This is a genomic window from Streptomyces sp. bgisy027 (assembly GCF_057710365.1).
This window is the reverse complement of record NZ_JBYIVZ010000015.1, coordinates 1-109,883: the sequence shown is the minus strand read 5'-3', so window position 1 is coordinate 109,883 and position 109,883 is coordinate 1. Positions and strand designations below refer to the sequence as shown.

118 protein-coding genes, 1 tRNA gene and 5 pseudogenes (1 of these 124 running past the window's edge) are annotated in these 109,883 nt (G+C 70.4%); 28 read left to right on the top strand and 96 right to left on the bottom strand.

The features are described from left to right. From AC3ETA_RS17630 to bldG, 11 genes are all read right to left on the bottom strand, one after another. On the bottom strand, positions 1-777 hold the beginning of the coding sequence (locus AC3ETA_RS17630) for an alpha/beta hydrolase (RefSeq protein WP_432193840.1). The gene continues 873 nt to the left of window position 1, outside the view; 777 of the gene's 1,650 nt are visible here — the first part of the coding sequence; the start codon lies at positions 775-777; its stop codon lies off the left edge, out of view. Positions 778-1,001: 224 nt separating this feature from the next. Continuing rightward, positions 1,002-2,207, bottom strand: coding sequence for a DNA polymerase III subunit delta' (locus AC3ETA_RS17625; RefSeq protein WP_432193839.1), 1,206 nt, complete (start codon positions 2,205-2,207; stop codon positions 1,002-1,004). Positions 2,208-2,504: 297 nt separating this feature from the next. After that, positions 2,505-5,750, bottom strand: coding sequence for a dTMP kinase (gene tmk, locus AC3ETA_RS17620; protein WP_432193838.1), 3,246 nt, complete (start codon positions 5,748-5,750; stop codon positions 2,505-2,507). A gap of 167 nt (positions 5,751-5,917) precedes the next feature. Next, positions 5,918-8,755, bottom strand: a complete 2,838-nt coding sequence (topA, locus tag AC3ETA_RS17615) for a type I DNA topoisomerase (RefSeq protein ID WP_432193837.1) — start codon at positions 8,753-8,755, stop codon at positions 5,918-5,920. Between the two features lie 244 nt (positions 8,756-8,999). Continuing rightward, positions 9,000-9,197, bottom strand: coding sequence for a hypothetical protein (locus AC3ETA_RS17610; RefSeq protein WP_432193836.1), 198 nt, complete (start codon positions 9,195-9,197; stop codon positions 9,000-9,002). Between the two features lie 206 nt (positions 9,198-9,403). Beyond that, positions 9,404-11,677, bottom strand: coding sequence for a serine/threonine-protein kinase (locus AC3ETA_RS17605; protein ID WP_432193835.1), 2,274 nt, complete (start codon positions 11,675-11,677; stop codon positions 9,404-9,406). 206 nt (positions 11,678-11,883) lie between these two features. After that, positions 11,884-13,410 (bottom strand): DUF7059 domain-containing protein, encoded by a 1,527-nt coding sequence (locus tag AC3ETA_RS17600; protein WP_432193834.1) that lies wholly within the window; start codon positions 13,408-13,410, stop codon positions 11,884-11,886. A gap of 203 nt (positions 13,411-13,613) precedes the next feature. After that, a complete protein-coding gene (locus tag AC3ETA_RS17595) occupies positions 13,614-14,219 on the bottom strand; it encodes a small secreted protein (RefSeq protein ID WP_432193833.1) in 606 nt (201 codons plus the stop codon). 195 nt (positions 14,220-14,414) lie between these two features. After that, complete coding sequence (locus AC3ETA_RS17590) at positions 14,415-16,820, bottom strand: sodium-translocating pyrophosphatase (protein ID WP_432193832.1); 2,406 nt, start codon at positions 16,818-16,820, stop codon at positions 14,415-14,417. A 327-nt stretch (positions 16,821-17,147) separates the two neighbouring features. Continuing rightward, complete coding sequence (locus AC3ETA_RS17585; protein ID WP_432193831.1) at positions 17,148-17,585, bottom strand: ATP-binding protein; 438 nt, start codon at positions 17,583-17,585, stop codon at positions 17,148-17,150. Positions 17,586-17,706: 121 nt separating this feature from the next. Continuing rightward, positions 17,707-18,048 (bottom strand): anti-sigma factor antagonist BldG, encoded by a 342-nt coding sequence (gene bldG, locus AC3ETA_RS17580; protein ID WP_003975386.1) that lies wholly within the window; start codon positions 18,046-18,048, stop codon positions 17,707-17,709. An 81-nt stretch (positions 18,049-18,129) separates the two neighbouring features. Between bldG and AC3ETA_RS17575 the strand changes: the two genes are divergently transcribed. Continuing rightward, complete coding sequence (locus AC3ETA_RS17575) at positions 18,130-20,775, top strand: DEAD/DEAH box helicase (protein WP_432193830.1); 2,646 nt, start codon at positions 18,130-18,132, stop codon at positions 20,773-20,775. Here AC3ETA_RS17575 and AC3ETA_RS17570 read toward each other — a convergent pair. From AC3ETA_RS17570 to AC3ETA_RS17545, 6 genes and pseudogenes are all read right to left on the bottom strand, one after another. Beyond that, positions 20,672-21,181: an Rv3654c family TadE-like protein gene (locus tag AC3ETA_RS17570; protein WP_432193829.1), complete on the bottom strand. Its 510-nt coding sequence runs from the start codon at positions 21,179-21,181 to the stop codon at positions 20,672-20,674. The two genes, AC3ETA_RS17575 and AC3ETA_RS17570, sit on opposite strands and share 104 nt — an antisense overlap. Then, positions 21,178-21,576 carry a TadE family type IV pilus minor pilin gene (locus tag AC3ETA_RS17565; protein WP_432193828.1) on the bottom strand — a complete coding sequence of 133 codons (399 nt, stop codon included), beginning with the start codon at positions 21,574-21,576 and terminating at the stop codon, positions 21,178-21,180. Before AC3ETA_RS17565 ends, AC3ETA_RS17570 begins: the two co-directional genes overlap by 4 nt. Continuing rightward, positions 21,563-21,772: a DUF4244 domain-containing protein gene (locus tag AC3ETA_RS17560; RefSeq protein ID WP_030956524.1), complete on the bottom strand. Its 210-nt coding sequence runs from the start codon at positions 21,770-21,772 to the stop codon at positions 21,563-21,565. Before AC3ETA_RS17560 ends, AC3ETA_RS17565 begins: the two co-directional genes overlap by 14 nt. 139 nt (positions 21,773-21,911) lie before the next feature. Continuing rightward, positions 21,912-22,703, bottom strand: coding sequence for a type II secretion system F family protein (locus AC3ETA_RS17555; RefSeq protein WP_432193827.1), 792 nt, complete (start codon positions 22,701-22,703; stop codon positions 21,912-21,914). Positions 22,704-22,850: 147 nt separating this feature from the next. Then, on the bottom strand, positions 22,851-23,693 hold the full coding sequence (locus AC3ETA_RS17550) for a type II secretion system F family protein (protein WP_432193904.1): 843 nt from the start codon (positions 23,691-23,693) through the stop codon (positions 22,851-22,853). Between the two features lie 318 nt (positions 23,694-24,011). Further along, a pseudogene (locus tag AC3ETA_RS17545) lies at positions 24,012-24,383 on the bottom strand (ATPase, T2SS/T4P/T4SS family); the annotation flags it as partial. Between the two features lie 33 nt (positions 24,384-24,416). Here AC3ETA_RS17545 and AC3ETA_RS17540 point away from each other — a divergent pair. The 3 genes from AC3ETA_RS17540 to AC3ETA_RS17530 all read left to right on the top strand — a co-directional run bounded on the left by AC3ETA_RS17540 (position 24,417) and on the right by AC3ETA_RS17530 (position 26,671). Continuing rightward, the gene (locus tag AC3ETA_RS17540) at positions 24,417-25,961 is read left to right on the top strand and encodes a recombinase family protein (protein ID WP_432193826.1); all 1,545 of its coding nucleotides are present in this window, start codon (positions 24,417-24,419) and stop codon (positions 25,959-25,961) included. Positions 25,962-26,052: 91 nt separating this feature from the next. Continuing rightward, a complete protein-coding gene (locus AC3ETA_RS17535; RefSeq protein ID WP_432193825.1) occupies positions 26,053-26,178 on the top strand; it encodes a hypothetical protein in 126 nt (41 codons plus the stop codon). A gap of 253 nt (positions 26,179-26,431) precedes the next feature. After that, positions 26,432-26,671, top strand: coding sequence for a helix-turn-helix domain-containing protein (locus AC3ETA_RS17530; protein WP_432193824.1), 240 nt, complete (start codon positions 26,432-26,434; stop codon positions 26,669-26,671). A 249-nt stretch (positions 26,672-26,920) separates the two neighbouring features. Here AC3ETA_RS17530 and AC3ETA_RS17525 read toward each other — a convergent pair whose 3' ends face one another. The 50 genes from AC3ETA_RS17525 to AC3ETA_RS17280 form a co-directional block, all read right to left on the bottom strand. After that, entirely contained in the window at positions 26,921-27,424 is a 504-nt protein-coding gene (locus AC3ETA_RS17525; RefSeq protein WP_432193823.1) for a DUF6415 family natural product biosynthesis protein, read from the bottom strand. Between the two features lie 343 nt (positions 27,425-27,767). Beyond that, positions 27,768-28,952 (bottom strand): helix-turn-helix domain-containing protein, encoded by a 1,185-nt coding sequence (locus tag AC3ETA_RS17520; protein ID WP_432193822.1) that lies wholly within the window; start codon positions 28,950-28,952, stop codon positions 27,768-27,770. Positions 28,953-29,118: 166 nt separating this feature from the next. Next, a complete protein-coding gene (locus AC3ETA_RS17515; protein WP_432193821.1) occupies positions 29,119-29,451 on the bottom strand; it encodes a hypothetical protein in 333 nt (110 codons plus the stop codon). Continuing rightward, positions 29,448-29,813, bottom strand: a complete 366-nt coding sequence (locus AC3ETA_RS17510) for a hypothetical protein (protein ID WP_432193820.1) — start codon at positions 29,811-29,813, stop codon at positions 29,448-29,450. Before AC3ETA_RS17510 ends, AC3ETA_RS17515 begins: the two co-directional genes overlap by 4 nt. Positions 29,814-30,461: 648 nt before the next feature. Beyond that, positions 30,462-31,385 carry an N-acetylmuramoyl-L-alanine amidase gene (locus tag AC3ETA_RS17505; protein WP_432193819.1) on the bottom strand — a complete coding sequence of 308 codons (924 nt, stop codon included), beginning with the start codon at positions 31,383-31,385 and terminating at the stop codon, positions 30,462-30,464. A 67-nt stretch (positions 31,386-31,452) separates the two neighbouring features. Next, entirely contained in the window at positions 31,453-31,995 is a 543-nt protein-coding gene (locus AC3ETA_RS17500; protein WP_432193818.1) for a hypothetical protein, read from the bottom strand. Positions 31,996-32,010: 15 nt separating this feature from the next. After that, positions 32,011-35,358, bottom strand: coding sequence for a hypothetical protein (locus AC3ETA_RS17495; RefSeq protein ID WP_432193817.1), 3,348 nt, complete (start codon positions 35,356-35,358; stop codon positions 32,011-32,013). A gap of 21 nt (positions 35,359-35,379) precedes the next feature. Beyond that, the gene (locus tag AC3ETA_RS17490) at positions 35,380-37,452 is read right to left on the bottom strand and encodes a phage tail tape measure protein (RefSeq protein ID WP_432193816.1); all 2,073 of its coding nucleotides are present in this window, start codon (positions 37,450-37,452) and stop codon (positions 35,380-35,382) included. After that, positions 37,436-37,789: a hypothetical protein gene (locus AC3ETA_RS17485; RefSeq protein WP_432193815.1), complete on the bottom strand. Its 354-nt coding sequence runs from the start codon at positions 37,787-37,789 to the stop codon at positions 37,436-37,438. Before AC3ETA_RS17485 ends, AC3ETA_RS17490 begins: the two co-directional genes overlap by 17 nt. Positions 37,790-37,809: 20 nt before the next feature. Continuing rightward, a complete protein-coding gene (locus AC3ETA_RS17480; protein WP_432193814.1) occupies positions 37,810-38,217 on the bottom strand; it encodes a hypothetical protein in 408 nt (135 codons plus the stop codon). 20 nt (positions 38,218-38,237) lie between these two features. Then, the gene (locus AC3ETA_RS17475; protein ID WP_432193813.1) at positions 38,238-38,669 is read right to left on the bottom strand and encodes a phage tail tube protein; all 432 of its coding nucleotides are present in this window, start codon (positions 38,667-38,669) and stop codon (positions 38,238-38,240) included. A 40-nt stretch (positions 38,670-38,709) separates the two neighbouring features. Then, positions 38,710-39,129, bottom strand: a complete 420-nt coding sequence (locus AC3ETA_RS17470) for a DUF3168 domain-containing protein (protein ID WP_432193903.1) — start codon at positions 39,127-39,129, stop codon at positions 38,710-38,712. A 2-nt stretch (positions 39,130-39,131) separates the two neighbouring features. Beyond that, entirely contained in the window at positions 39,132-39,521 is a 390-nt protein-coding gene (locus tag AC3ETA_RS17465; RefSeq protein ID WP_432193812.1) for an HK97-gp10 family putative phage morphogenesis protein, read from the bottom strand. Continuing rightward, complete coding sequence (locus AC3ETA_RS17460; protein ID WP_432193811.1) at positions 39,497-39,703, bottom strand: hypothetical protein; 207 nt, start codon at positions 39,701-39,703, stop codon at positions 39,497-39,499. Before AC3ETA_RS17460 ends, AC3ETA_RS17465 begins: the two co-directional genes overlap by 25 nt. Then, positions 39,700-39,888 carry a hypothetical protein gene (locus AC3ETA_RS17455; RefSeq protein ID WP_432193810.1) on the bottom strand — a complete coding sequence of 63 codons (189 nt, stop codon included), beginning with the start codon at positions 39,886-39,888 and terminating at the stop codon, positions 39,700-39,702. The genes AC3ETA_RS17460 and AC3ETA_RS17455 overlap by 4 nt, the downstream gene beginning before the upstream one ends. 3 nt (positions 39,889-39,891) lie before the next feature. After that, positions 39,892-40,230 carry a hypothetical protein gene (locus AC3ETA_RS17450; protein WP_432193809.1) on the bottom strand — a complete coding sequence of 113 codons (339 nt, stop codon included), beginning with the start codon at positions 40,228-40,230 and terminating at the stop codon, positions 39,892-39,894. Further along, positions 40,223-40,567: a phage head completion protein gene (locus AC3ETA_RS17445; RefSeq protein ID WP_432193808.1), complete on the bottom strand. Its 345-nt coding sequence runs from the start codon at positions 40,565-40,567 to the stop codon at positions 40,223-40,225. The genes AC3ETA_RS17450 and AC3ETA_RS17445 overlap by 8 nt, the downstream gene beginning before the upstream one ends. Beyond that, entirely contained in the window at positions 40,564-41,163 is a 600-nt protein-coding gene (locus AC3ETA_RS17440; RefSeq protein ID WP_432193807.1) for a hypothetical protein, read from the bottom strand. Before AC3ETA_RS17440 ends, AC3ETA_RS17445 begins: the two co-directional genes overlap by 4 nt. An 18-nt stretch (positions 41,164-41,181) precedes the next feature. Next, complete coding sequence (locus AC3ETA_RS17435) at positions 41,182-41,532, bottom strand: hypothetical protein (protein ID WP_432193806.1); 351 nt, start codon at positions 41,530-41,532, stop codon at positions 41,182-41,184. Continuing rightward, positions 41,532-41,921 (bottom strand): hypothetical protein, encoded by a 390-nt coding sequence (locus tag AC3ETA_RS17430; RefSeq protein ID WP_432193805.1) that lies wholly within the window; start codon positions 41,919-41,921, stop codon positions 41,532-41,534. Before AC3ETA_RS17430 ends, AC3ETA_RS17435 begins: the two co-directional genes overlap by 1 nt. A gap of 56 nt (positions 41,922-41,977) precedes the next feature. Next, entirely contained in the window at positions 41,978-43,231 is a 1,254-nt protein-coding gene (locus AC3ETA_RS17425) for a phage major capsid protein (RefSeq protein WP_432193804.1), read from the bottom strand. A 56-nt stretch (positions 43,232-43,287) separates the two neighbouring features. Beyond that, positions 43,288-44,043: an HK97 family phage prohead protease gene (locus AC3ETA_RS17420; protein ID WP_432193803.1), complete on the bottom strand. Its 756-nt coding sequence runs from the start codon at positions 44,041-44,043 to the stop codon at positions 43,288-43,290. Continuing rightward, a complete protein-coding gene (locus AC3ETA_RS17415) occupies positions 44,040-44,246 on the bottom strand; it encodes a hypothetical protein (RefSeq protein WP_432193802.1) in 207 nt (68 codons plus the stop codon). Before AC3ETA_RS17415 ends, AC3ETA_RS17420 begins: the two co-directional genes overlap by 4 nt. Beyond that, entirely contained in the window at positions 44,233-46,278 is a 2,046-nt protein-coding gene (locus tag AC3ETA_RS17410; protein ID WP_432193801.1) for a phage portal protein, read from the bottom strand. The genes AC3ETA_RS17415 and AC3ETA_RS17410 overlap by 14 nt, the downstream gene beginning before the upstream one ends. Further along, complete coding sequence (locus AC3ETA_RS17405) at positions 46,278-46,475, bottom strand: hypothetical protein (RefSeq protein ID WP_432193800.1); 198 nt, start codon at positions 46,473-46,475, stop codon at positions 46,278-46,280. Before AC3ETA_RS17405 ends, AC3ETA_RS17410 begins: the two co-directional genes overlap by 1 nt. Positions 46,476-46,492: 17 nt before the next feature. After that, positions 46,493-48,307 carry a terminase large subunit gene (locus AC3ETA_RS17400; protein WP_432193799.1) on the bottom strand — a complete coding sequence of 605 codons (1,815 nt, stop codon included), beginning with the start codon at positions 48,305-48,307 and terminating at the stop codon, positions 46,493-46,495. A gap of 15 nt (positions 48,308-48,322) precedes the next feature. After that, complete coding sequence (locus tag AC3ETA_RS17395; RefSeq protein ID WP_432193798.1) at positions 48,323-48,805, bottom strand: phage terminase small subunit P27 family; 483 nt, start codon at positions 48,803-48,805, stop codon at positions 48,323-48,325. Positions 48,806-48,966: 161 nt separating this feature from the next. Next, positions 48,967-49,329 (bottom strand): holin, encoded by a 363-nt coding sequence (locus AC3ETA_RS17390; RefSeq protein WP_432193797.1) that lies wholly within the window; start codon positions 49,327-49,329, stop codon positions 48,967-48,969. A 56-nt stretch (positions 49,330-49,385) separates the two neighbouring features. Then, positions 49,386-49,703 (bottom strand): hypothetical protein, encoded by a 318-nt coding sequence (locus AC3ETA_RS17385; protein ID WP_432193796.1) that lies wholly within the window; start codon positions 49,701-49,703, stop codon positions 49,386-49,388. A gap of 128 nt (positions 49,704-49,831) precedes the next feature. Then, on the bottom strand, positions 49,832-50,188 hold the full coding sequence (locus AC3ETA_RS17380) for a hypothetical protein (protein ID WP_432193795.1): 357 nt from the start codon (positions 50,186-50,188) through the stop codon (positions 49,832-49,834). 157 nt (positions 50,189-50,345) lie between these two features. After that, complete coding sequence (locus AC3ETA_RS17375; protein WP_432193794.1) at positions 50,346-50,591, bottom strand: MerR family transcriptional regulator; 246 nt, start codon at positions 50,589-50,591, stop codon at positions 50,346-50,348. A 200-nt stretch (positions 50,592-50,791) separates the two neighbouring features. Beyond that, positions 50,792-51,046, bottom strand: a complete 255-nt coding sequence (locus AC3ETA_RS17370) for a hypothetical protein (protein WP_432193793.1) — start codon at positions 51,044-51,046, stop codon at positions 50,792-50,794. A gap of 20 nt (positions 51,047-51,066) precedes the next feature. Further along, on the bottom strand, positions 51,067-51,780 hold the full coding sequence (locus tag AC3ETA_RS17365; RefSeq protein WP_432193792.1) for a hypothetical protein: 714 nt from the start codon (positions 51,778-51,780) through the stop codon (positions 51,067-51,069). Further along, positions 51,777-52,298 (bottom strand): hypothetical protein, encoded by a 522-nt coding sequence (locus AC3ETA_RS17360; RefSeq protein ID WP_432193791.1) that lies wholly within the window; start codon positions 52,296-52,298, stop codon positions 51,777-51,779. The genes AC3ETA_RS17365 and AC3ETA_RS17360 overlap by 4 nt, the downstream gene beginning before the upstream one ends. A gap of 133 nt (positions 52,299-52,431) precedes the next feature. Next, positions 52,432-52,752 carry a hypothetical protein gene (locus AC3ETA_RS17355; RefSeq protein ID WP_432193790.1) on the bottom strand — a complete coding sequence of 107 codons (321 nt, stop codon included), beginning with the start codon at positions 52,750-52,752 and terminating at the stop codon, positions 52,432-52,434. Positions 52,753-52,807: 55 nt separating this feature from the next. Then, positions 52,808-53,149 carry a hypothetical protein gene (locus AC3ETA_RS17350; RefSeq protein ID WP_432193789.1) on the bottom strand — a complete coding sequence of 114 codons (342 nt, stop codon included), beginning with the start codon at positions 53,147-53,149 and terminating at the stop codon, positions 52,808-52,810. Between the two features lie 19 nt (positions 53,150-53,168). Beyond that, a complete protein-coding gene (locus tag AC3ETA_RS17345; protein ID WP_432193788.1) occupies positions 53,169-54,563 on the bottom strand; it encodes a hypothetical protein in 1,395 nt (464 codons plus the stop codon). Between the two features lie 6 nt (positions 54,564-54,569). Beyond that, on the bottom strand, positions 54,570-54,809 hold the full coding sequence (locus AC3ETA_RS17340) for a hypothetical protein (RefSeq protein WP_432193787.1): 240 nt from the start codon (positions 54,807-54,809) through the stop codon (positions 54,570-54,572). Next, positions 54,806-55,267 carry a hypothetical protein gene (locus AC3ETA_RS17335; protein ID WP_432193786.1) on the bottom strand — a complete coding sequence of 154 codons (462 nt, stop codon included), beginning with the start codon at positions 55,265-55,267 and terminating at the stop codon, positions 54,806-54,808. Before AC3ETA_RS17335 ends, AC3ETA_RS17340 begins: the two co-directional genes overlap by 4 nt. 4 nt (positions 55,268-55,271) lie before the next feature. Continuing rightward, on the bottom strand, positions 55,272-55,499 hold the full coding sequence (locus AC3ETA_RS17330) for a hypothetical protein (protein ID WP_432193785.1): 228 nt from the start codon (positions 55,497-55,499) through the stop codon (positions 55,272-55,274). Beyond that, positions 55,496-55,642 (bottom strand): hypothetical protein, encoded by a 147-nt coding sequence (locus AC3ETA_RS17325; RefSeq protein WP_432193784.1) that lies wholly within the window; start codon positions 55,640-55,642, stop codon positions 55,496-55,498. Before AC3ETA_RS17325 ends, AC3ETA_RS17330 begins: the two co-directional genes overlap by 4 nt. Positions 55,643-55,718: 76 nt before the next feature. Beyond that, positions 55,719-56,201 (bottom strand): hypothetical protein, encoded by a 483-nt coding sequence (locus AC3ETA_RS17320; protein ID WP_432193783.1) that lies wholly within the window; start codon positions 56,199-56,201, stop codon positions 55,719-55,721. Continuing rightward, complete coding sequence (locus AC3ETA_RS17315) at positions 56,198-57,025, bottom strand: hypothetical protein (protein ID WP_432193782.1); 828 nt, start codon at positions 57,023-57,025, stop codon at positions 56,198-56,200. Before AC3ETA_RS17315 ends, AC3ETA_RS17320 begins: the two co-directional genes overlap by 4 nt. 79 nt (positions 57,026-57,104) lie before the next feature. After that, entirely contained in the window at positions 57,105-57,335 is a 231-nt protein-coding gene (locus tag AC3ETA_RS17310) for a hypothetical protein (protein WP_432193781.1), read from the bottom strand. Beyond that, the gene (locus AC3ETA_RS17305; protein WP_432193780.1) at positions 57,332-57,811 is read right to left on the bottom strand and encodes a helix-turn-helix transcriptional regulator; all 480 of its coding nucleotides are present in this window, start codon (positions 57,809-57,811) and stop codon (positions 57,332-57,334) included. The genes AC3ETA_RS17310 and AC3ETA_RS17305 overlap by 4 nt, the downstream gene beginning before the upstream one ends. Continuing rightward, complete coding sequence (locus AC3ETA_RS17300; RefSeq protein ID WP_432193779.1) at positions 57,811-58,323, bottom strand: hypothetical protein; 513 nt, start codon at positions 58,321-58,323, stop codon at positions 57,811-57,813. The genes AC3ETA_RS17305 and AC3ETA_RS17300 overlap by 1 nt, the downstream gene beginning before the upstream one ends. Continuing rightward, positions 58,320-58,739 (bottom strand): hypothetical protein, encoded by a 420-nt coding sequence (locus AC3ETA_RS17295; protein WP_432193778.1) that lies wholly within the window; start codon positions 58,737-58,739, stop codon positions 58,320-58,322. Before AC3ETA_RS17295 ends, AC3ETA_RS17300 begins: the two co-directional genes overlap by 4 nt. After that, positions 58,736-59,917 carry a hypothetical protein gene (locus tag AC3ETA_RS17290; RefSeq protein WP_432193777.1) on the bottom strand — a complete coding sequence of 394 codons (1,182 nt, stop codon included), beginning with the start codon at positions 59,915-59,917 and terminating at the stop codon, positions 58,736-58,738. The genes AC3ETA_RS17295 and AC3ETA_RS17290 overlap by 4 nt, the downstream gene beginning before the upstream one ends. 90 nt (positions 59,918-60,007) lie before the next feature. Further along, a complete protein-coding gene (locus AC3ETA_RS17285) occupies positions 60,008-60,199 on the bottom strand; it encodes a hypothetical protein (protein ID WP_432193776.1) in 192 nt (63 codons plus the stop codon). After that, the gene (locus AC3ETA_RS17280) at positions 60,196-60,471 is read right to left on the bottom strand and encodes a helix-turn-helix domain-containing protein (protein WP_432193775.1); all 276 of its coding nucleotides are present in this window, start codon (positions 60,469-60,471) and stop codon (positions 60,196-60,198) included. The genes AC3ETA_RS17285 and AC3ETA_RS17280 overlap by 4 nt, the downstream gene beginning before the upstream one ends. Before the next feature lie 134 nt (positions 60,472-60,605). On the opposite strand from AC3ETA_RS17280, the gene AC3ETA_RS17275 reads away from it, so the two are divergent. Next, positions 60,606-61,067 (top strand): helix-turn-helix domain-containing protein, encoded by a 462-nt coding sequence (locus AC3ETA_RS17275; protein WP_432193774.1) that lies wholly within the window; start codon positions 60,606-60,608, stop codon positions 61,065-61,067. Positions 61,068-61,125: 58 nt separating this feature from the next. Here AC3ETA_RS17275 and AC3ETA_RS17270 read toward each other — a convergent pair. After that, a pseudogene (locus AC3ETA_RS17270) lies at positions 61,126-61,944 on the bottom strand (TadA family conjugal transfer-associated ATPase); the annotation flags it as partial. 229 nt (positions 61,945-62,173) lie between these two features. Further along, the gene (gene ssd, locus AC3ETA_RS17265; RefSeq protein WP_432193773.1) at positions 62,174-63,301 is read right to left on the bottom strand and encodes a septum site-determining protein Ssd; all 1,128 of its coding nucleotides are present in this window, start codon (positions 63,299-63,301) and stop codon (positions 62,174-62,176) included. A gap of 585 nt (positions 63,302-63,886) precedes the next feature. Here ssd and AC3ETA_RS17260 point away from each other — a divergent pair. Continuing rightward, positions 63,887-64,720: an HAD family hydrolase gene (locus AC3ETA_RS17260; RefSeq protein WP_432193772.1), complete on the top strand. Its 834-nt coding sequence runs from the start codon at positions 63,887-63,889 to the stop codon at positions 64,718-64,720. 316 nt (positions 64,721-65,036) lie between these two features. Beyond that, the gene (locus AC3ETA_RS17255; protein ID WP_432193771.1) at positions 65,037-65,285 is read left to right on the top strand and encodes a hypothetical protein; all 249 of its coding nucleotides are present in this window, start codon (positions 65,037-65,039) and stop codon (positions 65,283-65,285) included. Here the strand turns inward: AC3ETA_RS17255 and AC3ETA_RS17250 are convergent. After that, positions 65,267-66,091, bottom strand: coding sequence for a Fic family protein (locus AC3ETA_RS17250; RefSeq protein WP_432193770.1), 825 nt, complete (start codon positions 66,089-66,091; stop codon positions 65,267-65,269). The two genes, AC3ETA_RS17255 and AC3ETA_RS17250, sit on opposite strands and share 19 nt — an antisense overlap. A 230-nt stretch (positions 66,092-66,321) precedes the next feature. On the opposite strand from AC3ETA_RS17250, the pseudogene AC3ETA_RS17245 reads away from it, so the two are divergent. Next, positions 66,322-66,713, top strand: a pseudogene (locus AC3ETA_RS17245) (ATP-binding protein); the annotation flags it as partial. On the opposite strand, the gene AC3ETA_RS17240 reads toward AC3ETA_RS17245, so the two are convergent. Further along, positions 66,703-68,010 (bottom strand): polysaccharide deacetylase family protein, encoded by a 1,308-nt coding sequence (locus AC3ETA_RS17240; RefSeq protein WP_432193769.1) that lies wholly within the window; start codon positions 68,008-68,010, stop codon positions 66,703-66,705. The pseudogene AC3ETA_RS17245 and the gene AC3ETA_RS17240 sit on opposite strands and share 11 nt — an antisense overlap. 295 nt (positions 68,011-68,305) lie before the next feature. On the opposite strand from AC3ETA_RS17240, the gene AC3ETA_RS17235 reads away from it, so the two are divergent. The 6 genes from AC3ETA_RS17235 to AC3ETA_RS17210 all read left to right on the top strand — a co-directional run bounded on the left by AC3ETA_RS17235 (position 68,306) and on the right by AC3ETA_RS17210 (position 76,711). Beyond that, a complete protein-coding gene (locus tag AC3ETA_RS17235; RefSeq protein WP_432193768.1) occupies positions 68,306-70,993 on the top strand; it encodes a bifunctional SulP family inorganic anion transporter/carbonic anhydrase in 2,688 nt (895 codons plus the stop codon). A 311-nt stretch (positions 70,994-71,304) separates the two neighbouring features. Further along, positions 71,305-73,263 carry an acetate--CoA ligase gene (gene acs / locus AC3ETA_RS17230; RefSeq protein ID WP_432193767.1) on the top strand — a complete coding sequence of 653 codons (1,959 nt, stop codon included), beginning with the start codon at positions 71,305-71,307 and terminating at the stop codon, positions 73,261-73,263. A gap of 198 nt (positions 73,264-73,461) precedes the next feature. After that, positions 73,462-74,901 carry a Na+/H+ antiporter NhaA gene (gene nhaA, locus AC3ETA_RS17225; protein ID WP_432193766.1) on the top strand — a complete coding sequence of 480 codons (1,440 nt, stop codon included), beginning with the start codon at positions 73,462-73,464 and terminating at the stop codon, positions 74,899-74,901. Positions 74,902-74,980: 79 nt separating this feature from the next. Beyond that, the gene (locus AC3ETA_RS17220) at positions 74,981-75,478 is read left to right on the top strand and encodes a phage holin family protein (protein ID WP_432193765.1); all 498 of its coding nucleotides are present in this window, start codon (positions 74,981-74,983) and stop codon (positions 75,476-75,478) included. Then, a complete protein-coding gene (locus AC3ETA_RS17215; RefSeq protein ID WP_030943422.1) occupies positions 75,475-76,401 on the top strand; it encodes an alpha/beta fold hydrolase in 927 nt (308 codons plus the stop codon). The genes AC3ETA_RS17220 and AC3ETA_RS17215 overlap by 4 nt, the downstream gene beginning before the upstream one ends. Before the next feature lie 127 nt (positions 76,402-76,528). Beyond that, a complete protein-coding gene (locus tag AC3ETA_RS17210) occupies positions 76,529-76,711 on the top strand; it encodes a hypothetical protein (protein ID WP_359050130.1) in 183 nt (60 codons plus the stop codon). Between the two features lie 70 nt (positions 76,712-76,781). On the opposite strand, the gene AC3ETA_RS17205 is transcribed toward AC3ETA_RS17210, so the two are convergent. From AC3ETA_RS17205 to nth, 3 genes are all read right to left on the bottom strand, one after another. Further along, positions 76,782-77,981: a MarP family serine protease gene (locus AC3ETA_RS17205; RefSeq protein WP_432193764.1), complete on the bottom strand. Its 1,200-nt coding sequence runs from the start codon at positions 77,979-77,981 to the stop codon at positions 76,782-76,784. Positions 77,982-78,101: 120 nt separating this feature from the next. Next, positions 78,102-78,797, bottom strand: a complete 696-nt coding sequence (locus AC3ETA_RS17200; protein WP_432193763.1) for an NUDIX hydrolase — start codon at positions 78,795-78,797, stop codon at positions 78,102-78,104. 196 nt (positions 78,798-78,993) lie between these two features. Further along, positions 78,994-80,151, bottom strand: coding sequence for an endonuclease III (gene nth / locus AC3ETA_RS17195; RefSeq protein ID WP_432193762.1), 1,158 nt, complete (start codon positions 80,149-80,151; stop codon positions 78,994-78,996). A 273-nt stretch (positions 80,152-80,424) separates the two neighbouring features. Here nth and AC3ETA_RS17190 point away from each other — a divergent pair, with 273 nt between their 5' ends. From AC3ETA_RS17190 to AC3ETA_RS17180, 3 genes are all read left to right on the top strand, one after another. After that, positions 80,425-81,099 carry a Crp/Fnr family transcriptional regulator gene (locus tag AC3ETA_RS17190; RefSeq protein WP_030943409.1) on the top strand — a complete coding sequence of 225 codons (675 nt, stop codon included), beginning with the start codon at positions 80,425-80,427 and terminating at the stop codon, positions 81,097-81,099. A 404-nt stretch (positions 81,100-81,503) separates the two neighbouring features. Continuing rightward, positions 81,504-82,373: an NUDIX hydrolase gene (locus tag AC3ETA_RS17185; RefSeq protein ID WP_432193761.1), complete on the top strand. Its 870-nt coding sequence runs from the start codon at positions 81,504-81,506 to the stop codon at positions 82,371-82,373. Between the two features lie 67 nt (positions 82,374-82,440). After that, positions 82,441-83,271 carry an MBL fold metallo-hydrolase gene (locus tag AC3ETA_RS17180; RefSeq protein WP_432193760.1) on the top strand — a complete coding sequence of 277 codons (831 nt, stop codon included), beginning with the start codon at positions 82,441-82,443 and terminating at the stop codon, positions 83,269-83,271. An 82-nt stretch (positions 83,272-83,353) separates the two neighbouring features. Here AC3ETA_RS17180 and AC3ETA_RS17175 read toward each other — a convergent pair whose 3' ends face one another. The 3 genes from AC3ETA_RS17175 to sp36 form a co-directional block, all read right to left on the bottom strand. Next, positions 83,354-84,175, bottom strand: a complete 822-nt coding sequence (locus AC3ETA_RS17175; protein ID WP_432193759.1) for a nucleotidyltransferase domain-containing protein — start codon at positions 84,173-84,175, stop codon at positions 83,354-83,356. Positions 84,176-84,537: 362 nt separating this feature from the next. After that, complete coding sequence (locus AC3ETA_RS17170; RefSeq protein WP_432193758.1) at positions 84,538-85,005, bottom strand: RidA family protein; 468 nt, start codon at positions 85,003-85,005, stop codon at positions 84,538-84,540. Continuing rightward, positions 85,002-85,160: a Sp36 family protein gene (sp36, locus tag AC3ETA_RS17165; protein WP_003967454.1), complete on the bottom strand. Its 159-nt coding sequence runs from the start codon at positions 85,158-85,160 to the stop codon at positions 85,002-85,004. The genes AC3ETA_RS17170 and sp36 overlap by 4 nt, the downstream gene beginning before the upstream one ends. A gap of 106 nt (positions 85,161-85,266) precedes the next feature. Here sp36 and bagA point away from each other — a divergent pair, with 106 nt between their 5' ends. Both bagA and bagB read left to right on the top strand, forming a co-directional pair. Continuing rightward, on the top strand, positions 85,267-86,244 hold the full coding sequence (bagA, locus tag AC3ETA_RS17160) for an ATPase BagA (protein ID WP_432193757.1): 978 nt from the start codon (positions 85,267-85,269) through the stop codon (positions 86,242-86,244). Between the two features lie 52 nt (positions 86,245-86,296). Further along, a complete protein-coding gene (gene bagB / locus AC3ETA_RS17155) occupies positions 86,297-87,676 on the top strand; it encodes an ATPase BagB (protein WP_432193756.1) in 1,380 nt (459 codons plus the stop codon). A 56-nt stretch (positions 87,677-87,732) separates the two neighbouring features. Here bagB and wblA read toward each other — a convergent pair whose 3' ends face one another. After that, positions 87,733-88,071 carry a transcriptional regulator WblA gene (gene wblA / locus AC3ETA_RS17150; protein WP_380850567.1) on the bottom strand — a complete coding sequence of 113 codons (339 nt, stop codon included), beginning with the start codon at positions 88,069-88,071 and terminating at the stop codon, positions 87,733-87,735. Between the two features lie 487 nt (positions 88,072-88,558). Here wblA and AC3ETA_RS17145 point away from each other — a divergent pair, with 487 nt between their 5' ends. After that, positions 88,559-90,856 (top strand): transglycosylase domain-containing protein, encoded by a 2,298-nt coding sequence (locus tag AC3ETA_RS17145; RefSeq protein ID WP_432193755.1) that lies wholly within the window; start codon positions 88,559-88,561, stop codon positions 90,854-90,856. Positions 90,857-90,976: 120 nt separating this feature from the next. Here the strand turns inward: AC3ETA_RS17145 and AC3ETA_RS17140 are convergent, their stop codons facing one another. Then, positions 90,977-91,441 (bottom strand): GatB/YqeY domain-containing protein, encoded by a 465-nt coding sequence (locus AC3ETA_RS17140; RefSeq protein ID WP_432193754.1) that lies wholly within the window; start codon positions 91,439-91,441, stop codon positions 90,977-90,979. A gap of 143 nt (positions 91,442-91,584) precedes the next feature. Here AC3ETA_RS17140 and AC3ETA_RS17135 point away from each other — a divergent pair, with 143 nt between their 5' ends. The 3 genes from AC3ETA_RS17135 to AC3ETA_RS17125 all read left to right on the top strand — a co-directional run bounded on the left by AC3ETA_RS17135 (position 91,585) and on the right by AC3ETA_RS17125 (position 93,612). After that, positions 91,585-92,511, top strand: a complete 927-nt coding sequence (locus AC3ETA_RS17135; protein ID WP_432193753.1) for a metallophosphoesterase — start codon at positions 91,585-91,587, stop codon at positions 92,509-92,511. Between the two features lie 184 nt (positions 92,512-92,695). Continuing rightward, the gene (locus AC3ETA_RS17130; RefSeq protein ID WP_432193752.1) at positions 92,696-93,505 is read left to right on the top strand and encodes a Pr6Pr family membrane protein; all 810 of its coding nucleotides are present in this window, start codon (positions 92,696-92,698) and stop codon (positions 93,503-93,505) included. Between the two features lie 33 nt (positions 93,506-93,538). Continuing rightward, positions 93,539-93,612 (top strand) — tRNA-Pro (locus AC3ETA_RS17125). Between the two features lie 83 nt (positions 93,613-93,695). On the opposite strand, the gene AC3ETA_RS17120 is transcribed toward AC3ETA_RS17125, so the two are convergent. From AC3ETA_RS17120 to AC3ETA_RS17050, 15 genes and pseudogenes are all read right to left on the bottom strand, one after another. Further along, complete coding sequence (locus tag AC3ETA_RS17120; RefSeq protein WP_432193751.1) at positions 93,696-94,898, bottom strand: site-specific integrase; 1,203 nt, start codon at positions 94,896-94,898, stop codon at positions 93,696-93,698. A gap of 74 nt (positions 94,899-94,972) precedes the next feature. Further along, on the bottom strand, positions 94,973-95,185 hold the full coding sequence (locus AC3ETA_RS17115) for a helix-turn-helix domain-containing protein (RefSeq protein WP_432193750.1): 213 nt from the start codon (positions 95,183-95,185) through the stop codon (positions 94,973-94,975). Between the two features lie 178 nt (positions 95,186-95,363). Further along, positions 95,364-96,547: pseudogene (locus AC3ETA_RS17110) on the bottom strand (DUF3631 domain-containing protein). Further along, a complete protein-coding gene (locus AC3ETA_RS17105) occupies positions 96,544-96,852 on the bottom strand; it encodes a hypothetical protein (RefSeq protein WP_432193749.1) in 309 nt (102 codons plus the stop codon). Before AC3ETA_RS17105 ends, AC3ETA_RS17110 begins: the two are co-directional and overlap by 4 nt. 38 nt (positions 96,853-96,890) lie before the next feature. Further along, positions 96,891-97,799 carry a bifunctional DNA primase/polymerase gene (locus AC3ETA_RS17100; protein WP_432193748.1) on the bottom strand — a complete coding sequence of 303 codons (909 nt, stop codon included), beginning with the start codon at positions 97,797-97,799 and terminating at the stop codon, positions 96,891-96,893. Between the two features lie 85 nt (positions 97,800-97,884). Next, the gene (locus AC3ETA_RS17095; protein WP_432193747.1) at positions 97,885-98,337 is read right to left on the bottom strand and encodes a hypothetical protein; all 453 of its coding nucleotides are present in this window, start codon (positions 98,335-98,337) and stop codon (positions 97,885-97,887) included. Positions 98,338-98,340: 3 nt separating this feature from the next. Beyond that, complete coding sequence (locus AC3ETA_RS17090) at positions 98,341-98,946, bottom strand: hypothetical protein (RefSeq protein WP_432193746.1); 606 nt, start codon at positions 98,944-98,946, stop codon at positions 98,341-98,343. A 10-nt stretch (positions 98,947-98,956) separates the two neighbouring features. Continuing rightward, entirely contained in the window at positions 98,957-99,145 is a 189-nt protein-coding gene (locus AC3ETA_RS17085; protein ID WP_432193745.1) for a hypothetical protein, read from the bottom strand. Positions 99,146-99,150: 5 nt separating this feature from the next. Beyond that, positions 99,151-99,438 (bottom strand): hypothetical protein, encoded by a 288-nt coding sequence (locus AC3ETA_RS17080; RefSeq protein WP_432193744.1) that lies wholly within the window; start codon positions 99,436-99,438, stop codon positions 99,151-99,153. A gap of 142 nt (positions 99,439-99,580) precedes the next feature. Further along, a pseudogene (locus tag AC3ETA_RS17075) lies at positions 99,581-100,848 on the bottom strand (hypothetical protein); the annotation flags it as partial. A gap of 646 nt (positions 100,849-101,494) precedes the next feature. Next, entirely contained in the window at positions 101,495-101,812 is a 318-nt protein-coding gene (locus AC3ETA_RS17070; RefSeq protein ID WP_432193743.1) for a hypothetical protein, read from the bottom strand. A 24-nt stretch (positions 101,813-101,836) separates the two neighbouring features. Further along, positions 101,837-102,223 (bottom strand): RRQRL motif-containing zinc-binding protein, encoded by a 387-nt coding sequence (locus AC3ETA_RS17065; protein ID WP_432193742.1) that lies wholly within the window; start codon positions 102,221-102,223, stop codon positions 101,837-101,839. Then, positions 102,223-102,873, bottom strand: a complete 651-nt coding sequence (locus AC3ETA_RS17060) for a GGDEF domain-containing protein (protein ID WP_432193741.1) — start codon at positions 102,871-102,873, stop codon at positions 102,223-102,225. The genes AC3ETA_RS17065 and AC3ETA_RS17060 overlap by 1 nt, the downstream gene beginning before the upstream one ends. Continuing rightward, positions 102,870-103,880 (bottom strand): DUF2637 domain-containing protein, encoded by a 1,011-nt coding sequence (locus AC3ETA_RS17055; protein WP_432193902.1) that lies wholly within the window; start codon positions 103,878-103,880, stop codon positions 102,870-102,872. Before AC3ETA_RS17055 ends, AC3ETA_RS17060 begins: the two co-directional genes overlap by 4 nt. Continuing rightward, positions 103,880-104,170, bottom strand: a complete 291-nt coding sequence (locus tag AC3ETA_RS17050) for a hypothetical protein (protein ID WP_432193740.1) — start codon at positions 104,168-104,170, stop codon at positions 103,880-103,882. The genes AC3ETA_RS17055 and AC3ETA_RS17050 overlap by 1 nt, the downstream gene beginning before the upstream one ends. Positions 104,171-104,676: 506 nt before the next feature. Here AC3ETA_RS17050 and AC3ETA_RS17045 point away from each other — a divergent pair. From AC3ETA_RS17045 to AC3ETA_RS17025, 5 genes are all read left to right on the top strand, one after another. After that, positions 104,677-105,030 (top strand): GntR family transcriptional regulator, encoded by a 354-nt coding sequence (locus AC3ETA_RS17045; protein WP_432193739.1) that lies wholly within the window; start codon positions 104,677-104,679, stop codon positions 105,028-105,030. A 230-nt stretch (positions 105,031-105,260) separates the two neighbouring features. Then, positions 105,261-106,007 carry a P-loop nucleotide/nucleoside kinase family protein gene (locus tag AC3ETA_RS17040; protein WP_432193738.1) on the top strand — a complete coding sequence of 249 codons (747 nt, stop codon included), beginning with the start codon at positions 105,261-105,263 and terminating at the stop codon, positions 106,005-106,007. 78 nt (positions 106,008-106,085) lie between these two features. After that, positions 106,086-106,277 carry a hypothetical protein gene (locus AC3ETA_RS17035; protein ID WP_432193737.1) on the top strand — a complete coding sequence of 64 codons (192 nt, stop codon included), beginning with the start codon at positions 106,086-106,088 and terminating at the stop codon, positions 106,275-106,277. Next, positions 106,274-106,861 (top strand): P-loop nucleotide/nucleoside kinase family protein, encoded by a 588-nt coding sequence (locus tag AC3ETA_RS17030; protein ID WP_432193736.1) that lies wholly within the window; start codon positions 106,274-106,276, stop codon positions 106,859-106,861. The genes AC3ETA_RS17035 and AC3ETA_RS17030 overlap by 4 nt, the downstream gene beginning before the upstream one ends. Beyond that, positions 106,858-107,709: an NAD(P)-dependent oxidoreductase gene (locus tag AC3ETA_RS17025; RefSeq protein ID WP_432193735.1), complete on the top strand. Its 852-nt coding sequence runs from the start codon at positions 106,858-106,860 to the stop codon at positions 107,707-107,709. Before AC3ETA_RS17030 ends, AC3ETA_RS17025 begins: the two co-directional genes overlap by 4 nt. Here the strand turns inward: AC3ETA_RS17025 and AC3ETA_RS17020 are convergent. Further along, positions 107,706-108,350, bottom strand: a complete 645-nt coding sequence (locus tag AC3ETA_RS17020) for an HAD family hydrolase (protein ID WP_432193734.1) — start codon at positions 108,348-108,350, stop codon at positions 107,706-107,708. The two genes, AC3ETA_RS17025 and AC3ETA_RS17020, sit on opposite strands and share 4 nt — an antisense overlap. Before the next feature lie 78 nt (positions 108,351-108,428). After that, the gene (locus AC3ETA_RS17015) at positions 108,429-109,772 is read right to left on the bottom strand and encodes a Fic family protein (protein ID WP_432193733.1); all 1,344 of its coding nucleotides are present in this window, start codon (positions 109,770-109,772) and stop codon (positions 108,429-108,431) included. Positions 109,773-109,883 lie beyond the last annotated feature (111 nt).

Here is a 109,883-nt window from a genome sequence, read left to right as displayed (position 1 = left end):
CCCCACATACGTCAGCTTCTCGTCCCCCAGCACCGAGCGCAGGATGTCCATGTCCCGCGCCGCCTCGGCGGTGGAGACATGACGCAGCAGACCCGGCGCATCCTTCCCGCAGCCCTCCGCGAACTTCTTCTGCGCCTCGACCAGCCCGGCGATCTCCTTCGCGTCGTCGGGAGTGAGGTCCGTCTGCGTGTACGCGTCCATCTCCCGCCCGGTCAGGCACTCGACGGGCTCGCTGCGGGCGACGCCGCGCGGGTCGACCGCGACCATGTCATAGCGGGCGCGCACGTCGGTCGGGTAGCCGATCCCCGCGTACTGCTGGAGGTAGCCGATCGCCGAGCCGCCCGGACCGCCCGGGTTCACCAGCAGTGACCCCAGACGCTTGCCGGGCCCCGTCGCCTTCTTGCGGGCCACCGCGAGCTGCGTGTTTCCGGCCTCCGGCTTCCTGTAGTCGAGCGGCGCCCGCAGCGTCGCGCACTGGAAGCCGGGCACCCCGCAGCTGCGCCAGGTCAGCTTCTGTGCGTAGTACGGCGTGAGCGCGGCCGGCGTCGATCGCGGCAGCGCGGCCAGCCCTGCCTCGGCTGCTCCGCGCCCAGGGTGCGTCGAACCACCCGAGGTACAGGCCGAGGCAAGCAGCGCGGCGACTCCGACGAGGGCGCCGAGCATGCCCGCGCGACGACGGTTCCGGGAGCGGTCGCGCGTGCCCGGACCACCCCGGCCGTTCGAGTTCGGGTTCGGGTCCTGGGCTGAGCCCGCTGGGAAGCTGCGCCTGGTGTGCATCTGGCGAGCGTAACTCTGTGCAGCGGTTTGGATGCTCTCCGTGCATGTCGCGGCTCGTACGGATTACATGGTCAACCTCCTGTTGATCACATGGGTGGGGTGGGTGCGTGAGTGCCGTCGGATTCGGACTCCGGCTGTCGGGGCGTAGGGGTGTCGTGCCCGCGCAGCCCGCGCCGGGCTCCTGAAGCCCGCGCCGGGGCTCCCTCAGCCCACGTCGCGCTCCCTCAGCCCGCTCTCAGCGCCATGGTCATCGCCTCCACGGCCAGCAACGGCGCCACGTTGCTCTCCAGCGCGTCCCGGCACGCGGCGATCGCCTCGATGCGGCGGAGTGTGGACTCCGGGGAACTGTCGCGGGCGAGGCGCTCCAGGGCGTCCTCGGCGTCCATGTTGGCGAGGGCGATGCGCGAGCCGAGCTGGAGGGCGAGGACGTCGCGGTAGAAGGCGGTGAGGTCGGTCAGGGCGAGGTCGAGGCTGTCGCGCTGGGTGCGGGTACGGCGCCGCTTCTGCTTGTCCTCCAGGTCCTTCATCACGCCCGCCGTGCCGCGCGGCATCCTGCCGCCCTGGGCCGCGCCGAGCGCCGCCTTCAGCTCCTCGGTCTCCCTCACGTCGATCTCCTCGGCGAGCTGCTTGGCGTCCTCGGCGGCGGCGTCGACGAGTTCCTGGGCGGCCTTGAGGCAGGCGCCGACCTCGCCGAGGCGCAGGGGCAGCTTGAGCACGGAGGCCCGGCGTTCGCGGGCCGCCGGGTCGGTGGCCAGGCGGCGGGCCCGGTCGACGTGCCCCTGAGTGGCACGGGCGGCGGCCGCGGCGACGGCGGGCTCGATGCCCTCCCGCCGGACGAGCATGTCGGCGACGGCGTCGACCGAGGGCGTGCTCAGGTTCAGGTGGCGGCAGCGGGAACGGATGGTGGGCAGGACGTCCTCGAGGGAGGGCGCGCAGAGCAGCCAGACCGTGCGCGGGGCGGGCTCCTCCACGGCCTTCAGGACGGCGTTGGCCGACTTCTCGTTCAGCCGCTCGGCGTCCTCGACCAGGATGATCTGCCAGCGGCCGTTCGCCGGCGAGGTGAACGACTTGCGGACGGTGTCCCGCATGTCGTCGGCGAGGATCTGGGTGCCGACTGCGGCGACGGTGGTGACGTCGGCGTGCGTGCCCACCAGCGCCGTATGGCATCCGTCGCAGAAGCCGCAGCCGGGGGCACCGCCGAGCGCCCGGTCGGGGCTGACGCACTGCAACGCGGCGGCGAAGGCCCGCGCCGTGTGGTTCCGGCCCGCTCCGGGCGGGCCCGTGAACAACCAGGCGTGCGTCATTCTGGACGCCTCGGGCGGTGGGGCGTCGCTCGCAGCGGCGGTGACCAGGGCGTCGGCGTCCCGAGCGGCGGCGTCCAGCTGCTCGCTCACTCGTTCCTGGCCGACCAGGTCGTCCCATACGGTCATGGGTCATGCCCGCCTTTCGTCACACTTCACGTCGCGCGATCCATTGTGCGGGGCGCCACTGACAGTGGGCGCCGACCGAGGTGGGTGGCGCGGTGGCGGCACGGTGGCGGCGCGGTGGTCGGGCGGCTGCAGGCCGGTGGGGGCTGGTGGGGGGCTGGTCGCGCAGTTCCCCGCGCCCCTCGGGTGGGTCCGGTCACGCCGACACAGACGTGACCGCACCCGGCCGACCTCAGCCGACGGCATCCCGCCGACCAGCCGCAGCCAGAAGCACCTGACCGGCAGCAGCCCCCGCCAACCTCAGCGCCGACGCCCCCGGCCGCCGTCCTCGTCGTACCCGTCCTCGTGCGGGCCCAGCAGTTCGTCCGCCAGCGTCGGCAGGTCGTCCAGCGGAGTCTCCTCGGCCCAGTCGGAGCGTGCCCTGCGTCGCGGGGCGCTCGCCTCGTCGGCCTGGGGCATCTCGCGCGTACGGGCGTCCTCCTCCCGGAAGTAGCCGGGCGGAACCCGGTCCCCGGGCTCGTCCGCCGGCACCGGGGGCAGTACGGCGGTCTCGTCCGCCGCCTTCTCAGGCACCGCCGGCAGCACCGCCGTCTCATCGGCCGCACCCGGGGTCACCGGAGGCAGTACGGCGGTCTCGTCCGCCGCGTTCGGCGGCACCGGCGGCAGCACCGCCGTCTCGTCCGTCGCGCCGGGCGGCACCGGAGGCTGCGGCAGCTTCGTCGTCACCTCGGACGCGGATTCCTTGGCGGGACGGGCCGTGGCAGGCCGCTCGGCCTCCTTCGCCGACGGCTCCGCGTCGCGCACCGGGCGCAGCACGGTCGTGTCGTCGGAGGCACCGCCCCTTGCCTGTTCCGGTGTCACGACGGGCGTGGGCACCGTCGCCGCGTCCTTGAAGCCGGTCCCGGCCGCGGGCCCCGCCTGCTTCGGTCCCGCCTCCGCGGCGGCCGTCGCCTGCTCGGCCAGCCGTCGGGCCTCCTCGGCCCGCAGCAGGGCCTCCTCCGCCTTGCGCTGCTTCTCCAGGCGCCGCTCCTCGGCCTCGGCGCGGATCCGCGCCTCCTCCTCGGCCTGCTTGCGGCGGCGGTCCTCCTCGGCCTTGCGGCGTGCTTCCTCCTCGGCACGCACCTTCTCCTCCGCGAGGAGCCGCTGCCTCTCCTCCTCGGCACGCCGGGCGGCTTCCTCGGCACGCTGCCGGGCCTCCTCCGCCTGCCGTTCGGCCTCGCGCCGTTGCGCCTCCTCCAGCTCGCGCCGCTTGCGCTCCTCCTCCTCGGCACGCAGCCGGGCGAGCTGCTCCTGGCGCTCGCGCTCCAGGCGCTCCTCCTCGGCCTTGCGGGCGGCCTCTTCCTCGGCCTTGCGGCGGGCCTCCTCCTCGGCCTTGCGGCGCGCTTCCTCCTGAGCCTGGATCTCGGCCTCGGACAGCGGCAGCATCTGGTCCAGCCGGTGCCGGACGACCGTGGTGACCGCCTCGGGCTCCTGGCCCGCGTCCACCACCAGGTAGCGACCCGGGTCGGCCGCGGCCAGTGTCAGGAAGCCGGCGCGCACGCGCGCGTGGAACTCCGCCGGCTCCGACTCCAGCCGGTCCGGCGCCTCGGTGAACCGCTCGCGGGCGATCTCCGGCGAGACGTCGAGCAGCACGGTCAGGTGGGGAGCCAGTCCGTTCGTGGCCCAGCGGTTGATGCGGGCGATCTCCGTCGGCGACAGGTCGCGGCCCGCGCCCTGGTAGGCGACCGAGGAGTCGATGTAGCGGTCCGAGATGACGACCGCGCCGCGCTCCAGGGCCGGGCGGACCACCGTGTCGACGTGCTCCGCGCGGTCGGCCGCGTACAGCAGCGCCTCCGCGCGGTGCGACAGACCGGCGCTGGACACGTCCAGCAGGATCGACCGCAGCCGCTTGCCGACGGGCGTGGCGCCCGGCTCGCGCGTGACGACGACCTCGTGGCCCTTGCCCCGGATCCACTCGGCGAGCGCCTCGGCCTGGGTGGACTTCCCGGCGCCGTCGCCGCCCTCCAGGGCGATGAAGAAGCCGGACGTCGCGGGCACCAGCTCGGGGTCGTCCCCGCCGAGCACCGCGTCCCGCAGGTCCTGCCGCAGCGGCACGCCGGACCGGTCGTCGACCTTGGCCAGCACCAAGACGGCCACCGGCAGCAGCAGCGCGCCGACCAGCATCAGCGTGAACGCCGCGCCGCCGTGCGCGAAGACGAACTTGCCGCTCTCCAGCCGGTGCGGCCCGATGAGCGCGGCCACCATCGGCGCGATCACCGCGCCGAGCGCCACGCACACCCGTACGACGGCGTGCAGGTGCTCCGTGGTGCGCGGCTTGCGGAACTCCTCGGCCTCCTGGTCCAGCAGGGTGTGCCCGGTGTTGGCGGACACGCCCGCGCCGACCCCGGCGAGCGCGAGGATCAGCAGGACGGTGGTGACGTCCGGGACGAGGCCCGCGGCCAGCAGGGCGACGCCGGTGAAGGCGATCGCCAGCGCCAGCAGGCGGCGCCTCGACAGGGCAGGCAGCAGGGCGGAGGCCGTACGGATCCCGGCGACCACTCCGCCGGTCAGCGCGAGCACCATCAGGCCGTACAGGACGGGGCCGCCGCCCAGGTCCTTGGCGTGCAGCACGGACACGGCGACCGCGGCGGCCACCGCGGCGGCGACGGCGGCACAGGCCGTCACCAGCAGCGCGATCGCGCCGGTACGGCCCTTGTCGACGCCTGTGCCGGTCTTCGGCCGGCGCAGACCCTCCAGGGGCGACCGCGCGCGCGGGGTGCGCGTGTCGGGCAGCTCCAGGAAGGTCACCACGGACAGGGACGCGGCGAACAGGCCGGCCGCGACATACGAGGCGAGGGCCGCCTGGTGCTGCTCGAACCAGTCGAGCCCCGCACCGAGCAGGTTGTTCAGCAGGGCGGCGGCGACGAGCGCGGCGGCGGCCAGCGGGACGGCCACGAAGCTGGTGCGCAGCGACAGACGGCGCAGGGCGTCCATGTGGTCCGGCAGCGGTCGTACCGTCGCGCCCTCCGGCGGCGGGGGCGGCACCAGCGCGGGCGCCGCGCTCTCCCGGCACACCGTCCAGAAACGCTCGGCGACGCCGGTCACGAAGACGGTCACCAGGAGGAACGCCAGCGCGTTGTCCGGCGTCCAGTCGATCCACAGGGGCGCGACGATCAGCAGGGCGGCCCGCAGTCCGTCGTTGACGACCATGGTCCAGCGCCGGTCGAGGGGACCGTCCTGGGAGGTCAGCGACGTCAGCGGGCCGAGGAGTACGGCGCCGAAGAGGAGCGTGGCCAGGATGCGTACGCCGAAGACGGTCGCCACTGCGAATGCCACGCCCCGGTAGCCGCCGCCGAACGACCCCTCGGCGATCGCCGCCTGAAGGGCCAGCAGCACCAGGACCAGCAGGGCGAGGATGTCGCCGACACCCCCCACCAACTGCGCACTCCACAGCCGCTTGAGCTGCGGTCGGCGTAGCAGGGCACGGACAGCGCGCTCGCGGGAGTCCGCGGCAAGGGCGTCGTCAGGGGCCGGATTGGCGGCCGTTGGCTGCTCGGCACGGGTCATGCTTTCAGCCTATCGGGACGCACCGACAGCCCGGCGCTCCCGCCCGAACGTACGCACGCCCCGACACCAAACTGATGCCGAGGCGTTCGTTCTGCGAACCCGAGGTGAAGGATCCGGCCCTCAACCGGCCCCGGAAAGGGCTCGGTTGCGACCGGGATCCGTCCCGCTCAGTCCTCGCCGGACGAGTTCGAGGCGGTGGCCTTCTTCGTGGCCGTCTTCTTCGCCGTCGTCTTCTTCGCGGCCGTGGTCGTCTTCTTCGCCGCGGTCTTCTTGGCGGCCGTCTTCTTGGCCGGGGCGGCCTTCTTCGCGGCCGTCTTCTTCGCCGGGGCCTTCTTCGCCGTCTTCTTGGCGGGTCCCTTGGCACGCTTCTCGGCGAGCAGCTCGAAGCCGCGCTCCGGCGTGATCGCCTCGACGCTGTCGCCGGAGCGCAGGGTCGCGTTGGTCTCGCCGTCGGTCACGTACGGCCCGAAGCGACCGTCCTTGACGACGACCGGCTTCTCGCTCACCGGGTCGGTGCCCAGCTCCTTCAGCGGCGGCTTCGCGGCCGCGCGGCCACGCTGCTTGGGCTGGGCGTAGATCGCCTGCGCCTCCTCCAGCGTGATCGTGAACAGCTGCTCCTCGGCCTGCAGCGAGCGCGAGTCCGTGCCCTTCTTCAGGTACGGGCCGTAGCGGCCGTTCTGCGCGGTGATCTCCACGCCGTCCGCGTCGGTGCCGACGACACGCGGCAGGGACATCAGCTTGAGCGCGTCCTCCAGGGTGACCGTGTCGAGCGACATGGACTTGAAGAGGGAGGCCGTGCGCGGCTTGACGGCGTTCTTGCCGGTCTTCGGGGTGCCCTCGGGGAGCACCTCGGTGACGTACGGGCCGTAGCGGCCGTCCTTGGCGACGATCTCGTGGCCGGACTTCGGGTCGGTACCCAGCTCGAAGTCACCGCTGGGCTTGGCCAGCAGCTCCTCTGCGAGCTCGACGGACAGCTCGTCGGGCGCGAGGTCGTCCGGGATGTCGGCGCGCTGGTGCTGCTCGGTGTCCTTCTCGCCACGCTCGATGTAGGGGCCGTAGCGGCCGACGCGCAACACGATGCCGCTGCCCACCGGGAACGACGACACCTCGCGGGCGTCGATCGCGCCCAGGTCGGTCACCAGCTCCTTGAGGCCACCGAGGTGGTCCCCGTCGCCGTTGCCGGCGTCGGCCGCGCTGCCGTTGTGCGTGCCCTCGCCGAAGTAGAAACGCTTCAGCCACGGCACGGACTGGGCCTCGCCGCGGGCGATGCGGTCGAGGTCGTCCTCCATCTTGGCGGTGAAGTCGTAGTCGACGAGCCGGCCGAAGTGCTTCTCCAGGAGGTTGACCACGGCGAAGGACAGGAAGGACGGGACGAGTGCCGTGCCCTTCTTGAAGACGTAGCCGCGGTCGAGGATCGTGCCGATGATCGACGCGTACGTCGAGGGGCGGCCGATCTCGCGCTCTTCGAGCTCCTTGACGAGGCTGGCCTCGGTGTAGCGGGCCGGGGGCTTGGTGGCGTGCCCGTCGACCGTGATCTCCTCGGCGCCGAGCCGGTCGCCCTCGCTGACCTGCGGCAGCCGGCGCTCGCGGTCGTCGAGCTCGGCGTTCGGGTCGTCGGCGCCCTCGACGTAGGCCTTGAGGAAGCCGTGGAAGGTGATCGTCTTGCCGGAGGCGCTGAACTCGACGTCCCGTCCGTCGGCCGCGGTGCCGCCGATCTTGACGGTGACGGAGTTGCCGGTCGCGTCCTTCATCTGGGAGGCGACGGTCCGCTTCCAGATCAGCTCGTAGAGCTTGAACTGGTCGCCGGTCAGGCCGGTCTCGGCGGGCGTGCGGAAGCGGTCACCGGAAGGGCGGATCGCCTCGTGCGCCTCCTGCGCGTTCTTGACCTTCCCGGCGTAGGTGCGCGGCTGCGGGGGCAGGTAGTCGGCGCCGTACAGCTGCGTGACCTGGGCACGGGCGGCGGCGACGGCGGTGTCGCTCAGCGTCGTGGAGTCCGTACGCATGTAGGTGATGTAGCCGTTCTCGTACAGCTTCTGCGCGACCTGCATGGTGGCCTTCGCGCCGAAGCCGAGCTTGCGGCTCGCTTCCTGCTGCATCGTCGTCGTACGGAACGGGGCGTACGGCGAGCGGCGGTACGGCTTGGACTCGACGGACCGCACGGCGAACTGCGTCTGCTCCAGCGCGGCGGCGAGCGCGCGGGCGTTCGCCTCGTCGAGGTGGAGGGTGTTCGCGCTCTTGAGCTGCCCGAGGGAGTCGAAGTCGCGGCCCTGCGCGACCCGCCTGCCGTCGACGGTCTGCAGGCGCGCGACCAGCGACGACGGGTCCGAGGGGTCCCCCGCGCGGCCGGTCGAGAAGGTGCCCGTCAGGTCCCAGTACTCGGCGGAGCGGAACGCGATGCGCTCGCGCTCCCGCTCCACCACGAGGCGGGTGGCGACGGACTGGACGCGGCCGGCCGAAAGGCGCGGCATGACCTTCTTCCACAGGACCGGCGAGACCTCGTAGCCGTAGAGGCGGTCGAGGATGCGGCGGGTCTCCTGGGCGTCGACGAGCTTCTGGTTGAGCTGGCGCGGGTTGGCCACGGCGGCCTGGATCGCGGACTTGGTGATCTCGTGGAAGACCATCCGCTTGACCGGGACCTTGGGCTTGAGCACCTCCTGGAGGTGCCAGGCGATGGCCTCGCCCTCGCGGTCCTCATCGGTGGCGAGGTAGAGCTCGTCGGATTCCTTCAGCAGGTCCTTGAGCTTCTTGACCTGGGCTCGCTTGTCGGCGTTGACCACATAGATCGGCTCAAAGTCGTGTTCGACGTCCACACCGAGGCGGCGGACCTCGCCGGTGTACTTCTCCGGCACCTCCGCGGCACCGTTAGGAAGGTCGCGGATGTGCCCGACGCTCGCTTCGACTACGTAGCCGGGGCCCAGGTAGCCCTTGATCGTCTTCGCCTTGGCAGGCGACTCGACGATGACGAGTCGGCGGCCGCCCTGTGCGGTCTCGCTGGTCGGGGACAACTTCGCTCTTCTCTCCGGTCGACGCTGGGCCTCCCCAGGCCGTAGTCCCGGGGTCGGGTGGTGGTGACGCTGCGGAGTGTGACGGTACATCCCGCCCCGTTGTCAAACGGGAAAAGCCCGCAACGGCCACTCGAACGGTAACCCGACTTCCGCCATTCCTGCCGCCCGGAGTGCGCACAGGTCTTTTCGAGCCTTTCCGGAAGAGGCCCTGCCAATTACCGGCTGCGCAGCTCGCGGGCCGTTCTCAGAGGCGGGTGAAGCACCAGGTTCCGAGGATCAACGCGGTCACCGAGACAACGCCGGCGAGCGTCGCGGATGCGACGGGGTTCACACCGTGAGCGACGGGCTGACGCTGCCGTACCCGGACCGCGGTCCACACCAGCAGCCCGCCCCCGAACAGGGTGAACACGATCCCGGCGAAGAGTGCCGGTCCCCTTTCCATGGTTCCGCTTGCCCCTTTTCTCCCGTCCGCGGATGCCCAGCCCGGCGAGACTGGCACGCGCGGACGGCGCACAGGCGAACCTCAGGTGAACGCGGGGCCGACATGGCTGTGGACTCCGGAGTCACTCCGGGCCCGGAACCGCCACTCCGGCCCCGGCCGCCACTCCGGCCCCTCGGTGTCCTCCGCCCTCACCGGCCCCGTCCAGCTCAGACCGCGCCGGGCGCCGGTATCTTTCCGGTCGTCCTGACGCTGTCGACCCGGCCCACGGTGCAGACGACCTTGTCGAAGCCCGCCTCCCAGTCCTCCTCGTCCGCGATCCAGCCGTAGACGGCCCGCTCCTCACCCGGCGCCCAGATAGCCTCGAATTTGTTCCGGCACAGCTTGGTGGCGTTGTCCGAACCGTTCTTGTGACTCATTTCGCCGGGTGCCTGAACCGTGCCTATGACCTGGTCGGTGTGGGGTTTGGCGCAGTCGATCAAGGGGGCGTTGTATCCGTCGCCCTCTTCCTCGTAGATCCAGCAGTCGCCGACACTCATCTGACCGACCCAGAGGTTCTCTCCGTCATCGCGGAAACCGCCCACTTCGCCGCCTATCGCGGCATGTCGGCCGAGTACGAGACATGCCGTACCGCTGTTGGCCGCGGCGAACCCCTGCTGCGTCGGCACGACGGCGTAGGGCGCCGCGTCCGGCAGTGCGGCGGCGATCGTTCCGCTCTGCTGCCCGCAACGCCGGGTGCCCTGTGCGCGGGCTTCGGCGAAGTCGGCGGCGGTGTCGACGGCCACGACCTGGCCGTCGGGCCAGTCGTCGGCGCAGTCCACGACGCCGAGGTTCGGCACCGACTCGAACGGCGTCCCGGACCACACCGCCCGCACGCAGTCGCCCGTCTCCAGCGGCTCGGTGAGGCCCACGGCTTCGCCGTACGGATACACCGGGCCGGTCGGCGAGGGAGACGTTCGCGGCGCGCTCGCCGCGGGCGACGCCTTGGTCGCCGAGCTCTTCTCGGCCCCTCCGCCCTGGCCGGTCAGTGACACGACGGCCCAGGCCCCGCCGGCGACGACGAGCACGAGCCCCACGACGAGCGCGACGATCGCGGTGCGTTGCCCGGCGGCGCCGGCCGCGCTTCCGGGCCCACCGGAGGTGCCGGTCGGGTACGCCGGTGCGGTGGCGGCAGGCGCGCCCTGCGCGTAGGGACCCTGCGCGTACGGGCCCTGCGCGTAGGGGCCCTGCGCGTAGGGGCCCTGCGCGTAGGGGCCCTGCGCGTAGGGGCCCTGCGCGTAGGGGCCCTGCTCATACGGACCTTGCGCGTAGGGGTTTCCGGGGTCGAAAGGTGGCTGCGGGGTGTTCGGGGTCTGCGGGGCGCCCGGCGTTTGCGGGGCGCCCGGCGTTTGCGGAATGCCCGGTGTCTGCAGGGCGCCCGGCGTTTGCGGAGCACCCGGTGTCGTCTGCGGGGTGCCCGGCGCCGGCCCGAAGCCGATGGGTGGCGGGCCGAACCCCACCGGCTCCGCGCCCACGGGAGGCCCCGCGGCCGGCCCCACACCCACGGATGGCCCGGCGGCCGGCCCCGCACCCACGGAAGGCCCGGCAGCCGCCCCCGCGCCCACAGAAGGCCCGGCCCGCTGCACCACCCGCTCCAACCCCCGGGCCACCGCCTCCGGTGCCGACCTGCACACCGGGTCCTTCACCAGCAATCCGTGGAGCACCGGCGCCAGTTCGCCCGCGAGGACCGGCGGGGTCGGGTCCTCGCCGAGCAGGGCCGTGAGGGTGGCGTAGTCGCCGTGGCGGTCGAAGGGGCCGCGGCCCTCGACGGCGGCGTAGAGCGCGGCGCCGAGGGAGAACAGGTCGGCGGCCGGGGTGGGCGGCTCGCCGCGCGCCCGTTCCGGAGCGAGGTAGCCGGGGGTGCCGAGGATGCCCGCGGTGGCCGTGAGCCGCGGCTCGTGGGACTCGGGCCGGAGGGCGATGCCGTAGTCGGTGAGCAGCACGCGTGCGTGGGGGTCACCGGAAGCGTCCGGCGCCAGAAGGATGTTGGCCGGTTTCACATCCCTGTGGAGGATGCCGATCCGGTGCCCGGTGGTCAGGGCGTCGAGCACGGCGAGCCCGACGCGGGCCGCCTGAGCGGGTGTCAGCGGCCCCGAACTCCGTACCACCGCCTGGAGATCCACCGCGTCCGGCACGTGCTCCATGACGATCCACGGCAGACCCTCGTGCACCACCACGTCGTGCACCGTGGCCACATGCGGGTGCCCGCGCAGCCGCGCCGCGTGCCGGGCCTCGCTGCGGGCGCGGGCGACGCGCTGCCCGGTCTCGCTCGCGTCCATCGGCGCGTCCGGAAGTGCGATCTCCTTCATCGCGACTTCGCAGGCCAACTCCTCGTCGTACGCGAGCCACACGCGGCCCATGCCGCCCGCGCCGAGCGTCCGCACCAGCCGGTACCGCCCGTTGATGAGCCTGCCTTCGCCGTGATCCGGCGTCTCCCCCGCCATCACGCCTCCCCCCGGGACCGAGACGGCGTGCCTCCCCCGAGGACGCGTCGAGTCCGTCTCTTGAAGGTAGCTTCGCATCCACCACTGACAGGAGACCTTTTCGGGATCGATCCCGCCAGATCGGGCACTTGGGAATCAGGGGCAGCAAGCCACCTCAGGCGTGACGTGACGGGCGCGGCGCGGCAGGCATGCGCCACGGGGCCGGGTCACCGTGCCGGTTCGAGGAACCCCTGCTCCACCAGCAGCCGGATCTGGGCGGGCGTACGGTCGCGCAGCAGCACCGGGTCCTCGCCCATCAGCTGGGCGATCGCGTCCAGGATGCGGCCCGCGCTCAGCGAGCCGTCGCACACGCCCGCGAAGCCCGCGCCGACCGTGTCCACCTGGGTGGCCCGGCGCATGCCCCGGTGCTGGCGCAGCACCACGTGCTCCGGGTCCTCGGCGCCGGGCAGTCCGACCTGTTCCTGCACGACCTCGGCGACGAGCCTGAAGTGATCCTCCAGCAGGGCCGCGTCGTCCCGGGCACGCAGGTAGTCGAGCCGGGCGAAGTGCGCGCGGACGGTGTCGCCGAGCGGCTGCTCGACCGGGTGCGGCCACTCCTCCACGGTGATCGAGGGCACCGCGGCCGACGTCCTGCGCAGGGTGATCCACCCGAAGCCCACGGCCCTGACCTTGCGCGCCTCGAACTCGTCCAGCCACGCGTCGTACCGCGCCTGGTACTCGGCCGCGTCACCCCGGTGGTCACCGGCGTCCCTGAGCCACAGCTCGGCGTACTGCGTGACGTCCTGGACCTCGCGCTGCACGATCCACGCGTCGCATCCGCGCGGCACCCACGAACGCAGTCTGTCCTGCCAGTCCTCCCCCGCGACGTGCTGCCAGTTGGCGAGGAACTGCGCGAATCCGCCCTCGTTCAGCCGCGTCCCCGCTCCCTGAACGATCGACCGGCACAGATCGTCCCCGCCCATCCCGCCGTCGCGGTACGTCAGCCGGGCGCCCGGCGAGATCACGAAGGGCGGGTTGGACACGATCAGGTCGTAGGTCTCGTCGTCCTTCAGCGGCTCGAACAGCGAGCCCTCCCGCAGGTCCGCGGCGGGGGCGCCGGACAGCGCCAGCGTGAGCGCGGTGATGTGCAGTGCGCGCGGGTTGAGGTCGGTCGCCGTCACGCGCGTGGCGTGCTGGGCTGCGTGCAGGGCCTGGATGCCGGACCCGGTGCCGACGTCGAGGGCGGAGGAGACGGGCGTACGGACGGTGATGCCGGCGAGGGTCGTGGAGGCGCCGCCGACGCCGAGGACGACGCCCTCGTCCTTGCTGCCGATGCCTCCGGCACCGCCGACCGCGCAGCCCAGGTCGGACACGATGAACCAGTCCTCGCCGTCCGGCCCGCCGTAGGGCCGCACGTCCACGGTCGCGGCGATGGCGTCGGACGCGCCGCCGACCCGGACCAGCCAGCCGCTCTCCAGGCACGCGTCCACGGGCAGCACGTCCGCCACGCGCGCGTGCGCGACGGGCTGCTGCAGCAGGAAGAGCCGTACGAGCGCCTCCAGCGGCGTGTCTCCGCGGGTCGCCCGGAGCGCGGGCACGGTCTCGCTGCGGGCGAGCGCCGCGTACGCGGGCGCACCGAGCAGTTCGAGCAGCCCGTCGGCGGTGAAGGAGGCCCCGAGCAGGGCCTCCCGCAGCCGTGCGGCGACATCGGGGCGGTCGGAAGCGGGCAGGGAGGGCAGCGTGGAGTCACTCACGCCCTCATTGTGACCCGCGCCCGCCCCTGGAGTCGGCTCGGGCGCCGGCGGTCGTGGTCGGGCTCAGCCACCGGTCGCGCCGACGGCCGCGCTCGGCTCATATCACCGGTTGCGCCGACAGCCACGCTCGCCTCATATCACCGGTTGCGCCGACAGCCACGCTCGGCGCGGCCGCCCGTCGCTCCGGCACGCCCTCGTTCGGCTCAGCTGCCGGTGGCCCCGGACGCCTCGGCGGCCTGCTTGCAGCCCTCCTGCGAGGTCAGCGCCTTCTTGGTGTCGCCGGACTCCAGCTTCTTCAGTGCCGTGACGGCGCTCTGGCGCTGGGTCTCCACCTGCTTCATCTCGGCGGACACGTCCTTGAGGCCGGAGGCGAACTTCCCCTGGTCCTTCGTGTCCAGCTTGTCGACGCGCTCCTTGAGGTCGGCGTAGGCCGCGGCGAGGGACGTGAGCTTCTTGACGACGTCCTGCTGGACCTTCGCGCCGTTCTCCACGCCGGGGGGCGCCCCGGCGCCGTTGATGAGGCTCGCGCGCGCCTTGTAGCCCTCGGCGAGGTCCTGGAAGGCCTTGGAGTCGGCCTCCTGGAGCTCCTTGGGCGTGCTGGTGGTGTCCTTGGCCGCCTTGGTTATCGCGACGTAGGCCGCCGAGATCTTGGCGTTCTGCGCCGGCACCGCGTCGCAGACCTTCTTGGCCCAGGCGTCGAGTTCCTTGTTGCCCTCGTCGCTTGTGCATCCCGTCAGCGCCAGTACGAGTACCGCACCGCCGGACAGTGCGGCCGCGAGCTTCTTGTTCACCGGTTTGGTCCCTTCCATGGCTATCGGCCACGGGACCCTACACGCCGGATCGGGGAGGACACCTTGCCGCATGTGCCATCCATGCGCTTTTCGTACTGTTTGCACCATGTGAGAGAAGGGTCACGGCAAGGGCGTGAACAGCAAGAGGCGGGCGGGCGGCACGTCAATGCGCGCCGCCCGCCCGCCTCTTGAGCTGGGCCGTCGTAGGACCGCCTACGAGACCACCGCGGGATCGGCGGGCTTTGCCACCCTCTCGGCGTTGTCTTCGTCACCCACGGCGATGCCTCGCCGCTTGGAGACATAGACCGCGCCGACGATCACGAGGGCCGAGACGACGGCGATCAGGACCCGCACGCCGACGTTCTTGTCCTCGCCGTAGCTGAACTGGATGACCGCGGGCGCGATGAGCAGTGCGACCAGGTTCATCACCTTCAGCAGCGGGTTGATCGCGGGACCGGCGGTGTCCTTGAAGGGGTCGCCGACCGTGTCGCCGATCACCGTCGCGGCGTGGGCCTCGCTGCCCTTGCCGCCGTGGTGGCCGTCCTCGACGAGCTTCTTGGCGTTGTCCCACGCGCCTCCGGAGTTGGCGAGGAACACCGCCATGAGGGTGCCCGAACCGATCGCGCCCGCGAGGAAGGCGCCCAGGGCACCGACGCCGAGCGTGAACCCGATGAAGATGGGCGCCATCACGGCGAGCAGTCCCGGCGTGGTGAGCTCGCGCAGGGCGTCCCGGGTGCAGATGTCGACGACCTTGCCGTACTCGGGCTTCTCCGAGTAGTCCATGATCCCGGGCCGTTCACGGAACTGCCGCCGCACCTCGTACACCACGGCACCCGCCGACCGCGACACGGCGTTGATGGCGAGTCCCGAGAAGAGGAACACGACCGCCGCGCCGGCGATGAGGCCGACGAGGTTATTGGGCTGCGAGATGTCCATGATCAGGTTCATGGGCGCGCCCTCGCCGCTGAGCTTCTCGCCCACGTCCCGTGCGCCGGTGGTGATGGCGTCGCGGTACGACCCGAAGAGCGCCGCCGCCGCCAGGACGGCGGTGGCGATGGCGATGCCCTTGGTGATGGCCTTGGTCGTGTTGCCGACCGCGTCCAGGTTGGTGAGCACCTGGGCGCCGGCCCCCTCGACGTCGCCGGACATCTCGGCGATGCCCTGCGCGTTGTCGGAGACCGGACCGAAGGTGTCCATGGCGACGATCACGCCCACCGTGGTGAGCAGACCGGTGCCGGCCAGCGCCACCGCGAACAGCGCCAGCATGATCGAGGTGCCGCCGAGCAGGAACGCGCCGTATACGCCGAGGCCGATCAGCAGGGCGGTGTAGACGGCCGACTCGAGACCGATCGAGATGCCGGCGAGGACGACGGTGGCGGGCCCCGTGAGCGAGGTCTTGCCGATGTCCTGCACCGGGCGGCGGTTGGTCTCGGTGAAGTAGCCGGTCAGCTGCTGGATGACAGCGGCCAGCAGGATGCCGATCGCCACGGCGACGAGCGCGAGGATCCGCGGGTCGCCGTCCTTGGCCGCGATGGCGGCGTCGCCGATGCCGTCGAGGTCGGCGTACGACGACGGCAGGTAGGCGAACACGGCGATCGCGACCAGCACGATCGAGATCACCGCGGAGATGAAGAATCCGCGGTTGATCGCGGTCATGCCGCTGCGGTCGCTGCGCCGGGGCGCCACCGCGAAGATGCCGATCATCGCGGTGATCACACCGATCGCGGGCACGATCAGCGGGAAGGCGAGTCCGGAGTCACCGAACGCCGCCGATCCGAGGATCAGTGCGGCGACCAGAGTCACCGCGTACGACTCGAAGAGGTCGGCCGCCATGCCCGCGCAGTCGCCGACGTTGTCGCCCACGTTGTCGGCGATGGTCGCGGCATTGCGCGGGTCGTCCTCCGGAATGCCCTGTTCGACCTTTCCGACCAGGTCGGCGCCGACGTCGGCGGCCTTGGTGAAGATGCCGCCGCCGACACGCATGAACATCGCGATCAGCGCGGCACCGAGGCCGAATCCTTCGAGCACCTTCGGCGCGTCGGCCGCGTACACCAGCACCACACAGGAGGCGCCGAGCAGACCGAGCCCCACTGTGAACATGCCGACGACGCCGCCCGTGCGGAAAGCGATCTTCATGGCTTTGTGCGAGACGGCGGTGAGATCCTTTTCGGGTTCACCTTCCGCCGGGGTCGCTTCCCGGGCCGCCGCGGCGACACGCACATTGCTGCGCACGGCGAGCCACATGCCGATATAGCCGGTGGCTGCCGAGAACGCGGCGCCGATCAAGAAGAACACCGATCGGCCGATGCGCTGATTCCAGTCGTCCGCGGGCAGCAACATGAGCAGGAAGAACACGACGACGGCGAATACGCCGAGCGTGCGCAGCTGCCGGGCCAGATAGGCGTTGGCGCCTTCCTGGACCGCTGCCGCGATCTTCTTCATGCTGTCGGTGCCCTCGCCCGCCGCGAGCACCTGGCGCACCAGGACTCCGGCGACCACGAGCGCTGCCAGTGCGACGACACCGATGATCGTGATGATGATCCGGTTGTCGTCGGTCAGCACTGCGGCTGCGAAGGTTGTGGGGTGGTCCAGCTGATGAGGGGTAGAAAGCCCCGCCATTCGTCCTCCTTGACGCTTGGGCTGAGCTCAAGATGTGGACGGATTCTAGGTACCGGAACCTGATCAAAACAGATGGCGGTAAACGGAATTGGCCTTCACATGCCGTTCAGCAAATGATCGACATCAAGCCACTGAACCCGAAAGCGCTAATGCCCCAAAACCATTGACGCCGACATTGACGCTTGATCAAATTATCGGGAGCTTGATCAATTATCGGAAGATCGATCGTGAATTCATTCACGAATTCCCCGGCGCCGGGGGCAAAAACACGAAGGGCCCTGCTCAGCAGGGCCCTTCGTGATGAGACGGATGAGTGAGGCTGTTCCCTCAGGGGAGCACCGCGGCCGGCGGTGTGGTCGGCCAGGTCATACGGATCAGGCCACCATGCTCCCCTGCGGAGACTTCGACGTCGTCGACGAGACCACTGATGACCGCGAGGCCCATCTCGTCCTCCTCGGCCTCCACCTCACCGTCGTCGCCGGCGGCGCCGGACGCCCGCTCGCCGGGAACGGAACGCGGCGCCTCGTCGCCGACCTCGATGGAGAACTGCTTCTCCTCCTCGATCAGCGACACCTTCACCGGCGCCGTGATGCCGACCATCTGGTGCAGTCCGACGGCCCGGGTGCAGGCCTCGCCGACGGCGAGTCTGACCTCGTCCAGGACGGCCTCGTCCACTCCGGCCCTGCGCGCCACCGCTGCCGCCACCAGTCGGGCGGTCCTGACGTGCTCGGGCAGCGCGCTGAAGCGGAGTTCAACGGTGGCCATGCATCCCCCTCGCAACTTCGGGCGTGCTGTCGGGGGGACCGGGCCGCCGAAAGCCCAGTCCCCCGTCTCTTTCAACTTCTGCCGCCCCGGGCACGCTCAGGCGCGCCCCCGGGTCCGGTTGTCAGTCGGTTGCCGCTACCGCTTCCTCGACCGAGGTGTGGATCGGGAACACCTTGGTGAGGCCGGTGATGCGGAAGATCTTCAGAATGCGCTCCTGGTTGCACACCAGTCGCAGAGAGCCCTCATGGGCACGAACCCGCTTCAAGCCGCCGACCAGAACGCCGAGCCCGGTGGAGTCGAGGAAGTCCACGCCCTCCATGTCAACGACGAGGTGGAAACTCCCGTCGTTCACCAGCTCGACCAACTGTTCGCGCAACTTGGGCGCGGTATATACGTCGATTTCGCCACCGACCTCGACGACCGTACGATCGCCGACGGTACGGGTCGACAGGGACAGGTCCACGGATCCTCCAGCACCTTGCTATCGAGCGGTCGTCCCTCGGGACACCTCGGCTTGCAGTCCCAGGACGGTTCGCCAGCCGCGATGGCATTCAATCACTTACCGGCAGGCGTGCACGACGCCTTGGTCCCATTGTCCGTCACGCCAGTGACACACTCGGTCCCGATGGCCAAGAATCACCGATCCGATCGATCCCCGACGGGCCCCGTTTCCCGGGTGGACCCGGGCGCGGTGCTGGGCCGACTCGCCTCGGGGCCGAGTCGGGCTTCGCGCATCACTCATACGGAGCATGTGCCCCCGAGGGAGGGCCGCCATGCCGTCTGGCCCGACCGGATCCGCGCGGAGATCATCGCCGCGGTGCAGACAGCCGGAATCCAGCATCCATGGGCCCACCAGGCACGCGCCGCCGAGCACGCCCTGGACGGGGACTCGGTGGTCGTCGCCACGGGCACGGCCTCCGGCAAGTCCCTGGCCTACCTCGTGCCCGTCCTGTCGACGCTCCTGGACGGTTCCGAAGCCCCGAACGGCCGCGGCGCGACCGCCCTCTACCTGGCCCCGACCAAGGCTCTTGCGGCGGACCAGTGCCGTTCGGTGAAGGAACTTTCACATCCGCTGGGCAATTCCGTCCGACCCGCCGTGTACGACGGCGATACTCCGTTCGAGGAACGCGAGTGGGTCCGCCAGTACGGCAACTACGTCCTGACCAACCCCGACATGCTGCACCGCGGCATACTCCCGTCCCACCCCCGCTGGTCCTCCTTCCTGAAGGCGCTGAAGTACGTCGTCATCGACGAGTGCCACACCTACCGCGGCGTCTTCGGCTCCCATGTCGCCCAGGTGCTGCGCCGACTGCGCCGCCTGTGCGCCCGCTACGGCGCCTCCCCCGTCTTCCTGCTGGCCTCCGCGACGGCCGCCGAGCCCGCCGTCGCCGCTCGCCGCCTGACCGGCCTCCCGGTCGTGGAGGTCGCCGACGACGCCTCCCCGCGCGGCGAACTGGTCTTCGCCCTCTGGGAGCCCCCGCTCACCGAGATGCAGGGCGAGAAGGGCGCACCCGTCCGGCGTACGGCCACCGCCGAGACGGCGGACCTCCTGACCGACCTCGCGGTGCAGGGCATCCGCTCGGTCGCCTTCGTCCGCTCCCGGCGCGGCGCCGAGCTGATCTCGGTCATCGCCCAGGAACGCCTGGCCGAGGTCGACCGCTCCCTCGCCCGGCGTGTCGCGGCGTACCGCGGCGGCTACCTCCCCGAGGAACGCCGCGCCCTGGAACAGGCCCTGCACGCCGGCGAACTCCTCGGCCTGTCGGCCACCACCGCCCTGGAACTCGGCATCGACGTCTCCGGCCTCGACGCCGTACTGATCGCCGGCTACCCGGGCACACGCGCCTCCCTGTGGCAGCAGGCCGGCCGGGCCGGCCGCTCGGGGCAGGGGGCCCTCGCGGTCCTCGTCGCGCGCGACGATCCGCTGGACACCTACCTCGTCCACCATCCCGAGGCCCTGTTCGACCGTCCGGTGGAGTCGACGGTCCTCGACCCCGACAACCCGTACGTCCTCGCGCCGCATCTGTGCGCCGCGGCCGCGGAGATCCCGCTGACCGACGAGGACCTGGAGCTGTTCGGCCCCGAGACCGAGGGGCTGCTGCCGCAACTGGAGGCCGCGAAGCTGCTGCGCCGCCGCACCAAGGCCTGGCACTGGACGCGCCGGGAGCGGGCCGCCGACCTCACCGACATCCGCGGCGAGGGCGGCCGTCCGGTCCAGGTGGTCGAGGCCGGGACGGGCCGGCTGCTCGGCACGGTCGACGCGGGCGCCGCGCACGGCACCGTCCACGAGGGCGCGGTCCACCTGCACCAGGGCCGTACGTACCTGGTGCGCTCCCTCGACCTGGAGGACTCCGTCGCCCTGGTCGAGGAGGCCGCCCCGCCCTACTCGACGGTCGCCCGCGACACGACGGCGATCTCCGTCCTGGAGACGGACGTCGAGATCCCCTGGGGCGACGGCCGCCTCTGCTACGGCTCCGTCGAGGTCACCAACCAGGTGGTCTCCTTCCTGCGGCGCCGGCTGATCACCGGCGAAGTACTGGGCGAGACGAAGCTCGACCTCCCTCCCCGTACGCTGCGCACCCGCGCGGTGTGGTGGACGGTCACCGAGGACCAGTTGGACGAGGCCCGGATCAACCCGGAGATCCTCGGCGGCGCCCTGCACGCCGCCGAGCACGCCTCGATCGGCCTGCTGCCCCTCTTCGCGACCTGCGACCGCTGGGACATCGGCGGCGTCTCGATCCCGCTCCACCCCGACACGCTGCTCCCCACGGTCTTCGTCTACGACGGCCACCCCGGCGGCGCGGGGTTCGCCGAGCGCGCCTTCCACACGGCCCGCTCCTGGCTCACCGCCACCCGCCAGGCCATCGCCTCCTGCGAGTGCGACGCCGGCTGCCCGTCCTGCATCCAGTCCCCCAAGTGCGGCAACGGCAACGATCCGCTGCACAAGCGGGGGGCCGTGCGGTTGCTGACGGTTCTGTTGCGGGGGGCGCCGGAGGAGTCGGGCGGGGGCCCGGGCGAGGGGTCCGGTGCGGCCCGGGACGAGGGGGCCGGGTCGGCGTCGGATGGGGCGACTGCGGCCGCGCAGTCGGTCACGGAACCGGTCTCGCCCGGTGCGTCGCCGCAGGGTCCGGTGGCGGATGCGCCGCCGGCGGTGGAAGCTGCGTCGGCTCAGCAGGCCCCGCCCGCGCCCTGACCTCGGCCGCGAAGGGGCCTTTGCCCGAAGCCGCGGTCACGTCCGAGACCTCGCCGACCAGTACGCATCGCACGAGCCGTACGCCTTGCGCGTCGGCGACCCGTTCAGCGCGTGCACAGGCCGCCGTGCCGCCCTTCGCCCAGTGGTCGGCCGCTGCGAGCGCCGCGAGATCGGCGCCGCCTGCCGCACGGTGCCGGGTCACGACGGCGTGTCCCAGGGCGAGTACGACGCCGAAGACGACGCAGAGCACGGTGATGGCACCGAGGCTCCAGACCGTGGCGGAGCCTCGGTCGCAGCGCGGGTCGGGGGTAACCGTCCGGGCAGCGCGCCGAAGGCGGGCTGCGGCGCGTGTGGTGCAGCGGCCGGCCACAGACCTGCGATGGCCTGTCTCGGAATCCCCTCTCATGTCCCCGACCCCACCGTCTCCTCTGCCGCGGCCACGGCCTCCTCCCGTACCTCGAAGGGGAGCCCCGTCAGCACGGGTGGCTTGGCCACGACGACCACGCGGACCTCCTCGCCCTCCCGGCCGACCGTGACCGTCGCGCCGCGGGGTGCCGCCTCACGGGCCACCTCGATGACCGCGTCCGTGGGGTCCTGCCGGGCCGCCGCCCGGGCGCCGGTCCGGGCCGCGTCCACGCACTGGATCTGCGCCGCCATCATGAGCAGACCCCAAACCAGCGCCATCGCGAACATGACCAGAACCGGTAGGACGACAGCCGACTCAGCGGTGACGAAACCCCGGTCCGATCCCGCGACCGACTTCCGTGCCCGCCTCTCCCTCTCCTCCTCACATCCGCGCATCGAGCGCCCGCTTCACGATGGCCTGCAACTCCTCGCTGACCTCCCCGCTCGTCACGACCTTGTAGAGCACCACCGCGAACGCCACCGCCGCGACGATTCCCATCGCGTACTCGGACGTGACCATCCCGGCGTCACCCCGTGCCGCCCGCACCCTGCACACCAGCGCACGCATTCGCGCCCGTACCGCCTTGTACATCTCAACCCCCGTAAGGTTCAGTCCCGTTGAAACGAGCCGTTGAATTTCCGTGGCCCGACGCCCGCAAGCGCCCGCAGCCCATCCCGCCTGTCGCGCAACCCCAGGCCGTCGGCCCGTGGCCGTAGCCGCACTCACCCCGTCAACCGGCACCTCCTCCCAACACCCCGCCCGCAAGCCCGATCACCACTGGCGCCACGCCCACGACGATGAAGGCAGGCAGGAAGCACAGGCCCACCGGCGCGCTGACCATGACGGCCGCCCGCCTGGCCCGTTCCGTCGCGTTCCGCGTCCACTCGGCTCGGGCCTCCGCAGCCAGGCGCGCGACCGGTCCGGCCGCCGGAAGCCCCGTCACATCGGCCCGTTCCAGCAGGCGTGCCAGCGCTCCTGCTCCAGGCAGCGCGGCCAACCGCTGCCACGCCTCGCCCGGTTCACCGCCGAGCCGTACCTCCGCCGCACCTCGTGCCAGCCCGTCCCCGACAGGACCGCCGAGTGCCTCGCCCACGGCCTGAGCCGCGACCACGGGACCGGCGCCCGCCGAGATGCAGGCCGCGAGGAGATCGGCGGCGAGTGGAAGCCGACGTGCCACCTCACCGGCGTCGATCTCCCGCACGGCACCGGCAGCGGCTCTCTGCCGACGCCGCCACAGCCACATGGCACCCGCGGCGCCCAGTCCCACCGCCAGACCTGCGACGCCGCCGACCAGCGCCCAACCGGCACCCCCGACCGCTGCCAGCGGCAGCCATTGCCGCGCGCCCTGTCGGACGTCGTACCGTCTGCGAGACGGCATCGCCTCGGCCGGCGTCATCAACCACCCCAGCCGTCGCCGAGCCTTCCGCTCGCGCCGGACGTCGGCCGACCACCGCACCAGCCAACCGGCTGCCAGCCCCGCCCCCAGCACCATCCCCAGCCTGTGGACAACCTCCGCGTTCACCTCGCCACCTCCCGTTCACGGCGATCATCAATTCGGCCTCTCACGCGATTGCGCACGCTGTCTCCCAACCGACTCCGTAGGTGCCGCATCGACTCCGTAGGTGCCGCGCAAGCGACCCCTGGCCAGCTCGACCTCTCACTCGGCGCCTCACCCCGCCTCCGCTCCCCGCACGATCCGCGTCGCCCACCACATCCCCAGCCCCTCCAGCAATCCGCCGACCACCAGGCACCCGAACCCCGCCCCGGTGTGCAGCAGCACATGCAGCGGGTCGGCTCCCATGGCGGCGCCGAGCAGCATCCCCAGGACCGGCAATCCGGCGAGCATCAGCACCGTCGACCTGGCGCCGGCCAACTGGGCGCGAAGATCGGCGCGTTGGTCCCGCTCCGCCCGTAGCGCCGCTTCCAGCCGGTCGAGCCCGGCCGCGAGCCCAGCACCCTGGTCCACGGCGACCCGCCAGCACGCCGCCAGGCCCAACAAGCCCTCGGCACCCGGCTGCCGCGCCGCGGAGGCGAGCGCGCCCGGCACGTCCCCGCCGAACTTCGCAGCCGCCAACACCGCGGACTGCGCCTCACCGAGCCCGCCGGACTCCCACGCCGCCCGCAGCAGCGCCTCGCCCGGTTGCCGGCCGGCCCGCACCTCCCCGGCGAGCGTCGCGCACAGCGCGATCACCGCCGCCACGCGACGCTCCCGCGCCCCGCGCGCCTCCCGGGCGAGCCGCACCCGCCTCAGCAACGGCACCCCGGCCGCCCCCGCGACGACCGGCAGCACCGACGACCCCAGCAGCGCCAGCGCCAGCCCGACGGCAGCCGCCGACCACTCGGCGCGAATCCGCCCTCGCAGCTCCCCTGCCAGCCGCCGCCAGTCAGGTGGTCCGGCACCCACCGCCCCACCACCGGCCAGCAACAACTGGGCCCGTCGCGCCCCGGAGTTCGGCCCGCCCAGCAGCCAGACCGCCACACCGAGGCACAGCACAGCCGCGCCCTGCGACATCTCACCCACCCCAATCACCCCATCCCTCGCGCTCACCGGGCCTGGCCCTCCATCGCCCTCGCGCTCACCGGGCCTGGCCCTCCATCGCCCTCACCCTCGACAGGGCGACGGCCTCACATCACCCGCACACTGGACGGACCGACGGCCCCACAACGCCCCCACACCCAGCGGACCCGACGGCCCCACAAGGCCTCACGCTCAACACACCCAGCGGCCCCACTTCGCTCGCACACTCCATGGACCGACGGCCCCACAACGCCTCACGCTCAACACACCCAGCGGCCCCACAACGCCCTCCCGCCCAGCGGACCCGACGGCCTACACCGACCGCCCGCTCGACGGCCCCGTCCCTACACCGCCCTCACCCCGAAGCAACCCCCGCAGCCGCTCCCACCCCCGCTCGTACGCGAACGCCTCCGTGCCCCACCGCAGCGCCGGCACCGTCCGCACCAACCCCGACCGGTCCCGCTCCAGCACATGCACCTCGGCGATCCGCCGGCGCCCGGCCTGGTCGCGTACGAGGTGGAGTACGACGGACACAGCGGCCGCCAACTGGCTGTGCAGCGCTGCCCGGTCGAGCCCTGCCGCCGTGCCGAGCGCCTCCAGCCGGGCCGGTACATCGGCCGCCGCGTTGGCGTGGACGGTGCCGCAGCCGCCTTCATGGCCAGTGTTCAGCGCGCCCAGCAGATGGCTCAACCTCCGCTACGCACCTACACTTTCGGGATGGATTCGAAGCCGAAGCGGGCCGGTATCTACTGCCGGTTGTCGTACGCCCCTGACGGGTCGCTGGAGAAGGTGGAGCGGCAGGAGGCGGACTGCCGGGAGCTGGCGGGCCGGCTGGGCTGGCAGGTGTCCGACGCGCACGTCTTCCCGGACAACTCGCGGTCGGCGTGGCAGCGGAACCGCAAGCGGCCTCAGTGGGACGCGATGCTGAAGGCGGTCGAGGCCGGGGAGATTGACGGCATCATCGTGTATCACGGCGACCGGCTGATCCGGCAGCCGTTCGACCTCGAGAAGCTGATCGGCATCGCTGAGAGCAAGGGCCTGCGGATCGCCTCGCCGTCGGGGACGCGTGACCTTGACTCGCCCGATGACCGGTTCATCCTGCGGATCGAGGCCGCCCAGGCGTGCCGGGAGTCGGACAACATCTCGCGCCGTGTCCGACGTGGCGTCAAGGCGCGTGTCGCCAAGGGCCTTCCCGGTACCGCCGGGGGCAAGAGGCCGTACGGGTGGGGTATCCAGACGGGTACGCGGGAGAAGGCCGACCGCACGAGCGGGGAGACGGTCACCGTGCCGGTCTTCGACACCACCCAGCCGGTGTCCGAGGAGATCCGGTTCATCCGGGGCGGCGTCGAGCGCATGTTGGCCGGGATGGGGCAGAGCGCGGTGGTGCGCTGGCTGAACGCCGAGGGGGCCCGGACCACCGAGGGCAACCCATGGACGGCGAAGTCGTGGCGCAACGTGATGCTGAACCCCCGCACAGCCGGGCTGATCGAGCGCCAGGGCCAGCCGTACCCGGCGGCGTGGGACGGCGCGATCTCCGTGGAGGCCTGGGAGGCCGTGAAGGCCCTGTACCAGGAGAGCGCCAAGGAGCACCCCTACCAGGGGCGTGAGCGCAAGCATCTGCTGACCGGAATCGCCGAGTGCTACCGATGCCACAAGGCCCAGCCCAAGAAGGACGCCGGCCGCCCGGAAGAGTGCGCCGGGGCCGGGTGCGCCGGCCCGCACCACGCCGTCCGGTCCAAGCCCTCGGGCGGCCGCAACCGCAAGCACACGCGCCTGTACTACTGCCCCGTCTGCCGCGGCGTGGGACGGAACCTGGCTCTCCTGGACGCCTACGTCGAGGGCAAGGTGTTGCGGCTGCTGTCCAGTGAGCGGTTCATCGCGGAGCTGCGCCGCGCCGTCGAGGACGAGGCCGGCTCGGACCTGCAGACGCAGATCACGGCGCTGGAACAGCGCCGCGACAAGACCCGCCGGGAGCTTGAGGACCTGGCCGAGCATCCGGATGTGGACGTCACCCTGGCCATGCTGTCCATCGCCTCGTTCGACCGGAAGATCGGCCAACTGCGAGGGCAGATGGCCGTATCGGTGAAGCTGCGGCGCCTGACGCGCATGACGGGCATGAGCCGCGAGGAGTGGTCGGCGCAGCCGGTCGACGTGCGCGCCACGGTGGTGGAGGACCTGTATCGGGTCGTCATCCTGCCGACCTCGTGGCGGGGTCCTGGGTTCGACCCGTCCAGTGTTCGGCTGGAGCGGCATCCGCTGTAGCGGACGGCTCCGGGAGCCGCGCCTGGCGCGGTTTCGCGCCGCGGATGAGCCGGAAGGAAGAACGATTCTCCTCCACAGTTTCAGCGTCCTGATGCTCTGCCCGCACGGCTGCGGTGGCGCGGTCCAGTACGTCGAGCAACCGGCCTCGGTGCTCGGGCTCGGGCTCGCGGCGCGCCGCGGAGAGAGCGGTCTCTATCACATCAAGGCGGTCCTCTAGGTGACTCAGGTGCTTCACGGCATCCCCCACGGAAGCGCTTACTCAAAGTTATTTAACGGTCACCGATTGTGCCACTGGCACGTGCAACGGTCTACCGATATGGCCCGAAAAGATCGGGACCACTCCTCACGAGGACCACGCCGGCAGGAAGGCGACCTCTTCCACACGCGCGGCGGAGGGCCTCGCTCCGCGTCAACAAAAAGCGGAATTTACTCCGCTGACTCACGCTTGGCCACACTTGAGCGTTTGTCGGGTGCCCCGTGACCTGCCCGATGACGACGACTGGATCCGTGCGCGCCAGCAAGGAATTGGGCTGAGGCTCCAAGCCGAGCGACGTCGGCAGCGCCTCACCCAGGAAGACGTGTACCTCGCGGCCGGCGTCGACCGGCGCACCCTTCAAGCCATCGAGACAGGGCAGGGCAACCCGACCATCGCGACTCTGCTGAAGATCGCGTACGTGCTCGACGTCTCCCTGACAGACCTGATCCTGTGAGCGGCCGCCCCCGACGGGGGGCAGGGGCGGCCGCGCTCCTGCCGCTACCGGCGCGCGAGCCGGTGACGGGGGCCTGTCAGATCCAGCCGGTCTTGGTGTACGTGTGCCAGTGGTGGCCCTTGTGCCCTGGCGGCTCGGTGCAGTGAAGGCGCCAACCCGCATGCTCGGCCCAGCAGTAGCCTGCCGCTCGGCCCGCTGACCGCTCGGCCCTCACGGTGCCGCTCCCTGCCTCCGCCCGGGTCCGTGGGCTCATGCGTTCAGCCCTCGGCTCTGACGTGCCGCCTTCGCGCATGCGGCGTGGACGTGGCCCGGCTTGGCCGTGCTGCCCGCCCGGACGATCCGGTCGTACGGGATCCGGATCTCGTCGGCCTCGAGCTCCTTGTCGCAGAGCAGGCACATGTGGATGCCGGTGAGGGCGTCGAGGTGGTCGCACAGGGCGATCACGGACATGGCGAGCCTCTTCACCCGCTCGTACTCGCCCTGGAGGCCTGAGCGCTCCGGCAGCCCCAGCCGACGGCGAGCCTCGTCGACTCCGGCCAGCGCCACCTTCCCCTGGACGTCGTCCGTGGGGCGTTGCGCGGCGTGGTTCTGGATCTGCGGGATGAGCTCCCCGAGGGCCTCGCGGAGGTCCTTGTCGAAGGCCTTGATCGTGGGGTGTCTGGGCAGCGTCTGCTGTGCGGTGAACCAACTCGCGTGCGCACGCGCCGAGCCGGTACTCACAGGCGCTTCAGCGCCGTCCTGCAGGGCGCTCACCGGGGCGCCCCATCCCCGGCGGGCGAACCCTCGCCGTGGCCCTCCTCGATGAGGCCTTCGCGCGTAGCGGCGTACACGCGGCGGCCCGCCTGGTGGAGCGGATCGCTCGGAGTGGGTTCTCTCGACTCGGGCGGGCCTGCTGCGGCGTGGCGCTCGTGCTCCCGCCAGTCGCCTACTGCGGCGTCAGCGATCACGGCGCGCCTGGCTCGGTCCTGCGGTGTGCGGGGTTGTGGCATGTTCGGCTCCATGCACAGACGGTGTGGTTACCGTCACATGGTGCTCTCGTGGCAAGGCCGGAACTATCAGCGCTTACTGATAGCTCCGGCCAAAGGGTGACCGAACGTCAGGCACTCAGCCAGGAGCCGTAGTTGATGAAGTCGTCCGGCATCCGTCGCTTCGCCGACTCCAGCCCGGCGAACGTCTCCCGCACCGTGGGGTGGTAGCGGGTCTGCTGCGGTGCCAGCTTGCGCGCCTCGAGCAAGTTCCTGAACGCGGCGTCCGTACGGCCCGTCCACATCTGCGCCCGCGCCACTTCGGCGTAGTGGTGGGCCATGCGAGACGGCGGCCAGTCCCCGGGCAGCGTCATGGACTTTGCCTTGTCCACGGCCTCCGCGTACATGTCCAGCTCGGCCAGCACGCTGACCCGGTGCACGCCGACATTCGTCGGCCCGAAGGACAGCCAGTGCACCTTCTCCGCCGGCCCTGTACGGTCGGCGATCCTGCCGGCCTCGGACAGGTGCTCCTCCGCCGTGTCGCCGTCCTTGTCGCGGCCTGCGAGCACCGCGGCGCCGAGGTGCAGCTGGCCCGTCACGACGTCGCGTTCGCGGCCGCCGTCTGCCTGCTCGAGCGTGGACATCCCGAGCGCGATGAGGCGCTTGCCGGTGCGGTAGTCGCTGGCGCGCAGGTAGGCCAGCGCGCGCAGGTACTGCCGCATGCCACCGAGGATCGGGTCCGAGGCGCGCTGCGCGGCCCACTCCAGCCGGTCCAGAGCGATCGCCGAGAGGTCTATGAAGCCCAGCTTCGTGGTGACGTCGTACGCCGTCCGGTAGCTGCTGGCGAGCGTCTGCCACGCCTCGGTCGTGCCGAGGGTGTGCGCAACCGTGGTCGCCTCGCAGATGAGATCCGGCAACTCGGCGGCGGCCTGCTTGATATTCGTCGCGCGCACCAGGACGCACAGCTCTTCAGCCTTCTCTGCGAGCTCGGCCAGGGCCCGCGGCGTGATGTCCGCGTCGGCGCCCAGGTCGTACACGTTCAGGGCCTCGCGGACGGGCTGGATAAGCCCGTCCAGTTGGTCCTGGTGGAGCTCGTCCAGGTAGGGCTGGCCGTTCAGTTCAGTGACGGGAACGGACAGGGCCCGGGCAAGGGCTCCGAGCACGGAAGGGCTGGCCGGCATGGCGCCCTGCTCAACCTTGGTCAACGTGCTGTACGAGACAGCACTCTTATCGGACAGCTCGCGTTGAGTCAGCCGGCGCCGCTTACGCGCCGACTTAATCCGTGCGCCGGTGTGCTCTTCGATGCGCTGTGGCATGCTGAACTCCGTTCTGCTCGACAACAGAACGGTACCCCCGGTCGGCTCCGGGGAGTGCGGCGATCGGCCCCCGCCTGATGCGGGGGCCGTCGTGCTGTGGCCGTCCTGAACACGACGGAAAGCCCCCTGCACGGCCCGTGGTGGGCCGTGCAGGGGGCTTCGTGGTTCAGCCGTTGAGGAGGAACTGCAGGAGGTACCCGCCGCCCATGCAGACCATGCCGACGGCGCCGGTCGCGGCCCAGATGCGCCGCTCCACACCGGTCACTCGGGTCTCAACGGTGTCGACGCGGTTGGTCTCGGTGCGCTGCCGCTCGGACTGGCCGTGCTCGAGCGCACGGATCCGTACCTCGTGGTCGCTGACGTCCTGGCGGATGTCCTTGGCCTCGTCGAGGAACCGGTCGACCTTCGCCTCAAGACGGCCCACGGCTCTGACTAGGTTCTGCACCTCCTGGTACGTCTGCGCCGGGCTGATGTAGACACCCGAGTCGGGCGTCGTCATCTCCCTGGCCCCTCGAGCTTGTGGCCGAGGCGGCGTACGAACTCGTCCATGTCCTCGTTCATGGCGGCCTTGTCCAGCTTGAGCCGTACCGGGGCCGTGATCGGCTCGGCATACTGCGGCGGCCGCGCCCACCCGAGGAGGACACCGGCGGCGAGTTGCAGGGGCTGCCAGGCGAGCCGCTCGGCGAGGGCCTCGAGGCCGCGGAACGCGAGGTAGTAGACGCCGGCGAGGCCGAGGGTGACGACCGTGAGAGCGGCCTCACTGTCCACGGGAATCCCGAGGCGGCCAGTGAGGGACAGGACTCCACCAGCCACCAGCGGGATGCCCGTCCGCATGTAGGAGACGAACAGGTCCTTCGGCATCAGGCCACCACCTTGAATCCGTGTACGATTTCGCCATGTCCAAAGTTGTTGACATGACGGGTCAGACCTTTGGCACGCTTCGCGTGACCGGCCGAGGATCGAGCTCCAAAGGCGGCATAGCGCGATGGATATGCCGCTGTGTGTGCGGCAATGAAAAGGCCATAGCTGGACCGAGCCTCAGACGCGGGCTCACGACCTCTTGTGGCTGTCTCAACCGGAAGAAGTCCGGGCAGAGGAACTACGTTCACGGCATGGCCCACACGCCGGAATACGTGTCCTGGAATGGCGCGAAGGGCCGTTGCACCAACCCGAACAACAAGAAGTACGCCGACTACGGGGGTCGCGGAATCACTATGTGCGACCGCTGGCTGAACGACTTCGCTGCCTTCTACGAGGACATGGGCCCTCGGCCCGGGCCTGGTTACTCCCTTGGCCGCATTGACAACGACGGCCCATATTCGCCGGGAAACTGCCGTTGGGAGACCGCTGAGCAGCAGCGAACGAACCGCCGGGATGTGTTTGCTCCTCCGGCGCAGGCTTGCCGACACGGGCACGAGTTCACGCCCGAAAACACTCGGACCGCATCCGACGGCCGTCGCCATTGCCGCGCCTGCGCCAGGGCCTCCTATCACCGGAACAAGAATCGCGCTAAGGCGTGACATCGAAACCACACCTGAGGCCAAGCCTCCGGAGGCTGTCGCGGCCCGGGATGCCGTCCGCATCCGCGCCGCGGTAGTTGCCGCCGGCCGCCGAGCGCTGCCACTTCGCGTACGCCGTCACGCTGGCGCTGCCGAAGTGCCCGTCGCTGTACTTCTTGGCGAGGTAGCCGAGGTCGACCAGGGCCGCCTCGACGGTCCCGGTACCCGTATAGGTGACCGGGGTCCCCGGGCGTGCGGGGTCGGTCTGCGCGGCGCGGCGCAGCCTGGACAGGCTCACCGCCGGCGTCGACGGCGCCGGCGTCGCGGCGGGCGCCTTCTTCGCCAGACGGGCGGCGATCCTGGCGCGCATGATGCGCCAGTCCAGCCCGGGCCCCCTCGGGTCGATCTTTCCGGGCTGCCAGTCCATGTGACGGATCACCGACTCGGCACCCCAGCCGTGGTGGCGGCAGATCGCCGCGGCGACCTGCTCGATGGCGAGCAGCTGCTCGGGCGGCCACGGGTCCTCGCCGTCGCCGAGGTTCTCGCACTCGAAGCCGTAGAAGTGCCGGTTGCCGTCGGTGTTGGCCTCGTCGTCGGCGGGCAGGGCTCGTTCGGCGATGACCGCGCGCATGACGTCGTCGTCGCCGAGGCCGGCATGGTTGGCGCGGCCGTAGCCGACCAGGTGCACCCGGCCGTCCTTGGTGATGACGCCGTGGCACAGCGGCCCGGGCAGAGCTCTGTAGCCGTCACGGCAGATCCTCACCGTGGCCTCGCTGCCCTTGGTGACGGTGTGGTGCAGCATCACGCCGTGCACGGGCCCCCAGGCGCCCTTGTGGTTGCGGTTGTGGTGGGCCCAGTCGCCGACCTCGACGACTCTCGCGCCCTCTTCCCGCAGCCGCTGCAAGAACGTGGCTGCGGATGGTGGTGTGGCCATGGGTGCCTCCAGACATGACGAAGGCCCCGGGCCGGGGTGGCGCGGGGCGTGGCGGGCCGGGTGTGGGTCAGTTGGCGAGCTCGTACGCGAAGGTGCCCCGGATGCTGTAGCCGGAGGCCCACGTTGTGCCCGAACCCCCGTTGGACCAGGGGGAGAGGGCGTCGACGAGGCCTTTGCCGCCTCCGTTGGCGCCGTCGGCAGTGGTGTCCAGGCCGTCCGGGGCGCCGGTGTCGATCTCAAGCTCGAAGTCGGTGGTGGTCGTCATCCGCATCCGGCAGACGTGCCGCTTCGCGGTGGATTTGTTGATCTCCGCGAACCCGATTTCCTGATGGGCGATGGAGGCGGCAAGGGGTAGCGAGAACCGCCAGTTGTCGCCGGTGGTGGGGCTGGCCCCGAAGTTGGTCGTGCTACCGAAGACGACATCGAACTTGCCCCAGCACGTGGTAGCCGCGACGGCGTAGCGGCAGGTGAGGACCGCGTTGCCCAGCGAGGGTGTTGCCGACCCCGTCGATGTGGTCCACACGGGGGTCCAGTCCTGCCATGTCGGGGAGATCGACGCGATCCGCTCCTCAGTGAGGATCATGCCGGGCTGCCAGACCTCGAACGGCATAGGGTTCTCGCCTCCTTACAGGGCCACGGGGGCCGGGTTCGCGGCCCGTACTTCGGCGCCGGCCGCATGGGCTTTGACGACGCCGTTGATCGACCGGGTCACGGTCATGAGCTGCGGCGTGACGACGTGGAAGTCGTCGTAGCGCTCTTGCGGGTTGACGTTGGTGCTGCCGGCGAACGCGCTGCCGGTCAGGCCGACCTGGCCGGAGGCAATAGGGCTGGTGCTGATCGTTTCGTCCTTGTGCCAGGTGCCCGGCTCAAGCTGTCCATCGGGCCATACCCGCAGCATGATCCGCTGGCCGGTGATGCGGGCCCGTAGCCAGAACCACTGTCCGGCGCTGTAGCTGTAGGGCAGCGACGGGGTGGAGCCGACAGTGGTGAAGTCCCGCGTGATCGACGCGAACATGCTGCCGCCCGTCGAGAAGTGGACGCGGGCCCGGTAGAAGTTCGACGTGTCCGTGTAGCGCAGGAGGATCCCGGGGACCATGCTGGCGCCGGTGGCGACCTGGTCCACGCTCATCCTGCACAGGACTTCGCAGTCGGCGATCGATGCGATGATCCGCTGGAAACGCACCGTGTCCGGATTCGCGGCCAGGGTGATAACTCCCGCCGACCCGTTCACCGACCGGTCCGAATCCGGGCCGCTGTTGTGGATCCAGGTGAAACCACTGTCCGAGGTGCCCCACTGGTTCGACTCGGACCGGGTGAAGGTGTCCCACGCGGCCGGCACGCACGCGGTCACGCGGGCGGTCTCTCCGCCGAAGCGGATGTCGTAGGGGACCTCGGCCGGGTAGCTGGGCGCGGGCCCTGCCGAGGTGATCCACGGCGCCGGTGGCCGGTCGTCGCTGCGCGCGGGGGTATGCACGAGGATCTGGATGTCGTCGTCATCAGTGGCCAGCGCGAGGGTGGAGCCGCCCGGGTTGGCGTCGAGGCGGCCGAGCTGGCTGTCGCCGACCGCGCCGACCCGGTAGGGCTGGCCGGGCAGGCAGTGGAAGGTGATGCGCCAGGTGTCTTCCCCCATCTCCTCGCTGTAGCCCTGGATGATCAGGTCGACGTCGTCCGGGCCGTATTCGTCGGGCAGGCCGGTGAGGCGGATGAGGTCGCCGACATCGGCGGCGAGGACGTCGTCGATGATCTCCTGAATGCGCGGGTTGGCGAGATCGAGGGTGATCTTGGGGTAGCGCATGCCGTCGAAGGTGCCCAGGTGCAGCAGCCAGTTGGCCATCGGCCCGGTCTGCGCATCCGTTTGAAGGTTGAGGGTGTGCTGGACGTCGTAGCCGGTCCCGACGCCATCAGGCGGGTCCTGGATGGACAGGGCGCCGGTTTCCAGGACGGCGCGTGACTCGCTGCCGTCCGTGCGCTGCACGGTGACGTCGTTCTCGGTGAGTTTGTCGTCGTCCGTCGCCGTGAAGTCGGAGATCACTCCCTCGGTGAACTCCAGTGTCATGCGGGGGGACTGGTTGTACAGGGTGGTGCGGGGCCGGTAGGCCAGGCCGATGGCGCCGCGCTGTTCGGTGAGGAAGCCGCGGTCGACGTCGGCGGCGTCCTGCAGGAGCTTCAGGACGGTGTCGACGCGCTGGGGGCCCATCTGCTGGGCCGCGGCCGCCTCGTCGCTGAGCGTGAACGGGATGGACTCTTCCTGGCACAGGCGGACCATGCGGGCGCTGACGGTTTCGCTGTCGAAGCCGCGGTCGGCCTGGTTGAAGGGCGTGTCGGTCTGGTTGTCGAACACCGCGAGGTGGCCGAAGCGCAGGCCTTCGAGGTTCTCGAAGGTGGAGCGCACCTGGGTGACGTATCCGGCGCTGCCGGCGATGGTCTCGGTGTGGCTGAAGCCGGTGCCTCCGATGATGATCCAGCGCACGGAGTAGTCGACGTTCCCGCCGTCGGGTACGGCTCTGATCTGCAGCCGGTTCCAGGCCCCGTTGAACTGCGGCGACGTGGTGAAGCCGTTGAACAGTTCATTGTCGTCGACGTCGAAGCCCTGGATCCGGACCAGGTTGGTGGCGACGCGCACGCGGACGCGGCGGGCGGTGCCGTTGGCGCGTACTTCGAACAGCGTGCTTTCCGTGCCGGGCATCGCCTCCAGGAAATACACCAGTTCGATCTGCCACTCGCCCGCGGCCGCCGGCACGACCGCGGCGGTGAACGATGCGGGGTCGCCGACGGCCGGCAGGGGCGAGGAGCCGGGGAGGGTGTCGTCGGCGGCGAAGTCGAATCCGGTCGGTGTGAACGCGGCCACGCCCTCGATGGGGCTGGAGACGCTGGTGGCGCTGCGGCCTTCCTCCAGCGGCCAGTACGCGACCGGGCTGAAGGAGGGGATGCGGCGCCGCAGCGTCGACTGCAGCGGTTTGCTGCCCTGGCTCAGGCGTCTGAGGATGCCCGCCGGCGCCAGCTGTGTGGAGATGTCCTGGCCGCTGAGGTCGCGGGATTGCGGCCATGCGGGGATCTCCCCGGCGAACCGCCGGTGCCGGTTGGAGATCTCCGCCCCGTCCTCGACGGTCCACAGGCGGCCCGCGCTGTCCGTGAATGACGTCGTTCCGGCGTCCTGGACGGTGAAGTCGGGGCTGGCGACGAGGGTGCCGCCGATCCCGTCGTAGACCTCAAGGCCGTAGAAGCGGCCCTGGGGGATGTCCAGGACCATGCCGGCGACGTCGCCGACGTCGAGGGGCGCGTCGCTGTTGTAGATGGATGTGACGCCGGCGCCGGTGACCTGGTCGCCGAGCTGGGTCCACGGCCCGTCGATGGTGTCCGCGGTGTAGAAGGTGAGTGTCCAGCCGCTGGCGCCGTTGTCGACGTCGAGGGTGACCCGCAGCGCGATCCGGTCACCCGGTGCTGCGGGCAGGGCCACCGTGGACTGCACGGCCGTGCCGGAGGCCGCGGTGCCGTCGGTGAACCACACCAGCTCCACAACCCTGCTGGCGCCGAGCTGGACCAGGCGCCAGGAGCGCTCGTCGGTGCTGAACTCCTGCTTCGCGGCCAGCTCGAGGAAGTTCTCCTGTCCCCAGTTGTCCAGCCGCGCGTCGATGCGGATGTCGATGTCGCCGAGGATGTCCAGCGCCGCGGCGTCGGGGGTGGTGGCGCGGCCGGCGCCGGGCACGTACAGGCCGACGGTGCCCGCGTCCACGCCGAGGCGGAAGCGGGTGTTACGGCCGATCTTCCCGAACAGGGAGCTGTTGGGGTTGCGCGGTGACTTGCTCCGGTCGCGGTTGTCGAGGGTCACACCGCAGCGGCCGGGCTGGGTGGTGGATCCTTCCGAGGACGCGCCGCGCGCGACGGTGACCGTGGTCGCGGTGCGGGCGGAGACCGCCTGCCAGGCGTTGTCGACGAGGATCTCGGCTGTCAGCGGCGGGGGGAGACTGACCACGTGCCCGCCCTCCCTTCATCTCTAGCCCTGTCCGAGCTGGGCGACGTCGCCGCCGAAGCGGATCCGGATGGTCTCCATGAGCCAGTCGGTGAAGGCGTCCCCGCCTCCGGGGGCGAACTCCACACGCATCGCGGTGCCGGCCGGCTGCACGCCCATCCGGGCGCGGCCGCCGGTGTTGAAGCCGCTCAGGTTGTCGATGTCGACCAGGCTGTTGAGGGCCTTGTTCATGGCCGGCGCTTCGTCCTCGGCGCCCTCGACGATGCCCGGTGGCAGGAAGCGTCCGACTTCCTTGGCCATCACCCTCGACGGCGAGAAGATCCCGAAGCCTGACTTGACCGAGTCGACGATGCCGCTGACGAAGTTCTTCGCCTTGCCCCAGATCCAGGAGCCCATGGACTTGATGCCGTTCCACAGGCCGCGGACCACGTCCTGGCCCTTGCCGTAGAGCAGGCTGCCCAGGCTGCCGATCGCGCGGGAGAGCCGGCCGGGCAGGCCGCGCACCCAGCTCACCAGGGCCAGCGCGCGCTGTACCGCGGCGTCACGCATGCCCTGGAACGCGGACGTGGCTCGCTGGCGCAGGGCGCCGAGCAGCCCGGACAGGGCGCTGCTGGTGCGGCCTGGCAGGCCCTGCAGCCAGGTGAGGAGTTCCATCGCCTTGCGGATGGCCCAGTCCTTGGCCTGGTTGAACCAGCCCGCGATCTTCCCGGGGATCTGGCCGAGCCAGTCGATCGCGGCGAGGACGGCGTCCTTGGCCCAGGTCACCTTGTCGACGACCCACGACCAGGCCGTCTCCGTGGCCGACTTGATCTCGTCCCAGTACATGACGATCAGGACCACGATCCCGGCGACCGCCGCGGCGATACCGGCGATGATCCAGAAGATCGGGTTGGCGAGCATCGCCGAGTTCATCGCCCACACCGCGATCGCGGCAATGCTCATCGCCGCGGCCAGGGCCAGCACGACGGGCACCAGCGCCTGCACGAGCCCGGGATGCTCCTTGAACAGCTCGGACACGAACCGCAGAGCAGGCAGGAGCATCTCACCCAGCGTCGTCGACACCGTCCGCATGATCGAATCGAACTGCTGCGCAGGACTGTTCTCCAGCGCGGTGTTCGCGGCCGCGGCGGCGCCCTTGACGTTGTCCAGGCCGGTTCCTGCCAGGGCTGTCGCCGGGTCCATGGCCAGCAGCGCGGTCGTGGCTTCGCCGGCCATGTCACCGAACAGGGCCACCCCGAGTTCTGCCTGCTTCGCCGGATCCTTCACCCCGCGCAGCGCTTCCAGCGTCAGGCCCAGGGCGTCCGCGGCGGGCTTGCCGCCCTTGTGGATGTCGGACAGCATCGTGTCGGCGTTCAGGCCCAGCGCCTTGAAGCCCTCCGCGGCCCTCTCGCTTTCCTCGGTGGTAATACGGGCGAACTCGTGCAGCACGTCACTGGCCTGGTCGATGTCCCGGCCACCCGCCTTCACGAACTGCGACATCAGCCCGAAGCTGGTCTGCGCGTCCAGGCCGATCTGCTTGAAGTGCTTGCCGTACTCGGCGACCACGGCGGGGATGTCGCCGCGCATCGCCTCGGGGAATTCGCGAGCGGCGACGGTCATGACGTCGAAGGCTTCGGCGGCGTCGTCGACGAGGCCCTGCTTGACGAGTTGCCCGGCCGCCTTGGCGGATTCACCGACGTCGACCTGCAGCCGATCGGCAAGCCGCAGTGCGGACTTGGACATGTCCTGCAGCTCGGCGTCGGTGAAGTCACCGAGCTCGCCGACCGAGGACACCACCGCGCCCAGGGCGTCGCCGACCTCGCCCATCGACTCACCCCACCCGGCGGCGAACACGTCCCCCGAGATCTGGCCGGCCCGGGCGGCTTCCTGCTCGGTCAGGCCAAGCTGGTCCTGCAGCCGGTCCGTCACGGTGGTGATGTCCATCGCGGAATCAAGGCCCATGACGAACGCGGCGCCCAGGCCCGCGGCCGCCACACCGCCGGCGGCCTGCAGCCCGGTCAGCCGGTTCTCGATGCCTTGCGCGCCGCGGTCGATCTCTCCCTCGGCCTCGGACATGTCGACGCCGAGCCGGACCAGGAGCTCATCGAGGACTGCCATGCGTCACCGCCTTCCTGCGTGTGCGCCTGATCCGCTGAGCGCGCTGCTCGTCGTCCTGGTCGTACTGCCGCTGCCAGTCCTTGACGATGGCGAGCATTTCCCGGCCGGACTGGCGCGGCCGGTCCGCGTGCGACCACAGCATCAGGTGGTCGCGCAGCAGGGTGCGCCGGCCTCTCTTCAGATGCGGGCTGAGCACATCCATCGCGTGGCGGGCCAGCAGGACGTCCAGGCGCCGCGGGGTGATCGGCCCGTACAGGTTCTGGTAGGCGACCAGGTGGACGATCTCGTCGTCGGTGAAGCGCTGCATGACCTCGCCCGGCGAGGCCTGGAAGGCCACGGCGAGGTCGTACAGCAGCCTCAGCTCTGGTCGCCGTCGGAGTTTCCCTCCGCGTCCTTCACCTTCTCCTCGAAGTCCCGGTCTTCACCGGACAGGTGCCGGCACAGCTTGAACAGGCCGTCGACGATGCCGCCGGACTTCTTCGACAGGATCGAGATCCCCTCGGCGAGGTCGGGGAAGACCTTCTGGCCGGTGCCCTGCTCGTACAGGCACTTGGCGACGATCTCGGCCCGGTTGGACTTCACCGCCATCTCCGCGCCGCTCTTGCCCTCCTGGAAACGCAGCTTGTTCAGCTTGTTCTGATACGCCTCCCAGTCCCCGGACGGCAGGCCCCACACGTCGACGGTGACGCCCCACTCGGGGATGTCGACGTCGTGTTCGACCTTGATGTCCTGGGCGGCGCGGATCGCTTCCTTGATGCTGCTCATGCCCGTTGCTTCTTTCTCGGTCAGCCGGTGGCGGTCAGCGTCGGCTTGCCGGAGATCTTGAAGGTGACCTCGCGGCCCATCTTGTCGTCGATCGGGAACTCATCGCCGATGTCGCTGATGCCGGCGGTGAAGTCCCAGGTGTGCTCGTCCGGATCGCCCGGCAGGAGCACGAGCTGGTAGTCGCGCAGGTCGTCCTCTTCGAAGTCGGCGTCGAGGGCCTGGTGCGTGGTCTCGCCCGGCCGGTAGTTGATCGTGGCGCTCACCTCGCCGCCGTCCTTCATGCCCTTGGTGAACTCCCGGTACTTGTCCGGGGAGTCGTGCGCCGAGACATCGATCATGTTGCGGGTGCGGGACGGTCCCGACAGGGACTCCACGCTCGCGATCGTCACGAACACCCCGCCCCCGGTGGAGTCCCGCTTCAGCTGGGTCCCGGTTGCGTCCTCACCAGCCATGGCCGGTCACTTCCCTTCTGCTGTTGGGCCGTTCACGGGATTAGGGCTGTACCTCGGTCAGCACCCGGAACGAGATCGGTATGTGCCGGATATCGCCCGGCGGTTCGGGATCGGTCAGCGTCTGCTGCGACACGAAGTAGGTCGCCACATGCCGGTGCCCGACGATGGTCAGGGGCCGGTGCTCCAGCAGGGCCCGCAGCCGGTTGGCGATCGTGCGGGCCTCGTGGTAGCCGAGGTACTGCGACCACACATGCAGCGTGATCACCGTGCTCGAGCCGTGACTGTCGTGGCTGTTGTCCGGTGTCTCGACGGACTCCCCGAGCACCACGTACGGGTAGGGCTGCTTCTCCTCCACCCAGTCGAACACGCCCTTGATCAGATCCATCAGCTCGGTGTCCGCCGTCAGCAGCGCGAGCACGGCATCCTGCAGCGGGCCGTCGGCGGAGGCGGAGACGGGCATGCTCACCGCAGGGCCCTCCTGACCTCCTCGGTCAGCCGCGCCCGGTACTGGCCGCGCTCTCTCTCGAGCGCGGGGTGCAGGGTGGGTTGCGCGGCCTGGCGGCGGGTGCCCCGTTCGACGAAGACGGCGTAGAAGTCCTGCTGGTCGAACCAGCCCACATCGGCGACCAGGTCATCGTCCCGGTAGCGGATGTCGACGGTGTCCTTGAGGTGGCGGTTGTCGCGGCCGCTGGTGTCGACGGGCACGTTGCGCTTGACGTCGTCGCGTACCGCCTCGGCGGACTCCTTCACGCCCTTGGCCAGGGCCTGCTTGAGCTCGTCCGGCAGGTCCTCCAGGCGCTGCCGCAGCCGGGCCAATCCGGTGATCGTCACGTGCGAGCGCCCGCGTGCCATCGCCCCGCCCCCTCCCCGCGTTCGATGGTGTCGGCGGCCTGCCGCAGCAGCGCGGCGAACCGGCCCCGGTCAAGCGCGGCCTGCTCGTCGCGCGCGGTGTAGACGGTGATCGGGTACTCGCGGCCGGCGATCCGCGCGAACAGCTCGATGTCCAGCCGCACCGTCACCTCGGCCCGGCTCACCGGCGTCTGCTCTCGCGGCGCATCTCCTTGCGGATGATGTGCAGCTCGGCTGCCACCGCGAGCTGCGCCCACACCAGCCGCTCGGTGAGCGGCCGGTCCTCGTCCTCGGCGCGCTGCTTGCACTCATGGGCCTCGCTGGCGACGAACACCCGCGCGGGCGCGCCCGCGCGCTCGTGCTCGGCCACGGCTCAGCTCTCCAGCTCGAACGCCGCGACCGTGACCGAGGTGACGTCGTCGTAGGTGATGGCGGCGCGGCCGTTGGCTCCGCGGTAGACGTTGTTCAGCGGCAGGATCCCGTGGTCCCCGGCAGCCACCACCAGGGAGGCGTCCGAGATGGCCAGGCCCTTGACCGTGCCCGGGGTGGCCACGGTCACCGTGTGCGGGCTGGCGTCGCCGTTGGCCACGTACAGGAAGCGGTGCGGGCCGACGGGAGCGGTGTCGCCTCCGCCTGCCGCGGCGACGGCCTGCCCGGCGACGTCGGCGATCCCGGCGTCGACCGGCACCGTGATGAGGCTGAGGTCAGCCATTGGTCTCTCCCTCTCCTTGGATGAGCTGGCACATGGCCTTGCGGTAGCGGGCGGTGGACGGGCCGATGACGGCGAGCACCCGCCACTGCTCGCCCGTTGCCGTGTCGTGCAGCTCGTCGCCGCGGCGGACGTCAGCACCCGGCAGGAGGAACACGTCGTGGCTGTGCTCCGAGGTGGTCTGCGCGGCGACCAGCTGCTCGGTGGCGGACGGCTGATCGACCTTCGCGCGCACCGCATCCGGCTGCAGGGCGGGGCTGGTGGTCTGCCCGCCGTGCCCGTCGTCCGCGGTCTCCGGCCGCCACACCTGCAGTTCGCGGTTCAGCCAGTGGCCGATCATGTCCGCGCCCGGTACACGCCGAGGGTTTTCTTGTCCGCCTCGGACAGCACCATCCCGAGCATCTCCGCGGCGAAGCTGCGGGAGTGATCGCCCAGTGATTCCGATGCGAGCGTGGTCGGGTTGTCCCAGGCGGCGGCCGCCATCCGCAGCACGATGCGCTTCGCGCCCTTGGGGATGGTGGCGTAGCCGGGGGTGTAGACGACCTCGACGGACTGGTCCCAGGTGGGCCACCAGCCGTTCACGCGGGTGAGGATGCCGGCCCGCGACCAGGTGAAGTCGGCGTCCTCGCCGAAGGTGAGGACCTCGTTCGCCTCGGTCTCGTGCAGGATCGTCACGGACGTGACCGAGTTGACGGGCCAGCGCGGCAGGATGAGCTTGCGCGAGCCGGTCCCGGGGGTGTCCGGCCACCGCTCCTGACGGGTCGGCGCGTCGAGGATGACGGTGTCGGTGGACTGCTCCAGCGACTGGCCGATCTCGTCGTCGATGGCGCCCTCGGCGAGCTCGATGAGGAGCTCGGCCTGGGCGGTCTCGTCGGTAGTGAACGCGCCGGGGTGCCGCAGCAGCAGCCGCAGGTTATCGGCGGAGGCGTAGGCCACGGCACCCCACCTCCTCGCTCACTCCCGGCCGTCCTCGCGCTCCTCGAGGGCCGCGGTGATGACGGCCAGGAGCTCGTCCTTCTTGGCCTTCTCCGGAAGGGAGATGTCCTGCGCGTCGGCGTAGGCCTTGAGCTGCTCGACGGTCAGCTTCTCCAGCGGAGTGTCCTCGGCCGCCTTCTGCTCGGCCTTGGGCTCGGTCTTGCGGCGGCCGGGGAGCCGGTCACGCAGCCGCGGCTTGGGCTGGTCGACGGCGACCGCGTGGCCGGCGTCGATCCGCTTGAGCGCTTCGGCCTCGGGCAGGTCGCGGATCTCGCCGGCCCGCGCGGTCAGCGTGGGGCTGGCGACAGGGCGGGTGAACTCGATGCGCATTACGGCTTCACCCGGCCCTTGCCCCGCACGACGGCGACGCCGAAGTCCGCGTTGCCGGTACCGGTGTCGGTCGCGACGACGCGCAGCCACCGCTTGATGCCGTGGTAGCCGAGCACGGTCACCGCTGCGGCGACCGCGGTGGCCGGCTCGGTGCCGTCCAGGTCCGCGGCCGCCACCGCTGCGTAGGTGTCGGGGGCGCCGGTGCCGTCGTCGTCGGCCTCCTGCACCTCGAAGCTGAAGCCGGTGTCGGTGGCGGCACCGACGGTGATGACGACGGCGGCCGCGTCGAAGCCTGCCAGGTCCACGTCCGTGCCGGTCTCGGTGGCCTGGTAGTTGGCCGGCTCGATCGTCTGCACGATCGACAGATGGTTCTTGATGTCGTTGCGCATGGCGCGCTGTCCTTCCCGGCCCCGAGGGCCGTGTGCGTACGGTCAGAGGGCTGGGATCAGGCGACGGTGTCGTTGGACTGCAGCCGTACGAACGGCTCCTCCAGGACCGGCATGGCGTCGGCTTCGGCGCGGCCGATGAACCCGACCTGGTTGGCCTCCGCGTACAGCTCCACCAGGCGCTGGATCTCGAACTGCAGGGCGTCGACGATCCAGTAGAAGGAGAAGTCGCCGAGCATGCCGATGTAGTCGTTGTCGGCCATCGTCGACGGCGCGAACTCCGAGAGGACGTAGGGGATCTCGAGGATGGTGTCCGGCTGGTCCCCGAGGCCGGCCTTCCAGATGTACTGGTCGTTGGCGTCCTTGATCTTGCGGACCTCGGCCAGGACCAGGCGGTGGAACAGCCACCGCGCGCGGCGGTGGTACTGGCTCTTGAGCGTGTACTTGGCGTCGATCAGCGCGTCCGCCGCGAAGCCGTCGGTGGAGTTGTGCACGAAGTTCGTGCCGTCCGTGGGTACGTCCAGGTCGCGGCTGGTCGTGATGCCGCCGAGCTCGGCGTTGCCCGGGGTGAACAGGCCCAGCGGCTTCTGGTTGCCGTCGCCCGTCATGAACGCGTTCTCCTGCGCGGTGCCGTGCCGGTAGGCCATGCGCTCACGCACGATCGCCTCCGGGGACATCGTCGCCTTGCGCAGCAGCGTGCGGGAGATCTTCACCCGCTTGGCGAGCGGGTGCGGCCGCAGCTCGCGCTTGCCGAACCGCAGCGCGTCGTCCTGGTTGCCGGTGGCCACCTCGCTCGTCCAGGTGGCGTCGTCCAGGTCCGCGTCCCGCGTCGGGATACCGAGGGACTCGGCCATCGTCAGGCGCTGCACGGTGGCCAGGCCCCGGATCGGCATCATGTCGTCGACGTTGGCGAGCAGCTGCTGAACGAACTGCTCGGGTGCGACGAGGAACCCGCCCTCGGGGTCGTTGCCCGCGTTCAGCGCGCGGGCCTGCGTCGCGGACAGCGCGGAGCGCCCGTTGCGCAGGTAGGCGTTCCACGCGTCCATCCGCTCCTCGGCGCCGCGGCCGCCCGGGCGGTTCGGGTCGTCGTCGGGCAGGTCGTCGACGCTGCGGCGGTCGTCCTCGAGGAGGCGTTCGGCTCGCTCGATGGTGGCGTCGAGCTTGTCCCGCTCGTCCATGATCGAGTCGAACTTGGTCTCTTCATCCGGCGTCATCGCGCGGCTGGCGTCGGTCGCCGCCTGCATGATCGCCGTGGCCTCCTTGCCCAGCTTGCTGCGCTGGGCCTTCAGCTCGCGGATCTTCAGGGTCGTCATCTCTCCGTCCCCTTCTGGGTGTTAGGTGGTGCCGCCCGCGGTGCAGGGGGCGGAAGTCAGGTCGTGGCCAGCCGCAGGCCGGCCACCTTCAGGCGCCGCATGCGGGCCTCGTGCGCGGCGGCGCGCTCGTCGTCCTCGTCGTCCGTGCCGCCGGCGGCGTCGAGGAGCTCGCTCAGCGCGTCGCGGGCGGAGGTGACGAGCTGCTTGTTCTTCTTCGACAGCACCGCGCCCGCCCGCCCGGGCACGCTGCTCAGCTGGTCGAGGTGGTCCATGACGGCCTGGGCGAAGGCCTCGGCGTCCGGCCGGCCGCCGGCGAGGTGGCGGACCAGGGCGAGCTGGTCGTCACGGCCGGATTCGACGATCGCGTTGGGGTCCATCGGCAGCGGCACCGCGGAGACCTCGAACAGTTCCCAGCCCTCGGGGGTGCCGTCGTCGGCGATGTTCCATACGTCGAAGCCGATGGAGAACGCGTTCATGATCTTGTTGCGGTACTTGCGTTCGACCTTGCGGGCGAAGTCGTCGTCCTGGTCGAAGACGACGGCCATCTTCAGCTTCTCGCCGTCGATCCACGTCTTGTCCGAGCGGCCGATCGGCAGCCCGTCACGGCCCCAGTACGAATGCCCGTAGCCGACAACGGGGTTGGCCTCGAAGCGGCCGAGCTCGGCGCCCTTCATGGTGAGGTTCAGGCCGTCGCCCTTGCGGCCCTCGGTCGCGGCGACGATCGTCAGCGGCTTGCCTGCCGCGTCGTCGCCCTGGTCGTCATCGTCGGCGCGCTGGACGTAGCCGCGCAGGTAGTGGCGTTGCCCCTTCATCGGTCCCTCCCGGGGTGTCGTATCTGCCGGTCACGCGGCGCGGTCTGCTGCTGGCGTGCGGAGAAGCGCGCCGGAGTGCGGCCGCAGGAGTCCTCACGGCGCACGTGCCACCAGGCGCCGGACGGGCCGCGCTCGGCGGGGCGTCCGCACGCCGAGCAGCTGCCTTCCTCGATGCCGTCCGGCGGCTGCTCAGTCGGCGACAACGGGCACCACCTCGCAGTCGCACCCGGCGTGTACCGGGGGGTGGAAGGTGTTCCGCTTGGCCTTGAGGGTCTCGCCGTCCTCGCCTTCGACCTCGTCGCCCTTGGCGATGAACGGCTCTTCGATGGCGATCGTGCGGCCGTCGAGCTTGGTGCAGTACGGGCAGTTCTTCGAGCCGCGTGCGACCCACTGCAGCTGGCGGACGCCGGCCTCTTTCCACGTCTCGCGTGCCGCGGCGTTGGGCAGCTGCGCCGCTTCCCAGCGGGCGGTCTGCTCGGGCCGCTCCTGCTGCCACTTGGTCAGCAGGTCGACGACCGCCTCGGCGGCGTCCTGCTGGCTGTCGGCGGCCTCCGTGCGCTTGCGCAGTCCCCCGAAGCTGGTGGCGAGCCGGTAGGCGACGTGGGAGAGCGTGTAGGCGTGCGCCCACGTGGAGAGGTCCACCTCGTCCTCGTGGCCGACCTGATCGGCGGCGTCCTCGGCGACGTCGGCGGCGAACGCGGTGATGATCGGCAGCCACAGCGCGGTCATCGCCGCGGCGATCGGCCCGTCCTGCGCGTACAGGACCTGCAGCGCGGCGATAAACGCCGACGTCGACCGGCCGCCGCGGTCGCCGGTGTCGAGGTGCTCGTCGACCAGGCCGCCGACTTTCTTCCGCTCGAGGTCGGCGATCTCCTGGTCCGCCTCGGCGATCTTCGGCGCCCACGCCTCGGCGATCCGCTCGCGGGCGGCGACCGAGCGGCCGGCCAGCATGCGCGCGTGCCGGCGCGCCACCGCCCGGGCGTCGTCCTCGTCGTCGGTCGCCGGGCTGCTGCCGGCCGGGACCATGTTGAGGGGGACGAGGTAGGCGTCGCCGCCGTCGACCGGGTTGAGGTTCTCCCGCTCGCGGACGTCGTTCGCGGACAGCCATCCCCACTGACGGCCCACCGCGTAGGCCTGGTAGCGGGCGACGGTGTTACCGCGCAGCAGCGCGTCGACCAGGTGCTCGGGGAAGTACCGGGCGCGTTCCTCGGGCAGCAGGAGCTGGGTGAGGATGGCCTGCTCCCAGCGCGTCAGCCACGCGCTGAGCGCGCTGCTGACGTAGTCGATCTGCTGTTCTTCGATGTTGCTGAAGGTGGCCCGGTCCAGGTCGCCGATCTTGTGCGGGGGCAGGCGCAGCCAGCGGGCCATGTCGGTGACCTGCAGCTTGCGTGTCTCCAGGAACTGGTTCGCGTCGTTGGGCAGGCCGACCTGCTGCCAGGTCACGCCCTCTTCGAGGATCGCCACGCGGTGGGAGCGGTCGATGCCGCGGTGGATGTTCTCCCAGTCGTCCGCCATGCGCTTGCGCGCCTCGGGGGAGAGGTTCTCCGGGTGCGACAGTGCGCCGGCCGGCGCCGAGCCGTTGCTGAACGTCTTCGCCCCGTAGTGCTCGGTGGCCAGGCCCAGGCCGATGCTGTTCGCGGCGAGCTCGACGACGCTGTAGCCGCGCACGCCGTCGAAGCCGAGGCCGTTGACGTAGAGGAACTCGCCGGGAGCGAGGTTGGCGTAGATGCCGTTGACGTCGTCGCGGTACTTCAGCCACCGCTCGACACGGCCCTTGCCCATCTGCCGCACGCAGACCTTCAGCCGGTCCGGGCGCAGCGGCCACAGCTCCTCGATGACGCCCGTGCGCTCGTCGGTGACGACGTAGGCGGCGCCACCGCCCCAGGTGATGGCGTGGCCCTGCAGAGCCTCCTTGAAGCTCATCGCGCCCATCATGTCGTTGGGAGCGTCGTGCAGCAGCGGATACAGCGGATGCCCGGTAGCCCGGGCCTTGCCGCGGCGCATCCGCTCGTACAGGAACAGCGGCAGCAGGCCGAGATCCTCGGCGATGACGCGCACGCCGGCGAAGAACGGGGCGTACATCATCGCCGTGTCGTAGTCGACGCGCACGCCGGCGCTGTTGGCCATGTCGCCGGTGAACCAGTCGACGACCCACTTCTCCGGGGTGGCGATCCCGGACAGCGGACCGGCCGAGGCCCTCGCTACCGTCTGCACGGCGGAACGCAGGAAGCCCATCAGCGCGTCACCCGCCCTTCCTTGGCATCGATGAGCGCCTGGCGCGCGTCGGCCTTCTCGGTGAGGACGGAGAAGACCAGGCCGACGGCGAGCAGCGCGCCGCCTACAACGGTCAGGCCGAGCCATGGGGCGACCAGCCACAGGCCGGCGCCGAGGAGCACGATCCCGAGCAGCGCGAGGACGTCCCAGCGGTCCACCCGTCACCTCCTGGTGGTCACAGGGCCATGCCCTGGGTCTCGTAGACGGACGGCTTGGGCATGCCGCGCATCGCGCCGTCGACGGCGAAGAGCAGCGAGGGGATGCCGTCGATGCGTTTGCCGGTCTTGTCGCGGTCCGGCTTGACCGGGCGCAGGCGGTCGGGGTCGTCGCGCGGGCTCTTCTTCTCGACGTTGTCGGCCATCCACTGCGCGACGGGATTGCCGAAGTGCGCGAGCTCGGCCGCTTTCAGCCGCCGCATGAGCTCACTCATCGGCGCCGTCATCCGCAGGTAGGTGGTGTCGGACTCCTGCATCTTCAGCCGGGTCCGCTTGGTGATCGCCTGCCGTACGGGTTCGCCGCACCACTTGTCGTAGGCGACGCTCACGATCTTGAAGTCGCCGTGGTCCGCGGCGATGTCGTCGTAGATCGTGTCGTAGTCGATCGTGTCGCCCTCGGTCTCGGTGATCCATCCGTCCCGCACCCACTCCTCGAAGCGGCCGTTGGTGTGGTCGCTGAGGACCGGGGTGATGGACTCCGGGACCCAGAACCGCCACAGCGCCGAGCCGTCCGGGAAGAGCAGCGTCCAGGCGGTCAGGTCGAGCTTGCTGGACAGGTCCAGCCCGCCCCAGCAGCGCTCGCCCTTCAGCCGCGCCCGGACCCAGTCCGGCGTGGGGGCGACCTCGCGGGTGCACGCGTTCCACAGGTCCATCGAGATCCACCGCGTCACCTGGCTCACGCGCTGGTTCAGCCGGAACTGGCGGAACCCGTTCTCGGCGGCGACGTTCTTGCAGGCCTCCTCGGCCTCCTCGCGCAGGGACGCGAAGGACAGGAAGTTGCCGAGGGCGGGGTTGGGCCAGGCCCAGTTCCGCTCGTCCCACGGATCGAGCGAGACGGGCAGCTCCGGCCGCGCCGGGAACAGCCGCCACAGCCGCTCCAGCTCGTCGACCGTACGGGGCGCCTTGCGCACGAACACGAAGTGGTGCGGTGCCCGCGCGGGGTCCTCGAGGACGCGGTCGGCCTCGTCGATGAAGTCGGCGCCGAAGCTGGCGCCGTCCTTGGTCTCGGTGGTGATGGCCAGCATGAGCGGCTGCACGCGGGCGCCGGCCGCCGTGCGCATGGCCGTCCACAGCGAGTCGTCCGGCTGGGAGAGGACCTCGTCGAGGATGAACGCGTGCGGGTTGTGGCCGAGCTCGACATCGGCGTCGGCCGGGATGACCTCGTAGTGGCTGCCGGTCTTCTCGTCGACCAGGCGCCGCTGGTTCTTGATGTGGGTCAGCCGCTCGCTCAGGATCGGCGACTTCTTCACCATCTTCGTGGCGGGCTCGAACACCTTGCCCGCCTGGCGGGTGTTCGCGGCCGCGCCGTAGACCTCGGCGGACTCCTCGCCGTCCGCGCACAGCATGTACAGCGCGATCCCGGACAGCAGCGCGCTCTTGCCGTTCTTGCGCGCCATGACCACCGTGGCACGGGTGTAGCGGCGGACGTAGCGGCCCCACTGCTCGGACCAGTGGACCTCGCCGAACAGCGGCCGGATGATCTCGTGCTCTTGCCACGGCGCGAGCTCGAAGCGGGTGTTGGCGAGCGCGCCGGCGGGGTGGATGAGCAGCTCGGCGAAGAACTTGACGACCTTGTCGGCGCGCGGCTCGCAGTAGTGCGCGCCGCGCCGGGTGCACGTCTTGCCGTCGAGGGTGTAGCCGCACACGCCACCGCGGCGGCTGGCCGGCCGCCACCGCTTGTGGTGGTCGATGCGGACCGTACGCGTGCGCCGTGCGGGCCGCGTACGGGACGGCTTGCGGGAGGTCGGCCGGGTGGTGGTGCGCGCGGCAGCCATGGCGCCCTCCCTGCGTCAGGACAGCAGCCGCTCCGCGCTCTTCCCGTCCCCCTGGTTCGGGATCTTCAGCTGGGCGCGGTCGCTGGGGGTCAGGCCGAAGCGGGCGCCGTAGCGCTGGACTTGGGCGTCGGCCGCGTCCAGCGCCAGCAGCCACGGGTTCTTCGCGCGGCGGGTGCCGGTCAGCTCGCCGTTCTTGTTGAACACGTCGAGCTCGACGACGGCGCCCTCCTCGTCGACGTGCTCGGCGGCGTCGCGCCGGCGGGCCACAGCGTCGCACCAGTTGGCGAAGGCCTCGGTGTCCCACGGGGTCAGCACCCGCTTGGCCTCGAGGTCGCCGGCGAACTGCTCCCACACCTCGAGGGCGGCGTCGCTCAGCCAGCCGGGCGGGAGGACCTCGCCGGCGTCGGGCTGCGGCTCGTCGGTGTTGATCCGGTCCTTGCGGTCGCCGTGCAGCACGCGCAGCTGCGTGGGCTTGGGGGCCGGTCCACGCTTCCCCATGATCACCTCCATGGTCACGCACGGTTACGGCGGGCGGCCCCGGTACGGCGGATCCCGTTACCTGTCAGCGCGAGAGCCCGCTCCCCCCCGCGTTCCGACCCCTCCCAGGACCAGAAATTCCAGGCCCCCTCCCCCGGCCGGCACCGTCACGTTCCGTCAGATCAGAACGGAGGAACGTCAGGCTCGCGGGGCGTGGCTGCCCAGCCGGCGGGCTGGTGCTTGCCGGTGGCCCGGGCGTGGCAGGAGGCGCACAGGCCTCGGCCGTAGTTGGGGTGGTGCTCGTCGAGGCCGCGCCGGCGGAGCTCGCGCTTGGACAGCGGGTAGTGGTCGGCGTGCTCGCTGCGCGCACCGCACGGGCTGCCGTGCTTGTGTCCCTCGTCGGTGCACACGCAGGTGGGGTCGCGTTCCAGGACGCCCGTGCGGAAGCGGTCGCGGTGCTCGGCTCCGTAGCCCTGGGCTGTGGCTGAGGGACGGTCACGGCGTGAGCCAGCCAGGCACTCGGCGCACTTGGCGCTGCCCTGCACGGGTTCGCGTGGGCAGCCTGCTGTGGTGCAGGGACGTGACGCGCGGGATGGCATGGCTACAGCACCACGGGCCCATGGTTGGGTCCCCCGGGGCGCACCGTTGCTTCCCAGTCCCTCTTGATCTTCTCCACCTGCTCGGGCGTGAGGGGATCGTGGACGTGCTCCTGGGCGTACGGGACGTGCACGGTGAGGAGGACGTTGTCGTCCCCGGCCATGACGAGGTGGCCGTCCTGGTCCAGGGCGAGGAGGACGAGGGTCACGCCGTGCGCGTCCATGGTCAGCGAGCGGACGTGGTGTGGGAGGCCGAGGACCTCGAGGGCGGCGTGTACCTGGGCGCTGCCGATGGCGGCGGGGAGCTGGGGCATGGGGAGCATGGGTCTCCTTCCGATAGCGAGGCAGCCCGGGGTTCAGGTCACCAGGCTGCCTCGCCTCCACGCCGCCGTGCGTGGTCATGGTGGCGGCCCCGTACCTGGCGGGTACTGGGCCGCGCTGTGCGGTGGGGTCAGCGTTGGGTCATCTGCATGTCCTCGAGGGTCCACGTGTTGTCGTCCTTGGTGGACACGGTGCACACGTACTCGGAGCGGACCTTGGCGCCGAAGCCGTTCTGGCTGTCGACGACGCCGGCGACTTTGTATTTCCAGGGCTTGGTGTCGCTGAGGACGGTGGTCTTGGCGTAGTCGGAGTCCATGACCCCGGGGAACTCGGCGCTGCCGGGGGACTTCAGGCGCTGCTTGACGAAGTCCTCGCACATCACGGCGGCGGCCTCGTCGAGCGGTTTGCCGTCGCTGCTGCAGGCGGTGAGGAGCATGGCCGCGGTGAGTGTGGAGACCGTAGGGACGTTGAGGTGTCGGATTCGCATGTCGTGCACGGTGGCGGCCGGGCGTCTGGTTACGGGCGCGTATGAGGGGCTTGTGACGGCGCTGTGGCGGGGCTGTGACGGGGTGTTCGGTCCCGCTGCCCGGGCGCTGCCCCGTACGGCGCTCCGCACTGGCGTCGTACGGCCCGGGCAGCGGGGGCTATGGGGTGCTGATGCCGACGAGGCGTAGGGCGCGGGCGCGGGTGACTTGTTCGGCGTGGGCGATGTCGGTGCGGGTGTAGAGGGTGCGGCGGTGGTCGTCGATGCCGTGGGGGGTGAGGTGGCCGCGGCTGCGCCATTGGCGGATGGTGGCGGGGGTGACGGCGGCTGCGCCGGCGGAGACGAGGCGGCGCCAGGTGGTGGCGAGTTCGGCGGCCTGGGTGGCGGTGTAGAGCGGCTCGTGCATGCGTGTGTCACCTCCGTGAAGGGTTTCGGGAGATGGGCACACGTGTGCCGTTGGCATGAGTGTGACGCTACGTGGTGATCTTTGTCCAGCAGGAACGCCGGCGGCCCGTCTCGTACCGGGGTGCGAGGCGGGCCGTGTGAAGCGTCGACCGGGACCAGCCGAGTGCCAGGGGGCAGTGTGGCACAAGGGTGTGACAGCCGTCAGAGGTGCCATTCCTCCCACGACTCCCAGCCGTCACGCGTCCGTTTGACCACGACCGGCAGCTCCACGCGGAAGCGATGCCCGCAGGGGTCCACGTCGATCTCCATCCATTCCTCGTACTCGTACCAGCCGACCTGCACCGCGTCGCCGCCGCACTGCGGGCAGCACGGCAGTGGAGAGGCGTCGTCGCGTGGGGCGTCGTGGAAGGCGATGGCGCGGTGGCCGTCTAGGGGGATCCGCACCGAGTCGTCCATGGGGTCATCCTTCCGCATGGTCAGGCTGCGTCTTCTGTGGCCGCGGCCTGGTGGGCGCGTAGGAAGTCGGCGGCGTGCTGGTCGTATTCGGCGTGGGTGAGGTGGTGGCCGCAGCGGCTGCAGGTGATGCCTTCCTGTCCGTCGACGGCGGCCAGGGCGAAGGCCTCGCAGGCCGGGCACTGGGCGGCGTATTCGTGGCGGTGGGGGACGGCGTGGGTGAGGTCGCGGATGCGGTCGATGAGGTCGCCGAGCTGGCGGTGGAAGTCGGCGATCCAGGGGTGGGTGAGGGCGTGGGGGAGGTAGGCGGTGAGCCAGGTGCACCAGCCGGGGATGGTGGCGCCTTTCTTCGGTACGGCTTGTTCGCAGGGGCGGGTGTACTGGGTGCCGTAGAGGTCGCGGCGGACGGCGGGGTGGCTGTAGGCGATGAATCCGGCCCAGGCGTCGAGCCATGCGCGGATGGGGATGGTGTCGGGTTCTTCGTCGGCGGTGCCGGGGTCGGCGTGGCCGGGGCCGAGGAGGGCCAGGACGCGCATGTCGACGGGGACGGGTGCGTGGGCGCGGCCGGTGCCGCCGATCCGGCCTGCAGACGGGCGTCCGGCGGGTGCGACGAATTCCTCGAGCAGGCGGGTCTGGTAGGGGAGTTCGGCGAGCCATGCGCGGAGTTCGTCGGTGTGGAGGGGGCAGGCGTGCTGTCCGTCGGGGGCGGTGCGGGGGCAGATGGCGCAGCTGCTCATCGTTGGACCTGCTGCAGGTCGGTGAAGATCTGTGCGATGTCGCCGGGGGTGAGCTGGGGGTAGTTGCCGAGGACGTAGCCGAGTCGGACGTCGAGCTGTGCGGCGTGGACGGCGTGTGTCCAGTGGCCGGCCATTGTGCGTGCCTCGTCGGGGCTGAGCTCGCCTTTCATGGAGCCGCGCGCGATGTGGACGTAGGGCAGGCCGGTGTGGAATCCGGCGCAGGCCTCGATGCGCAGGGCGGGCTTGCCGGCGGGTGATGGGCGGACACCGCGGATGTCGCGGAGCATGTGGCCGGCTGTGAGGGTGTCGACCTTAAGGCTGGTGCGGCACCAGTTGAGGAACGCGACGTCCATCTCGGCGTGGGCGGCGGCGGCCATGAGGTCGCGGGCGGTGGTGAGGACGTCCTCGGGGTCGAGGATGGCGCTGATGGGCCCCCAGTCGAGCTGGCAGGCAGCCTTGCGGGTGGTGGGATGGATCATCGATCGGATGTAGGCGGTGCGCTCGTCTGCCGAGGTCATGATCGTTCTTTCCGGCCGGTGACGACCGGCCATGGCTACTGGATAGTAATGACAGGTCTCTCGCGCGTACGCGCGCGCCTGCGTTCCGCGCGCGCAATCACAGGCGCGCGCGAGGCTCAGGGCTGTTCGTAGGTCACCGGGTCTCCTTGCGGGTGTGGTTGGGGCAGGTGGGGTCGTGGTGGGTGTTGAGGGTGGTCCACCAGCGTTCGCAGCAGGCGTCGTGCAGGTGGCGGATGGCGTCGAGCATGGGCTCGGGGTGGTGGCCGGCTTCGTCGATGGCGGCCTGGTCCTGCTCGGCGGTCGTGGTGGTGTGGTGGCGGCCGCGGAGGTGGCGGTGGGCTTCGATGGCGCGGCAGATCATCAGGTAGGCGCCGGCCCACAGGATGATGAGCGCCGCGGCGCCGCAGAGCAGCAGCAGGATTTCGAAGGCGGTGAGGGTGTCGTCGAGGGTCATGCTCGGGGTCCGAAGATGTGTTCGAATGCCTGGTCGGCGTGGGCGTGGAGGGCGGTCATCGTTGCCACCGATGCGGCCGTACGCCGACGCGGACCCTGCCTGCGGACATGCGCCGGCGTGTGCCGTGTACGGGCAGGGGCGGGGCGGTGCAGGTGGCGGCGTGGGGCATGTGCAGGGCTTCGGCGCCCTCGGGGGTGGGGCGGTCCTTGGAGAGCTGGCGGACGAGCCACCGTCCGGTGTGGTCCTGGCGTACGGCCTGGTTGCCTCGCTCGTCGCGGTCGCGGTCGACCATCTGGGCTTTCTGGCGTTCGGTGGTGCACCAGATGACCTGGGCGAGGCATCTGGGGCAGGTGGCGGGCCCGTTGGGGGCGGGCGGGCGTGGGGTCGGGTAGGGCATTGCATCGGGTCCTTGTCGGTCAGGCGGTGGGGCGGCAGGTGGTGCACAGGCCGGCGGGCAGGGGTGTGCGGGCTGGGCGGTGGCAGTCGGTGCAGTGGTGGCTCAGATGGGGTGGGTGGGCGGTGCGGTAGCGCTCGCGGGTGCGGGCGTCGTCGATCTCGGCGCAGGCTTTGCAGGGCTGGCCGGTGTGGGCGAGGAATCCGAAGTGGCACTCGGGGCGGCGGCACTTGGAGCGCACGGGCAGGACGGCGCCCAGCAGCCAGCGGCCGGGGTCGTGGATGTCCTCGGTGGGGGTCCAGGCACGCAGGCGGGTGATCTGGTCGCGGATGTCGTCGGGCCAGATCCCGGAGTCGAGTTGCCGTCCGATCTCGCGGGCGATGCGCCGGACGGTGAACACCGTGCAGGCGGGCAGGAGATCCGCGACGGGGGCCAGGACGGCCCAGACGCGTGGGCTGAGGGTCAGCGGCGGTCCGGCGTACGCGGGGCGCTCTGGGGGGCGTACAGCGGGCCGGAACGTGGCGGGAGCGACCGAAGCGACCGAGCCGGTCCGGGAGTTATCCACAGGCGGGGCGACCCACTTACGGTCATCTCGCCTACGGCGGAAAGCCCCACGCTCCTGCGTGCTTCCCCGGTCGTTCAGTTCTTGGTCTTCCTTATACGCGGGGGCCCCGCCCTCAAGATCGGGAGCCACCCCGCCTTCAGCATCGGGAGTCGGCACCGGGGCGGGGTCCGGAGCGGGGGGCTCGTCGACCGGGCGGACGGGGTCGTCGTGGACGGTGATGGCGTGGCGGCCGCGGTAGCCGGCGCGCTTGTCCTGGCTGATCCAGCCGGTGTCTTCGAGCTCGTCCAGGAGGCGGGCGACCGTGCCCTCGTGCAGGGGCTTTCCGGCGTGGCGGCCGCCGTGGTGGCGCAGCACCGCGGCGATCTCGCCGAGGGTGAGGTCCCGCTTCTCGACGAACGTGGTGTAGCGCAGCAGGAGGTACAGGCGGTGCAGGGTGCCGCGCAGGGTGTCCGCGGCCCGTACGGGCGCGCACACGAACCGCTCGCCCTCGTCGAGGGGACGGCACGTGCGCTCGTTCGTACGGCCCGTACCGGTCCCCCGGTGCGAGCGCTGCCGGCGAGTGAGCTCCTGCACGCCGTCGGTGGGTGCGGGCCTCGACAGCCGCCGCAGCGCCTTTTCGACGGTGGAGACGCCCAGGCCGGTGTAGTCGGCCAGCTTCTCCACCGAGGCCTCGCAGGACCGGTTCTTCGACAGGGCCCGGACCTTGCCGTAGACCTTCGTGTCCGCGTCCGCGTACGCGCCGGCGTCGAGGACCAGGCGCAGCGGGTACTTCACCCACTGCCCGCGGCCCGCGCCACCGGCCCCGCCGCTGCTGCGGCGGGGCTCGGAGGCGAGCGCGCGGGAGTGGGTCACGGTGTCCTAGCTGGTGTCGTCGACGGATTCGCCGCCGGGAACGGTGTAGGTGGCGCCGCACGGGGCGGTGCGTATGCCGGGGCCGGTGTGCCGGTGCCGCTCGCCGCAGCCGCCCGGGCCGTCGCAGCGCACCGTGTACTCGGTACGCCCCGACGTGCGGATCGGATCGGCGCTCACGGCGGCCGGCCCGCCCCAGCGGGGCGGATCGGCGGGCAGCAGCGATAACTGCCGCTCGGCGCCGCTCATGAGGCATCGCCGGTACTGGGTGGCTCCTGGCGGGCGCCGGGGGCGGACGGGATGGTGAGCGTGATGGCCCGGGCCACGTGGGTCTGCTGTCCCTGCGGGGTCGCCACGCGACGTATCAGGCCCGTCCGCTCCAGGTCGCGCAGGGAGAGCTTTACCGAGCGCTGGGTCAGCCGGGTCTTCTCTGCCAGGGAGCTGAGGTGCTGGATACCGCCTGCGGGCAGGTAGCCGTCCGTGCCGGCGTGGTGGGCCAGCACGAAGGCGACCAGTCTCGGGGCGTAGTAGAGGCCGGTGTCGGTCTGTACGGCGGCTTCCCACGCGCGGCGGTCGTAGCGCGGCGCGGCCGTGGTCTGTGTGCGGGCGGCCGGAGCCTGGCAGGTGGGTGTGGGGGCCGCGGTGAGCGGGGCGCCGCAGCGGCCGGCGGCCAGGTCTGCCGGGGTCGGTACGGATCTGGTGGACATGGGTTCACTTCCTTGCGGTCGGAGTGCCCGGGCAGCGCCGGGCGTGGATGAAGGGGGCGGCCTTGACGAAGCGGGCGACGTCGGCCGGCTCGCCGCGCTCTTCGAAGAGGCAGCCGTGGGGGCAGGTCAGGCGGGCGTAGGGGGTGCGCACCCAGCCACCGCGGCGGGGGTTGTAGTCGGCGACCACCCACAGCCCGGGCAGCTCGGCAGGCGGCCACGGTTTGGCGGTCACGGCTGCCGGCCGGTGGCCGGGTCGACGGGTGCGGGGTTGGGGTGTGGCCGGGGCACCGCGCCGGCTGGCGGGCCGTCGCAGTCGGCCACCAGCAGCAGGGCAGCCACCACGGCCGCAGTCAGCACGGCCCATGCGCGGATCACCACAGCCACCTCCAGGAGTGGTCGGTTCAGATGGGCCGCCCGTCCCGCCGGGAACTACGGGGCGGACGGCCGGTCATCAGGCGGCCGGCCGGTCAGCCGGCCGCAGCCACATGTGCGTCAACTCCCAGCGCTGGCCCTCACGCAGCACGCCGCGTTCGCGCGCTGTACGGACCGCGCCTGCGAGCCGGCCGACGGCGTAGTTGATGACCTCGGCCGCGTACGCGCCGGTCTCCTCGAGCAGCGCCAGGTCCTCGGCCAGGCCCGGGAACCGCTTCAGGTCGACGACCACCATGTGGCGCGGCGGGGGCGGCGCCTGGCCGACCATCACGTCGAGGTGGCTGGCCACCCTGGCAGCCACCGGCGCGGCCACCTCAGCCACCGGCCGACGTGGCCGCTCAGCCACCTCAGCCACCGGCGCGGCGGCCTCGGCCAGTGGCCGGGTAAGGAGCTTGGCGGCCGCATGCCGGCTGATTCCCAACTCGGTCGCGACACGGCGCGCGCCCCAGCCCAGCTCGGCCCTCAACCGGTGGGCCTCGGCATGCTGGTCGACGCCGCTCACCGAGCGCCGCCGACGTGGATGGGCCGGCCGTCGCGGACGATGGTCAGCCGGTGCGGGCCGGCTTCCATCCACAGCTCGGTCAGCGGGTCGGGGTCGTCGTCGACGGCGAAGCAGCCGACCATGCCGTCGAGGAACTCGGTGTCCTCGGGCAGGGTGTGGGCGAGCAGCTGCATGGACAGGAACCCGCCCTCGGACGCGGCGACGAGGTACGTCTCACCGAACGCGGCCGTGGTGCCGGCGGCCTCGTAGTGGACGTGGACCATGTCGCCGGGGCGGGCCGGATACCAGGGCGCCGTGGTGAGCGCGGCGTAGCCGGAGTTGAGGGCGGCGACCTCGCCGACGAGATCCCGGCGCCGCTTGGCGTCCTCGGCCTGGGCCAGCGGGCTCACCGGGCCGTCCGCGTTTCCCCACACGGCAGTAGCGATGTGCTCGGCCAGGCCCCTGGGCGTGCCGCTCCAGGTGTTCTTGATGTGGGGCGTGTTGAGGTAGCGCTCGGCGACCTGCACCGTCATACGGTCCGGCTCCGCGCCCGGGATGAGTTCGGTCATCGCGAGGGTGATGAGCGCGGTCCTGCCGGTGAGGCCGCGGCGCCGCCCGGCGTCCTCGGCCCGGGCCAGCGGACTCGGCTCGGGCTCGGTGGCGGCGCGTCCGTACAGGGCGGTGTAGATGGCCTCGGCGACCTGCGGGATGGACGCCGTCCACTCGTTGCGGCCGCCGTCCAGCCGCAGTACGGGCTCGCGCAGTTCGCGGCCGACGAACGGCCGGGCCAGCTGAGGCTGACGCAGAACCCGGGTGATGATCTCAAGTCGCGTGTCGCGACGCATAAGCGTGTGTCCTTCGGTGTTGCCGGGTGGGCGGGACGGTTGTCAGGGCACGTCCCGCCCACCCGGGGATCGGGGTGGGTCAGGCCGTGGGTCGCCGGTGGCGGCCGGGACCTGGCGGGCCTGGGCGGGTGTGGCGCAGGTCGGCGTGCGCCCACACCGTGGCGTGGGGCAGGGGCGGCGCGGTGTGCTGGACCGGCTGGCCGATCGTGCGCGCCGGACGCCGCACGGGCAGCCGGTCGAAGATCACCGCCAGCGCGAACACGGCGGCCATGACGAGGCCGAGGTAGAAGACGCCGAGCAGTAAGATCACGGCGCCACCCCCCGCACCTGGTCGCGGCTGACCCACTCCTCGGTCAGGCACAGGGCGACGACGTGCAGCATGTTGTTGGCCCCGAGCTTGTCGACGGCCCGGACGCGGGCCGTGCGCACGGTGTCGTGAGCGAAGTGCAGCCGGGCGGCCGTCTGTTCGGCCGTCTCGCCGCGGGCCGCCCCGGTGACGATGAGGAGCTCGGTCTGAGACAGCGGGCAGCGCTTCATGCGCTCCGCCTCGCGGGCCGCGGCCGCGAGGACCTCCGCGCGCGGGATACGCGCGGCCACCTGCCGCAGGCGCCCGACCTCTTCGAGGAGCAGCAGACGCACGCGATCCAGACGGCGCCCCTCCGACAGCAGATGCTGTTCGGCGGGCGTGCCCGGCAGCCAGCGCCTGCCCGGGCGAGGGCCGGGCGGCAGGAGCAGGCCGCCGCGGCGCAGCTGCGCGATCTCCTTGTCCTTGAGTGGCTCGCTCATCAGTGGGTCCTCGTTTCACGCTCGTCGAAGTGGACGAGGGCGATGTCCAGCGACAGGGCCTGATCCCAGCGCCCGGCAGGCGGTTTCTCGCAGGTGCAGTCCAGGCCGCACAGCGCGGCGTGCATCGCCGCCTCAGCGACCGTGGCCGGGTCGGCGAGCTCGTCCACGTCGAGCACGGCCAGAGCGTCGCCGCAGCGGACGGACCAGCCGGCCAGGTGCGACCACTCGACGGTCAGCCCGTCCGCCTGAGCGGCGGCCGGGACCAGGTCGTCGTGGCCGGGCAGCCACTCAAGCCGCAAGAACAGCTCCCGCTTGCTGCGCGGGTGCTCCTGGCGTACGCCGGTCTCGAGGAGATCCGGCACCATCACGACCTCTGCGAGGGCGGCGTGGACGGCATCGGCGTAAGGGAGGTGCGGCAGGGTGGCCCGGGTGGCGTCGTCCGCCGACAGCGCACTGTCGTGGATGCTCTTCCCGGACCCACCGGCCTCGGTGGTCCCCTCGACGGCGCTCACCGGCCCTCACCGCCCCCGGCGGCCGCGGACTGCTGAGCACGCCAGGCCGCGAGCTCGTCCTCGTTCAGATGACCGCGCGTGGCCACGACTGCAACGTCCACCCCGCTGACCACTGCCTGGGCTTGGTGGGACTCGAAAGCTGCCGCAGTGCTGTTGTGGTCGTAGAACGTGACCTTCACGGTGGCTCTGAGGGCATCGGCCCACGCACGCACACCGGCGGTGCTCCCGGCGGAGATCTCCAGGCTCGCGTACGTCCTGCCCGGGTCCTGGTAGGCGGAGGACTGAGGGCGGATCTCCCGGATCGGCAGGTCGGGATGGTCGGCCAGCAGCTGGCGGGCGACATGGGCGACGCGGAACGCGCCGGCCTCGAAGGCCTCGATGTTGGCGAGCGGGTCCCGCTTGGTGGTCTCACTCACCGGGCACCCCCGGCGGCCTTGTCGTCCTCGGCGCACGTGCAGTTGGGGCCGATGCCGCCGGCGTACGCGCACCGGGCGTCGTGTCCCCCGTTCGGCGGCCACGCGTCGGTGCCGGTGTCCGGCGCGGGCGCGCTCGGTGCCTGCTGGTGGGGGTCGACGGCGGCGGCGAGCTCCGCGCCGGCCGCGGTCATCGCCGCGTACGCGCACGCCAGGTTGCACCACCAGCGCGGGCCGCCCTCGTCGTCGACGCCGGCGACCTCGACGAAGATCCATCCGCGCTCCACCGGCCGGCGGAGCTGAGCGAACTCGGCGTCGGTGGTCCCGCAGCCGGGGGTGTGGCAGGCCTCGGCGGGCTGCACGGTGGTGAGCAGCTTTTCGCCGAGGGCCTGGCGCTGCTCGTCGCCCAGGACGAGGGCGGCCGGGCCGCCGCGTGCGGTGGTGCAGGGGACGATCGTGTTCTCGTGCGGGGTGTCGCCGGAGGGGCCCATCACCAGGCCGTCCCACGTGATGGCGAGGGGTGCGGTGGTGGGGGCGCAGTCGTCGAGGGCGGCCAGGACCTCGCCCACCCTCAGCATGTGGTCGGGGTGGCGGCCCTGGCACAGCTGGCCGACCGCGCGCCAGCGGGCGTGGAACCACGCGCTGGTCTCGGCGTCCTGCTGCGCCTGGGCGAGCTCGGCGCGGACCTCGGCGCGGGCCTGCTCACGCTCGGCAGTCCGTACGGCCTCGATGCGCTGCGGGTCGAAGACGATGCCGGCCTGCACCTCGGCGGCCGCGATGTCGCGCGGGGTGACGGGGGCGTCCTTGGCCATCTCCCTGGCGACCACCGCGGTGACGGCACGGCCCGCAGGCGTCGCGGCCGGTGCGCAGGTGCCGCAGAACAGCACCTGGGCGCCCGACGGGTAGCGGCGGCCCGCAGGGTCCGGGTACAGCGCCGTGTCCCCCGCGCCGGCCAGGGCGCCGCACACCGCGCAGACCGGGCCCTCGACGGACGGCTCCGGGTACGGCGACCGCAGGTCGAACGGGACGTCACTGCCCTGCCACGGGTCGTCGTACTGCGTCCCCGCCGGGGCAGGGAGAGCCAGCCCGAACGTGGCGAACGCAGCCTGTACGGGCGGGGCCGGAGGCCAGGCGGGGGATCCCGGGGGCTGTGCCCCGGGGTTCTGGGATGCTGTGTTCACGGGATTCCACTCCTGGGTGAGGTTTGGGTGTGGATGTGCCGAGGGGTCGTGCACCGGGGTCCAGCCGGGCGCGGCCCCGTTCTTGTGTGGTCAGGCGGCCGTGCTGGCGCTCTGCTGCTGCGGGCGAATGGCGCCCTGCAGGAGCACGACCAGGCGGCCGATCTCGGCGTCCGTCAGCCGACAGCGCGAGCAGTCGTCCGGGTCGGGCCGGCCGTGCTGGCACGGCTCGTTGAACCCGGCCTCGAACGCCTCGTCAGGTGTCAGGCAGACGCGGCCGCTCATGCCGCGTTGCTTTCCGCCATCGCCGCCGTGGGGTCCGCCATCGCCGCCGTGGGGTCCGGCGGCATCAAGTCGGCGATCTCGCAGTCGAGTTGCGCGGCGAGCCGGGAAAGGACGGAAGCGGATGCGCCGCTCTTCCCCTTCTCGATGCGACACAGCTGTGCAGCCGAGATGCCGACACGTGCCGCGAGTTCGTTCTGAGCGAGGCCCGCCTGTACGCGCTTGCGGAGAACCCGCACAGGGTCCTGAGCAAGCCGGGTTTGGGCTTGTTCCATGCTGGAGAGATTACGCTGGATTACAGCTAGCAGTCAATAATTGGCCGTAATCCAAGGGAGTCCGACGTACTGACGTGCGTAATTACGCGAGATTGCGTACGCTTACTTGCTGGTCAACCGAGCCGGGAGTGCAGATGACGGCGCAGCAAGCCGCCCCCGAGCCCCCGCCCGAGGCGGTCCTCATCCGCAGGGCACGCCAGGCCCGGGGCATGACGCGCGCAGAAGCGGCGGAACGAAGCGGGGTCGTGAAGGCCTCCCGCTGGGGCCAGATCGAGAACGGCTACCTCATGAAGGACGGCACCCCAGTAGCCACCAAGGTCGGCGACATGCAGCTGGCGCACATGGCGCGGACGGTCGGCTTGGCGCCGGAGCGGCTTGATGGCGCGGGCCGGGCCGATGCCGCGGAGATCCTGCGGGAGATCGCACGCCAGGAGACCGAGGCTTCGCAGGAGCAGGAACGGCCGTATGCCGATCTGTCGGACCGGCTTGAGCGCACGGCGTGGGAGATGCCGCTGTCCGTCGAGGACCGGAAGTTGATCGTGGACATGCTGCGTGAGGCGAAGGCGCAGGGGCGCGGCGATCGGAGCGCTAGCTAGGGATGAGCCCTGACCTGGGGCTTGTCACGCTGTGGAGTGTTGGTGCTTAGCGGACATTGAGATGGACGACCTCGGGGCCGCGCACCTCGCCCACGACCAGCCGGTCCGGCCGCATCCGCAGTGCCTGCCGCACCAGGTCGTCGAGGGCGACGAGCCCGGCGCCCTCCTGGTTGGCCGGCCTGCTCTCCAGCCGTACGACGTGCGGATGGTCCGGCCTCAGCTCCGCGGAGTCCTCGGCGAGCACGATCCGCTCGCCGTCCCCCACCAGTCCGAGCAACGCGCTCAGGAGTGTGGTCTTGCCGCTGCCCGTGCCGCCGCTGATGAGGAACGACAGCCGTGCGTCGACCAGTGCGCGCAGCACCCCGTCCCCGCCGGGCGGCACCGTGCCGGCCGCGACCAGTTCGTCGAGCGTGAACGCCCGGGGCCGTACAACTCGCAGCGACAGGCACGCGCAGCCGACGGCGACGGGTGGCAGCACCGCGTGCAGCCGGGTCCCGTCGGGCAGGCGGGCGTCCACCCAGGGCCGCGCGTCGTCCAGTCGCCGCCCGGCCACCGCGGCCAGGCGCTGCGCGAGACGTCGTACAGCAGCCGCGTCCGGGAAGGACACGGACGTCAGCTCCAGGCCGCCGCCCCGGTCCACCCACACACGGTCCGGCGCCGACACCAGTACGTCTGTCACGGACGGATCCGCGAGCAGTGGTTCCAGCGGGCCGCTCCCGACCAGCTCGGACCGCAATTGCGCAGCCGCGCCGAGGACTTCGGCGTCCCCCAGCACCCTGCCCTGCTCGCGCAGAGCCTGCGCCACCCGCGCGGGCGTCGGCTCGGCCCCGCTCTCGGCCAGCCACTGCCGCACCCCGTCCAGCAACTCCGACGGCATGCCGACGGCCCTGGCCGCCAACCGCTCCGGAACCAAGCTCCGGGCCGGCGGACCGGCTCGCTCGGCCGAGTCCCGCCGTCCACCACCCGCACCGCCCTCACGCCCGCTCACCCGATCGAGCCCCGTCGCCGTCCCCACGCCGCCCACACACCCACTCTCCTGATCAAGCCCCACCACCGAACCCACGCCGCCCACACACCCACTCCCCGATCAAGCCGCGCCGCCGTACTCATGCCGCCCTCGCCTCAAGCAAAGAGCGCTCCCAGAACTCCCGGCAGAACCGCGCCAGTGGTCCTCGCCCGGCCGCCCCCGGCGGTTCCTCGCTCCCGTGCGGTCGCGACAGCCCCGACTCGACCGGCACCTCACCCACCAGCGGCAGGTCCAGCAGCCGGGCCACCTCGCGGTCGTCGAGTCCGGGTGCGTAGGGGCCGCGTACCGCCACCCGCAGGTCCCGTAGGACGAGCCTGGCCGCGGAGGCCACCTGGCGGGCTGCGGCGACCGCGCGGAGTTCGGCGGGGACCACGAGGAGCCCGATGTCGAGTTGGGCGAGGGCCTCGGCGACGCCGTCGTCGATGCGGCGGGGCAGGTCGACGACGACCGTGCCGCCCCGGCGCCGGGCCGCCGCGAGCACCGCTCGCATCGCCTGCGGCGGAACGGCGAGGCATTCGCCGCGGTCCCAGCTCAGGACCCGCAGGGAGTGCAGCTTCGGCAGTGACTCCTCCAGCGCGCCACTGCCGAGCCGTCCGCGCGAGCCGGCGAACGAGGGCCAGCGCAGTCCTTCGGCCGACTCGCCGCCGAGGAGTACGTCGAGTCCGCCGCCCAGCGGATCGGCGTCCACGAGGAGAGTGCGCAGTCCCTCACGCGCGGCGGTGACGGCGAGGGCACAGGCGAGCGTGGAGGCTCCTGCGCCGCCCCGGCCGCCGATCACGCCGACGGTGAGGGCGGGGCTGCCGACGCCCTCGGTGACGTCGGCGATGCGATCGACCAGCCACTGTTCGCCGTCCGGCAGCATCAGGACGTGGTCCGCCCCGATCTCGACGGCCCGGCGCCACACCCCGGCGTCGTCCTGGTCCCGGCCCACCAGCACCACCCCGCCCCTGCGTCCCGCGCCACGCACGCGGCGGGCGGCGTCATCGCCGACGAGGACGAGCGGCGCGGCCTCCCAACTGCCTCTGGGCTCGGGCACTCCGTGGTGGACCTCGGGCGTGGCGCCGGCCGCCGCGCACAGGCGCAGCAGGTCGTCCAGCAGTTCGGCGTCTTCCGTGACGATCAACGGCCTGCCCGGCCGCCCGGAGGCGGCGGACGGCGGATCGTGTGTGACGACTGCGGTCACGGTTTCCGTCCCCCTTCGCTGCATCGCTCGCGCAGCCCGGCGGCCCCGCGATTCCCAAACGTGTGAAGAACCGGCAACCGGCCTCCATATGAACGGCCGATACGAACCGGCCAAACACGCCCGACAAAACGGAACCGGCCAACAAGTCGGCCCGAGCCGGACGCGCTGGAATCACGGTGCAGCGGTCCCGGAAATCGTGTGGATCTTGGTCGATAACTGTGGACAACTCAGCACCTGTGAATATCGCCGTCACCCAAACAGGTGACCCCTGCACCGAACCCCGCACCGACTCCCGCACCGGCCCCTGCGCGACTCCCGCAGAGCAGCACGATGACTACACACGGTCACGAAACATGAGCATGCCGAACAGGCGGCCGCAGCCGCCTCGCCGCAGCCCTGCGGCAGCACTCAAAAAGGGAAAACCCACCCGGACATGCGACGACCCCCGCCGGGGGGGAGAGCGGGGGTCGTCTCCACGGCCGACTCCGGGGGGGGGGAGGAGTCGGACCGGGTTAGCACGGTCGCGAACGATCCGTGACTTCCATGGTGTACCCGAGAGCCCTCTCAGGCAAACCCACGCGCCCACCTTACGCCGAATGGGCTGCGCCTATGCTCAGGGTCGTGGAAAACCACTCCTTGCCCCGCACAGCGGCCTTCTTTGACCTGGACAAGACGGTCATTGCGAAGTCGAGCACGCTCACCTTCAGCAAGTCGTTCTACCAAGGCGGTCTGATCAACCGCAGGGCCGCCTTGCGGACCGCATATGCCCAGTTCGTCTTCCGAGTGGGCGGTATGGACCATGACCAGATGGAGCGCACACGGAAGTACCTCTCCGCGCTCGTCCGCGGCTGGAACGTCCAGCAGGTCAAGGAGATCGTCGCCGAGACGCTGCACGACCTGATCGACCCGATCATCTACGACGAGGCCGCCTCCCTCATCGAGGAGCACCACATCGCCGGCCGCGACGTGGTGATCGTGTCCACCTCGGGCGCCGAGGTGGTCGAGCCGATCGGCGAGCTGCTCGGCGCCGACCGCGTGGTGGCCACCCGCATGGTCGTGGGCGCCGACGGCTGCTTCACCGGAGAGGTGGAGTACTACGCGTACGGCCCGACGAAGGCCGAGGCCATCAGGGAACTCGCCAAGTCCGAGGGCTACGACCTAGACCGCTGCTACGCCTACAGCGATTCGGCGACCGACCTGCCGATGCTGGAGACGGTCGGGCGTCCGCACGCCGTGAACCCGGACCGCGCGCTGCGCCGCGAGGCACTCGCGCGCGGGTGGCCGATTCTCGATTTCCATCGCCCGGTCCGGCTCAAGCAGCGGATCCCCTCCTTCTCCGTACCGCCTCGTCCGGCACTGGTCGCGGCAGCCGCCATAGGAGCCGCGGCGGCCACGGCGGGCCTGGTCTGGTACGCGAACCGACGCCGTACGGCGCCCGCCTGACCTGCGCCTTCGACTTTGCACACACCCCGCTCGACAAACAAGCGCCCGTTTGAAGTGGTTTGAGAGTAAAAGTAAAGAACTGCGGCCAAGCCTTCCGCTTGGTTGTGACCTGGAGTACAAAGGAGTCAACGGCCCGCGAGACCAAGGACATCCGAGAGGATCACCTTAAATACGCATTTGGCCCCACGGACCGAGCATGAACATTGGGCACCCACGCGACGTCGACCCGTCGATTACGGGCCAGCCGCACCAGGCCACGGGCAAAGTTCCCGACCTGATGGGCAACATATCGAGGACGCTTGGTAACCCGGTGAACATGCCAGCGGCGGTACGAATCCTCGTACCGCCGCAACTCTTGTGGGCACCGCGCGGGATTCCCGGAAGCCGACGAAGCCTCACGCACGCGTGCGCCGAACCACTCCGCGCCGCCCTGCTGCTCGCCGTCCCGCTCCGCGCCGTCCCGCTCCGCGCCGGCGAAACCCCGCCCTACGGCACCCGGGCCTACGACACCCGGCTCTGCGGCACCCCGCCCTGCGGCACCCCGCCCTACGCCGCCCCGCGCTGAAGCGCCTCGCACACCGCCGTCGACTCGCGCGCCCCAAGCTCGATCGCCCTGCCGCAGTGGGCGATCCAGGCCGCCATACCCTCGGGAGTGCCGGACACATAGCCTTCGAGGGCCGCCAGATAAGCCGCACGCCCGAGTTCCGCGTGACCGACCTCGGCGGGGCAGACGGACTTGGGGTCGAGGCCGCTGCCGACCAGGACGATGCGTTCGGCCGTACGGGCGACCAGGCCGTTGTTGGAGGTGAAGGGGCGCAGCGCGAGGAGCTCGCCGTGCACGACGGCCGCCGTCACCAGAGCGGGCGCCGAACCGCCCGCGATGATCAGCTCGGCCAGCCCTTCCAGCCGGCCGTGCACCTCCTCGGCGCTCGGCAGCGGAAGCTCGATCAGCGGCTCGTCGACGGGCTCGCCGGCCTGGCGCGGACGCCCGACCTCGCCCTCGTTGCTCGCCGTCGCCACCAGGTGCAGGCGGGCCAGTACGCGCAGCGGCGACTGCCGCCAGATGGACAGCAGTTGGCCCGCCTCGGCCGTCAGCCGCAGGGATGCGCCCATGACGCGCGCCTCGTCGTCACCGCTGAAGTCGGTACGCCGGCGCACCTCTTCGAGCGCCCAGTCGGCACCCGACAGCGCCGCCGAGCCACGGGCGCCGCGCAGCGCCGCCTCGGAGGTGATCTCGTTGCTGCGCCGCCGCATGATCCGGTGCCCGTAGACCCGGTCCACCGCCTTGCGCACGGACTCCACGGACTCGGGCACCCCGGGAAGCGAACCGAGGGCCGCGAGCGGATCGGCTGACGCACCTGTCGTACTCATGAGTACGACACTACGCGCCCCCATCTCGGCACTACGCGCCCGCCTCTCGGCACTACGCGCCCGCCTCTCGGCCGCCGCCACCCCCCAACGAGCTTCGCGCCCCACCGATCGCCCGCACCCCACGATCGAGTGGCCTTCCCCATGCGCCGTACACATACAGCTATCAGAAGACTACTGTTCGTGAAAATGAGAATTACTTTCGTCGGGAAGGGCGGCAGCGGCAAGACGACCCTGTCCTCCTGAAGGTCGTCGGCAACAAGGTGCAGGGTCAGGACGACCTCGACTTCCTCCGCGCCGAGGTCGGGGACGACCTGCTGGTGACCGTCGGGCACTCGGACTGGGTGCGCTCCATGGAGAAGGGCCGTCCGCCCCGGTTCGACCTCCTGGAGGACGACAACCACCTCTCCGCCGGCTGCACACGGCCGTGGACGCGACCTACGAGCTGCGGGACTGGGAGCGCTACACCCGCCAGATGGTGCACTTCCACCTGAAGAACGCCTGGTCCTGGGGGAACGAGCGCACCGGGGCCGACCTGGCTGCGCAGATCGACCCCGGGTTCGTGCTCGGGGAGAGCGTGTGCGCCCCGCCCGAGTGCGACATCCCGCTGACGCCTACTGCTTGAGCGGCGGAGCCCCGGGAACCCCCTTCGGGGCGGGTGCGGGACGTCCGGACAGGAAGGACACCCAGCCCTGCTTCGGGGCCTCGCCGACCTCCAGGGTGCGCAACTTCCGCAGGACCGCCGGGTCCTGGGCGTCGAGCCAGTCGGCGAGCTGCCGGAAGGACACACAGCGCACGTTGGGCTTGTTGCAGACCGCCTCGACGACCTCCTCGACGGCGCGCATGTAGGTGCCGCCGTTCCAGGACTCGAAGTGGTTGCCGATGATCAGGGGGGCGCGGTTGCCCTCGTAGGCGCGGCGGAAGCCCATGAGCAGGCCGTCCCGCATCTGGTCGCCCCAGAACTCGTGCTTGCCGGGGTCACCCTGGCTCTTGGTGCCCGACTGGTTGACCATGAAGTTGTAGTCCATGGTGAGCTGCTCGTAGGAGTGCCCCGGGAACGGCACGAGCTGCATCGACAGATCCCACAGGCCCTCCCTCTTGACGGGCCAGAGCTGGTTGTTGACGCCGCTGGAGTCGTAGCGGAAGCCCATCTCGCGGGCAGCCGTGACGAAGTTCTTGCGGCCCTCCAGACAGGGTGTGCGGGCGCCGATGAGCTCCTTGTCGTAGTCGAAGGGGAGGGGGGACGCCTTCGTCATGCCGGTGTTGGTCTTCCAGGACTTGACGAATCGTTTCGCCTGAGTGATCTCGTCCTTCCACTCCTCCACCGACCACTCGCCGACGCCGCCGCCGCTGCCGCAGAAGTGGCCGTTGAAGTGGGTGCCGATCTCGTTGCCCTCCAGCCACGCCAGGCGCAGCTGTTTCACGGTGTCGCGGATTCCCTCCGCGTCGTTGAAGCCGATGTCGGAGCGGCCCGGCGAGTGCTGCGGGGGCCGGTACAGGTCACGCTTGTGGTCCGGCAGCATGTACACGCCGCTGAGGAAGTACGTCATGGTCGCGTTGTTCGCCCTGGCCACCTTGCGGAAGTGGGAGAACAGCCTCTGCCCGTCCTCGCCGGCACCGTCCCAGGAGAACACCACGAACTGCGGGGGTTTCTGACCGGGCTTGAGCCGTTCGGGCCGGGGCAGATGCGGCTGTGCGCCGGTGTACGCGGTGGACCCGTCACCGATCAGACGGACCGCGCTCCGGGGCACGGGCGCCGCGGGCTTCGCCTTCTGTGGACCGGGCGCCGACTGCCCGCTCGTGTCACGGCTCGCGCAACCGGCGAGCGATGCGGCGCAGACCGCGGCGGCAGCGGTGCTCGCGGCAATTCGGTGTGTCGCGGCGGTTTTTCGGGGGGCGGCGAACCTGCGAGTGGCGGCCATGTTCGGTCCACCTACTTCCTTCTCTCGGAGGGCGACAGCGCCGCCAAGGTCGCACGGGACCGAGAAAGGAATTAATACGACAAGCCGACTAATTAGCTACTTCACTCTTGAGAGGGATTTATTAGTCCATTTGCTCGGAAAATCTATTCCGTCACTTTACTCTGCATTACGATCCGTTTACCGACAGTTGATGCATCCCGCCGCTGTATGCCGTGACCACTCGGCCGCGACCCGACCCCCGCCCCGAGGGGGACCGCCAGACTCGCGGCCGCGCTGCCCGGAGGAGACGGGAAACATGTCAGCCTGCGTTCCGACCCGCGCCGACGAGCCACGTCGAGAAGAGCACAGCCACGAACCACACAGCCCACCGCCGGCCCGCCGCCCGCGCCTCGCGGGTGCCGATGTCTCGGCCTCCATCGCGGTCTTCCTGATCGCACTCCCCCTTTCCCTCGGCATCGCCCTCGCCACCGGCGCGCCCCTCCAGGCCGGCCTCGTCGCCGCCGCCGTCGGAGGCCTCGTCGCCGGACGGCTCGGCGGCGCCCCGCTCCAGGTCAGCGGCCCCGCCGCCGGACTCACGGTCGTCACCGCCGAGCTCATCCACCAGTACGGATGGCGTACGACCTGCGCCATCACCGTCCTCGCCGGCCTCGCCCAACTCGGCCTCGGTCTGCTGCGCGTGGCCCGCACCGCGCTCGCCGTCAGCCCCGCGATCGTGCACGGCATGCTCGCCGGCATCGGCGTCACCATCGCCGTGGCCCAGCTGCACATCGTCCTCGGCGGCGTCCCGCACAGCTCGGTCCTGGACAACCTGCGCGAACTGCCCGCCCAGTTGGCCCGGGTGCATCCCGCCGCCCTGTCGGTGAGCGTGCTGACCCTCGCCCTGCTGGTGCTCTGGCCCAGGCTTCCCGGCCGGGCCGGCAAGCTGCTGCGCAAGGTGCCCACCCCGCTCGTCGCCGTCGCCGTCGCGACCACGGCCGCCTCGCTCATGGGCCTGAGCCTGCCCAAGGTCGACCTGCCGTCCTGGAGCAGCCACGCACTGGCCGCGCTCCCTCAAGGGCCGGTGCTCGGTCTGGTCGCCGCCGTGCTCACCATCACGCTGGTGTGCAGCGTGCAGTCGCTGCTCGGCGCGGTCGCCGTGGACAAGCTGGTCGCCGGCCGGCCGGAGCAGTCCGCCCGGGTCGGGCGCTCCGACCTGGACCGCGAACTGCTCGGCCAGGGCGCCGCCAACGTCGTCTCCGGCGCGCTGGGCGGGCTGCCCATCGCGGGTGTGGCCGTGCGCAGTTCCGCGAATGTGCACGCCGGTGCCGTGAGCCGGAACTCCACGATGCTGCACGGCGTTCTCGTAGTGATCGCCGCGCTGCTGATGGTCCCGATCCTGGAGCTCATCCCACTCGCCTCGCTCGCCGCCCTGGTGATGGCCGTCGGCATCCAGATGGTGTCCCTGCACCACATCCGCACGGTGACCCGCCACCGAGAGGTGCTGGTGTATGCGGTCACCACCCTCGCCGTGGTGTTCTTCGGCGTCCTGGAGGGCGTTGCCCTGGGCATCGCCATGGCCGTCGGCGTCGCCCTGCACCGCCTCACCCGTACCCGCATCACGCACGCCGAGACGGAAGGAGTCCATCACGTACATGTGCGAGGACAGTTGACGTTCCTCGCGGTGCCGCGCCTGAGCCGGGCCCTGCATCTCGTGCCCCAGGGCGCCGACGCCGTCGTGGAGTTGGACGGGTCGTTCATGGACCACGCGGCCTACGAGTCGCTGCAGGACTGGCAGAACACGCACACCGTGCACGGCGGCACCGTCGAACTCGTCGGCCGCAGGTCCGGGGTCCGCATCGGTGAGCCCACGGGACCGGCCGGCCTCCAGGCCCTCACCGGGGTCGCCGCGCAGGAGAGTGCCGACTGCCGCTGCCACCCCTGGACGCCCTGGCGCAACCACCAGTGCGAGATCCCGGAAGCCGCCCTGCTCCGTGACGGGCAGCCCGGAAACGCCCGGGCGACCGGGACCGACGACACCGGTGGAAGCGCGGCGCCCTCAGACTCCGACGGCACCGTCCGCACGGACGGCACCGAAGGCCACGGCGGCACCGGCGAACCCGACAAGGTCAGCGAGCCCAGCCCCACCGGCGGCGGCACGGACGCCCTCTCCCGACCCGACGACCCCAAGGACAGCACCGCCGGCCCAAGCGAGGACGCCGGCACAAGCACGGCCACCGGCACGGGTTCAGGCCCAGGCACCGAAGCAGCCACAGACACCGGTACCGGAGCCGGCACCGGAGCCGGCGCCGGCACAGCCGCCGACGGCAGCCGCCCCAGCGCCCGCCAACTGGCCCGCGGCATCAGCGCGTTCCAGCGCAACACCGCCCCCTTGGTGCGGGGCGAGCTGGCTCGGCTGGCGCGTGAGGGGCAGCAGCCGTCCCAGCTGTTCCTCACCTGCGCGGACTCCCGACTGGTCACATCGATGATCACCTCCAGTGGTCCCGGGGACCTGTTCGTGGTGCGCAACGTGGGCAACCTCGTTCCGCTGCCCGGCCGGGAGAGCGGCGACGACTCGGTCGCGGCCGCGATCGAGTACGCGGTGGACGTGCTCCAGGTCCGGTCGATCACGGTGTGCGGGCACTCCGGGTGCGGGGCCATGCAGGCGCTGCTCACCTCCGAGCCGGGCGCCGCGCAGACCCCGCTCAGACGGTGGCTGCGGCACGGGCGGCCGAGCCTGGAGCGGATGTCCGACGAGGACCGGCCCTGGCCCAGGCTCGCCGGGCGGGCACCGGCCGACGCGGTCGAGCAGCTCTGCCTGACCAACGTGGTGCAGCAGTTGGAGCACCTGCGCGCCCACGAGTCGGTGGCCCGGGCGTTGCGCGCGGGCGAGCTGGAGCTGCACGGGATGTACTTCCACGTGGGCGAGGCGCAGGCGTACCTGCTCACCGAGGGCCACGAGGACAGGGTGTTCGATCACGTGGGTGCGGCGGATCTGTCGGCCTGACACAGGCAGCTGTGCGCGGCCCCGCTGCTTCACGGGGCCGCGTTCCCATGTGGTCGGCACTCCCATGTGATCCGCGCTCCCACGGGGCCCTCGTTTCCGCCTGGGCCCGGCCCGGATGTGAGAGGGGTTACAGACCTGAACCGCCCTCGTCCGGCGTCCGTGGAAACGGATAACCCCGGCACAAACCGCAGCTCGGGGCCCATCCCGTTGACAGGTCTAAACCAATTTTCCGGCGACCCTTGTCATCGGGGCCCCGGGTCTGATGAGCTGTGGCCTGGGACACAACGGACACCCTGGGAAAGGGAGATGTCGTGAGCAACGAAAGCCTGGCCAACCTGCTGAGGGAAGAGCGCAGGTTCGCACCCCCCGCCGACCTGGCCGCGAACGCCAACGTCACGGCGGAGGCGTATGAACAGGCCAAGGCTGACAGGCTCGGCTTCTGGGCCGAGCAGGCCCGTCGGCTGACCTGGGCCAAGGAGCCGACCGAGACGCTGGACTGGTCGAACCCGCCGTTCGCGAAGTGGTTCAAGGACGGCGAGCTCAACGTCGCGTACAACTGCGTGGACCGGCATGTGGAGGCCGGGCTCGGCGAACGTGTCGCCATCCACTTCGAGGGCGAGCCCGGTGCCAGCCGCGCCATCACCTACGCCGAGCTCAAGGACGAGGTGTCGAAGACCGCCAACGCCCTGCTGGAGCTGGGCGTCCGGAAGGGCGACCGGGTAGCCGTCTACATGCCGATGATCCCCGAGACGGCGGTCGCGATGCTGGCCTGCGCGCGCATCGGCGCCGCGCACTCGGTCGTCTTCGGCGGCTTCTCGGCGGACGCGCTGGCCACCCGTATCCAGGACGCGGACGCCAAGGTCGTCATCACCTCCGACGGCGGCTACCGGCGCGGCAAGCCGTCCGCGCTGAAGCCGGCCGTGGACGAGGCGATCGGCAAGGTCGACAACGTCGAGCACGTGCTCGTCGTGCGCCGCACCGGCCAGGACGTCGCCTGGGACGACAGCCGGGACGTGTGGTGGCACGAGATCGTCGAGCGGCAGTCCGCCGAGCACACCCCCGAGGCCTTCGACGCCGAGCACCCGCTGTTCATCCTGTACACGTCCGGTACGACGGGTAAGCCCAAGGGCATCCTGCACACCTCCGGCGGCTACCTCACCCAGACGTCGTACACCCACCACGCGGTGTTCGACCTCAAGCCGGAGACGGACGTGTACTGGTGCACGGCCGACGTCGGCTGGGTCACGGGCCACTCGTACATCGTGTACGGGCCGCTGGCGAACGGCGCGACGCAGGTGATGTACGAGGGCACGCCGGACACCCCGCACCAGGGCCGCTTCTGGGAGATCGTGCAGAAGTACGGGGTGACCATCCTGTACACGGCACCGACGGCGATCCGTACGTTCATGAAGTGGGGCGACGACATCCCCGCGAAGTTCGACCTGAGCAGCCTGCGGGTGCTGGGTTCCGTGGGTGAGCCGATCAACCCCGAGGCGTGGGTCTGGTACCGCAAGCACATCGGCGCCGACCTCGCCCCGGTCGTCGACACCTGGTGGCAGACCGAGACCGGCGCGATGATGATCTCGCCGCTGCCGGGCGTCACCGAGACCAAGCCCGGCTCCGCGCAGCGCCCGCTGCCCGGCATCTGCGCGACCGTCGTCGACGACGAGGCGAACGAGGTCCCGAACGGCGGTGGCGGCTACCTGGTGCTGACCGAGCCGTGGCCGTCGATGCTGCGCACCATCTGGGGCGACGACCAGCGCTTCCTCGACACGTACTGGTCACGCTTCGAGGGCAAGTACTTCGCCGGCGACGGCGCCAAGAAGGACGACGACGGCGACATCTGGCTGCTCGGCCGGGTCGACGACGTCATGCTCGTCTCCGGCCACAACATCTCGACCACCGAGGTCGAGTCCGCGCTGGTCTCGCACCCGTCCGTCGCCGAGGCGGCCGTGGTCGGCGCCGCCGACGAGACGACCGGGCAGGCGATCGTCGCCTTCGTGATCCTGCGCGGCACGGCGAACGCCGACGACGAGAACCTCATCGCCGACCTGCGCAACCACGTCGGCGCCACCCTCGGCCCGATCGCCAAGCCGAAGCGGATCCTGCCGGTGGCCGAGCTGCCGAAGACCCGCTCCGGCAAGATCATGCGCCGGCTGCTGCGGGACGTCGCCGAGAACCGCCAGCTCGGTGACGTGACGACGCTGACCGACTCGACCGTCATGGACCTCATCCAGTCGAAGCTGCCGGCCGCGCCGAGCGAGGACTGAGCAAGGAACTGAGCAAGGAACAGTGCGAGGGGCACCCGGCGACCGCGCCGGGTGCCCCTCGCGTACGTACGGTGGAATCCGACGGATGCGATCCGGCGCACCCTTAGGTAAACTAAGCAAAGCAAACATCACGCACAGGTGCGCCGGGAAGTCTGGTCGGCAAGTGCTCCGTCCTGCCCACCGACCGGAGGTCTCCCTGTGACCGCGCCCCGCACACCCGCTCCCGTCCGCAAGGTCTTCGGACGGCTCTCGCTCCCCGAGCGGACCTTCGTCGCGGACGCGCTGCGCACCGAGACCGTCGGCGGTGTCCTGCTGCTGCTCGCCGCGATCACCGCGCTGATCTGGGCGAACGTACCCGCACTGCACGACAGCTACGAAAGCGTCGGCCACTTCCACCTCGGCCCCGAGGCCCTCGGGCTCAACCTGTCCGTCGAGCACTGGGCCGCCGACGGACTGCTCGCGATCTTCTTCTTCGTCGCCGGCATCGAGCTCAAGCGCGAGCTCGTCGCCGGCGATCTGAAGGACCCCAGGGCGGCCGCGCTGCCGGTCGTCGCCGCGCTGTGCGGCATGGCGGTGCCCGCGCTGGTCTACACCCTGACCAATGTCACCGGGCACGGTTCCTCGGCCGGCTGGGCGGTTCCCACGGCCACGGACATCGCCTTCGCGCTCGCGGTGCTCGCCGTCATCGGCACCTCCCTGCCCAGCGCCCTGCGCGCCTTCCTGCTCACACTCGCCGTCGTCGACGACCTGTTCGCGATCCTGATCATCGCGATCTTCTTCACGTCGCAGATCGACTTCGCCGCGCTCGGCGGCGCCGTCGTCGGACTGGTCGTCTTCTGGCTGCTCCTGCGCAAAGGCGTACGCGGGTGGTACGTGTACGTCCCGCTCGCCCTCGTGATCTGGGCGCTGATGTACAACAGCGGCATCCACGCCACCATCGCCGGCGTCGCGATGGGCCTGATGCTGCGCTGCACCCGGCGCGAGGGCGAGGAGCACTCCCCCGGCGAGCACATCGAGCACCTCGTGCGCCCGCTGTCGGCCGGCCTGGCCGTCCCGCTGTTCGCACTGTTCAGTGCCGGCGTGGCCGTCTCCGGCAGCGCGCTCGGCGATGTCTTCACCAAGCCGGAGACGCTCGGCGTGGTCCTCGGCCTGGTGGTCGGCAAGACGGTCGGCATCTTCGGCGGCACCTGGCTGACGGCACGTTTCACCAGGGCCTCGCTCAGCGACGACCTGGAGTGGGCCGACGTGTTCGCCGTCGCGACCCTCGCCGGCATCGGCTTCACCGTCTCGCTGCTCATCGGCGAGCTCGCCTTCGCCGGCGACGCCACACTGACCGACGAGGTCAAGGCAGCCGTACTGATCGGGTCCCTCATCGCGGCGGTCCTGGCGACGGTGCTGCTGAAGATACGGAACGCCAAGTACCGCGGGATGGTCGAGGACGAGGAGCGCGACGAGGACGCCGACGGCATTCCGGACATCTACGAGCAGGACGAGCCGGAGTACCACCTGCGCATGGCCGCCATCCACGAGCGCAAGGCCGCCGAGCACCGCCGCCTCGCCGAGGAGAAACTCGCCGCACGCCACGCGCGTGCCGAAGTGACGGGCAGGGCAGGCGAGGAGGACCACCGTCGGGCATGATCTGACGGGACGGTACAAAAGACGGAACCGCACCCAGTCAGGCAGAAGACGGATCCGTACACCACTGAGGGAGACCGCGATGAGCGCACCCGACGGCAGCCCGGTCGGCGCCGAACGCAGCATCGGCCAGCTGTTCGCCTCGGCGACGACCGAGATGTCGGCGCTGGTGCATGACGAGATCGCACTGGCGAAAGCGCAGCTCAAGCAGGACGTCAAGCGTGGCGCGACGAGCGGCGGCCTGATCACGGTGGCCGGGGGGGTGCTGCTGTTCTCGCTGCCGATGCTGAACTTCGCCCTCGCGTACGGCATTCGGACCTGGAGCGACTGGAACCTCGCGCTCTGCTTCCTGCTGTCCTTCGCGGCGAACGTCCTCATCGCCCTCGTCCTCGCCCTGATCGGCTTCGTCTTCGCGAAGAAGGCCAAGCAGAGCAAGGGCCCGCAGAAGGTCGCCGCCTCGATGAAGGAGACGGCGGGCGTCCTGCAGAAGGCCAAGCCGCACCCGCGTCCCGCCCCGCAGCCGGAGCTGGAGGACCGGGCGCCCGCAGCCATCGAGGCTGTGGCACGCTCGTCGTCATGACGGATCCCGCCACCCCCTCCTCGGTCGTACGCCCGGACGGCCCCTGGACCCACAGGGATGTTGCGGCGAACGGTGCGCGCTTCCACATCGCCGAGCTGGGCGACGGCCCGCTGGTGCTGCTGCTGCACGGCTTCCCGCAGTTCTGGTGGACCTGGCGGCACCAGCTCGTCGCGCTCGCCGACGCGGGCTTCCGGGCGGTGGCGATGGACCTCAGGGGCGTCGGCGGCAGCGACCGTACGCCGCGCGGCTACGACCCGGCCAACCTCGCCCTCGACATCACGGGCGTGGTCCGCTCGCTCGGTGAGCCGGACGCCGCGCTCGTCGGCCACGACCTGGGCGGATACCTGGCATGGACGGCGGCCGTGATGCGCCCCAAGCTGGTCCGCCGGCTCGCGGTCGCGTCCATGCCGCACCCCCGGCGCTGGCGCTCGGCGATGCTCTCGGACGTCAAGCAGACCAGTGCCGGCTCCTACATCTGGGGGTTCCAGCGGCCCTGGATCCCCGAGCGGCAGCTGACGGCCGACGACGGCGCGCTCGTCGGCCGGCTGGTCCGGGACTGGTCCGGCCCGCGCCTGCCGGACGACGACGCGGTGGAGATGTACCGCCGCGCGATCTGCATCCCGTCGACCGCGCACTGCTCGATCGAGCCGTACCGCTGGATGGTGCGCTCGCTGGCCCGCCCCGACGGCATCCAGTTCAACCGCCGCATGAAGCGACCGGTACGCGTACCGACGCTGCACCTGCACGGCTCGCTCGACCCCGTCATGCGCACGCGCAGCGCGGCCGGTTCGGGCGAGTACGTCGAAGCGCCGTACCGCTGGCGCCTGTTCGACGGCCTCGGGCACTTCCCTCATGAGGAAGACCCGGTCGCTTTCTCCACCGAACTGATCAACTGGCTCAAAGACCCCGAACCCGATCGGTGACCGCGCCGATGCGCCCGGTATCCGGAACTGAACACCTGTCCTACGAACAGCCAATTGCCTGGCGCATAGGCCAATTGGGGGCCCTGGGGGCGGTTATCGACCATGGGGCAGGGGCAGACGTCGGGGTATGGGCTGGACGCACGACTACAGTGACGCAGCACGCAATCGCCGCTCGGCCGGCGGGCTGAGCTCCCATCAGCGGGGCAGCGCCCCGCAAATGCCGGGCGCGGACCTCCGGGTAGGCATTCCGCGCATTCTTCGCCGCCGGGCCCGCTGGGTCTCGGTGCGCCTGCGCCACCCGCGCGGCTGATCGGGCCGCCGCTCTTCAACCGTCTCGACCGTCCGGGGCAGGCTCTCGTGCCTGCCCCGGCCTCACGGCCTCACAGTGCGCAGCTGTCGCTGTCCACCTGCTGGTTGGCGGTACGACCCTTGGCGATGTCCTCCTGGATCTCGTCCGCGGTCAGCGCGTAGCCGGTCTCGGCGTCGTCGAGGGACTTGGCGAACACCACGCCGTAGACCTTGCCCTCGGGCGTCAGCAGCGGACCACCGGAGTTGCCCTGACGGACGGTCGCGTACAGCGAGTACACGTCACGGCGCACGGTGCCGCGGTGATAGATGTCCGGTCCGTTGGCCGGCAGGCGCCCGCGCACGCGCGCGGCTCGCACGTCGTACGCGCCGTTCTCCGGGAAGCCCGCGATGATCGCGCTGTCGCCGCTCTCGGCGTCGGTGGCCGTGAACTTCAGCGCGGGCGCGTCCAGATCGGGTACGTCGAGTACGGCGATGTCGCGCTCCCAGTCGTAGAGGACGACCGTCGCGTCGTACCGCTTGCCCTCGCCGCCGATCTGGACGGTGGGTTCGTCGACGCCGCCGACCACATGCGCGTTGGTCATGACGCGGCGGTCGGAGAAGACGAAGCCGGTGCCCTCCAGGACCTTGCCGCAACTCGTCGCCGTGCCCATGACCTTGACGATGGATCGCTGCGCCCGCGTGGCGACGGGGCTGTTGGCGAGCGCCGGGTCGGGCGGCTGGACCTCGTTGATGGGCTCGTTGGAGAACGGGCTGAAGACCTGTGGAAAGCCGTTCTGCGCGAGGATGGTGGAGAAGTCCGCGAACCAGGTGTCGGCCTGGTCGGGCAGCGCCCGCGAGACGCCGAGGAGCACCTTGGAGCCACGGACCTCCTTGCCGAGCGTCGGCAGCGTGGTCCCGGCGAGGGCGGAGCCGATCAGCCAGGCCACGAGGAGCATCGCGACGACGTTGACGAGGGCGCCGCCGGTGGCGTCCAGGGCGCGGGCCGGGGACCAGGTGATGTACCGGCGCAGCTTGTTGCCGAGGTGGGTGGTCAGGGCCTGGCCGACGGAGGCGCAGACGATCACGACGACGACCGCGACGACGGCGGCGGTGGTGCTCACCTCGGCGTTGTCGGTCAGCGCGTCCCAGATGACCGGGAGGAGGTAGACGGCCACGAGACCACCGCCGAGGAAGCCGATCACCGACAGGATGCCGACAACGAAGCCCTGGCGATAACCCACGATCGCGAACCACACGGCGGCGACCAGCAACAGGATGTCCAGCACGTTCACCGGTTCGAGCCTCGCCTCGTCACTCTTCGCTCACCACAGGTCGGCCACGGGCCCGGCCCGCCACTCAGCGGCTTTCGGACACGACGGCCCCCGGGAAGAAACAGCACGGCAGACACCCTGTCATGACCGCCAGTCGAGCGGGACCTGCTTCCCCCGGTCCCAGGGCCGCTCCCAGCCCGAGAAATGGAGCAGCCGGTCGATGATCCCGGCCGTGAAGCCCCACACCAGTGCCGATTCGACCAGAAATGCCGGGCCTCGATGGCCGCTGGGGTGGACGGTGGTGGCGCGGTTGTCCGGATTCGTGAGATCCGCCACGGGGACCGTGAAGACGCGTGCCGTCTCGTTCGGATCGACGACGTCGACCGGAGTGGGCTCGCGCCACCAGCCCAGCACGGGAGTGACGACGAAGCCGCTGACCGGGATGTACAGCTTCGGCAGGGCGCCGAAGAGCTGGACGCCGCTCGGATCGAGCCCGGTCTCCTCCTCGGCCTCGCGCAGAGCGGCCCGCAACGGCCCGTCCGCGTGCGGATCCCCGTCCTCGGGGTCGAGGGCGCCGCCGGGGAAGGAGGGTTGTCCGGCATGGGACCGCAGCGAGCTCGCCCGCTCCATGAGCAGCAGCTCGGGCCCCTCCTCGCCCTCACCGAACAGGATCAGTACGGCGGACTGGCGTCCCGCACCGCTCTCCGGCGGCAGGAAGCGGCTCAGCTGCAACGGCTCGACGGTCTCGACGACCCGCACCACCGGGTCCAGCCACTGCGGCAACCCGTCCTTGCTGACCACCACCGGCCCGTCCTGCGTATCGCTCGCCCGCTTCATCGCCACCCCCGTCGTTCTGCCCAGTCAAACGCCCGAGGGCACATAGATCGTTCCGCGACGGGACCACGACCGCCGGCCCGCCCCCACGGGAGCGAAGCCCCGACGACCGTACGGCGACCGGCCCGCACCCACAGGAAGGGAGCCCCGACGGCCGTACGACCACCGGCCGGCACCCCCGAGCCCTGCGCCCGCCCCGTCATCCGGCCCCCAGCGGCGGGGCCGGCTTGCCGCCCGCGTCCAGATAGGACTGCGGCGGGTTGAGCCGTTGCCCGGGGAAGCCGCCCTTCTCGTACTTGAGGAGCTTCTTCGCCTTCTCCGGATCGGTCTCGCCCTCGCCGTACGCCGGGCAGAGCGGGGCGATGGGGCAGGCGCCGCAGGCGGGCTTGCGGGCGTGGCAGATGCGGCGGCCGTGCCAGATCACGTGGTGCGAGAGGTCGGTCCAGTCGCTCTTGGGGAACAGCGCGCCGATCTCGGCCTCGATCTTGTCCGGGTCCGTCTGCTCGGTCCACTGCCAGCGCCGCACCAGCCGCTGGAAGTGGGTGTCGACGGTGATCCCGGGCCGCCCGAAGGCATTGCCGAGCACGACGAAGGCGGTCTTACGGCCGACGCCGGGCAGCTTGACGAGCTCTTCGAGCCGCCCCGGAACCTCACCGCCGTAGTTCTCCACCAGCGCCTTCGACAGCCCCATGACCGACTTGGTCTTGGCGCGGAAGAACCCGGTGGGCCGGAGGATCTCCTCGACCTCCTCCGGGTTGGCGGCGGCCAGGTCCTCGGGGGTCGGGTACTTGGCGAACAGTGCCGGGGTCGTCTGGTTCACGCGCAGGTCGGTGGTCTGGGCGGACAGCACGGTGGCGACGACGAGCTGGAAGGGGTTGTCGAAGTCCAGCTCGGGATGGGCGTAGGGGAAGACCTCGGCGAGCTCGCGGTTGATACGACGGGCACGGCGCACCAGAGCGGTGCGGGACTCGGCCGCGGGAGGCCTGGCGGACACGGTCTGCACGGCCGAGGCGCCCTGCACGTCGGTGGTGGCCGCCTCAGACACGACGACGGGCTTCTTCTTGATCGCCTTCTTGGTGGTCACGTTCGCGGCGCCGGCTTTCTTGGCGGCCGCCTTCTCGAGGGCAGCCTTCTTGGCGGCAGCCTTCTTGGCGGCCGGCGATTTCGCGGGGACGGCCTTCTTCTTCGCAGGGGCGGCCTTCTTCGCAGGGGCGGCCTTCTTCGCAGGGGCGGCCTTCCCAGTGGCAGCAGCCTTCTTGCCTGCCGCCGTTTTCCGGCCACCGGCTGCCGCACCACCCGGCGCCTTTTTCACCGCTTCTGCCGCTTTCCTTCCGCCACCGGGGTCCTGTTCGCCCATAGCGGAATCCCGACGTACAACCACCCGCCCAGCCCCCTTGGCCTGTGCTCTCACCGGCGATTTGGACACCCGGCCAGCCTAAAGCCCGGCACTGACATCCGCCCCGGACCCTGAAGATCGGCCCCCAATTGGACCCCTGCCGCTTACCTCGGGACACCTGTGCGGCATCCTTGTGACAGATCACACTGTTTGGACCGTCCGGCAAAATGGGGAGCACGGTCCCCTGGTAGACAGGGGAGTGATCCCCTGAGCAGGTCGACAAGGAGAGAACTCGTGGACGACGTTCTGCGGCGCAACCCGCTCTTCGCGGCGCTCGATGACGAGCAGTCCGCGGAACTGCGCGCCTCCATGAGTGAGGTGACGCTCGCCCGTGGCGACTCCCTGTTCCACGAGGGCGACCCGGGCGACCGGCTCTACGTCGTCACCGAGGGCAAGGTCAAGCTTCACCGCACCTCCCCCGACGGCCGCGAGAACATGCTCGCCGTCGTCGGCCCCGGAGAGCTGATCGGCGAGCTGTCGCTCTTCGACCCTGGCCCGCGCACGGCGACCGCCACCGCGCTGACCGAGGTCAAGCTGCTGGGCCTGGGTCACGGCGACCTCCAGCCCTGGCTGAACGTCCGCCCCGAAGTGGCCACCGCGCTCCTGCGCGCCGTCGCCCGCCGGCTGCGGCGCACCAACGACGCGATGTCCGACCTGGTCTTCTCGGACGTCCCCGGCCGTGTGGCCCGCGCGCTGCTCGACCTGTCCCGCCGCTTCGGCGTGCAGTCCGAGGAGGGCATCCACGTCGTCCACGACCTCACACAGGAGGAGCTGGCCCAGTTGGTCGGCGCGTCGCGTGAGACGGTCAACAAGGCGCTGGCGGACTTCGCGCAGCGGGGCTGGCTCCGCCTGGAGGCCCGTGCGGTGATCCTCCTGGACGTGGAACGCCTGGCAAAGCGCTCCCGCTAGCCCGTACGACATCAGGGTCCTGCCTCACTCCGAGGCGGGACCCTGTTTTCGTACCCGCCCGCACGTGCCCGCCCCCTGAACGGCCTCGTCCTCAAACGCCGGACGGGCGGAAATGGTGGTGGACCGGTGTGGGCGCGTGGTCGGCGTACCCCCACGCGCCGCGCCCGCCCACGGCCGTGAGGGGACGTGCCGGGGGTGTCCGCCCGCAGCGGCGGGCGTCAAGAAGCGCCCGCCTCTCTGTTCGAGAGCAACCGCCCGACCGAGGACGGACACCCCCGGCACGGCCCCGACCCACCCACCCACCGGACCACCGGCGCTACCCGCACCCCCACCCATCCCGCACCGGCCGCCGCAGGCACCAGGCACCCCTCGAACATCCGCGCGCCACGAGATAGCCTCCGCCCATGGCAAACGGGCAGTGGTACCCACCGGAGTGGCCGGACCGCATCCGCGCGCTCGCGGACGGCAGTCTCACCCCCGTCACCCCGAAACGAGCGGCCACAGTCATGCTGCTCAAGGACACCGCCACCGGCCCGTCCGTACACATGCTGCGCCGCCGCAGCTCCATGGCTTTCGCAGGCGGCGCCTACGCCTACCCCGGCGGCGGCGTGGACCCGCGAGACGAGCAGCAGATCCGCTGGGCGGGCCCCACGCGCGCGTGGTGGGCACAACGGCTCGGCCTGGAGGAGGCCGCCGCCCAGGCGATCGTCTGCGCCGCCGTACGCGAGACGTACGAGGAAGCCGGCGTCCTCCTCGCCGGCCCCACCGACGACTCCGTCGTGGGCGACACCACCGGCGAGGACTGGGAGACCGACCGCGCCGCCCTCGTCGCCCGCGACCTCTCCTTCGCCGAGTTCCTCGACCGCCGCGGCCTGGCCCTCCGCTCCGACCTCCTCGGCGCCTGGACCCGCTGGATCACCCCGGAGTTCGAACCCCGCCGCTACGACACGTGGTTCTTCGTAGCCGCTCTCCCGGAGGGCCAACGCACCCGCAACGCCTCGACCGAGGCCGACCGCACGGTGTGGATCCGTCCCACGGACGCCGCCGCCTCGTACGACAAGGGCGAACTGCTGATGATGCCGCCGACCATCGCGACCCTGCGTCAGCTGACCCCGTACGGCAGCGCCGCCCAGGCCCTGACCGCCGCCCCCGACCGTGACCTCACCCCCGTCCTCGCCCGGGCCCGTCTTGGCGAGGACGGCGAGATCGTGCTCGCCTGGCCGGGACACGACGAGTTCACCAAGCACATCCCGACCGGCGGAACCCCCGCATGACCCCGCCCCCGGCGCCCACACCGCCCACCGTGCCCGCCGCGCCCGCCGCCCCGGGAGGCCCCCTCGCATGACGGACGCAGCAGCCCTCCCCGGCCAGCCGCGAGGCGAGGTCCTCTCCGGCCCCGCGACCCCGCGTGCCGTCAACGTCCTCGCCCCCAACGCCTCGGCGATGACCCTGGACGGCACCAACACCTGGCTCGTCTCCGAACCGGACTCCGACCTGGCCGTCGTGATCGACCCCGGCCCGCTCGACGACGGACACCTGCGCAACGTCGTCGCCACGGCGGAGAAGGCCGGCAAGCGCGTGGCCCTGACCCTGCTCACGCACGGCCACCCGGACCACGCCGAGGGCGCGGCCCGCTTCGCCGAGCTGACCGGCACGCACGTGCGTGCCCTCGACCCGGCGCTCCGGCTCGGCGACGAGGGTCTCGGCGCCGGGGACGTGGTCACCGTCGGCGGCCTGGAGCTGCGCGTCGTGCCGACGCCCGGGCACACCGCCGACTCCCTCTGCTTCCACCTCCCGGCCGACCGCGCCGTCCTGACCGGCGACACCATCCTGGGCCGCGGCACGACGGTGGTGGCGCACCCCGACGGCCGCCTCGGCGACTACCTGGACTCGCTGCGCCGGCTGAGGTCCCTCACGGTCGACGACGGCGTGCACACCGTCCTGCCGGGTCACGGGCCGGTCCTGGAGGACGCGCAGGGCGCGGTTGAGTTCTACCTCGCGCACCGCGCCCACCGGCTCGCCCAGGTCGAGACGGCGGTCGAGGACGGCTACGGCACCCCCGACGAGGTCGTCGCCCATGTGTACGCGGACGTGGACCGCTCCCTGTGGCCGGCCGCCGAGCTGTCGGTGCGAGCGCAGCTGGACTACCTGGAGGAGCACGGCATCATCTAGCCGATGCCGACACCGATGCCAATGCCGACACCGATGCCGATGCCAATGCCGGGCCGCCTCCCGAGCACCGCACCCTGCGCCCTCAGTCGGGCCGCGGCGCTTTGAGCCCGTGCACGCGCGCGTACTCCTCGGCGAGCCACGGCCCGAGATCCTCGACGTACGACCGCAGGACGCCCGCGTCCCCCGTCGGCTCGTCCCCGAGCTCGGCCGCCGTCCGCAGCTGCTCGGCCCGCGCGGGGTAGTACGTCCCGAAGGCCTCCGCCATCTCTCCGAGATCGCTGGTCCACCCGCCCCAGCGGGGCATGACGAGCGTGAACCCGGTCCGCACCAGACGCCGCGACATGAACCGGACGAGCGGCCGGCGGGCGTCGTCGCTGTCGTCGGCACCGTCGATCCGTGCCCGCCACCGGGGCAGCAGGAGACCGAGGTCGCCGTTCGTCTCGCGCGCGAGCAGCGTGTCGGGCCGGTAGCGCGGCAGATACTCGGCGAGGTCGTCCCCCAGCAGGGGCGTGCACAGGCAGGCGACGAACCAGCCGCCGTCGTAGGTCTCCAGGTCACTCAGCAGGCGACCGCGGCTGCTGAGCAGCGTCCCCGCCCCGTCGATCTGCGCGAACTCCTTGTCCAGCGCCTCGTCGAGCGCACGGGCGTCAGCCCGGTCCGCCTCGGTCGGTTCCTCGCGCAGGGCGATCAGCAGGTCCAGGTCGCTGCGCCCCACGCGCGCGGTGCCGCGCGGAATCGACCCGTAGAGGTAGGCGCTGTCCAACCGCGCCCCGAACACGTCCAACAGCCGGTCCCGCGCGGCGGCGACGACGGGCCGGAAGTCCCGCGGAACCCGCCCGAGGGCCCCTTCGCGTGCGATGTACCCCTGGGCATCGAGCCCTCTGCGCAGAACCGTCCCGGTCATGGGCCCACTGTGCCCTGCCCGGGGACCCGGAAGCGGCCCATTTTCCCGGCGCCGCGATGCCCAGCCTGCCCGGCCCCCGGACAGGCTGCTGCGTCACGACGACCGCCGCACGGCAACGGCCGGCATACGACCGCAACAGGCAGCTCAGCCGTATACGACGACCACCGCACGGCGACCTCACCACCGCACAACAGCCGAACCACCACACGGCGACTTCACCACCGCACAACGGCCCAACCACCACACGGCGACTTCACCACCGCACAACGGCCCAACCACCACACGGCGACCTCACCACCGCACAACGGCCCAACCACCACACGGCAACCTCACCACCGCACAACGGCCCAACCGCCGGAGGCCTACGCCCCCGTCAGCTCCACCTGGACCTCGACCTCGACCGGCGCGTCCAGCGGCAGCACCGCCACGCCCACCGCGCTGCGTGCGTGGACGCCCTTGTCGCCGAGGACCTCCGCGAGGAGCTCGCTCGCGCCGTTGATGACGCCGGGCTGGCCCGTGAAGTCGGATGCCGACGCCACGAAGCCCACGACCTTCACCACGCGCGCGATGCGGTCCAGGTCACCCGCCACGGACTTCACGGCCGCGAGGGCGTTCAGCGCGCAGATGCGGGCGAGGTCCTTGGCCTCCTCGGCCGTGACCTCCGCGCCGACCTTGCCGGTGACCGGAAGCTTGCCGTCCACCATGGGGAGCTGGCCGGCGGTGTAGACGTACACGCCGGACCGGACCGCCGGCTGGTACGCGGCCAGCGGCGGCACGACCTCCGGGAGCCTCAGGCCCAGCTCGGCGAGCTTCGCCTCGGCCGCGCTCACGCCTTCTCCCGCTTCAGGTAGGCCACGAGCTGCTCGGGGTTGTTCGGCCCGGGCACGACCTGGACGAGCTCCCAGCCGTCCTCGCCCCAGGTGTCCAGAATCTGCTTCGTGGCGTGGACGAGCAGAGGCACGGTTGCGTATTCCCACTTGGTCATGTGGCCGACTTTATCCGTTGGCCACAAGCCGCCACGCAGCCGACCGCACTCAAGTTATCCACAGGCTGCTGCGTGGTCGGCGCACAGACTGGTTAGGCTCGAAGATGTGAGCAGGCTCCAGGTCGTCAGCGGCAAGGGCGGGACCGGAAAGACCACGGTCGCCGCCGCGCTCGCGCTCGCCCTCGCGACCGAGGGGAAGCGGACGCTTCTCGTCGAGGTCGAGGGCAGGCAGGGCATCGCGCAGCTCTTCGAGACAGAGGCGCTGCCCTATGAGGAGCGGAAGATCGCCGTCGCTCCTGGGGGCGGGGAGGTGTACGCCCTCGCCATAGACCCCGAACTGGCCCTTCTGGACTACCTCCAGATGTTCTACAAGATGGGCGGTGCGGGCCGGGCCCTGAAGAAGCTCGGCGCGATCGACTTCGCCACCACCATCGCCCCGGGGCTCAGAGACGTACTCCTCACCGGCAAGGCGTGCGAGGCCGTGCGGCGCAAGGACAAGGCCGGACGGTTCGTCTACGACTGTGTCGTCATGGACGCGCCGCCCACCGGCCGCATCACCCGCTTCCTGAACGTCAACGACGAGGTCGCGGGGCTCGCCAGGATCGGGCCGATACACAATCAGGCGCAGGCCGTGATGCGGGTGCTGAAGTCGGCGGAGACGGAAGTGCACCTGGTGACGCTGCTGGAGGAGATGCCCGTCCAGGAGACCGCGGACGGGATCGCCGAGCTGCGGGCGGCGCGGCTGCCGGTGGGCCGGGTCATCGTGAACATGGTGCGTCCGGAGGTGTTGGACGCGGCCGATCTGGAACTCGTGCGCAGTGTCCCGCGCACGGCCGTCGCCAAGGCCCTGTCCTCGGCCGGGCTCGGCGGGGCCCGGCGCGGCGGGAACGCCGAGAAGCTGGTGACCCCGCTGCTGACGCAGGCCGACGAGTACGCCGAGCGGTTCGCGCTGGAGCAGGAGCAGCGGGCGGTCCTGGACGAGTCGGGGCTGCCGGTGCACGAACTGCCGCAGTTCACCGAGGGCATGGATCTGGCGGGCCTGTACGCCCTCGCGCGTGAACTGCGGGAACAGGGCCTGTCATGAGTCCGTTCACAAGTCGGAGGCCGTACGCGGTACGTCGGAAGCAGGGGATGTCATGAGTCGTCCGGAACCGGCCCAGACACAGGACGCCGCCCGCCGGCCCCACCATCTCTCCGCCAAGAGCGTGCTCGACCTCGATCCGCTGCTCGACGACCCGAAGACCCGCATCGTGGTGTGCTGCGGCTCGGGCGGCGTCGGCAAGACCACGACGGCGGCGGCGCTGGGGCTGCGGGCCGCCGAGCGCGGGCGCAAGGTCGTCGTGCTCACCATCGACCCGGCCCGCCGGCTCGCCCAGTCGATGGGCATCGACTCGCTGGACAACACCCCGCGCCGGGTCAAGGGCGTGGAGGGCGAGGGCGAACTGCACGCGATGATGCTCGACATGAAGCGCACCTTCGACGAGATCGTCGAGGCGCACGCGGACCCCGAGCGGGCCGCCGCGATCCTGGGCAACCCCTTCTACCAGTCGCTCTCCGCGGGCTTCGCCGGCACGCAGGAGTACATGGCGATGGAGAAGCTGGGCCAGCTGCGGGCCCGGGACGAGTGGGACCTCATCGTCGTGGACACCCCGCCGTCCCGCTCCGCGCTGGACTTCCTGGACGCCCCCAAGCGGCTGGGCTCGTTCCTAGACGGCAAGCTGATCCGGGTGCTGCTGGCCCCGGCGAAGGTCGGCGGGCGCGCGGGGATGAAGTTCCTGAACGTCGGCATGTCGATGATGACGGGCGCGCTCGGCAAGCTGCTCGGTGGTCAGCTGCTGAAGGACGTACAGACCTTCGTGGCGGCCATGGATTCGATGTTCGGCGGGTTCCGCACGCGCGCGGACGCCACGTACAAGCTGCTCCAGGCACCCGGGACCGCGTTCCTGGTCGTGGCGGCGCCGGAGCGGGACGCGTTGCGGGAGGCCGCGTACTTCGTGGAGCGGCTGGCCGCCGAGGACATGCCGCTCGCGGGTCTGGTGCTCAACCGGGTCCACGGCAGCGGCGCCGACCGGCTGTCCGCCGAGCGGGCGCTCGCCGCCGCGGAAAATCTTGAAGAGCCCCGCATTGTGGATCAGGAGGGCGGGAAAGCTGGACTTCGTAACTCCCCCGACACGTACGACAGTTCAGAATCAGCCGCTTCCGAGGCACCGGCTCCAGACACAGGCTCCCCCGCCGTCACGGACCTGGAGCGAACCGCAGCCACGGACGAGCCACAGACGCATGTGGAGCGGTCCGTCGACCAGCTCACGGCAAGCCTGTTGAGACTGCACGCCGAGCGCATGCAACTGCTCTCCCGCGAGCAGCGCACGCGTGACCGCTTCACCGCGCTCCACCCCGAGGTGGCGGTGGCCGAAGTGGCCGCGCTGCCCGGCGATGTGCATGACCTCACGGGGCTGCGCGACATCGGGAACCGGCTCGCGGCCCATCGGCACGAGCTGCCTGATCCCGAGGTCTGACACAGCAGACCCGGCAGACCTGCCGGATCCGTCCGAGGAGAGACCTCGTGGCCCCCTCAGCCCACCGCCGCGAAGTTCTCGTACACCTCGTCGTCGTCGAGCGGCAGGATGCCCGCCCCGCGCTCGTACTCCGTGCGTGCCGTCTCCAGCAGCCGGCGCCACGAGGTGACGGTCGGCCGCCTGCGCAGCAGGGCGCGGCGCTCCCGCTCCGTCATTCCTCCCCACACGCCGAACTCGACACGGTTGTCGAGCGCGTCCGCCAGGCACTCCGTGCGCACCGGGCATCCTGTGCACACCGCCTTGGCCCTGTTCTGCGCTGCTCCCTGAACGAACAGTTCATCCGGATCGGTAGTGCGGCAGGCCGCCTGCGCACTCCAGTCGACTACCCAGCCCATACCGGCGCCGTCCTCTCCCGAATCGAGGCTCCCCCACGGCGGCAGCGGCATATTCACCGCCGCCAGTTGAGGACGTTACGGAAGGTGGGCACAGCGCAACACCCCCTTCGGGCCCAATCTTGAATGGCCCGAACGGACTATGCGTAAGCGGCAGATCACCCGGGGGAGTGAGCTGGCGACATGCGCGACTTTCCCGGCAATTCGGGACAGTTCTGTTGAGTCACAACGGACGCCGAATGACACACAAGGCGGATTCGGACACGTCCCCACCAAAAAAAGTGGGCTACCGCCAGAACGATTCGGGGTCGCCGGACGTATTGATACGTGGCCGCACTGCTGTGACAGTTGGGAGCAGCTTAGGCCAAGGCCTGTACGCCTGTCCGGCGAATGGGCCGCATCCGCGTGCATGGCATGACTCACGTCGTCGTGCGGGCTCGCGGACGAATCGGCTCTCGGTTCGCTCATGTCTACGGTTTAGGCTGCCCCCATGCCAAAGAACCGCTCGGGCGGTGGTCTGTCGCCGACGCAGCAGGCCGCCAAGTTCCTCGGTGTCAGTGTGCTCGCGGGAGCCGTGCTGGCCGGTATCGCGCTGCCCGCCGTCGGCGCGCTGGGGCTCGCGGCCAAGGGGTCCGTCGAGAGCTTCGACGAACTCCCCGCCAACCTCAAGACGCCACCGCTGAGCCAGCGCACCACGATCCTGGACGCCGAGGGCGGCACGATCGCCACGGTCTACTCACGTGACCGTACGGTCGTCGACCTCAAGGACATCTCGCCGTACATGCAGCAGGCGATCGTCGCGATCGAGGACGCCCGCTTCTACCAGCACGGCGCGGTCGACCTGAAGGGCGTCCTGCGCGCCCTCAACCGCAACGCCCAGAGCGGTGGTGTCAGCGAGGGCGCCTCGACGCTCACGCAGCAGTACGTGAAGAACGTCTTCGTGGAGGAGGCCGGCGACGACCCGACGAAGGTCGCCCAGGCCACCCAGCAGACCCTCGGCCGCAAGATCAAGGAGCTGAAGTACGCGATCCAGGTGGAGGAGGAGCTCGGCAAGAAGAAGATCCTCGAGAACTACCTGAACATCACGTTCTTCGGCCAGCAGGCGTACGGCGTCGAGGCCGCCGCCCAGCGCTACTTCTCCAAGTCCGCCAAGGACCTCCAGGTCCAGGAGGCGGCGCTGCTCGCCGGCATCGTCCAGTCGCCGAGCCGCTACGACCCGGTCAACGACGAGGCCGAGGCCACCAAGCGGCGCAACACCGTCCTGCAGCGCATGGCCGACATGAACGACATCTCCCAGGCGGAGGCGGACAAGGCCAAGGAAACACCGCTGGGGCTGAAGGTCAGCAAGCCCAAGAACGGCTGCATCACCGCGGTCAAGGGCGCCGGCTTCTTCTGCAAGTACGTCGAGAAGGTCTTCAAGAGCGAGCCGGTCTTCGGCAAGAGCCGCGAGGCCCGCGCGAAGATCTGGAACCAGGGCGGCCTGACCATCACGACGACCCTGGACCCGCAGTCGCAGAAGTCGGTCCAGGCCTCGCTCAAGGAACACGTCTACCAGGACGACAAGGTCGCCGCCGCGACCACCCTCGTCGAGCCCGGCACCGGCAAGATCCTCGGCATGGGCCAGTCGAAGCCCTTCGGCTTCGGCAAGAACGAGACCGAGATCAACTACTCGGTGGACTCGAAGTACGGCGGCTCCAACTTCGGCTTCCCGACCGGTTCGACGTTCAAGCCGTTCGTGGCCGCGGCCGCGCTGGAGGAGGGCCGGCCGCCGACGCAGGAGTACTCCTCGCCGTACGAGATGGAGTACCCGAGCCCGGTACAGACCTGCGACAGCGCGCCTTGGACCAACCTGCGCAACGAGAAACTGGAGAACGAGAGCGAGTCGGAGCGCGGCCCCTACCGCCTGAAGAAGGCGATGGAGCTGTCGGTCAACACCTACTTCGTGCAGATGATCGCCGACATCGGCCTGTGCCCGGTGGTCAACATCACCGACAAGCTCCAGGTCCGCCAGGGCAACGGCGACAAGCTCCCCGAGAAGCCCGCCATCGCCCTCGGCTCCATCGGCCTGTCCCCGCTGACGATGGCGAGCGCGTACGCCGCCTTCGCCTCCCGCGGCATGTACTGCACGCCGATCGCCATCGAGTCGATCTCGCAGAAGGTCGGTGGCCAGCAAAAGTCGCTGGAGGTGCCGAAGTCGACCTGCTCGCGCGCGATGTCCGAGCAGACCGCGGACACCGTCAACAGCCTGCTCCAGGGCGTGGTCGACTCCGGTACGGGCAAGGAAGCCGGCCTCACCGACCGCGACAGCGCCGGCAAGACCGGTACGACGGACGAGCGCCGCAACGCCTGGTTCGTCGGCTACACGCCGAACCTCTCGGGTGCCGTCTGGGTCGGCAGCGCCACCCAGAAGGTCAAGATGCGCAACATCTACATCGGCGGTGTGTACAACGACCTGGTCTACGGCGGCCGGGTGCCGGGCCCGATCTGGCGGGACGCCATGCTCGGCGCCCTGGAGGGCAAGCCGGTCGACGAGTTCAACACCATCCACATCCCGGACGAGGACGAGGAACGCGACAAGGGCCGCGACAAGGGCCGGGGCAACGACGACGACAACGGCAACGGCGACGACAACCTCATCGGCGGCCTGATCGGCGGCGGGGACAACGGCGGCGGCAACGGTGGCAATGGCGGCACCGACGGGGGCACGGAACCGACGCCGACCTTCTCCATCCCCGAGGGCTGGTGGCAGGGCCAGACGAACGGGAATGGCACCGGAGGGCGCGACTGAGCACCCTCAGAGGTCGCAGAACGCCGACGGCCCTTGTCCCCTCGTACGGAGGGGACAAGGGCCGTCGGCGTTGATGCGGCTGCTGGGCGGGAGTGTCGGCCCTCGCCGCCGGGCGGGGTGTCAGCCCGCGAGGAGCTTCTTGACCGCCGCGGCCACGCGGCCGCCCTCGGCCAGACCGGCGACCTTCGGGTTCACGATCTTCATGACCGCGCCCATGGCCCGCGGGCCCTCCGCGCCGGCCGCCCGGGCCTCCTGGACGGCCTGGGCGACGATCTCGTTCAGCTCGTCGTCGCTGAGCTGCTTCGGCAGGTACGTGGCGAGGACCTCGCCCTCCGCCTTCTCCCGCTCGGCCTGCTCGGCGCGACCACCCTGCGTGAACGCCTCGGCCGCCTCGCGGCGCTTCTTCGCCTCGCGGGTGATCACCTTCTGCACCTCGTCGTCGGAGAGCTCACGCTTCTCCTTGCCCGCGACCTCCTCCTTGGTGATCGCGGCGAGCGTCAGCCGGAGCGTCGAGGAGCGGAGCTCGTCGCGCTCCTTGATCGCGGCGTTGAGGTCTTCCTGAAGCTTCGACTTGAGCGTGGTCATGACGTCGATTGTCGCAGGTGTGGTGCGCGGAACGCCCGTTGATTTCAAGGGGCGTGCGGGAGCGTGCCGTACGGAGGGCGGCGGGCCCGCCGGGGGGCGGCTGCCTGGCACGGAGCGCTTCGCCGGTCTGACACGATGGTCGTATGCGCGCGCGATACGGAGTACCCCTGGGAATCACGGCGGTTGGGGCCGCCGGTCTGCTGTACTCGGCGGGTTTCGAGGCCCGTTCCTTCCGTCTGCGACGGGTGACGATCCCCGTCCTGCCGGCGGGGATGCGGCCGCTGCGGGTGCTCCAGGTCTCCGACATCCACATGGTCGGCGGCCAGCGCAAGAAGCAGCGCTGGCTGCGTTCGCTGGCGGGCCTGCGCCCCGACTTCGTGATCAACACGGGCGACAACCTGTCGGACCCCGAGGGCGTGCCGGAGGTGCTGGACTCGCTGGGTCCGCTGATGGAGTTCCCGGGCGCGTACGTCTTCGGCTCGAACGACTACTACGGCCCGACGCTGCGCAACCCGGCCCGGTACCTGCTGGAGAAGGCCCAGGGCCGCCACGGCCTGAACGGCAACGCGCCCGTCGTCGGTGCGGTCCACAACCCGTGGGAGGACCTGCGGGACGGCTTCGACGCGGCGGGCTGGCTGAACCTGACGAACACCCGCGGCATGCTGAAGGTCGAGGGCATGTCGGTGGAGCTGACCGGCGTGGACGACCCGCACATCAAGCGGGACCGGTACCAGCGGGTGGCCGGGGGTCCCTCGGGCGCCGCGGACTTCGCGATGGGCGTGGTGCACGCGCCGTACCTGCGGGTCCTGGACGCGTACGCGGCGGACGACTACCCCCTGATCCTGGCCGGCCACACCCACGGCGGCCAGCTCCGCATCCCCTTCTACGGCGCGCTGGTCACCAACTGCGACCTGGACACGGACCGGGCGAGGGGCCTGTCCACGCACACGGCGGAGGGCCGCAGGTCCTACCTCCACGTCAGCGCAGGCTGCGGAACCAGCCGCTACACCCCGTTCCGCTTCGCTTGCCCACCGGAGGCGACGTTGCTGACGCTGGTGGGGCAGGAGTAGTCGGAGGGGAGCAGTCGGAGTCGGAGTCGGAGGTAGCCGGTCGGTTGAGCGGCGAGGTTTGAGCCGTAGCCCTAGCCGTAGCCGTAGCCCTAGCCATAGCCGTGGCAGCCGGCAGAGCCAGTTGCCGTAACCCACCCAGACCATCCATATCGCCCATTTCGCCCACGCTGCTTAGCGTGAGGGCATGACCGCCCCGATACCCAGGGACATCCCGGACATTCCCGCGATACCGGGCATACCTGTCCTGTTCCCCTCCCACGTCCCCGCCACGGCGGTGGTGACCCCCACCCCCCGCCGTCCGGCCGCAGTGTTCCGCCTGCTGGTGGCCCTCACGGCGGCCGCTGCCGTGGCCGTGGAACTGGTCCTCGGCAGCCCCCTGCGCACCCTGAGCCACTTCGCGATCCAGAGCAACATCCTGCTGGCCCTGGTCTTCGCCATCTCGGCCCGCCTCGCCTGGTACGCACGCCGCCCGCTTCCCTCGACCCTGCCGGGCGCCACGCTGCTCTACGCCCTGACCACCGGCCTCGTCTACCACCTGCTCCTGGCGAACGAGGGAAGCTCCTACGCCCTGCCCGGCATCCTCACCAGCACCGCGACCGCCCCCACGGGCTGGCACGCGCTCACCACCCAGGTCCTGCACACGGTCACTCCCGTCGCCGCCCTGGTGGACTGGCTGCTCCTCACACCCTCGGGCCACCTGCACCTGCGCCAGGCGACGACGTGGCTCCTGTACCCCCTGACCTACCTGGCCTTCACCCTCGCCCGAGGCGAGTACCTGGTCCCCGGCACGCCGGCCCGCTACCTCTACCCGTTCCTCGACGTGGCCCGGCACGGCTACAAGAGCGTCCTGGGCAACGCCCTCCTCATCGGCCTGGCCATCTACGCCCTGGCGATCCTCCTCGTGGCCCTCGACCACGCCCGCCCCAACCCGCTCCGCCACCGCGCCCACCACGCCCCGAAAACCGGATTTCGTCTCCAGCCACCAGTGGGCTAAAGTAAACGTCGTCGCCGCGACAAGCAGTGACATCGGGGTGTAGCGCAGCTTGGCAGCGCGCTTCGTTCGGGACGAAGAGGTCGTGGGTTCAAATCCCGCCACCCCGACGCTGGTCAGAGGGCCAATCGCATGATCGCGATTGGCCCTCTGTCATGCTCCGGGGGCCAAACAGGGGGCCAAACGAATTTGGTCAGGCCACCGCGTCGCCCTCTTCCTGTCCCTCCGTGTCCTCCCCTTCCTGACCTTCGGCGAAGATGTCATCCATCGCTTCGGCGCCCTGCGTGATCACCGGGCGAAGCTGCTTGCGGTAGACCGCCTCTGTGGTCGCCTGACTGCTGTGACCGACCAAGAGCGCGATCCGTTCCAGGGGGATGCCATGGTCGGAGAGCAGGGACACGAAGCTGTGCCGGAGCTCCCGCGGCGTCCACTCAGGCTTCAGTCCGGCTTTCTTCACGATGGCCTTGAAGTCTCGCCGGACGTTGGCTGCGTCCAGCGGCTCACCGCTCCGAGTCGTGAAGACACGGCCGGTCGAACTCCACTCCTTCCCTCTCGATGCCCGCTCCTGCTTCTGCCATCGCATGTGCTCTTCGAGGACGTCGACCACCTGTTTCGGCAGAGCGATGGTCCGGCGGCTCTTCCTGGTCTTGGTCTCACCGTGCTTTCGCACCGAGCGCCACACGGCGACGTGCGGCGGAATGCCGTCCGTCGTCTCCAGGAAGACGTGATCCCAGGTGAGGGGTCGTGCCTCTTCGGTGCGGACGCCGCTCAGGAGGGAGAGCACGAGGTAGGCGTACAGGCGGGACGGGCGCGCGGCGGTGAGCACGGCTTTCGCCTGCTCAAGGTTGAGTGCCTTGCTCGGACGGCCGGGACGCCCTTCCGGTGCGGTGACGAGTAGGGCGACGTTCCGCGCGGCCTTGTCCCTGCGCTGCGCGTGCGCGATGGAGCGGCGCAGGATGGCGAGCAGGTCACGCAGGCTTCGCGTCGCGAGGAATTCGGCCCTGTCGTCCAACCAGTCGTCAACGTCGTCCGCGCTGAGTTCCTTCAGCTTGGCCTTGCCGATGAACGGGATCAGGTGCTTGTTCGCCATCGAGCGGTTCTTGCCGATGGTGCCCTTCTCGTCGCGCCCCTTAAGCCCGCGCTCCAACCAGTCGTTCACCGCATCGGCCACGATGTAGTTGGCCGGCGCTTTGACGCCGGTCTGCATCTCCTTTTTCAAGTCTCGGATCTTGTTGCGGACTTCGGTCTTCGTCTTGCCGTACACCTTCGGTCGACGGCGCTTGCCGTTCGGGGCGTACCCCAGGGAGACGGCCCCCACGTAGCTCTTCTTTGCGGGGTCCCAATAGATCGTGTCCGCACCATGGCCAGCGCGGGTGCGCTTCGGGGTCTCGCTCATCTTCTGTTATGCCTCCATAGGACAGGGCCGCGCCCTATAGGGCGCGGCCCTGTGGAACTGGGGTGATGGGGAGTTCAGGCGGTGGCTTCTGCCTCGCGCTTGAGGAGCTCGACGTACTGCACGACGTATTCGGGCGGCACGAGTCGGCGACGGCCGATGCGGACGGTCTGGAGTCGTCCGAGGCGGATCTCCTCGTAGACCAGCGAGCGGCCGATGCCCAGCGCTGCCGCGGCCTCTTCCGGTCGGTACAGGAGCCGCTCGGCGGGAGCGGCGAGCGTGACGCTCATTCCGGAGTGTCTCCTAGTCTAGGCGGGTGTGTCTTGGGGCCTTCTCAGAAGTCCGCTACATCCGCTACGCCGCTACATCGCAGGTCAGCGGGGGTGTTTGTGTAGCGGACGTGCGGGATGTAGCGGCTACGGCGCTACGCGGGGGTGCGGCCGTAGCCGCTACATCGCGGGGTTGCCGCTACAGGAAATGGGCCTTTGACCTGGGGTGTAGCGGATGTAGCGGCAGTAGCGGACCTACGGGGACGGGGGCGGGCAGTAGCGGGCCCACGCGTCTTCGAGGTCTTCGCTGTAGTAGCCCTTGAGGACCCCTCCGGCCGTGCGGATGTTCCGCGAGGCGACGGGGGTTCCGTCGGCGGTGACGTACTGGCTGAGCATCTTCGACAGGCGCCGGTTGTCGAGCGCCTTGCCGTCGAGGTCGACCCACGGGGCGTCATCGAGGGCGTTGAGCCTGTCGAGTACGGCGATGGTGGGCAGGCGGTCGACGCCTACCATCACGTGGTCGCGGAGGTCGGTCAGGAGGCGGATGCCGATGCTGCCCTTGTCGTTGACCTGGGAGGCCTTGACCAGCTCCGTGCAGGCTTCGCGGGCCCGGCGGGGCCAGTCGCCCCCGACAGCATCCGCGACGGCGAGCAAGGGTTCCCACACGTCGGCGGGGCGGTCGGTGACCCCGTCGGGCATCTCCGGCCACGCGCCCATGATGAACTCGCGCGTCTCTTCGGCCCACTTCGCGAGCTGGTCGCGCAGGGCGAAGCCTTCCTTCTCGTGGATGCGCGAGCGGTACGGTTCCGCCTTCTCGTTCCTGGCCCGCCGACGCATGCGGATGATGACCGAGCGGGTCAGGATCGTGTCGGGCAGCGAGCCGAGACCGGCGACCGCGACGGCGGTGTAGGAGGGGAATGCCTGCACGGTCTGGTTGGCGCCGTCCCCAACGCACCGGTACATCACCTTGCCGCGGCGGTGCCCGGCGTTGATGAACCCGCGGAGCTGTTCGTTCTCTCCGGCCTTGGGGCCAAAGATGGTGTCGATCTCGTCGAACAGGATCGTGGGCCGCTTGCCGTCGACTCCGGAGACCGCGCGGAACAGGGCGGCGGCGGACGCGTCGACCGCAGCCATGGGGTGCGGTACGAGGGTTTCCACGATCTCCAGTGCCCGCGACTTACCCGACCCCGGTTCGGGGCTGAGGAAGGCGAGGCGGGGGGTGGACTCGAAGCAGTCGAGCAGGTGAGCGTGCGCGTCCCACAGCGTCACGGCGACGTAGGCGGCTTCGGTGGGGAAGACGTTGAAGCGCCGGTGGAAGGCTTCCACCTCGTTCAGCAGTGCGGCGCCGTCGATGGTGGGCGGGGCAGGGGCCTGGTCGGTCATGCGGCCCGTCCTTCCTGGGAGTTGCGCAACGGGCAGGCAGTGCGGTGCGAGTCGTGATCGGTGACCAGGGCGAGCACGCGGCGGATGCCGACGGCCGAACGGTCGCGTCCGCACGCGCACCACGACGTGGCGGTGGGGATGGCGCCGCGACCGGGCGCGCTGATGTGCAGCCACGCGATGGGGCGGCGCCCATCGTCACCGTGTGGGTCAGTACCAAGAGCAGTTCGGACGCCTTCGGCGACGCCCTTCGGGTCGCCCGCGGCCGGTGCGGGCAAGGCGAGTTCGGCGACCTGCCCTCTGCTCACGGGGGGTTGGCCTTCCAAGGGGGCGGAGCGGGGCGCGCTCATGCCGCCTCCCGGGGTCGGGCCTTGCGGATGGAGCTGTCCAGGGCGCTGCGGATCGTGGCGCGGCACTCGGCAGCGGTGAGTCCCCGCCCCTCCCCCGCCCTTTGGAAGGCCTCTTCCACCACGCGCCGGGGGATGTCGCCCCACGCGACGAAGCGCCCCACCTTGAAGGCGCACCGGTTCAGCGTGGTGTTGCGCTGCTTGTCCGGGGCCGCGGACACGACGGCGCACTCGGCTTCCAGTGCGGACAAGGCCGCGCGGATACCGTCGACCGCAGGAAGCCTCAAGAGCCCCATAGAGCGTGCCGGGGCGGGTTTCAGGATGGTTTGCAGCCATTCGGGCAGCAGGGCCGCCACCGAGCTGTTCACGGCTTCGTACGTTCCGGCGTCGGTGGTGCTGCCCGCGGCGACGACGTAGCCGCCCCACGCACGGGTGTCGACCAACGGGCCGATGGTTCCTGCGGTGTTGGCCAAGCGAACGCCGTCCAGGGCGGTGAAGTACAGGTGGGTCCCGCCGCTCGCGGTCCGCACTCGGTAGGTGTCAGGGACGGCGTGTCCGGCCCGCTCGCAGAGCGCCTCAAAGGTCGTCGCGCCGCAAGGCGCGTCCGCACTGCTCTTGTCCTTCGGCACGTCCAGGTCGACCACGAGCAGCCCGGACGGGCCGGTCGCAATGCCGACGTTGAACGCGTTTGTGCTCCAGGCGGCGCGGATGCGGTCAGGGTCGGTGGTGGCTCGCTGCTCCCACTTCAGGTGCCTGCCCACGCACGGGCCGGTGCGCGGGCAGGCACCCTCGCCGTGGAGGGCGGGGCGCTTGGTGCCGGGCCGGAGGGGGAAGACGTGCCAGCCGCGCGCGGCGGCGTCCAGGGCTGCGGCGAGTGGGTCTCGCGGCAGAGCGATGGCATGGGTCATGCTGTTGGTCTCCTGCTCTCTTGGAGGGACGGGAGGACCGGGGCGGGCGCAGGCTTTGGAGAGACGGCGCCCGCCCCGGGCATGGCTACTGGTTGTTGATCCAGTGGGCGTACTGCTGGCGGACGTAGTGGCGCGGCTCGCAGATGACGCCCGCGTCGTCCAGGCTCATCAGCCGCTCCGCGGCCTCGTCCGCCACCTCGGCCGCGTCATCGCCGACGTCTTGCAGGGCGATGCGGTCCAGCAACGCCGCTTTGCGGAGCCAAAAGTCACGCGGCAACGGGGTGCCGAACGGCTTGTCGGCCGCCGTCCGGGCGGTCCATCCGATCTCGCTGACGATGTTCGGGGCGAGCGCGTAGGCCTCTCCCGGGGTGGGCCACGGGCCGGTGTTGCTGTGGTGGTCGGCCGTGACGTACAGCCGCAGCCGCTCGCCGTCGCGGGTGGGGTGCTGGCGTACGGGGCCGACGGTGAAGGCCTGCGACAGGGCGTCGGTGACGCGGTCCTTGTCGGCCGGGTTGCAGATGACACGAACCTCGAACATGGGTCAGTGCTCCTTGCTGGTGTCGACGGCGGGGAGCGCGGGCAGCCCCGCGCGCTCCAGGGCAGTGGGATCGAAGCCGGGCAGCGCGGCGCGGGTGACGAGTGCCTGCGCAAGCTGTTCGGCGTAGGCGGCGCCGGTGCGTGCCACCTCGATTTGCGTGGTGGCGCGGAGGGTTTCCACGCGCTCGATGTGGGCGCGTTCCTCGCGCCGCTCGCTCACGTCGCGCTCGTACGCGACCGTCTCGCGGCGGTCGGTGCGCCAGTAGCGGGCGGCGAGTGCGTAGGCGCCGGCGGTGGCCAGGGACCACAGCAGCAGGGGCAGCGGGAGTCCGTCGGCGTATCCGGCGACTCCGGCGAAGGCGAGCGCGCCGGAGGCGGCGAACGCGGTCCCGGCGAGCACGGAGTCTCCGGTGGCGTTGCCCGCGACGACGCCCGCGGCGGCGGCGCCGAGGGACAGGGCGCCCATCAGGACGGCGTTGCCGACGGAGTGTTCGGCGCCGTTGGCGTTCCAGATGCGGGCGAGGGCGAGCACGGTCGTGGTGGCGATGGCGGGCGCGGCCTTGGGCAGTGCGGCAGCGAGCCAGTGGCGAGCCACGGTCTGTTCGTTCATGGCTGGTCTCCTAGATCTTGCCGAGGGCGTTGACGACGGCGGCGGTCAGCTCGGTCACCGGCTCGGAGGCGCCGGTGGAGGCGAGGTAGAAGCCGAACATCACGGCGACGAACGCGGAGCCGTAGCCGAGGGTGTTGGAGCGCAGCAGGAAGAACAGGACCAGGCCGAACAGGGCGACCAGGGAGACGGTGACGGCCATCGGGGCTATCCCTTCGGGGTGGGCCGCTTGGCAGCGGCGGGGGTGTGGGTGCCGTCGCGGTAGACGTGCAGCCAGAGGTTGTAGAGGTGGCGGCCGACGCGTATGCGCTTGCCGTGGCCCTTGCAGCGGCGGCACGGCTTGCCGCGCTTGAGGCGGCCCTTGCGGTCGGTCTTCATCGCGAAGCCGAAGCCGCGGCACTTGCGGCAGTCGCCGTACGGGCTCCCCGCACACAAGCTTGCGTAACCGAGAGTGATGGCGAGGAGGCAGGCGCTAGCAACGAGAAGGAGGGTCATGGGGTGCCCTTCCAGGCAGGGTTTCCGGCGTTCTCGCAGGTCGGATGCTAGGCGCGAGGTCGCTGATCAGGGCCGGTTTGAGGTGCTAGTAGGGGTGCTAGGTCTAGCAGTGCGGGCTGCTAGACCTAGCACCCGTGCGCGGTCAGTCTCCGGACCGCTTTCCGTCACGCTGGGTGATGGCTGTGGTGACGTCGGCGCGGGCGATGCCGCGGCGGGTGGTGCCCTTGCCCTTGTCGGTGGTGCCCCACACGTCCTGTGCCGTGATGCCGTGGGGGCGCAGGTTCGTGGTCACCGTCTCGGCCTTCCAGCCGCCGTAGACCTCCGGGCGCAGCGTGGCGAGGCGGGCGGCCACCTTCTCGTTCCACACCTTCTCCTCGTCCGCGGCCACCACCTTGAGAATGTCCGCGAGCAGGTCAAAGGACGGCTCACCGCTCTCGGGCGTCTCGCCGATGGCGTGGCCGGTGATGTTGCCGTACGCCTCGCGCATCTTCCGCGCGCGGGCCACCACCTGTTCGGCGCCGACCGCGTCCACGAACGCGCTCGCCACGATGCGCGGGTCGTCGCCCTCACCGGCCATCCAGCAAATCCCGCGGTCGGAGCGGGAGAACATGGTGGCCCGGTATCCGGCCTTGTACATCGACGTGCCGAGCACCATGTCGTTGGCGGGCTGGCCCATGACCTTCAGGCAGAACCGCAGCACGGCGTTCGCCGAGATGCCGGTGGGCAGCGACTTGGCGTCCGGGCGCTGCGTGCCGAACAGGGCCACGATCCCCAGTGCCGGGCCGCGTTTACCCAGGTCGGTGCAGATCTCTTCGATCTCCGCACCGTACTTCTCGTGCTCGAACGGCACCTGACACTCATCGAATCCGGCGACGATCGGGTGCAGGCCAAGGGACTTGTCGTTCGCCAGCTCGGGTCGAGGTCGGCACGGTAGCCGGGGCCATCGCGGGTGATCTCGGAGGTGAAGCGCATCCCGTTCATGTCGCCGCCCTTCTTAATGGCGGCCGTCAGCTTCGGGTTGCCGATGTTGTCCAGAGCGCGCAGCACGATCGGCCCGGTGAGCTTTTGCACCTCGGTCTTGAGCACCGCGGGCCCGATCACGGGATGATCCTGCGGAGCACCCCAGAACCCGCACGCCAGCACCGCAGCCGCAGCCAGCACGCCCAGCCAGGCCGGGGCCATCACGTACAGGGTCAGCGCGAATGCGGCGCCGAAGACGAGCGCCACCGTGGTGACCAGCACCCGCAGCCGCACCCGCCCGTCACGCTGGCGGGACAGCTTGAGGTACTCGGCGGTGTTCTCCCTGCGCACCTCGTACGCGCGCAGCGGCGCGCCCTCGGCATCCCACACCCACCGATTGGTGTCCCGCACGAAACGGGCCGCACCGCGCGGCGCGTTCAGCGTGAGCTGGAGGGCGTACCAGGGGGTGCGGATGCTGTGGAAGGCGGTGGCGTAGAAGGCGTTGCCCGTCGCTCGCTGCGCGGTCGAGACGAACCCCGGCTTCGAGGTCAGCCAGGTCGGCAGGATCGGCCGACGCTTGTAGGTCGTGATGCCCGGCGCCGGAAGGTCGGGCCGGTCGACCGGTCGGGCGACCGAGTCGGCCGACGCCTCATCATCCCAGTCGGCCGACCCTGCACCCGACTCGGTCGGGCGGGAGTCGGGCACCGGGTCGGCAGTCGGGGCGGCCGACCCGTCACGGGCGGACCGGGCCTTGTCGAGGTCGACTACCTCGGCGCCGGAGTCGGCCGCCATCTCGGCTTCGAGCCGGTGGAACAGTTCGTTGTCGTCGGGCTGGTTCACTGATAGTTCCTTCCACTTCCGGGTGTGGGGGAGCGGGCCCGGCCGACGCTGTAGGAGGTGAGCGGCCGGGCCCGTGCGTTGATGGTGGCGCTGCGAAGCAGCACGTCCGATACGCCCTGCGTATCGGAGGCTGTATAAAACGGGCCCGAATTGATGCTGACGCTGGGAACGAGCGCAGCCCATATCAACGTGACATGGCAGGTTCACATGGGCTTGGCTCCAGAGATGTGCTACGCGGCAAGGCGGCGGACCGTGCTCACCACCATCCCGACGACGTCTTGGCAGCCTTGGCGATAGCGGCCCCGTTCACGATCCGCTGCCGCTCCGTCTGCAACGCGGTCAGCTCCGTGGTTAGCCGGTTCAGCACCGACTGCCACAACGTCTCCAGCTTCCGTTCCGCGCGGCTGGGGCTCTTGCCCCGGACAACGCGGACGGAGCCACTCGCCAGGGCGGCCACGACCTGGCGGCGTTCCCGGCCGGTCAGCGGCCACATCTCCTGTTTGCGGACGGCGTCAAGCTTGCGCTGGGCCTGCTGGATTTCGCGATCCAGGCGGCGGGTGTTGGGCTTCGGCATTGATCAACCCCTCCTCGGGAAAGTTCAGTTGGCGGACTGGGAGCTGTCGGGGTAGGCGCACAGCAGGCACATGCCGAGGGAGGTCGGCAGGCAGTAGCTGTAAATCACGCGGCACTTGGGACAGGTGCGGCGAGCGAGCATCGCCAGGGCGAGCGCGCCCCACTTGCGCGACGTCATCGGACGGACCGGCTTGGCCAGGTCTTCGCGGTAGAGATAGGCGACCTGCACCCCTGCCTTGCGGCCCCGGTGCTGGCGCATCACCTGCGCGGCGACCGGCTGGCCACCGGGCCGTAGCCCGCGCTCACGCAGCTGACGGCGGGTGGCGTAGCCGTCCGGGGCGAACCGCCACGGGAACGTGGGCACCCCGAACCGGGCACCGGACGGGTCGAAGCACTTGCCGTATGCGGCCATCAGGCAGCCACCCCCACCATGGGCACATCGGTCCGGGCGGCCATTCGGCCGGCACGACGCCCTGTGACGGTGGCGAACAGCCAGCCGAGCCCAGCGCGGCGGGTTCCGGCACGGGCTTGCTTGGCCGCGTACATCGCCTCATCCGCCCGCCGCAGCAAGCCGGAGAGGTCATCTGCGGGGAAGTCTGCGACCCGCACCCAACCGAGCGAGACCGTGGTACGGACGGCCGGGTCCTGGTCAGCAACCGGCCGGGCGAGTACGCCGTGCAGCACGGCGAGCATGTCGGCCGCGGTGCCGTGGTCGTCGATGAGCACGGCGGCGAACTCATCGCCCCCGAGCCGTCCGGCGACCCCGGCACGGCCGACGTGGTGGGCGAGCCGTTCCGCGGTCGCCTTCAACAGCGCGTCTCCGGCCGCATGCCCGTAGGTGTCGTTGATGTGCTTGAACTTGTCGACGTCGGCCAGCACCACGACCGCGCGCGGGTCCTTGAGCAGGACCGTGGCGCGACGGGTGAAGCCGTCGCGGGTGCGTAACCCGGTGAGCGGGTCACGCCGGGCGGTATTGAGGCAGCCTCGCAGCCACCGCACGTGGACCGCCCAGCCTGCGGCAATGGGCAGCACGGACAACAGGACCGTGGCCAGGGTGTTCACGCGGCCACCCCCTCGGCGCCGTCGCCGGACACCGTGGCGTCGGGAGTGTCCACGGAGTGCAGCGCGCGGCCGTCGGCCCGCTCGCTCTTGAGGGCGTCGCGCAGCGTGCGGGCGTTGGCCTGCGACACATGCAGCGTGGTGCGCAGACGGTCAGCGGTCAGCTCCGCCTCGGTCCACTGCGCGGTGGCCGCGCGCGCCTCGGTCAGCAGTTCCTCGAAGGTGCGCTGTGTCTTGGCCTTGCCCTTGGCGGGGGCGCGGCGGCGGGGGCGCGGCTTGGCGTCGACCAGGGGCGCCGGCGGATTCTCTACCGGGGGCGGTGCGGGCGTCTCCTGCTCGGTGGCAGGGGCCAGGTCGCCCATGCGCAGCATCACGCGCTCGCGCCGCGGGGTCTTCGAGCGCCACTTGCGGCCGTAGCGCTCGCGCAGGTCGGCGCGGGCCAACTGCCGTTCCTTCTCCCGTGCCAGCGCCTCGGAGTAGGAGGTGACCTCCCACAGCGTCATGCGGCGCCACAGTGCGAAGGTGGAGGGAAAGGCGAGCAGCCAGCGGGAAACCCGGATCTTTTCCATGCGGCGACCGGTGGCCGCGCCGATCCGCACGGCGTAGATGTGTGCGCCGATCTCGGAGAACACGACCCACAGCAGCGGCATCGTGCCGTGCGCGACCTTGGCCCACATGCCCTGTCCGGCCGCGATGTTCAACCCGCAGGTGATGAGTGTGAGCGCCCAGGGCACGAACCGCACCCACGCAAGCGCCATGTCCATCCGGATCAACAGCAGGTTGGCGACGGTGAACACCGGGATGGCCACGTCGATACCGACCGGCAGCATCCACGGAGCGTGGAAGCCCCAGCGCAGCGCGGCCGCGGACACCGCGTCGAAGGAGGAGATCAGACCGAGCGCGCCGACTCCGGCCGCGGCGAGCGCACCGACTCCGGCAAGACCCATCTCCGGGCGGGTCAGCGGCGGCACCCCGGACGCGGGCGCCTCGGGGGTGGGGGTTGTGGTGATCACGCGGCCACCGCCTTGCGTGTCGCGCGGCGGCGCTGGGCGGGGCGGGTCAGGGGGAGGACGTCGAACAGGTCCGGGTTCTCCTCGATGACCTGCGCGGCGATGCGGATCAGGTCGTCGGGAAGATCGGGGTTGTCGGCGAGGATGTCGCGCGCCGCATCCTCGCGGGCCGAGCGCTCTTCGTCCGTCTCGCCCTCGACCCCGAGCCACAGCTCAACCGGGGTACCGAGCGCCAGTTCCGCGAAGTCCTCGGCAGAGATGGCCTGCTGTCGGCCGATGTACGTGCGCATGGAAGGCTCCAGACAGTGGAGGGACGGGAAGACCGCCGGGGCGGGCGCAGGCTTTGGAGAGACGGCGCCCGCCCCGGCGGCGGAGGCATTGAGTTCGAAGCGCGGCAGCAACTGCCGCGGAAGGTTCTGCGGATGTCAGATCACGCAATGCCAGTCACCGCCCCGAAGGGCGGATCCGGGCAGGTCACCCGGCCCGACATGGGCGGTCGGGATGGTGACCCGCACCCATCGACCGCACGTGTTCATGCGGCTGGGTCGGCACTCTGTTGAGTTCTTCGTAGCGCTTGCTCCGGGCCGTGCATCCGGGCGCTATTCGTGCAGGTCAAACGGGTCTTGCAAGGGCTCTGCCCCTTCCGGGGCTGAGCCGCTTTGCAACTCTGCCTCAGAGTGCACTGTGAGGCAGAGTCAGTCAAGTCCCCTCGCGGAACAAGCAGCGTGGGGCGCTGGTTCTACCTCTGCGACTTGGGCACTATGAGGCAGAGACAGTGACGAAACTTGGGGTGTAGATGGTCGAGTGGACCGGCGACAGGTTCGCCTATCAGCAGGTCGCTGATGACCTGCGGCGACGCATCGCGGCCGGCGAGTTCGCCGAGACCGGACAGCTCCCCTCGCTGGGGCAGCTCCAGAAGTCCTACGAGGTCACGGTGACCGTGGCCCGCGCCGCCATCAACCAACTGAAGACAGATGGCCTCGCGGTGAGCCACCAGGGCAAGGGCGCCTTCCTGACGCCCGACGCCGACCGCGCTGCGCAGCTCGCCGATCCGGTCGGGACCGTGGCCGAACTGCGCGAGGAAGTCGAGAAGCTGCGGAGCGAGGTAGGGGAGCTGCGCCAACGCGTCGCCACTCTGGAAGGGAAGTGACCTTCCAGCAAGCCGGGGTGGAGCCTGCACGATCGCGCCGCGGGTCATCTGAACCTCCTCGTTCGGTGTGTGCACTACTTCACATCCGCGGTGCGAAAACCGGTATCACGTCCCACTACCCGAGAAAGACCAAGCGGTTTTATACATCCGCTTACACATGCGCTATCACGAATTTCCACACGCCTAGTCGAGCCGCTACACTCGCGGCTCTGACTATCTAGGAGGGGCAGATGGCTCGGAAGCACCCGGATTGGAAGCCCGATCTTCTGCGAATGCATCGTGAAGAAATAGGGCTTACCCTGGAAGACACGGGGGAGAAGCTCCGAGAAATCGCGGAGCGTCACGGCTTCAATATTGCCGCGAACTTCCAAACAATCTGGGGCCACGAAAAGGGTTCGGTATATCCCGGTCCGCATTACCGCCGGGCGTACTGCCGTCTCTATCGTCGCAACGAAGCTCAACTTGGCATCCGTAAAGCCCTGCCCGGAGAGGATGCCTCTGTGGAATCCGTACCGGCGCCCGCTTCCGCTGAGCGAAAGTTCCCCGACCAACCGGATGCAGTACGCCAAGCGCTCAGCAGCATCCGCGAAGGCACTGACGACGTGGACAGCGAGGCGCTGCGCAATCGCGTGGTCGACGCATGGCGCCGCCACACCGCAAGGGGAAGTGTCGACGGCCCTACCGTGATCCTGGTCGGAGGGTATGCAGGATCGGGGAAGTCGGAGTTCGCGAAATTCCTCGGAGGGCTCACCGGCTGGCCCATCCTGGACAAGGACTCGCTGACACGTCCGCTGGTGGATCAACTCTTGGTCGCAATGGGCGGAGAAGCGCATGACCGGAGTTCGGAGCTTTACCGGGAAAAGGTCCGGCCGCTCGAATACCGGTGCCTCATGGAGGCTGCATGGGACAACGTGGATTGCGGAATTTCTACGATCCTCGATGCCCCGTTCATTTCGGAATTCTCCCAAGTCGAATGAATGCAGCGCTTTCAGAACCGCTGCCGGTCAAAGCGCGTATCCGTCGCGACCATATGGGTTGAGTGCGACCCGGAGTCGATGCGCGAGTACATCGAATTCCGCGGGGCGGCTCGCGACGCCTGGAAGATGGAGGCGTGGGACGAATACGTCGCGGGACTCGACTTGAAGATGCGCCCGCAGGGCCCGCATTTCGTCGTAGACAACCGGCTTGGCGCCGCCGTCGCCCTGGTCGACGAAGCCCGTGACGTACTGAGCGGAGGTGGACTGTGAGCCCTTCCGGCGTCATCCTCTACGGCCCTCCTGGGTCCGGCAAGGACACGATCACTGCCGAACTGTCCAACCTGCGGCCAGAGTCCGCGCTCTTTCAGCGACTCAAGGCAGGCCCTGGGCGGACTGCGGGGTACCGACTCACGACAGCCGAGCACATCGAGGAACTCGCGCAGGCCGGAGAGGTCCTGTACCGCAACAGCCGATACGACGCGGAGTACGCCATCGACCGCAGCGAGGTTTCCGCGTTCGTCGACTCCGGGCGCATCCCCGTCCTCCACATGGGCCAGATCGCCGGAGCCCGCGCCGTCGCAGCCCACCCCATCAATTGGGTGCGGGTGCTCCTCTGGTGCCCCGAAGACGTGACGCGTCAGCGTTGCCAGGGGCGCGGAGACAAAGACGTGGAAGCCCGGCTCAAGGTCTGGCACGAGACTCGACAGGATCTCTTGGACCACACCGCGGAGCCCTGGTCGCTCGTCATCAGAACCGACCAGGTCAGCGCAGCCCAGGCAGCCCAGGCCATCGACGACGCGCGGTCGGCCGGCACCCCCGCCGAAGTACGGGATATCCGTGGACTGGTCGGATGACCGTCGTCGGAGTCCTGCACCCGGGCAGCATGGGCGCCGCGGTAGCAGCACAGGCCAAGCTCAGCGGAGCTGAGGTTCTGTGGTGCCCGACCGGCCGCAGCTCCGTGACCAAGGAGCGGGCCCAGCGGTACGGACTCACCGCGGCGAGAGACCTTGCCGAACTGACGGAGCGAGCCGAAGTCATCCTCAGCATCTGCCCTCCGGCATACGCGGAAGACGTCGCAGTCGAGGTCTCCGCCCACCCGTTCACGGGGATCTACGTGGATTGCAACGCCATCTCTCCGGCCAGCATGGCGGGTGTCTGTGACGTCATGAGCCGGACTGGGGCAGTCGTTGTCGATGGCTCCGTCATCGGCTCGCCCCCGTCCGCCTCGAAGTCCGTTCGCCTGTACCTGTCCGGCCCAGCGGACGCGCTGACGCCCGTGGCATCGCTCTTCACCGGCACGGCGGTACAGGCGCACCCGCTATCCGGCGGCATCGGTCGCGCTTCCGCACTGAAGCTGTCGTACAGCAGCTACCAGAAGGCGAGCCGTGTCCTTGCCGCGGTCTCGTACGCCCTCGCCAAGGACTACGGAGTAGAGGTGGAGCTACTCGACATCGCGCAGGGCCGCACTGCGAGCTACCTTGCGGAGACGGCCTACATCCCGAAGGTGGCCGCGCGGTCGTGGCGCTGGGGCCCCGAAATGGGCGAGGTGGCCGGCGCCCTACGGGAAGCCGGACTTCCCTCCGAGCTGGCGGAGGCATCGGCCGCGGTCATGAGCCGATGGGATGACCTCAGGGACACATCCCTGAGCATCTCCGATGCGCTCGAATGCCTGCATGGCATCCCGGACAGCGAGCCTGACTAGCCTGCCGCTGCCCGCATCATCTCGATGGCCTCCGCGACGCCCCGCACCACGATGTCGGGCTCACGGGGGCCATCGGTCCATGTACGACCATGGGCCACCCACGCCGTACGAAGCCCCGCTGCGCGTCCCCCTCGTATATCCGTCTCAGCGTTGTCCCCGACCATCCACCCTCCGGCGCTGAGCCGGACGCCGCACAGCACGGCGGCAGCCTCGAAGTGCTCGTACGCCGGTTTCCTGGCTCCGATCTCCTCCGAGACACAGATGCCGTCGAAGTGCGACGCGAGCCCGGTCGCGGCGAGCTTGGCCCGTTGGATGTCCCCCGCCCCGTTCGTCGCGATGCCGAGCGTCCACCCCGCACGACGCAGTGCTTCGAGTCCCTCCCGCACCCCTGGGAGGCAGCGCACCGACCGCGCGACGCCGTCGACGTACTCGCGCCAGAGGTCGCCCGGGTCGTCGCCGAGCCCGAGTGCCTCCCGCAGATGGACGAAGTCCGCCGGATAGGCTCGCTCGCGGAGCCGCCCACAGATGACGGACTCTGATCCCCCCGGCAGTCGCCGCGATTGCGCGAAGCCACGGGCCCAGTCCTCCAGGACCCCGCGTCGGTCGATCAGGGTGTTGTCGAGGTCGAAAAGTGCCAGCACACAGCGACGCTACGCGACCGATGGCGGGCGCCGTACGGCCGTTCCAAAAAGCTCCCACGTCGCCCACGCGAAGCCGAACTACGCTCTCTCCATCGAATCTAGGCGAGACGGAAGATCTTCAACAGGCATCCACACGAAAGCCTTACCCGAGCGAATCTTGCGAAACAGGCCCATGCCCTCCAAACCGATTAGGTCTTGCCGCGCCGTCTCGTACGCAACATTATGGCTAGTCATATGCGACTGCGCAGTGACCGAAGAGCCCGGGTTTTTCATCGCATGTTCAAGCAAAGCGATCTGCCTGTGATTGAAAACCCCAGGAACCGCAGAAAGCTTTTGCTGAAGCTCACGAACTTCCCTTGCCTTCCTGCTCAGGTAATTGTGCAGTTCCGCGATAGATCGCTTGAGTACACCCAGTTGATACAAATGAAAATAGGTTAGATCATTCTCATCATCCTCGCTATGGAGATAACTGTACGCATACTGTGATGGTGCTTTCTTCAGAATTGGAGAGATGGCCACATACTCTGTCAGCCAGTATCCCTGATTGAGCATCGACCAGTAGAAAAGCGCCCGCGCCGTACGCCCATTTCCGTCTTCAAACGGGTGATCATACCCGATCATAAAATGGATGGTGATCGCCCGAAGAACAGGCGGGATGTAAACATCGTCCAACTCCCCATTTGCGAAGTCACACAGCTTCTGAACCCTCTCAGGAAGAGTTTCTGCTGGCGGAGGCTCGTGAAGCACGAGATCACCGTGAAACACGCTGACACGATCTTCGCCTGGAAGCTGGAATCGCCCAGAAGACGCTGGATTATCGAGAGTGTCAGCGGTGACCACTCTATGAATCTCACAGATGAGCTCAGGAGTAATTTTCTCTCTACGCAGGTCTCCAATCATCCGCATAGCTTGATAATTATTGTAGATCATTCGCTCATCGCGATCTCGCGGCTTGCGTTGAGATCGGATCATCTCTTTTGCGACTACGCGACTTGTCGATGCCCCTTCGAGTTGACTCGAATTGATCGCCTCTTCGATTAGCGAGTTCACTAGATACCGGTCGCGAGTGGATGGGTTCGTGACCTGTTCACTCATTGCAATCTCGCCACTGGCATCCCGACTCGTTTCCTCAAGAGCCTTGAGTACCACATCGGGAAGAGTGAAACGAAAAGGCCGACCTTCCTTGTCCAGGAGAGGAAGCTGACGTGTCATTTGACGTCTTGCCAGCTTGATTGCGGCCCACCATTCCTCAACAGAAAGGTCGTCCGGTGGATTCTTGAAGCGAATCTTGTCCCACGGCAGATAGGGGTCAGACGGTCCCGCTCCAGGGACGGACAACATCTTTGCCATCATTTCCGGAGAAGCACCGATAATGAGCCGAATCGACTCGGCTGGGTCCGGCGGTGGCGCTGGCCTTCTCATTCGAGCTCCTCGATACGTCGCCTGTCTGACACGCGTCCCTGCTTGAAAGCTCTCACCTAGGAGGGCCGGCGGAGCTCAGCTCCGATGCGCAAGGCAGCAACTACTAGCTAA

Excerpts from the sequence above, each read along its gene's own strand:
- AC3ETA_RS17625 (WP_432193839.1), bottom strand. The coding sequence starts at position 2,207 with ATGACCGTATGGGACGACCTGGTCGGCCAGGAACGAGTGAGCGAGCAG.
- tmk (WP_432193838.1), bottom strand. The coding sequence starts at position 5,750 with ATGACCCGTGCCGAGCAGCCAACGGCCGCCAATCCGGCCCCTGACGAC.
- AC3ETA_RS17610 (WP_432193836.1), bottom strand. The coding sequence starts at position 9,197 with ATGGAAAGGGGACCGGCACTCTTCGCCGGGATCGTGTTCACCCTGTTC.
- AC3ETA_RS17605 (WP_432193835.1), bottom strand. The coding sequence starts at position 11,677 with ATGGCGGGGGAGACGCCGGATCACGGCGAAGGCAGGCTCATCAACGGG.
- AC3ETA_RS17595 (WP_432193833.1), bottom strand. The coding sequence starts at position 14,219 with ATGGAAGGGACCAAACCGGTGAACAAGAAGCTCGCGGCCGCACTGTCC.
- AC3ETA_RS17590 (WP_432193832.1), bottom strand. The coding sequence starts at position 16,820 with ATGGCGGGGCTTTCTACCCCTCATCAGCTGGACCACCCCACAACCTTC.
- AC3ETA_RS17585 (WP_432193831.1), bottom strand. The coding sequence starts at position 17,585 with ATGGCCACCGTTGAACTCCGCTTCAGCGCGCTGCCCGAGCACGTCAGG.
- AC3ETA_RS17575 (WP_432193830.1), top strand. The coding sequence starts at position 18,130 with ATGGCATTCAATCACTTACCGGCAGGCGTGCACGACGCCTTGGTCCCA.
- AC3ETA_RS17570 (WP_432193829.1), bottom strand. The coding sequence starts at position 21,181 with ATGAGAGGGGATTCCGAGACAGGCCATCGCAGGTCTGTGGCCGGCCGC.
- AC3ETA_RS17565 (WP_432193828.1), bottom strand. The coding sequence starts at position 21,576 with ATGCGCGGATGTGAGGAGGAGAGGGAGAGGCGGGCACGGAAGTCGGTC.
- AC3ETA_RS17560 (WP_030956524.1), bottom strand. The coding sequence starts at position 21,772 with ATGTACAAGGCGGTACGGGCGCGAATGCGTGCGCTGGTGTGCAGGGTG.
- AC3ETA_RS17550 (WP_432193904.1), bottom strand. The coding sequence starts at position 23,693 with ATGTCGCAGGGCGCGGCTGTGCTGTGCCTCGGTGTGGCGGTCTGGCTG.
- AC3ETA_RS17540 (WP_432193826.1), top strand. The coding sequence starts at position 24,417 with ATGGATTCGAAGCCGAAGCGGGCCGGTATCTACTGCCGGTTGTCGTAC.
- AC3ETA_RS17535 (WP_432193825.1), top strand. The coding sequence starts at position 26,053 with ATGCTCTGCCCGCACGGCTGCGGTGGCGCGGTCCAGTACGTCGAGCAA.
- AC3ETA_RS17520 (WP_432193822.1), bottom strand. The coding sequence starts at position 28,952 with ATGCCACAGCGCATCGAAGAGCACACCGGCGCACGGATTAAGTCGGCG.
- AC3ETA_RS17515 (WP_432193821.1), bottom strand. The coding sequence starts at position 29,451 with ATGACGACGCCCGACTCGGGTGTCTACATCAGCCCGGCGCAGACGTAC.
- AC3ETA_RS17510 (WP_432193820.1), bottom strand. The coding sequence starts at position 29,813 with ATGCCGAAGGACCTGTTCGTCTCCTACATGCGGACGGGCATCCCGCTG.
- AC3ETA_RS17505 (WP_432193819.1), bottom strand. The coding sequence starts at position 31,385 with ATGGCCACACCACCATCCGCAGCCACGTTCTTGCAGCGGCTGCGGGAA.
- AC3ETA_RS17500 (WP_432193818.1), bottom strand. The coding sequence starts at position 31,995 with ATGCCGTTCGAGGTCTGGCAGCCCGGCATGATCCTCACTGAGGAGCGG.
- AC3ETA_RS17490 (WP_432193816.1), bottom strand. The coding sequence starts at position 37,452 with ATGGCAGTCCTCGATGAGCTCCTGGTCCGGCTCGGCGTCGACATGTCC.
- AC3ETA_RS17480 (WP_432193814.1), bottom strand. The coding sequence starts at position 38,217 with ATGAGCAGCATCAAGGAAGCGATCCGCGCCGCCCAGGACATCAAGGTC.
- AC3ETA_RS17475 (WP_432193813.1), bottom strand. The coding sequence starts at position 38,669 with ATGGCTGGTGAGGACGCAACCGGGACCCAGCTGAAGCGGGACTCCACC.
- AC3ETA_RS17470 (WP_432193903.1), bottom strand. The coding sequence starts at position 39,129 with ATGCCCGTCTCCGCCTCCGCCGACGGCCCGCTGCAGGATGCCGTGCTC.
- AC3ETA_RS17465 (WP_432193812.1), bottom strand. The coding sequence starts at position 39,521 with ATGGCACGCGGGCGCTCGCACGTGACGATCACCGGATTGGCCCGGCTG.
- AC3ETA_RS17450 (WP_432193809.1), bottom strand. The coding sequence starts at position 40,230 with ATGGCTGACCTCAGCCTCATCACGGTGCCGGTCGACGCCGGGATCGCC.
- AC3ETA_RS17445 (WP_432193808.1), bottom strand. The coding sequence starts at position 40,567 with ATGATCGGCCACTGGCTGAACCGCGAACTGCAGGTGTGGCGGCCGGAG.
- AC3ETA_RS17435 (WP_432193806.1), bottom strand. The coding sequence starts at position 41,532 with ATGCGCATCGAGTTCACCCGCCCTGTCGCCAGCCCCACGCTGACCGCG.
- AC3ETA_RS17430 (WP_432193805.1), bottom strand. The coding sequence starts at position 41,921 with ATGCGCAACGACATCAAGAACCATCTGTCGATCGTGCAGACGATCGAG.
- AC3ETA_RS17425 (WP_432193804.1), bottom strand. The coding sequence starts at position 43,231 with ATGACGACCCTGAAGATCCGCGAGCTGAAGGCCCAGCGCAGCAAGCTG.
- AC3ETA_RS17420 (WP_432193803.1), bottom strand. The coding sequence starts at position 44,043 with ATGAAGGGGCAACGCCACTACCTGCGCGGCTACGTCCAGCGCGCCGAC.
- AC3ETA_RS17410 (WP_432193801.1), bottom strand. The coding sequence starts at position 46,278 with ATGGGCTTCCTGCGTTCCGCCGTGCAGACGGTAGCGAGGGCCTCGGCC.
- AC3ETA_RS17400 (WP_432193799.1), bottom strand. The coding sequence starts at position 48,307 with ATGGCTGCCGCGCGCACCACCACCCGGCCGACCTCCCGCAAGCCGTCC.
- AC3ETA_RS17395 (WP_432193798.1), bottom strand. The coding sequence starts at position 48,805 with ATGGGGAAGCGTGGACCGGCCCCCAAGCCCACGCAGCTGCGCGTGCTG.
- AC3ETA_RS17385 (WP_432193796.1), bottom strand. The coding sequence starts at position 49,703 with ATGCTCCCCATGCCCCAGCTCCCCGCCGCCATCGGCAGCGCCCAGGTA.
- AC3ETA_RS17380 (WP_432193795.1), bottom strand. The coding sequence starts at position 50,188 with ATGCGAATCCGACACCTCAACGTCCCTACGGTCTCCACACTCACCGCG.
- AC3ETA_RS17375 (WP_432193794.1), bottom strand. The coding sequence starts at position 50,591 with ATGCACGAGCCGCTCTACACCGCCACCCAGGCCGCCGAACTCGCCACC.
- AC3ETA_RS17370 (WP_432193793.1), bottom strand. The coding sequence starts at position 51,046 with ATGGACGACTCGGTGCGGATCCCCCTAGACGGCCACCGCGCCATCGCC.
- AC3ETA_RS17365 (WP_432193792.1), bottom strand. The coding sequence starts at position 51,780 with ATGAGCAGCTGCGCCATCTGCCCCCGCACCGCCCCCGACGGACAGCAC.
- AC3ETA_RS17360 (WP_432193791.1), bottom strand. The coding sequence starts at position 52,298 with ATGACCTCGGCAGACGAGCGCACCGCCTACATCCGATCGATGATCCAT.
- AC3ETA_RS17355 (WP_432193790.1), bottom strand. The coding sequence starts at position 52,752 with ATGACCCTCGACGACACCCTCACCGCCTTCGAAATCCTGCTGCTGCTC.
- AC3ETA_RS17350 (WP_432193789.1), bottom strand. The coding sequence starts at position 53,149 with ATGCCCTACCCGACCCCACGCCCGCCCGCCCCCAACGGGCCCGCCACC.
- AC3ETA_RS17340 (WP_432193787.1), bottom strand. The coding sequence starts at position 54,809 with ATGAGCGGCGCCGAGCGGCAGTTATCGCTGCTGCCCGCCGATCCGCCC.
- AC3ETA_RS17335 (WP_432193786.1), bottom strand. The coding sequence starts at position 55,267 with ATGTCCACCAGATCCGTACCGACCCCGGCAGACCTGGCCGCCGGCCGC.
- AC3ETA_RS17315 (WP_432193782.1), bottom strand. The coding sequence starts at position 57,025 with ATGCGTCGCGACACGCGACTTGAGATCATCACCCGGGTTCTGCGTCAG.
- AC3ETA_RS17305 (WP_432193780.1), bottom strand. The coding sequence starts at position 57,811 with ATGAGCGAGCCACTCAAGGACAAGGAGATCGCGCAGCTGCGCCGCGGC.
- AC3ETA_RS17285 (WP_432193776.1), bottom strand. The coding sequence starts at position 60,199 with ATGAGCGGCCGCGTCTGCCTGACACCTGACGAGGCGTTCGAGGCCGGG.
- AC3ETA_RS17280 (WP_432193775.1), bottom strand. The coding sequence starts at position 60,471 with ATGGAACAAGCCCAAACCCGGCTTGCTCAGGACCCTGTGCGGGTTCTC.
- AC3ETA_RS17275 (WP_432193774.1), top strand. The coding sequence starts at position 60,606 with ATGACGGCGCAGCAAGCCGCCCCCGAGCCCCCGCCCGAGGCGGTCCTC.
- ssd (WP_432193773.1), bottom strand. The coding sequence starts at position 63,301 with ATGCAGCGAAGGGGGACGGAAACCGTGACCGCAGTCGTCACACACGAT.
- AC3ETA_RS17260 (WP_432193772.1), top strand. The coding sequence starts at position 63,887 with ATGCTCAGGGTCGTGGAAAACCACTCCTTGCCCCGCACAGCGGCCTTC.
- AC3ETA_RS17255 (WP_432193771.1), top strand. The coding sequence starts at position 65,037 with ATGCCAGCGGCGGTACGAATCCTCGTACCGCCGCAACTCTTGTGGGCA.
- AC3ETA_RS17250 (WP_432193770.1), bottom strand. The coding sequence starts at position 66,091 with ATGAGTACGACAGGTGCGTCAGCCGATCCGCTCGCGGCCCTCGGTTCG.
- AC3ETA_RS17240 (WP_432193769.1), bottom strand. The coding sequence starts at position 68,010 with ATGGCCGCCACTCGCAGGTTCGCCGCCCCCCGAAAAACCGCCGCGACA.
- AC3ETA_RS17235 (WP_432193768.1), top strand. The coding sequence starts at position 68,306 with ATGTCAGCCTGCGTTCCGACCCGCGCCGACGAGCCACGTCGAGAAGAG.
- AC3ETA_RS17220 (WP_432193765.1), top strand. The coding sequence starts at position 74,981 with ATGAGCGCACCCGACGGCAGCCCGGTCGGCGCCGAACGCAGCATCGGC.
- AC3ETA_RS17215 (WP_030943422.1), top strand. The coding sequence starts at position 75,475 with ATGACGGATCCCGCCACCCCCTCCTCGGTCGTACGCCCGGACGGCCCC.
- AC3ETA_RS17210 (WP_359050130.1), top strand. The coding sequence starts at position 76,529 with ATGGGCTGGACGCACGACTACAGTGACGCAGCACGCAATCGCCGCTCG.
- AC3ETA_RS17200 (WP_432193763.1), bottom strand. The coding sequence starts at position 78,797 with ATGAAGCGGGCGAGCGATACGCAGGACGGGCCGGTGGTGGTCAGCAAG.
- nth (WP_432193762.1), bottom strand. The coding sequence starts at position 80,151 with ATGGGCGAACAGGACCCCGGTGGCGGAAGGAAAGCGGCAGAAGCGGTG.
- AC3ETA_RS17185 (WP_432193761.1), top strand. The coding sequence starts at position 81,504 with ATGGCAAACGGGCAGTGGTACCCACCGGAGTGGCCGGACCGCATCCGC.
- AC3ETA_RS17180 (WP_432193760.1), top strand. The coding sequence starts at position 82,441 with ATGACGGACGCAGCAGCCCTCCCCGGCCAGCCGCGAGGCGAGGTCCTC.
- AC3ETA_RS17175 (WP_432193759.1), bottom strand. The coding sequence starts at position 84,175 with ATGACCGGGACGGTTCTGCGCAGAGGGCTCGATGCCCAGGGGTACATC.
- sp36 (WP_003967454.1), bottom strand. The coding sequence starts at position 85,160 with ATGACCAAGTGGGAATACGCAACCGTGCCTCTGCTCGTCCACGCCACG.
- bagB (WP_432193756.1), top strand. The coding sequence starts at position 86,297 with ATGAGTCGTCCGGAACCGGCCCAGACACAGGACGCCGCCCGCCGGCCC.
- wblA (WP_380850567.1), bottom strand. The coding sequence starts at position 88,071 with ATGGGCTGGGTAGTCGACTGGAGTGCGCAGGCGGCCTGCCGCACTACC.
- AC3ETA_RS17145 (WP_432193755.1), top strand. The coding sequence starts at position 88,559 with ATGCCAAAGAACCGCTCGGGCGGTGGTCTGTCGCCGACGCAGCAGGCC.
- AC3ETA_RS17140 (WP_432193754.1), bottom strand. The coding sequence starts at position 91,441 with ATGACCACGCTCAAGTCGAAGCTTCAGGAAGACCTCAACGCCGCGATC.
- AC3ETA_RS17135 (WP_432193753.1), top strand. The coding sequence starts at position 91,585 with ATGCGCGCGCGATACGGAGTACCCCTGGGAATCACGGCGGTTGGGGCC.
- AC3ETA_RS17130 (WP_432193752.1), top strand. The coding sequence starts at position 92,696 with ATGACCGCCCCGATACCCAGGGACATCCCGGACATTCCCGCGATACCG.
- AC3ETA_RS17120 (WP_432193751.1), bottom strand. The coding sequence starts at position 94,898 with ATGAGCGAGACCCCGAAGCGCACCCGCGCTGGCCATGGTGCGGACACG.
- AC3ETA_RS17115 (WP_432193750.1), bottom strand. The coding sequence starts at position 95,185 with ATGAGCGTCACGCTCGCCGCTCCCGCCGAGCGGCTCCTGTACCGACCG.
- AC3ETA_RS17100 (WP_432193748.1), bottom strand. The coding sequence starts at position 97,799 with ATGACCCATGCCATCGCTCTGCCGCGAGACCCACTCGCCGCAGCCCTG.
- AC3ETA_RS17095 (WP_432193747.1), bottom strand. The coding sequence starts at position 98,337 with ATGTTCGAGGTTCGTGTCATCTGCAACCCGGCCGACAAGGACCGCGTC.
- AC3ETA_RS17090 (WP_432193746.1), bottom strand. The coding sequence starts at position 98,946 with ATGAACGAACAGACCGTGGCTCGCCACTGGCTCGCTGCCGCACTGCCC.
- AC3ETA_RS17085 (WP_432193745.1), bottom strand. The coding sequence starts at position 99,145 with ATGGCCGTCACCGTCTCCCTGGTCGCCCTGTTCGGCCTGGTCCTGTTC.
- AC3ETA_RS17080 (WP_432193744.1), bottom strand. The coding sequence starts at position 99,438 with ATGACCCTCCTTCTCGTTGCTAGCGCCTGCCTCCTCGCCATCACTCTC.
- AC3ETA_RS17070 (WP_432193743.1), bottom strand. The coding sequence starts at position 101,812 with ATGCCGAAGCCCAACACCCGCCGCCTGGATCGCGAAATCCAGCAGGCC.
- AC3ETA_RS17065 (WP_432193742.1), bottom strand. The coding sequence starts at position 102,223 with ATGGCCGCATACGGCAAGTGCTTCGACCCGTCCGGTGCCCGGTTCGGG.
- AC3ETA_RS17050 (WP_432193740.1), bottom strand. The coding sequence starts at position 104,170 with ATGCGCACGTACATCGGCCGACAGCAGGCCATCTCTGCCGAGGACTTC.
- AC3ETA_RS17045 (WP_432193739.1), top strand. The coding sequence starts at position 104,677 with ATGGTCGAGTGGACCGGCGACAGGTTCGCCTATCAGCAGGTCGCTGAT.
- AC3ETA_RS17040 (WP_432193738.1), top strand. The coding sequence starts at position 105,261 with ATGGCTCGGAAGCACCCGGATTGGAAGCCCGATCTTCTGCGAATGCAT.
- AC3ETA_RS17035 (WP_432193737.1), top strand. The coding sequence starts at position 106,086 with ATGCGCGAGTACATCGAATTCCGCGGGGCGGCTCGCGACGCCTGGAAG.
- AC3ETA_RS17025 (WP_432193735.1), top strand. The coding sequence starts at position 106,858 with ATGACCGTCGTCGGAGTCCTGCACCCGGGCAGCATGGGCGCCGCGGTA.
- AC3ETA_RS17015 (WP_432193733.1), bottom strand. The coding sequence starts at position 109,772 with ATGAGAAGGCCAGCGCCACCGCCGGACCCAGCCGAGTCGATTCGGCTC.